General features: G+C 69.1%; 114 protein-coding genes, 1 tRNA gene and 3 pseudogenes (2 of these 118 cut by a window edge). 72 read left to right on the forward strand and 46 right to left on the reverse strand.

The genetic code is table 11. From position 1 onward, the window contains the following. On the reverse strand, positions 1–372 hold the start of the coding sequence (locus R4I43_RS12585; protein ID WP_407691234.1) for a M14 family zinc carboxypeptidase. Its footprint begins 873 nt before the window's first position; 372 of the gene's 1245 nt are visible here — the first part of the coding sequence; the start codon lies at positions 370–372; its stop codon lies beyond the left edge, outside the window. 144 nt (positions 373–516) lie between these two features. On the opposite strand from R4I43_RS12585, the gene R4I43_RS12590 reads away from it, so the two are divergent. Next, the gene (locus R4I43_RS12590) at positions 517–1650 is read left to right on the forward strand and encodes an MFS transporter (RefSeq protein WP_324265775.1); all 1134 of its coding nucleotides are present in this window, start codon (positions 517–519) and stop codon (positions 1648–1650) included. 182 nt (positions 1651–1832) lie between these two features. Then, positions 1833–2255: a hypothetical protein gene (locus tag R4I43_RS12595; protein WP_324265776.1), complete on the forward strand. Its 423-nt coding sequence runs from the start codon at positions 1833–1835 to the stop codon at positions 2253–2255. On the opposite strand, the gene R4I43_RS12600 is transcribed toward R4I43_RS12595, so the two are convergent. Then, on the reverse strand, positions 2252–2629 hold the full coding sequence (locus R4I43_RS12600; RefSeq protein ID WP_324265777.1) for a hypothetical protein: 378 nt from the start codon (positions 2627–2629) through the stop codon (positions 2252–2254). The two genes, R4I43_RS12595 and R4I43_RS12600, sit on opposite strands and share 4 nt — an antisense overlap. Positions 2630–2942: 313 nt before the next feature. Here R4I43_RS12600 and R4I43_RS12605 point away from each other — a divergent pair, with 313 nt between their 5' ends. The 5 genes from R4I43_RS12605 (at position 2943) to R4I43_RS12625 (ending at position 9127) form a co-directional block, all read left to right on the forward strand. Next, positions 2943–5045, forward strand: coding sequence for a transglycosylase domain-containing protein (locus tag R4I43_RS12605; RefSeq protein WP_324265888.1), 2103 nt, complete (start codon positions 2943–2945; stop codon positions 5043–5045). Between the two features lie 114 nt (positions 5046–5159). Next, entirely contained in the window at positions 5160–6119 is a 960-nt protein-coding gene (locus tag R4I43_RS12610; RefSeq protein WP_324265778.1) for a CPBP family intramembrane glutamic endopeptidase, read from the forward strand. A gap of 89 nt (positions 6120–6208) precedes the next feature. After that, on the forward strand, positions 6209–7576 hold the full coding sequence (locus R4I43_RS12615; protein WP_324265779.1) for a serine hydrolase domain-containing protein: 1368 nt from the start codon (positions 6209–6211) through the stop codon (positions 7574–7576). 106 nt (positions 7577–7682) lie between these two features. Then, the gene (gene arfB / locus R4I43_RS12620) at positions 7683–8117 is read left to right on the forward strand and encodes an alternative ribosome rescue aminoacyl-tRNA hydrolase ArfB (RefSeq protein WP_324265780.1); all 435 of its coding nucleotides are present in this window, start codon (positions 7683–7685) and stop codon (positions 8115–8117) included. A 62-nt stretch (positions 8118–8179) separates the two neighbouring features. Beyond that, complete coding sequence (locus R4I43_RS12625; protein WP_324265781.1) at positions 8180–9127, forward strand: patatin-like phospholipase family protein; 948 nt, start codon at positions 8180–8182, stop codon at positions 9125–9127. Here R4I43_RS12625 and R4I43_RS12630 read toward each other — a convergent pair. From R4I43_RS12630 to R4I43_RS12650, 5 genes are all read right to left on the reverse strand, one after another. After that, entirely contained in the window at positions 9102–9839 is a 738-nt protein-coding gene (locus tag R4I43_RS12630; protein WP_324265782.1) for a hypothetical protein, read from the reverse strand. The genes R4I43_RS12625 and R4I43_RS12630 overlap by 26 nt on opposite strands. A gap of 168 nt (positions 9840–10007) precedes the next feature. Further along, positions 10008–10640 (reverse strand): GTP-binding protein, encoded by a 633-nt coding sequence (locus tag R4I43_RS12635; protein ID WP_324265783.1) that lies wholly within the window; start codon positions 10638–10640, stop codon positions 10008–10010. Positions 10641–10702: 62 nt separating this feature from the next. After that, positions 10703–11083: a DUF742 domain-containing protein gene (locus R4I43_RS12640; protein WP_324265784.1), complete on the reverse strand. Its 381-nt coding sequence runs from the start codon at positions 11081–11083 to the stop codon at positions 10703–10705. Positions 11084–11384: 301 nt separating this feature from the next. Further along, complete coding sequence (locus R4I43_RS12645; RefSeq protein ID WP_324265889.1) at positions 11385–11825, reverse strand: roadblock/LC7 domain-containing protein; 441 nt, start codon at positions 11823–11825, stop codon at positions 11385–11387. A 32-nt stretch (positions 11826–11857) separates the two neighbouring features. After that, the gene (locus R4I43_RS12650) at positions 11858–14788 is read right to left on the reverse strand and encodes a sensor histidine kinase (RefSeq protein WP_324265785.1); all 2931 of its coding nucleotides are present in this window, start codon (positions 14786–14788) and stop codon (positions 11858–11860) included. Positions 14789–15620: 832 nt separating this feature from the next. Between R4I43_RS12650 and R4I43_RS12655 the strand changes: the two genes are divergently transcribed. The 4 genes and pseudogenes from R4I43_RS12655 to R4I43_RS12670 all read left to right on the forward strand — a co-directional run bounded on the left by R4I43_RS12655 (position 15621) and on the right by R4I43_RS12670 (position 18554). Further along, positions 15621–16040, forward strand: a complete 420-nt coding sequence (locus R4I43_RS12655) for a DUF485 domain-containing protein (RefSeq protein WP_324265786.1) — start codon at positions 15621–15623, stop codon at positions 16038–16040. Continuing rightward, entirely contained in the window at positions 16040–17602 is a 1563-nt protein-coding gene (locus R4I43_RS12660; RefSeq protein WP_324265787.1) for a solute symporter family protein, read from the forward strand. The genes R4I43_RS12655 and R4I43_RS12660 overlap by 1 nt, the downstream gene beginning before the upstream one ends. A gap of 267 nt (positions 17603–17869) precedes the next feature. Then, positions 17870–18328, forward strand: a pseudogene (locus tag R4I43_RS34310) (FadR/GntR family transcriptional regulator); the annotation flags it as partial. Positions 18329–18371: 43 nt separating this feature from the next. After that, positions 18372–18554 carry an FCD domain-containing protein gene (locus R4I43_RS12670; protein ID WP_324265789.1) on the forward strand — a complete coding sequence of 61 codons (183 nt, stop codon included), beginning with the start codon at positions 18372–18374 and terminating at the stop codon, positions 18552–18554. A gap of 13 nt (positions 18555–18567) precedes the next feature. Here R4I43_RS12670 and R4I43_RS12675 read toward each other — a convergent pair whose 3' ends face one another. From R4I43_RS12675 to paaI, 3 genes are read right to left on the reverse strand one after another with little or no spacing between them, the layout of a single operon-like run. Further along, the gene (locus tag R4I43_RS12675; RefSeq protein WP_324265790.1) at positions 18568–19185 is read right to left on the reverse strand and encodes a TetR/AcrR family transcriptional regulator; all 618 of its coding nucleotides are present in this window, start codon (positions 19183–19185) and stop codon (positions 18568–18570) included. A gap of 22 nt (positions 19186–19207) precedes the next feature. Beyond that, complete coding sequence (gene paaK, locus R4I43_RS12680; protein ID WP_324265791.1) at positions 19208–20554, reverse strand: phenylacetate--CoA ligase PaaK; 1347 nt, start codon at positions 20552–20554, stop codon at positions 19208–19210. A 13-nt stretch (positions 20555–20567) separates the two neighbouring features. Beyond that, entirely contained in the window at positions 20568–20957 is a 390-nt protein-coding gene (gene paaI, locus R4I43_RS12685) for a hydroxyphenylacetyl-CoA thioesterase PaaI (protein WP_324265890.1), read from the reverse strand. A 312-nt stretch (positions 20958–21269) separates the two neighbouring features. Here paaI and paaZ point away from each other — a divergent pair, with 312 nt between their 5' ends. From paaZ to paaE, 6 genes are read left to right on the forward strand one after another with little or no spacing between them, the layout of a single operon-like run. Continuing rightward, the gene (gene paaZ, locus R4I43_RS12690) at positions 21270–23315 is read left to right on the forward strand and encodes a phenylacetic acid degradation bifunctional protein PaaZ (protein WP_324265792.1); all 2046 of its coding nucleotides are present in this window, start codon (positions 21270–21272) and stop codon (positions 23313–23315) included. Continuing rightward, positions 23312–24259 (forward strand): 1,2-phenylacetyl-CoA epoxidase subunit PaaA, encoded by a 948-nt coding sequence (paaA, locus tag R4I43_RS12695; RefSeq protein WP_324265793.1) that lies wholly within the window; start codon positions 23312–23314, stop codon positions 24257–24259. The genes paaZ and paaA overlap by 4 nt, the downstream gene beginning before the upstream one ends. Further along, positions 24256–24543 (forward strand): 1,2-phenylacetyl-CoA epoxidase subunit PaaB, encoded by a 288-nt coding sequence (gene paaB / locus R4I43_RS12700; protein WP_324265794.1) that lies wholly within the window; start codon positions 24256–24258, stop codon positions 24541–24543. The genes paaA and paaB overlap by 4 nt, the downstream gene beginning before the upstream one ends. A 7-nt stretch (positions 24544–24550) precedes the next feature. Next, positions 24551–25435: a 1,2-phenylacetyl-CoA epoxidase subunit PaaC gene (paaC, locus tag R4I43_RS12705; RefSeq protein ID WP_324265795.1), complete on the forward strand. Its 885-nt coding sequence runs from the start codon at positions 24551–24553 to the stop codon at positions 25433–25435. After that, entirely contained in the window at positions 25429–25920 is a 492-nt protein-coding gene (gene paaD, locus R4I43_RS12710; RefSeq protein ID WP_324265796.1) for a 1,2-phenylacetyl-CoA epoxidase subunit PaaD, read from the forward strand. The genes paaC and paaD overlap by 7 nt, the downstream gene beginning before the upstream one ends. 1 nt (position 25921) lies before the next feature. Then, positions 25922–27001, forward strand: coding sequence for a 1,2-phenylacetyl-CoA epoxidase subunit PaaE (gene paaE / locus R4I43_RS12715; RefSeq protein ID WP_324265797.1), 1080 nt, complete (start codon positions 25922–25924; stop codon positions 26999–27001). Positions 27002–27029: 28 nt separating this feature from the next. On the opposite strand, the gene R4I43_RS12720 is transcribed toward paaE, so the two are convergent. Both R4I43_RS12720 and R4I43_RS12725 read right to left on the reverse strand, forming a co-directional pair. Next, positions 27030–27827: a hypothetical protein gene (locus tag R4I43_RS12720; protein WP_324265798.1), complete on the reverse strand. Its 798-nt coding sequence runs from the start codon at positions 27825–27827 to the stop codon at positions 27030–27032. 229 nt (positions 27828–28056) lie between these two features. Next, positions 28057–28129, reverse strand: a tRNA-Arg gene (locus R4I43_RS12725). 227 nt (positions 28130–28356) lie between these two features. Here R4I43_RS12725 and R4I43_RS12730 point away from each other — a divergent pair. After that, positions 28357–29274 carry a cation diffusion facilitator family transporter gene (locus R4I43_RS12730; protein ID WP_324265799.1) on the forward strand — a complete coding sequence of 306 codons (918 nt, stop codon included), beginning with the start codon at positions 28357–28359 and terminating at the stop codon, positions 29272–29274. A gap of 46 nt (positions 29275–29320) precedes the next feature. Here the strand turns inward: R4I43_RS12730 and R4I43_RS12735 are convergent, their stop codons facing one another. Both R4I43_RS12735 and R4I43_RS12740 read right to left on the reverse strand, forming a co-directional pair. Next, the gene (locus tag R4I43_RS12735; protein WP_324265800.1) at positions 29321–29989 is read right to left on the reverse strand and encodes a DUF305 domain-containing protein; all 669 of its coding nucleotides are present in this window, start codon (positions 29987–29989) and stop codon (positions 29321–29323) included. Then, on the reverse strand, positions 29986–30768 hold the full coding sequence (locus R4I43_RS12740) for a DUF3105 domain-containing protein (protein WP_324265801.1): 783 nt from the start codon (positions 30766–30768) through the stop codon (positions 29986–29988). The genes R4I43_RS12735 and R4I43_RS12740 overlap by 4 nt, the downstream gene beginning before the upstream one ends. A 252-nt stretch (positions 30769–31020) precedes the next feature. On the opposite strand from R4I43_RS12740, the gene argS reads away from it, so the two are divergent. The 6 genes from argS to rho all read left to right on the forward strand — a co-directional run bounded on the left by argS (position 31021) and on the right by rho (position 40248). After that, the gene (gene argS, locus R4I43_RS12745; RefSeq protein ID WP_324265802.1) at positions 31021–32682 is read left to right on the forward strand and encodes an arginine--tRNA ligase; all 1662 of its coding nucleotides are present in this window, start codon (positions 31021–31023) and stop codon (positions 32680–32682) included. A 93-nt stretch (positions 32683–32775) separates the two neighbouring features. After that, positions 32776–34194, forward strand: a complete 1419-nt coding sequence (lysA, locus tag R4I43_RS12750; protein ID WP_324265803.1) for a diaminopimelate decarboxylase — start codon at positions 32776–32778, stop codon at positions 34192–34194. Next, the gene (locus tag R4I43_RS12755; RefSeq protein WP_324265804.1) at positions 34195–35499 is read left to right on the forward strand and encodes a homoserine dehydrogenase; all 1305 of its coding nucleotides are present in this window, start codon (positions 34195–34197) and stop codon (positions 35497–35499) included. After that, positions 35496–36584 carry a threonine synthase gene (gene thrC / locus R4I43_RS12760; RefSeq protein ID WP_324265805.1) on the forward strand — a complete coding sequence of 363 codons (1089 nt, stop codon included), beginning with the start codon at positions 35496–35498 and terminating at the stop codon, positions 36582–36584. Before R4I43_RS12755 ends, thrC begins: the two co-directional genes overlap by 4 nt. Beyond that, positions 36581–37498, forward strand: a complete 918-nt coding sequence (gene thrB, locus R4I43_RS12765; protein WP_324265806.1) for a homoserine kinase — start codon at positions 36581–36583, stop codon at positions 37496–37498. Before thrC ends, thrB begins: the two co-directional genes overlap by 4 nt. Before the next feature lie 869 nt (positions 37499–38367). After that, positions 38368–40248, forward strand: coding sequence for a transcription termination factor Rho (gene rho / locus R4I43_RS12770; protein WP_324265807.1), 1881 nt, complete (start codon positions 38368–38370; stop codon positions 40246–40248). Positions 40249–40387: 139 nt separating this feature from the next. Here the strand turns inward: rho and R4I43_RS12775 are convergent, their stop codons facing one another. Continuing rightward, a complete protein-coding gene (locus R4I43_RS12775; RefSeq protein WP_324265808.1) occupies positions 40388–40792 on the reverse strand; it encodes a hypothetical protein in 405 nt (134 codons plus the stop codon). A 245-nt stretch (positions 40793–41037) separates the two neighbouring features. On the opposite strand from R4I43_RS12775, the gene rpmE reads away from it, so the two are divergent. From rpmE to prmC, 3 genes are all read left to right on the forward strand, one after another. Beyond that, on the forward strand, positions 41038–41250 hold the full coding sequence (rpmE, locus tag R4I43_RS12780; RefSeq protein ID WP_324265809.1) for a 50S ribosomal protein L31: 213 nt from the start codon (positions 41038–41040) through the stop codon (positions 41248–41250). A gap of 122 nt (positions 41251–41372) precedes the next feature. Continuing rightward, positions 41373–42440, forward strand: a complete 1068-nt coding sequence (gene prfA / locus R4I43_RS12785; protein WP_324265810.1) for a peptide chain release factor 1 — start codon at positions 41373–41375, stop codon at positions 42438–42440. A gap of 10 nt (positions 42441–42450) precedes the next feature. Further along, complete coding sequence (prmC, locus tag R4I43_RS12790) at positions 42451–43323, forward strand: peptide chain release factor N(5)-glutamine methyltransferase (protein ID WP_324265811.1); 873 nt, start codon at positions 42451–42453, stop codon at positions 43321–43323. 113 nt (positions 43324–43436) lie between these two features. On the opposite strand, the gene R4I43_RS12795 is transcribed toward prmC, so the two are convergent. Next, positions 43437–44915, reverse strand: coding sequence for an alpha/beta fold hydrolase (locus R4I43_RS12795; RefSeq protein WP_324265812.1), 1479 nt, complete (start codon positions 44913–44915; stop codon positions 43437–43439). A gap of 198 nt (positions 44916–45113) precedes the next feature. Here R4I43_RS12795 and R4I43_RS12800 point away from each other — a divergent pair, with 198 nt between their 5' ends. The 14 genes from R4I43_RS12800 to R4I43_RS12865 all read left to right on the forward strand — a co-directional run bounded on the left by R4I43_RS12800 (position 45114) and on the right by R4I43_RS12865 (position 56720). Next, on the forward strand, positions 45114–45764 hold the full coding sequence (locus tag R4I43_RS12800) for an L-threonylcarbamoyladenylate synthase (RefSeq protein WP_324265813.1): 651 nt from the start codon (positions 45114–45116) through the stop codon (positions 45762–45764). Positions 45765–45982: 218 nt separating this feature from the next. Then, on the forward strand, positions 45983–47149 hold the full coding sequence (locus R4I43_RS12805) for a glycosyltransferase family 4 protein (protein WP_324265814.1): 1167 nt from the start codon (positions 45983–45985) through the stop codon (positions 47147–47149). Next, positions 47149–47613, forward strand: coding sequence for a hypothetical protein (locus R4I43_RS12810; protein WP_324265815.1), 465 nt, complete (start codon positions 47149–47151; stop codon positions 47611–47613). Before R4I43_RS12805 ends, R4I43_RS12810 begins: the two co-directional genes overlap by 1 nt. Before the next feature lie 274 nt (positions 47614–47887). Beyond that, complete coding sequence (gene atpB / locus R4I43_RS12815) at positions 47888–48667, forward strand: F0F1 ATP synthase subunit A (protein ID WP_324265816.1); 780 nt, start codon at positions 47888–47890, stop codon at positions 48665–48667. Positions 48668–48772: 105 nt separating this feature from the next. Continuing rightward, positions 48773–49030, forward strand: a complete 258-nt coding sequence (locus tag R4I43_RS12820) for an ATP synthase subunit c family protein (protein WP_029534827.1) — start codon at positions 48773–48775, stop codon at positions 49028–49030. Positions 49031–49065: 35 nt separating this feature from the next. Next, positions 49066–49623 (forward strand): F0F1 ATP synthase subunit B, encoded by a 558-nt coding sequence (locus tag R4I43_RS12825; protein WP_324265891.1) that lies wholly within the window; start codon positions 49066–49068, stop codon positions 49621–49623. Between the two features lie 22 nt (positions 49624–49645). Continuing rightward, a complete protein-coding gene (locus tag R4I43_RS12830) occupies positions 49646–50476 on the forward strand; it encodes a F0F1 ATP synthase subunit delta (RefSeq protein WP_324265817.1) in 831 nt (276 codons plus the stop codon). A 91-nt stretch (positions 50477–50567) separates the two neighbouring features. Then, on the forward strand, positions 50568–52208 hold the full coding sequence (gene atpA, locus R4I43_RS12835) for a F0F1 ATP synthase subunit alpha (protein WP_324265818.1): 1641 nt from the start codon (positions 50568–50570) through the stop codon (positions 52206–52208). Between the two features lie 11 nt (positions 52209–52219). Then, a complete protein-coding gene (locus R4I43_RS12840; RefSeq protein WP_324265819.1) occupies positions 52220–53140 on the forward strand; it encodes a F0F1 ATP synthase subunit gamma in 921 nt (306 codons plus the stop codon). A gap of 1 nt (position 53141) precedes the next feature. Beyond that, entirely contained in the window at positions 53142–54572 is a 1431-nt protein-coding gene (gene atpD / locus R4I43_RS12845) for a F0F1 ATP synthase subunit beta (RefSeq protein WP_324265820.1), read from the forward strand. 171 nt (positions 54573–54743) lie between these two features. Beyond that, on the forward strand, positions 54744–55109 hold the full coding sequence (locus R4I43_RS12850) for a F0F1 ATP synthase subunit epsilon (RefSeq protein WP_324265821.1): 366 nt from the start codon (positions 54744–54746) through the stop codon (positions 55107–55109). Positions 55110–55119: 10 nt separating this feature from the next. Further along, positions 55120–55554: a DUF2550 domain-containing protein gene (locus tag R4I43_RS12855; protein WP_324265822.1), complete on the forward strand. Its 435-nt coding sequence runs from the start codon at positions 55120–55122 to the stop codon at positions 55552–55554. Positions 55555–55870: 316 nt separating this feature from the next. After that, entirely contained in the window at positions 55871–56413 is a 543-nt protein-coding gene (locus tag R4I43_RS12860) for a GNAT family N-acetyltransferase (protein WP_324265892.1), read from the forward strand. Continuing rightward, the gene (locus R4I43_RS12865; RefSeq protein ID WP_324265893.1) at positions 56295–56720 is read left to right on the forward strand and encodes a GNAT family N-acetyltransferase; all 426 of its coding nucleotides are present in this window, start codon (positions 56295–56297) and stop codon (positions 56718–56720) included. Before R4I43_RS12860 ends, R4I43_RS12865 begins: the two co-directional genes overlap by 119 nt. On the opposite strand, the gene R4I43_RS12870 is transcribed toward R4I43_RS12865, so the two are convergent. Beyond that, positions 56717–57289: a cob(I)yrinic acid a,c-diamide adenosyltransferase gene (locus R4I43_RS12870; RefSeq protein WP_324265823.1), complete on the reverse strand. Its 573-nt coding sequence runs from the start codon at positions 57287–57289 to the stop codon at positions 56717–56719. The two genes, R4I43_RS12865 and R4I43_RS12870, sit on opposite strands and share 4 nt — an antisense overlap. 190 nt (positions 57290–57479) lie before the next feature. On the opposite strand from R4I43_RS12870, the gene murA reads away from it, so the two are divergent. Together murA and R4I43_RS12880 are read left to right on the forward strand one after the other, a co-directional pair. Beyond that, positions 57480–58736, forward strand: coding sequence for a UDP-N-acetylglucosamine 1-carboxyvinyltransferase (gene murA, locus R4I43_RS12875; RefSeq protein WP_324265824.1), 1257 nt, complete (start codon positions 57480–57482; stop codon positions 58734–58736). A 140-nt stretch (positions 58737–58876) separates the two neighbouring features. Continuing rightward, complete coding sequence (locus R4I43_RS12880; protein ID WP_324265825.1) at positions 58877–59200, forward strand: putative quinol monooxygenase; 324 nt, start codon at positions 58877–58879, stop codon at positions 59198–59200. Position 59201: 1 nt separating this feature from the next. On the opposite strand, the gene R4I43_RS12885 is transcribed toward R4I43_RS12880, so the two are convergent. Together R4I43_RS12885 and R4I43_RS12890 are read right to left on the reverse strand one after the other, a co-directional pair. Further along, positions 59202–59738 (reverse strand): NUDIX hydrolase, encoded by a 537-nt coding sequence (locus R4I43_RS12885; RefSeq protein ID WP_324265826.1) that lies wholly within the window; start codon positions 59736–59738, stop codon positions 59202–59204. A 79-nt stretch (positions 59739–59817) separates the two neighbouring features. Continuing rightward, positions 59818–61245, reverse strand: coding sequence for an amino acid permease (locus R4I43_RS12890; RefSeq protein WP_324265827.1), 1428 nt, complete (start codon positions 61243–61245; stop codon positions 59818–59820). Between the two features lie 120 nt (positions 61246–61365). Between R4I43_RS12890 and nucS the strand changes: the two genes are divergently transcribed. After that, positions 61366–62025: an endonuclease NucS gene (gene nucS, locus R4I43_RS12895; RefSeq protein WP_324265828.1), complete on the forward strand. Its 660-nt coding sequence runs from the start codon at positions 61366–61368 to the stop codon at positions 62023–62025. 367 nt (positions 62026–62392) lie between these two features. Here nucS and R4I43_RS12900 read toward each other — a convergent pair whose 3' ends face one another. After that, entirely contained in the window at positions 62393–62587 is a 195-nt protein-coding gene (locus R4I43_RS12900; protein ID WP_324265829.1) for a hypothetical protein, read from the reverse strand. 254 nt (positions 62588–62841) lie between these two features. Between R4I43_RS12900 and R4I43_RS12905 the strand changes: the two genes are divergently transcribed. The 9 genes from R4I43_RS12905 (at position 62842) to R4I43_RS12945 (ending at position 71400) form a co-directional block, all read left to right on the forward strand. Beyond that, the gene (locus tag R4I43_RS12905; RefSeq protein ID WP_407691235.1) at positions 62842–64569 is read left to right on the forward strand and encodes a sodium:solute symporter family protein; all 1728 of its coding nucleotides are present in this window, start codon (positions 62842–62844) and stop codon (positions 64567–64569) included. A gap of 22 nt (positions 64570–64591) precedes the next feature. Beyond that, positions 64592–64855 (forward strand): hypothetical protein, encoded by a 264-nt coding sequence (locus R4I43_RS12910; protein WP_324265830.1) that lies wholly within the window; start codon positions 64592–64594, stop codon positions 64853–64855. A 263-nt stretch (positions 64856–65118) separates the two neighbouring features. Further along, positions 65119–66627: an aldehyde dehydrogenase family protein gene (locus R4I43_RS12915; protein ID WP_324265831.1), complete on the forward strand. Its 1509-nt coding sequence runs from the start codon at positions 65119–65121 to the stop codon at positions 66625–66627. Between the two features lie 193 nt (positions 66628–66820). Then, positions 66821–67816 (forward strand): dihydroxyacetone kinase subunit DhaK, encoded by a 996-nt coding sequence (gene dhaK / locus R4I43_RS12920; RefSeq protein ID WP_324265832.1) that lies wholly within the window; start codon positions 66821–66823, stop codon positions 67814–67816. Between the two features lie 14 nt (positions 67817–67830). Continuing rightward, the gene (gene dhaL, locus R4I43_RS12925) at positions 67831–68469 is read left to right on the forward strand and encodes a dihydroxyacetone kinase subunit DhaL (protein ID WP_324265833.1); all 639 of its coding nucleotides are present in this window, start codon (positions 67831–67833) and stop codon (positions 68467–68469) included. Continuing rightward, positions 68466–69155 carry a dihydroxyacetone kinase phosphoryl donor subunit DhaM gene (dhaM, locus tag R4I43_RS12930; protein ID WP_324265834.1) on the forward strand — a complete coding sequence of 230 codons (690 nt, stop codon included), beginning with the start codon at positions 68466–68468 and terminating at the stop codon, positions 69153–69155. The genes dhaL and dhaM overlap by 4 nt, the downstream gene beginning before the upstream one ends. 116 nt (positions 69156–69271) lie before the next feature. After that, the gene (locus tag R4I43_RS12935) at positions 69272–70246 is read left to right on the forward strand and encodes a DUF3558 domain-containing protein (protein WP_324265835.1); all 975 of its coding nucleotides are present in this window, start codon (positions 69272–69274) and stop codon (positions 70244–70246) included. A gap of 26 nt (positions 70247–70272) precedes the next feature. Next, positions 70273–70587 carry a hypothetical protein gene (locus tag R4I43_RS12940; protein ID WP_324265836.1) on the forward strand — a complete coding sequence of 105 codons (315 nt, stop codon included), beginning with the start codon at positions 70273–70275 and terminating at the stop codon, positions 70585–70587. Between the two features lie 63 nt (positions 70588–70650). Then, positions 70651–71400: an alpha/beta hydrolase gene (locus tag R4I43_RS12945; RefSeq protein ID WP_324265837.1), complete on the forward strand. Its 750-nt coding sequence runs from the start codon at positions 70651–70653 to the stop codon at positions 71398–71400. A 33-nt stretch (positions 71401–71433) separates the two neighbouring features. Here R4I43_RS12945 and R4I43_RS12950 read toward each other — a convergent pair whose 3' ends face one another. Then, positions 71434–71955, reverse strand: a complete 522-nt coding sequence (locus R4I43_RS12950) for a GNAT family N-acetyltransferase (RefSeq protein WP_324265838.1) — start codon at positions 71953–71955, stop codon at positions 71434–71436. 119 nt (positions 71956–72074) lie between these two features. Here R4I43_RS12950 and R4I43_RS12955 point away from each other — a divergent pair, with 119 nt between their 5' ends. Beyond that, on the forward strand, positions 72075–72914 hold the full coding sequence (locus R4I43_RS12955; RefSeq protein WP_324265839.1) for an alpha/beta fold hydrolase: 840 nt from the start codon (positions 72075–72077) through the stop codon (positions 72912–72914). Here the strand turns inward: R4I43_RS12955 and R4I43_RS12960 are convergent. Further along, a complete protein-coding gene (locus R4I43_RS12960; protein ID WP_324265840.1) occupies positions 72911–73084 on the reverse strand; it encodes a hypothetical protein in 174 nt (57 codons plus the stop codon). The genes R4I43_RS12955 and R4I43_RS12960 overlap by 4 nt on opposite strands. A 104-nt stretch (positions 73085–73188) precedes the next feature. Further along, a complete protein-coding gene (locus tag R4I43_RS12965) occupies positions 73189–74760 on the reverse strand; it encodes a coiled-coil domain-containing protein (protein ID WP_324265841.1) in 1572 nt (523 codons plus the stop codon). Positions 74761–74935: 175 nt separating this feature from the next. Here R4I43_RS12965 and R4I43_RS12970 point away from each other — a divergent pair, with 175 nt between their 5' ends. From R4I43_RS12970 to R4I43_RS12980, 3 genes are all read left to right on the forward strand, one after another. After that, positions 74936–75319, forward strand: coding sequence for an SPW repeat protein (locus R4I43_RS12970; RefSeq protein ID WP_456115124.1), 384 nt, complete (start codon positions 74936–74938; stop codon positions 75317–75319). Between the two features lie 204 nt (positions 75320–75523). Beyond that, on the forward strand, positions 75524–76165 hold the full coding sequence (locus R4I43_RS12975) for a TetR/AcrR family transcriptional regulator (protein WP_324265843.1): 642 nt from the start codon (positions 75524–75526) through the stop codon (positions 76163–76165). A 150-nt stretch (positions 76166–76315) separates the two neighbouring features. After that, on the forward strand, positions 76316–78619 hold the full coding sequence (locus R4I43_RS12980; protein ID WP_324265844.1) for a penicillin acylase family protein: 2304 nt from the start codon (positions 76316–76318) through the stop codon (positions 78617–78619). An 82-nt stretch (positions 78620–78701) separates the two neighbouring features. On the opposite strand, the gene mce is transcribed toward R4I43_RS12980, so the two are convergent. Next, the gene (mce, locus tag R4I43_RS12985) at positions 78702–79151 is read right to left on the reverse strand and encodes a methylmalonyl-CoA epimerase (protein ID WP_324265845.1); all 450 of its coding nucleotides are present in this window, start codon (positions 79149–79151) and stop codon (positions 78702–78704) included. A 132-nt stretch (positions 79152–79283) separates the two neighbouring features. Here mce and R4I43_RS12990 point away from each other — a divergent pair, with 132 nt between their 5' ends. The 3 genes from R4I43_RS12990 (at position 79284) to R4I43_RS13000 (ending at position 82521) form a co-directional block, all read left to right on the forward strand. Next, a complete protein-coding gene (locus R4I43_RS12990; protein ID WP_324265846.1) occupies positions 79284–80288 on the forward strand; it encodes a hypothetical protein in 1005 nt (334 codons plus the stop codon). Positions 80289–80511: 223 nt separating this feature from the next. Beyond that, on the forward strand, positions 80512–81699 hold the full coding sequence (locus R4I43_RS12995) for an acetyl-CoA C-acetyltransferase (protein ID WP_324265847.1): 1188 nt from the start codon (positions 80512–80514) through the stop codon (positions 81697–81699). A 90-nt stretch (positions 81700–81789) separates the two neighbouring features. After that, positions 81790–82521 (forward strand): hypothetical protein, encoded by a 732-nt coding sequence (locus R4I43_RS13000; RefSeq protein ID WP_324265848.1) that lies wholly within the window; start codon positions 81790–81792, stop codon positions 82519–82521. Here the strand turns inward: R4I43_RS13000 and R4I43_RS13005 are convergent. From R4I43_RS13005 to R4I43_RS13040, 8 genes are all read right to left on the reverse strand, one after another. Further along, positions 82494–83846, reverse strand: a complete 1353-nt coding sequence (locus R4I43_RS13005) for a DNA polymerase IV (protein WP_324265849.1) — start codon at positions 83844–83846, stop codon at positions 82494–82496. The two genes, R4I43_RS13000 and R4I43_RS13005, sit on opposite strands and share 28 nt — an antisense overlap. A gap of 160 nt (positions 83847–84006) precedes the next feature. Further along, positions 84007–84423, reverse strand: coding sequence for a TipAS antibiotic-recognition domain-containing protein (locus R4I43_RS13010; RefSeq protein WP_324265850.1), 417 nt, complete (start codon positions 84421–84423; stop codon positions 84007–84009). Between the two features lie 197 nt (positions 84424–84620). Beyond that, positions 84621–84797 carry a hypothetical protein gene (locus R4I43_RS13015; protein WP_324265851.1) on the reverse strand — a complete coding sequence of 59 codons (177 nt, stop codon included), beginning with the start codon at positions 84795–84797 and terminating at the stop codon, positions 84621–84623. Positions 84798–84941: 144 nt separating this feature from the next. After that, positions 84942–85919 carry an ABC transporter substrate-binding protein gene (locus R4I43_RS13020; protein WP_324265852.1) on the reverse strand — a complete coding sequence of 326 codons (978 nt, stop codon included), beginning with the start codon at positions 85917–85919 and terminating at the stop codon, positions 84942–84944. Positions 85920–85979: 60 nt separating this feature from the next. Further along, on the reverse strand, positions 85980–87032 hold the full coding sequence (locus R4I43_RS13025; protein WP_324265853.1) for an ABC transporter permease: 1053 nt from the start codon (positions 87030–87032) through the stop codon (positions 85980–85982). After that, the gene (locus R4I43_RS13030) at positions 87032–87796 is read right to left on the reverse strand and encodes an ATP-binding cassette domain-containing protein (protein ID WP_324265854.1); all 765 of its coding nucleotides are present in this window, start codon (positions 87794–87796) and stop codon (positions 87032–87034) included. Before R4I43_RS13030 ends, R4I43_RS13025 begins: the two co-directional genes overlap by 1 nt. After that, on the reverse strand, positions 87793–88797 hold the full coding sequence (locus R4I43_RS13035; RefSeq protein WP_324265855.1) for a class I mannose-6-phosphate isomerase: 1005 nt from the start codon (positions 88795–88797) through the stop codon (positions 87793–87795). Before R4I43_RS13035 ends, R4I43_RS13030 begins: the two co-directional genes overlap by 4 nt. Positions 88798–88832: 35 nt before the next feature. After that, complete coding sequence (locus R4I43_RS13040) at positions 88833–89807, reverse strand: LacI family DNA-binding transcriptional regulator (RefSeq protein WP_324265895.1); 975 nt, start codon at positions 89805–89807, stop codon at positions 88833–88835. Positions 89808–90256: 449 nt separating this feature from the next. On the opposite strand from R4I43_RS13040, the pseudogene R4I43_RS13045 reads away from it, so the two are divergent. The 3 genes and pseudogenes from R4I43_RS13045 to R4I43_RS13055 all read left to right on the forward strand — a co-directional run bounded on the left by R4I43_RS13045 (position 90257) and on the right by R4I43_RS13055 (position 92412). Then, positions 90257–91587: pseudogene (locus R4I43_RS13045) on the forward strand (glycoside hydrolase family 47 protein). An 81-nt stretch (positions 91588–91668) separates the two neighbouring features. Beyond that, positions 91669–91995: a divalent-cation tolerance protein CutA gene (cutA, locus tag R4I43_RS13050; RefSeq protein ID WP_324265856.1), complete on the forward strand. Its 327-nt coding sequence runs from the start codon at positions 91669–91671 to the stop codon at positions 91993–91995. A 57-nt stretch (positions 91996–92052) separates the two neighbouring features. Further along, the gene (locus R4I43_RS13055) at positions 92053–92412 is read left to right on the forward strand and encodes a DUF3817 domain-containing protein (RefSeq protein WP_324265857.1); all 360 of its coding nucleotides are present in this window, start codon (positions 92053–92055) and stop codon (positions 92410–92412) included. Here the strand turns inward: R4I43_RS13055 and R4I43_RS13060 are convergent. Then, positions 92409–92909 (reverse strand): MarR family winged helix-turn-helix transcriptional regulator, encoded by a 501-nt coding sequence (locus R4I43_RS13060; protein WP_324265858.1) that lies wholly within the window; start codon positions 92907–92909, stop codon positions 92409–92411. The two genes, R4I43_RS13055 and R4I43_RS13060, sit on opposite strands and share 4 nt — an antisense overlap. Positions 92910–93009: 100 nt before the next feature. Between R4I43_RS13060 and R4I43_RS13065 the strand changes: the two genes are divergently transcribed. Then, positions 93010–93312: an MTH1187 family thiamine-binding protein gene (locus tag R4I43_RS13065; protein ID WP_324265896.1), complete on the forward strand. Its 303-nt coding sequence runs from the start codon at positions 93010–93012 to the stop codon at positions 93310–93312. A gap of 69 nt (positions 93313–93381) precedes the next feature. Here the strand turns inward: R4I43_RS13065 and R4I43_RS13070 are convergent, their stop codons facing one another. After that, positions 93382–93636: a hypothetical protein gene (locus R4I43_RS13070; RefSeq protein ID WP_324265859.1), complete on the reverse strand. Its 255-nt coding sequence runs from the start codon at positions 93634–93636 to the stop codon at positions 93382–93384. Positions 93637–94004: 368 nt separating this feature from the next. On the opposite strand from R4I43_RS13070, the gene R4I43_RS13075 reads away from it, so the two are divergent. Continuing rightward, positions 94005–94937: a tetratricopeptide repeat protein gene (locus R4I43_RS13075; protein ID WP_324265897.1), complete on the forward strand. Its 933-nt coding sequence runs from the start codon at positions 94005–94007 to the stop codon at positions 94935–94937. A 106-nt stretch (positions 94938–95043) separates the two neighbouring features. Here the strand turns inward: R4I43_RS13075 and R4I43_RS13080 are convergent. From R4I43_RS13080 to R4I43_RS13090, 3 genes and pseudogenes are all read right to left on the reverse strand, one after another. Further along, positions 95044–95757: pseudogene (locus R4I43_RS13080) on the reverse strand (tyrosine-protein phosphatase). A 46-nt stretch (positions 95758–95803) separates the two neighbouring features. Beyond that, a complete protein-coding gene (locus tag R4I43_RS13085) occupies positions 95804–97228 on the reverse strand; it encodes a neutral zinc metallopeptidase (protein WP_324265860.1) in 1425 nt (474 codons plus the stop codon). Between the two features lie 242 nt (positions 97229–97470). Then, positions 97471–98685 (reverse strand): neutral zinc metallopeptidase, encoded by a 1215-nt coding sequence (locus tag R4I43_RS13090; RefSeq protein ID WP_324265861.1) that lies wholly within the window; start codon positions 98683–98685, stop codon positions 97471–97473. Between the two features lie 89 nt (positions 98686–98774). Here R4I43_RS13090 and glgP point away from each other — a divergent pair, with 89 nt between their 5' ends. Next, positions 98775–101324 carry an alpha-glucan family phosphorylase gene (gene glgP / locus R4I43_RS13095; RefSeq protein ID WP_324265862.1) on the forward strand — a complete coding sequence of 850 codons (2550 nt, stop codon included), beginning with the start codon at positions 98775–98777 and terminating at the stop codon, positions 101322–101324. 16 nt (positions 101325–101340) lie between these two features. On the opposite strand, the gene R4I43_RS13100 is transcribed toward glgP, so the two are convergent. Beyond that, positions 101341–102513, reverse strand: a complete 1173-nt coding sequence (locus R4I43_RS13100) for an MFS transporter (RefSeq protein ID WP_324265863.1) — start codon at positions 102511–102513, stop codon at positions 101341–101343. A 103-nt stretch (positions 102514–102616) separates the two neighbouring features. Between R4I43_RS13100 and R4I43_RS13105 the strand changes: the two genes are divergently transcribed. Next, positions 102617–103189: a TetR family transcriptional regulator gene (locus R4I43_RS13105; protein ID WP_324265864.1), complete on the forward strand. Its 573-nt coding sequence runs from the start codon at positions 102617–102619 to the stop codon at positions 103187–103189. A gap of 79 nt (positions 103190–103268) precedes the next feature. On the opposite strand, the gene R4I43_RS13110 is transcribed toward R4I43_RS13105, so the two are convergent. Next, complete coding sequence (locus R4I43_RS13110; protein ID WP_324265865.1) at positions 103269–104210, reverse strand: GlxA family transcriptional regulator; 942 nt, start codon at positions 104208–104210, stop codon at positions 103269–103271. Between the two features lie 70 nt (positions 104211–104280). Here R4I43_RS13110 and R4I43_RS13115 point away from each other — a divergent pair, with 70 nt between their 5' ends. Further along, positions 104281–105225 carry an NADP-dependent oxidoreductase gene (locus R4I43_RS13115; RefSeq protein ID WP_324265866.1) on the forward strand — a complete coding sequence of 315 codons (945 nt, stop codon included), beginning with the start codon at positions 104281–104283 and terminating at the stop codon, positions 105223–105225. 65 nt (positions 105226–105290) lie between these two features. Here the strand turns inward: R4I43_RS13115 and R4I43_RS13120 are convergent, their stop codons facing one another. The 7 genes from R4I43_RS13120 to R4I43_RS13150 all read right to left on the reverse strand — a co-directional run bounded on the left by R4I43_RS13120 (position 105291) and on the right by R4I43_RS13150 (position 109221). Beyond that, the gene (locus R4I43_RS13120; RefSeq protein WP_324265867.1) at positions 105291–106415 is read right to left on the reverse strand and encodes a hypothetical protein; all 1125 of its coding nucleotides are present in this window, start codon (positions 106413–106415) and stop codon (positions 105291–105293) included. A gap of 532 nt (positions 106416–106947) precedes the next feature. Next, positions 106948–107328, reverse strand: a complete 381-nt coding sequence (locus tag R4I43_RS13125) for a hypothetical protein (RefSeq protein ID WP_324265868.1) — start codon at positions 107326–107328, stop codon at positions 106948–106950. Then, complete coding sequence (locus R4I43_RS13130; protein ID WP_324265869.1) at positions 107321–107665, reverse strand: hypothetical protein; 345 nt, start codon at positions 107663–107665, stop codon at positions 107321–107323. The genes R4I43_RS13125 and R4I43_RS13130 overlap by 8 nt, the downstream gene beginning before the upstream one ends. Continuing rightward, positions 107658–107867: a hypothetical protein gene (locus R4I43_RS13135; protein ID WP_324265870.1), complete on the reverse strand. Its 210-nt coding sequence runs from the start codon at positions 107865–107867 to the stop codon at positions 107658–107660. Before R4I43_RS13135 ends, R4I43_RS13130 begins: the two co-directional genes overlap by 8 nt. A gap of 22 nt (positions 107868–107889) precedes the next feature. Then, on the reverse strand, positions 107890–108165 hold the full coding sequence (locus R4I43_RS13140) for a hypothetical protein (RefSeq protein ID WP_324265871.1): 276 nt from the start codon (positions 108163–108165) through the stop codon (positions 107890–107892). A 70-nt stretch (positions 108166–108235) separates the two neighbouring features. Beyond that, positions 108236–108664: a rhodanese-like domain-containing protein gene (locus tag R4I43_RS13145; protein WP_324265872.1), complete on the reverse strand. Its 429-nt coding sequence runs from the start codon at positions 108662–108664 to the stop codon at positions 108236–108238. Beyond that, a complete protein-coding gene (locus tag R4I43_RS13150; protein WP_407691241.1) occupies positions 108664–109221 on the reverse strand; it encodes a cysteine dioxygenase in 558 nt (185 codons plus the stop codon). Before R4I43_RS13150 ends, R4I43_RS13145 begins: the two co-directional genes overlap by 1 nt. Positions 109222–109736: 515 nt before the next feature. On the opposite strand from R4I43_RS13150, the gene R4I43_RS13155 reads away from it, so the two are divergent. From R4I43_RS13155 to hrpA, 4 genes are all read left to right on the forward strand, one after another. Beyond that, complete coding sequence (locus R4I43_RS13155; RefSeq protein WP_324265899.1) at positions 109737–110504, forward strand: ABC transporter ATP-binding protein; 768 nt, start codon at positions 109737–109739, stop codon at positions 110502–110504. A 127-nt stretch (positions 110505–110631) separates the two neighbouring features. Continuing rightward, positions 110632–111414, forward strand: coding sequence for an enoyl-CoA hydratase/isomerase family protein (locus tag R4I43_RS13160; RefSeq protein ID WP_324265873.1), 783 nt, complete (start codon positions 110632–110634; stop codon positions 111412–111414). Between the two features lie 100 nt (positions 111415–111514). After that, the gene (locus tag R4I43_RS13165; RefSeq protein ID WP_324265874.1) at positions 111515–112693 is read left to right on the forward strand and encodes a THUMP-like domain-containing protein; all 1179 of its coding nucleotides are present in this window, start codon (positions 111515–111517) and stop codon (positions 112691–112693) included. A 106-nt stretch (positions 112694–112799) separates the two neighbouring features. Beyond that, a protein-coding gene (gene hrpA / locus R4I43_RS13170; RefSeq protein ID WP_324265875.1) for an ATP-dependent RNA helicase HrpA crosses the window boundary here: on the forward strand, positions 112800–112884 show its 5' portion. Its footprint extends 3884 nt past the window's final position; 85 of the gene's 3969 nt are visible here — the first part of the coding sequence; it begins with the start codon at positions 112800–112802; the stop codon falls past the right edge of the window.

Genomic DNA, 112884 nt, shown 5'->3' on the forward strand with positions numbered 1-112884 from the left:
GGTCGAATCGGAGGTGCCCAAGTAGTCGAGGACGTCGAGCAGCGCGTCAGGGCCGGTCTTCTCGTTGCCGTGGATCTCAGCCGTGATGAACACGACCTTGGGGCCGGTGCCGACCCGGGCGAGCATCATGCCGCGCCCCCGGTTGGAGCTGCCCACCTCCTCGACCGACACGCGACCGGTGCTGACCCGCTCGATGCGGTCGAGCTCCACCAGCAGCTCGTCGTAGCTGGTGAACTCGCTCACCGGGTTCTCCCGCGGTTCCTCGCTGCACGGAGGTGGTGCGGCCGCCGTTCGCGGCGCCGCAGCGGTCGATGGGACGAATGCGGCTCCCACGACGACGCTCGCCAGCGCCAGGGCTCGTAATCGGTGCATTACCAGACTCCTTGCCGTAGCCGAAACGCGCCTCAGACAAACCGCTCGACACGAAACGCACAATCGGCCAAGAGGGCACAACTCGGATATCGCGCGAAGGCGCCCGAATGGACATGACGTGGTTCCGCGGCCTATCAAGGGCAGGTGCGAACACCCGTCTCTTCCGGATCACCGACACCGCTGCAGCAGCGATCGTTCCGCTTCCTGCTGATCGCGACGGTCGGCGGCTTCTCCGGGTACGCGCTGCTGCTGCCCGTGGTGCCGCTGTGGGCGGTCGCAGGAGGAGCCGGTGAGGTCGCCGCCGGAGCGACCAACGCGGTGTTCATGCTGGTCACGGTGCTCACCCAGGTGTTGATGCCGTGGCTGCTCAAACGCGTCGACTGCCGCGCCCTGTTCGCGCTCGGCACCTTGCTGATCGGCGCTCCCACGCCGCTGTTCGCGCTCTCCACCGACATGTGGGTGCTGCTCGGGGTTTCAGCCTTGCGCGGGGTCGGCTTCGGGATCCTGACGGTCACCGGATCGGCGCTGACCGCAGAACTGGTGCCGATCGCCCAGCGAGGCCGAGCGGCCGCCTACTACGGCCTGGCCATCGGCCTGCCGAACGTCGCACTCCTGCCCGCAGGCGTGTGGTTGAGCAGCCGAATCGGGTTCGGCCCGCTGTTCTGGGCCGCCGGTGCGGTGCCCATGCTGGCCGCCCTGACCGCGCTGGGCGTGGAGCGGGTGCGCCTCAAGGACCCGAAACGAGCGGCACCGGCCAGCACGGCCACCTTGCTGCCGTCCTGGACGATCATGGCCGTCAACACGGCCGCCGCCGGTGGGCTGACCGCCTTCCTCCCGCTGGCCGTCGACTCCTCGGTCGCACCGGCCGCGCTGCTGATCTTCGCCGCCGCGACGATGCTCGGCCGCTGGCTGGCAGGCCACCTGGGGGACCGGTTCGGGCAGCGCGGAGTGCTCGCGCCATCGGCCCTGCTGGGCGGGCTCGGAGTGCTGCTGCTGGCGCTGGCGGCGTGGACCGCGGACCCGGTGGCGCTGGCGGGCGCGGCGGTGTTCGGCGCCGGATTCGGGGCGGTGCAGAACACCACCTTGATCCTCATGCTCGAACGCGTCGACTCGGCGACGGCCAGCACCGCCTGGAACATCGCCTACGACGGCGGCCACGGGCTCGGCGCGATCGGCTTCGGCGTGCTCATCGCCTCCACCGGGTACCCCACAACTTTCGCGATCACCGGCGCACTGCTGCTGGCCTGCCGCGTCCTGGCCGCCCGCCGGTGGGCGTGAGCATGGGAACCTTCCTGTCACTCGCACGCGAGCGCGCCAGATGAAGGGCCTCATCGGCCTGTGCATTCGGCCACAAGGGGGCGTCCGGCGTGGCAGGCGCGGGAGTTACGGACCGTGGCCGGTGGCCGGGCCGACAGGTGCCGGGCCGCCACCGGGTGTCCCGAGCGCCTAGAATCGGACGCGTGTTGCGCAGCCTGTTGACCCCACGTTGGCTGCTTCTGCATGTCCTGTTCCTCGTGGCCACGATCGCCACCGGTTTCCTCGCCGTGTGGCAGTGGGACCGCGCGCACGACGCGGGTGGCAGCTTCCAGAACCTCGGCTACGCGCTGCAGTGGCCGCTGTTCGGCGCCTTCACGATCTTCCTCTGGATCAAGCTGATCCGCATGGACTTCGCGCAGCAGCGCGGCGAGGACGAACCGGGTAGCAGTTCCGAGGCAGCGGCCGAGGAGAACCAACCGGCGACAGCGCCCGAAGAAGCAGAACAGCGCCGGACGCGGCCCCTCGTGCCGCCCCCGGCGCCGCCCGTCAACGCCGATGAAGATCCGGAGCTCGCCGAGTACAACAGGTACCTGGCCGGGCTCAACGAGTCGGATTCAGCGCGCTAGTTGAAGGTGATCCCGCCGTTGATCTCGCGGGTCTGCACCAGGTTCGTGACCTGGCCCTTGTTGATGTTGACCACGTTGTCCGAAGCCGTGATCTCGTTGTGCACGGCGGCACCCTCGTGGCGCAGCTGTTCGGCGAACTCCGCGTCCTCCGCGCACACCTCGCCCAGACGCTGGGCCAACGCGGTGATCTGAGCGGGGCCCGCGTCGTCGCGCTCCGCGGCCTCCAACGCGGCCTGCGTGTCGGGGTCGTGCTTCGACCTGCGGTGAAGCAATTCGCGGACCTTCACCAACGACATCGTCCCCGCAGCCCCCAGGGCGGTGGCGGCCTGCCCGCCCAGGGCGGTGGCCAACGAATCCAGGAACGGGTCGGTCATGTGTCCTCCGCGAGCAAGGGAACCGTTCTGTCACGAAGTGTAGTTATGTGATCCCTGGACGTGTCGGTTTCGAGTCGAGTTCAGTTGTTCGGTAGCACGCAGGCGGCACGGCCGGGTGTGATATCAACGAACTGGTTGACGGCAAAGAGAAATGATGCCGATTGCTTCCGCGCAGCGGAAGCCGGTGGTTCTTCCTGACCGCTGGGATCGGTGGGCGGGGGCGTGCGCAGGCACCGCGTCCCGCGGTCGGTGGCCGGATCTTGCGGACACTTTGGTGATAGGGGCTGGCGTGCGCAGCGGCGTGCTGTTGAAGATGTTCGGACTGTGCGTCCTTGCCGGCGTACTCGTGGCGGCTTTACTGCTGCCCGTTGCGACCGGGGCTGGGGCGATGGTCAACCAGACCACCCAAGCCATGTCGAAAATGTCGACTTCGCTCGCGAAACGGGAAATGCCGCAGGTGTCGACCGTCACCGACCGCAACGGCAAACCCATCGCCTACTTCTTCAAGGACTACCGGGTCGAAACTCGGCCCGAGCAGATCGCCGACACCATGAAGGCCGCCATCACCGCGGTCGAGGACAAGCGGTACTGGCATCACGGCGGCGTGGACTGGCACGGCACGATCCGCGCGCTCGCCACCAACATCGGCAGTGGCGAGACCGCGCAGGGCGCTTCCACGATCACCCAGCAGTACGTGAAGAACTACCTGGTGCACGTCGCGGCCACCAACGAGCTCGAGGCCGAGCAGGCCAAGGAGACCACGGTCGCGCGGAAGCTCCGCGAAGCCAAGATCGCCGTCGAGCTCGAACGCACCATGTCCAAGGAAGAGATCCTCACCGGCTATCTCAACGTGGTGCCCTTCGGCAACCAGACCTTCGGCGTCGGCGCGGCCGCCCAGACCTACTTCGGCACGACGCCCGACAAGCTGACGATCGCCCAGTCCGCACTGCTGGCCGCGGTGGTCAACCAGCCGGGATCGCTGAACCCCAACAGCAACCCGCAGGACGCGCTGGCGCGACGCAACCTGGTCATCGACCTGATGGCCGACAGCAACAACGACATCCGCATCACCAAGGAAGACGCCGAGATCGCCAAGCAGGAGCCCTTGGGGGTGCTCTCCCCGCTGGGACGTCCGCCGAACGGCTGCGTCGGCATCGGTGACGGCACCACCGACGGCTTCTTCTGCACCTACGTCCGCGACTACCTCGAGCGCTACGGGATCGACACCGACAAGTTGAAGGTCGGCGGCTACACGATCCGCACGACTCTGGACCGCAACGCCTCCGACTCGGCGAAGCAGGCCGCGCAGAAGCAGGTCCCGACCCAGACCGAGGGAATCGCCAACGCGATGTCGGTCGTCGAACCGGGCAAGGACAAGCACAAGGTCCGCGCCCTGGTCGCCAACCGCGACTTCGGCAACGACCCCAGCAAGGGGCAGACGGCCTACGACATCGTCAGCCGAGTGCAGCCGTTCGGCGCAGGGTCGATCTACAAGATCTTCACCGCTGGCGCCGCGATCGAGCGCGGGATGAGCATCTACGACACGATCGACGTCCCCGCCAGCTACACCTCGCGCGTCTACAAGAACGGTCTCGCGCCCTACACCGTGCACAACGCCGACGGCGTCAGGCCGGGGCCGCGGACGCTGCAGATGGCGTTGGCGACCTCGCCGAACACCGGCTTCGTCGCACTGCTGGAACGCGCCGGTCTGAACAACGCCGTCGACATGGCCGCCAAGCTCGGCATGCGCAAGAGCATCAACGGCGTCAACTCGCTGGGCTCGACCCTCAAGGACGACGGTTCCAACGGGCCTTCGCTGGGCGACTCGATCAAGCGCCACAACAACGGCTCCTTCACCCTCGGCTTCACGCCGACCAGCGTGCTGGAGCTGTCCAACGTCGCGGCCACGATCATGAGCGACGGCGTCTACTGCCCGCCGACGCCGATCGAAGAGGTCAAGGACCGCTACGGCAACCCCGTACAGCTCGACGAGCCCGCGTGCGAGCAGGCGGTGGCGCCAGCAGTGGCCACTGCCCTCGCCCAAGGCCTGAGCAAGGACGACACCGAGGGAACCTCCCGGGCGGCTGCCCAAGCCGTCCAGTGGAACCGCCCGATGATCGGCAAGACCGGTACCACCCAGGAGCACAAGTCGGCGGCATTCCTGGCCGCGACCCCGCAGATGGCGGGCGCTGTGCTGACCTACTCCGACGGCAAGCGGCCGGAAGGCATCTGCGACGGTGGCGGTGACTCGCCGCCCTTCCTGTGCGGTGGCGGCGGCAACATCTACGGCGGCAAGGTGCCGGCGCGCACCTGGTTCGACGCGATGGTGAAGATCCACAACGGGCTGCCGACGGTACCGCTCCCGGGCACCCCGGCACCGCCCGCATCGCCACCGCCCGGCGGCCCGACGCCGTAAGCGGATGTGAGCATGGGAGCCTTCCTGTCATTTCGGATGACAGGAAGGCTCCCTTTTTTCGCTTCCCCAGGTTGTGCTCAGCGATAACTCAGAAAACGTTGGCAAAATGCCAGCGTGGTTTCCGAGCGTGATCGAGTGGATGTTCGCGGCACCGTCTGGTTCGTGGTCCTCGCCTACCTGCCCGCCTGGTTGTTGAGCGCGCCGCTCTGGCTGACGGGCGAGGGACTCTCGTGGAAATGGGCGCCGGTCTCGCTCACGCTCATGATGTTCACGCCCGCGGTCGCGGCGCTGGTGGTCAACAAGTGGATCAGCCCCGCCCCGCAGCCTCAGCGGGCTCTGGGACTCACCAATCCAGGCGGAATTCGGAAGTGGTGGCACTACGCCCTGCTGGGCTTCGCCGGACCGCTGCTGGCGATGCTGCTCGCTCTCGTCGTCGGTTACCTGCTCGGTGTCTACGAAGCGGACTGGACCGGGTTCTCGGGACTCGTGGAGCAGACCGGGACCACTGTCGTCGGCGAGCAGGACCAAGCATCGCCCACGACGCTCGCGCTGACCCACATCGCCCAGGTCTTCCTGCTCGGTTGGGTTCACTCGCTGCCCGCGCTCGGTGAGGAACTCGGTTGGCGCGGATACCTGACCAAGGCGCTGCTGCCCCTCGGGCAGCCCGGTGCGTTCCTGACCTCCGGTGTCCTGTGGGGGCTGTGGCACGCGCCGATCTTGCTCCTCGGGTACAACTACCCGACGGTGCCGGTCGTGGTGTCGTTCCTGATGATGGGCTGCTTCTGCGTGCTGGTGGGAACGTTGCTGAGCTGGCTGCGACTGGCATCGGACAGCGTGTGGCCCGCTGCGATCGCGCACGGCTTCCTCAACTCGGCGGGCGCGTTGGCGTTGATCTTCAGCCAGGCCGGGCACCCCGTAGACAACGCTGTCGTCGGGCTGCTGGGGTGGAGCGGCTGGATCGTCCTGGCGCTGCTCATCCTCGTGCTCATCATGATCGGAAAGCTGCCCGTGCGATTCCCCGAGGTGAAACAGGGGATCAGCAAGGGTGTCGAGCGGCGCAGCCGCAAGGCGTGAGCGGAGCAGGGGAACCTTCCTTCCACTTTGGTCGAACGGACCGCGGAGAACGTGCGTGCGCACGCCCTTTGGCGTGACAGCATTGAGGCATGGTGACGAGTCTGCTGCCCTCCACCCAGCGCGTGCTGCTGCGACGCCTGGCCGTGGAACAGAGTGAAAACCGCGTTCCGTCCCTGATCGCCGGCCTGGTGCGCGACGGAGAGACGATCTGGGTCGGCTCGCGAGGCCAGGTAAACGGGGCCCACGCCACGACGGACACCCAGTACCGGGTTGGTTCGATCACGAAGACGTTCGTGGGTGTGCTGGTGATGCGGCTGCGTGATGAAGGCCGCCTCGACCTCGCCGACAAGCTCGACGAACACCTGCCCGGCACATCGCTGGGCAACCGCAGCATCGGCGAGATCCTCAGCCAGTGCAGCGGGCTGACCGCTGAACCCGCCGGGCAGTGGTGGGAACGCACACCTGGCGGAACACCTGAGGAACTGCTCGCCACCATCGACGACAGCGCGCTCCGCCCCACCCCGCGACACCAGTTCCACTACTCGAACGTCGGTTTCGGGATCCTGGGAGAACTGGTCGCGAGGCTTCGCGGTGCCGCGTGGCACGAGGTGATGGACCGCGAGATCTTGCGCCCGCTCGACATGCGCCGCACCACCCTGAGCCCGGTCGCACCGCACGCCGAGGGCTTGGCCGTGCACCCGTGGGCGGACGTCGTGCTGCCGGAGCCCGCCGAGGACGCGGGAGCGATGGCACCCGCAGGACAGCTGTGGTCCACCTTCGACGACATGACCCGGTGGGCACGATTCGTCATGGGCGACACCGGGGAAGTGCTGCATCCGGACACGGTCGCGGAGATGCGCGTGCCCGGTTCGGTCGATGACGGGCCCGAGTGGCGTTCCGGCTACGGGCTCGGCTTCCAGCTGCTGCGGCACAACGGTCGACGCCTGGCCGGTCACAGCGGCTCGATGCCGGGGTTCCTGGCGAGCGTCTGGACCGACCCGGTCGAGGCCGAAGCGGTGATCTTCATGGCCAACACCACGGCCGGTGTCACCGGTGCGCTGGGCACGGACCTGCTCGACGCGCTGGCCGAGCACGAACCGCGCATCCCGGAGCCCTGGACACCGCGCCCGGACGTGGACATGAGCCTGCTCGAGCTGACAGGTGAGTGGTACTGGGGGCCGTCCCCGCACGTGCTGCGGATCCTCAGCGACGGGCTGCTCGATCTCCGGCTCGGGCACGGGCGCCGAGGCAGGGCGTCTCGCTTCCACCCCAACGGCGACGGCACCTGGACCGGTCTGGACGGCTACTACGCGGGCGAGATCCTGCGCATCGGCCGAGACGCCGACGGCAAGCCCAACCACCTCAACCTGAACACCTTCATCTTCACTCGCACCCCGTACGCCGCCGATGCCCCCGTCCCCGGTGGTGTCGCCGGCTGGCGGCCCGCGGGCAGCTGACGCGCAGCTTGGGACCCTTTCTGCCATCCACGGCACGGAGAGGGCCCCAAGCCTGCCTGGGAAGGTGCCGCTGTGATCAGCGGAAGGCGTGCGGCATGCTGGGCGCATGGCCGACGACCTGCCCATCACCAGTGCCTGGAGCATTCCGCCCGCGGAGCTTTCCGAGCGCTTCTCCAGGTCGTCCGGGCCAGGTGGTCAAGGAGTCAACACCACTGACTCGCGCGTGGAGCTCTCCTTCGACCTGGCGCGCTCGCCGTCGATTCCCGAGGTGCTGCGCGCTCGTGCGCTCGAACGGCTCGGAAACCGCCTCGCAGACGGCGTGCTCACGATCACCGCCTCCGAGAACCGCGCGCAGCTGGCCAATCGCCAGATAGCTCGGGAACGCCTCGCCGCTGTGCTGGCCGCCGCCGTGGCACCGCCGGCCGCGAAGCGTCGCCCCACCAAACCGACCAAGGGCTCGCAACGGCGACGTCTGGCGGGCAAGAAGCGACGCGCCGAGGTCAAGCGCCAGCGCAGGCGTGGTGATCCCGGCGACGCCTGAGCTGCGAATACCGCGTTCCTCGCTACTCTTGCGCAAAGGTGAACGCAGGAGGGAACGAGCTGATGCGCACAGCATGGGTCCTGCCCGGTGGCTCCACCTTCGGGGCCATTCAAGCCGGTCTGGCAACGGCACTGTTCGAGTCCGGCATCGAACCGGACCTCGTCGTGGGCACCTCCGCGGGCTCGCTGAACGCGGCGTGGGTCGCCGGCGATCCGACCGTGCGCGGTGTCGAGAAGCTGCGTGAGCTGTGGAAGTCGATGCGGCGGGCTGACGTGTTCCCGATCGAGCCGACCAGGATCCTCGCGGGCAAGCTCGGGCTGTCCAACCACATCATGGGCAACCACGGGCTGGCTCGCTGGCTGCACGAAACCCTGCCCTTCCGCAGGCTGGAGCAGGCCGCGATCCCCGTGACCGTGACCGCGACCGACCTCGACACCGGTGAAGCCGTCTACTTCGAAGACGGCCCGGCTCTGCCTCCGCTGGTGGCGTCTTGTTCGATTCCCGGGATGTTCCCCCCTGTGGAACTCGGTGGTCGATGGCTGGTCGATGGGGGTCCTGCGGCGTTCATGCCGATCAGTCGCGCCGTCGAGCAGGGTGCGCAACGCGTGTTCGTGCTGCCCTGCGGCGGTACCGAGCCGTTCGAGTTCAAGCCGGATCGGCGTCGCACGATCGGATCGATCGCGACCTGGCCGCCGCCGAAGACACCGCCGCGCTCGGTCAGCGGGGTCAACGGGGCCGCTCTGGGCGCAGCGATGGTTTCAGCAGCCCGCCTGGACATGCAGGTCAACGCCCCACGCTGCGAGCTGTACGTGGTACCGGCCCCCTCCATCGTCGGGCTTTCGCCCTACTCGTTCGCGCACTCCGGAGCCTTGATCGACACCGCCTGGCGGGTCGCGAGGAGTTGGCTCCCCACAGCCACGCCTGTACCCGCAGGCCGGGCCGTGGACATCGCCGGAAAGCCGGTCGACGACCACCGGGCCGGCATCACGGACTCGGCACCAGTGCCTTGAGGACGGCGCGACCGAACATCCAGAACGGACGTCGGCGCCGACTGGTCCGCCGGACGGCAGGTGGCGGCTTCGCGGGATCGGGAAGTGGCAATACCCACCGGAAATCGCGCGGCGGTGAGAGCTCCGACCTGTGGGCGCGCAGCGTCGCGCGCGGAATCGCCGTGCCCCGGCGGCTTCCGCGCTCCATCTCCTCCAGTAGCTCCTCGAACCGGCACAGGTTCTCCGCCTGGACAGCCTCGAACAGGATCCGCCGGGTCAGCTCCGCCGACAGGAAAGTGCGGGAACCGTCCATCACCGCTCGCACCGGAGGCGCGACCGGGATGCCGTCGATGAGAACAGGTTTCGGCAGGCGGGTGGTGCGCTCGACCCTCGTTCCCGCGTAGCTCTGGATCTTCTGGCGGTGCGGGATGAGCACGTGGACGTCAGCCGATTCGGGAGGGGACTTCAACCCGTGCAGCCGTGCAGCGTGCAGGCCGGTGAGCATCGCGTCCGGCCCGGCGCGCAACAGCGCAGCGTCGATGCGGTCCCGCACCGTCACCGGGCCGGGCGCGACGAGCACGATCCCGGGCGCCAGACGGGTCCACGGACCATCGGCGCGAGCCCAGCGATAAGCCTTGGACTGGCTGATCCCGAGCTGGGCGAGTTCGGAGACCCGGTAGACGCGGCGGTCGAGGTTCAAAGCGGCCGCTCTGGCGGCGATCGTGTTGCGCATGCGTAGAACTATCCGCATGCGCGGCATGAAATCGGGGAACCAGTCAAGGAAGGTGCGTGTGTCGGCATCCCCTGAACGGGTGGAGATCCGGTTGCCGGGTGGGTATGGGAGCTCTTCTCCCGGCAACACCGCCGTGAAGTGCTTCGATACCCACCGAGCGAGTCCCGGTCAGCGAGTGGCAGAAAGGTTCCCCTGCTCCTCCGGATGCCTCTGCATCCACCACTGCATCGCGTATTCGACGAGCCGGATCAGGGATTGCTTGGTGGACTCCCGGTTTCGGGCATCGCAGGTGACGATCGGCACGTCGTCGGGGATCGCCATCGCTTCCCGGACCTCCTGCACGCGGTGGTGCAGGTTCCCGTCGAAGCAGTTGAGCCCGACGATGTAGGGCAGCTTCCGGTCCTCGAAGAAGTCGATGGCCGAGAAGCAGTCGGCCAACCGTCGCGTGTCGACCAGCACCACCGCGCCGATCGCGCCGCGCACCAGGTCGTCCCACATGAACCAGAAACGGTGCTGCCCGGGAGTGCCGAACAGGTAGAGGATCAGGTCCGAGTCGAGCGACAGCCGGCCGAAGTCCATGGCGACGGTCGTCGTCTGCTTGTTGGGGGTGGCGTGCAGGTCATCGATGCCCTGGCTCGCCTCGGTCATGACCGCTTCGGTGGTCAGTGGCACGATTTCCGACACTGAACCGACGAATGTGGTTTTGCCGGCGCCGAACCCACCCGCGACGACGATCTTCGCCGATGTGGTGGTCTGTGACCTGCGGGGGGAGTCAGGTCGGGCTTGCGTATCAGGATTCATGTCTGCCCACTTCAGTCATCAAGTCAAAGCTGGGTTTCTGCGTTTCAGCAAGTTTGGGGGAGTCAGAGTCGGCGGAGTCCGCTCAGGACGCGCTCCATCAACAGGAAGTGCGACGAGCTGCTGTTGTCGCTCACGGTTTCGTGCACGGTGATCAGCCCCAGATCCGCCATGTCACCGAGCAGCACCTTGGCCACGCCGAGCGGCACTCCGAGCATCGCGCCCACTTCGGCGACCGACCGGGGATGCAGGCAGATCTCGGAGATCGAGTGGTGCTCGGCGCGCCGCAACCGTTCCGGCGTGCAGAACTCGCTCGCCGAAACCAGCGTTTCCAGCTCGAGGTGGTGGTTGGACCTCGTCCGCCCACCGGTCCACGCGTACGGACGGATGGAGGTGGACATCGCTTCACCGTTCGGCGAGGTGTCCGCTGCCATCCCGTACTCCATCTCGTACTCCATCGCGTGCGCCAGATCTGGCCCGGCGTGGCCCTCGGCGGCAGGCCACGGGGGTTCGGGAGTGGATGCGCCGGAGGCGGACGAACTTGCTCGAGAAGTGCGTTCGCCTGCGGTCGGCTCGGTCTTTCCCTGCGGTCCGGGGTCCTTCTGCGCACGTTTCCGGCGCCACCCGCGGCGACCACTGTCCAGGGTGAACCGGTTGAAAACCCCCGCTACGCTGTCGCTTTCCGGCGAGTCGGGGGTACGCCACCGGTGTTGCCCAGTCGGGTCCGGACCTTCGCTCATCTTCGCCTCACACCGACTGTCCGGTCATCACTCGGCTCGTTCCCTGGAGTTGCGAGCGCAGTTCCGGCGTCAGGATCTGGCCGACGCGCTCGACCAGAAGGGTCATCTCGTAGGCGATCAAACCCATGTCGCACTGGGGTGCTGCCAGCACAGTCAGGCAGGACCCGTCGCTGATGGCCATCTGCAGCATCAGGCCGCGCTCCATCTCGACGACGGTCTCGGTGACCGCGCCTGCCTCGAAGCAGCGGGCCGCCCCCTGGGTGAGGCTGAGCAGGCCGGACGCGACGGCGGCGAGCTGATCGGCGCGATCGGTGGGCAACTTCGCCGAGGCGGTCAGCAGCAGTCCGTCAGCCGAGACGACAACTGCGTGGGCAACACCGGGAACTCGCTCGGTGAAGTCCGTGACGAGCCAACCGAACTGATTCGGCTGGGAATTGTGGGCGTTCATGGCGCCTCCTTTCCTCCTGACTGATTCGGGGGTCACCGGGTCTCATCCGTTGACGGCTGAGGGTCGCGAAGGCTGTGCTTGCCCTCGCGGACACCGCGTTGGAAGCTGGCCAACCGCCCGCGCATCTCATCGGCGTCGCGCGGCGGTGTGGCAGCCGAATCGGTGGCCAATCCCGATACCAGCTGGGCTCTGGGGGTTCGGCGGGGAAGACCAGAAGGCGTGTACTGCGCGGGCTCACCGCCGGCGGTCTGGTCCGCAGCCTCGGTGCCGGAATCCAGGTTCGGCTTCGCGGGGCCGGATTCCTCCACCGCTGCGCTGCCGGCGTTCGATGCCTGGTTCAACCGGTGGCGGCCACGCTGAACACCCGCTTGGAAGCTCGCCAGCCTGCCTCGTGCCAGGTTGGCGTCACGCGCGGGGCGAGCTTCGTCGGTGTCGACCCGCTCCGCGCTTCCAGCGACCAGGTTCGCCAGCGGAACCCGCTGGGGCAGCCCGGCAGAGGTGAAGTCGGTGGGCTCGGCGGCCGCGACCTCTTCGGCGCGTTGCTTGCCCTCGTCGCTGGCGAAGCTCCAGTCGCGTGGTGCAGAGCCGCTGGTGGACTCGTCGGGGTCTTCGGAGGATGGGACCTCTTGTTCCCGGTCCACAGCTGCGAAGGTCTCGGTGTTCGGGCCATCGGCTTCGTCCGGCCAGAGGAGCTCCGGCTCACCGTCGGCCCGTTCCTGGAACCACGCCGATGAGAGCTCGTCGAGGATGGACTCCGCGGTCTCGGGAACCTCCATCGCGGGAGGCGGTTCTGCGGAGGTCTCCTGGGTGTTGAACAGGTCGTTGTTCGAGCTGTGTTGCGACTCGCCTTCCGAGCCGCGGAACAGGTGGAACCCGTTGTGCGTCGGAGGGTTGCTGATCGCGTCCTGCTCAGCGGCCTCCCAGTCGAACTGCCGAATGAGCGTGTCGTCGTCGTGATCCGGCCGGTAGACACCGTTGGTGCGCGGGGTGGGAAGGGACACGTCGTCGACCAGCAGCTCCGCCCGGAGCGTCATGGACACGCGCACGCCCGTGCCCTCCTGCCCGGGCAGCAGCTCCACCCGGATGCCGTGGCGGCGTGCGAGGCGGCCCACCACGAACAGGCCCATGCGCCGGGAGGTGGACTGCTTGATCTCCTCGTCCGAGATCAGCCGCTGGTTCGCCTCGGCGAGTTCGGCCGGGTTCATCCCGATGCCCGCGTCGTCGATGTCGAGGCGCAGGGATCCGTCCCGGTCCCGGCTCCCCGAGACCACGACCTGGGTTTGCGGAGCGGAGAAGTTCGCCGCGTTGTCGAGCAGTTCGGCCAGCAGCCGCACCAGGTCGCTGGCCATGTAGCCGACGATCTTGGTGTCGGGCAGCTGCTGCATGTTGACCCGCGGGTAGTGCTCGATCTCCGAAACAGCCGCGCGCAGCAGGTCGGCCGGCGTGGTGGGGCGGGTGAAACGTCGCGCCAGGTCCGCGCCGGAGAGCACCATGAGGTTCTCGTTGTTGCGGCGCATCCGGGTCGCGAGGTGGTCCAGCTGGAACAGCGTAGCCAGCTGGTCGGGGTCCTCCTCGTCGCGTTCCAGCTGCTCGAACAGCCGCAGCTGGCGTTCGAGGAGGCTCTGGCTGCGCCGTGACACGTTGATGAACGAGTCGCTGTAGCTGCGGCGCAGTTCCGCCTGTTCGGTGGCCAGGTTGACCGCCTGGGTGTGCACGTCGTCGAACGCGCGGGCAACCTCACCGACTTCGTCGGTGGTGGCCACCGGTACGGGTTCGACTGCCAGGGGCGCGTGGCCGGCTCGGATGTCAGCGACGGCGTTGGGCAGCTGGTGGTGGGCGGTGTCCAGTGCGCTGCGCCGCAGCAGGTCCAGCGATCCGAGGAGGTGCCGGGCCATCACGACCACGATCGCCCCGGCGATCAGCAGTGCGGTGAGCAGGATGACCGATTCGAGACCGGCGAGGTTTCCTGCGGTGTCCTGCAGCGTGAACGCGGTCTCGTGCAGCTGGTGGTCGAGTTGCGCTTGCAGCATGTTGAGCGCTTGAGAGGCGGTGTTCGACTGGCTCTTCCAGGTCGCGGTCGACACCAGGTGCGACGAGACGGTGGAGCGGGTGTTGTTCTGCTCGGCCATCGCCAGCTGCACCGAAGTTTCTCGGGCGGGCACTTCGGGGTTGGCGTAGAGCCGGTCGTACCGGATGCGCTGCTGCGGGTCGGCCGCGGCGCGGAACTCCTTGACGGCCGCTGTGCGCCGGGCTTCGCTGGCGGCGAGGCGGGCGAGGTTGTCGCTGGTGAAGTTGTCGCGGGACAGCCCGGTGAGAACCAGCGCCTGCTGCAGCCGGACCTCTTCGCTGATCTTGGCCAGCTCGTGCACGGTGGTGGCGGTCGCCACTAGTTCGGACGAGGAGATCTGGCTGATCAGCGTCCTGTCCAGCGCGAGCATCATGTCGATGAGCTCGGTGTAGGAGTTGGCGGTGATGCCCGGGTCGACGCGTCCGCCGAGCACGAGCCTGCGGATGGGGTCGAGCTCGGTCGTTTGACGCTCGGTCTCCTGCCGCGCGTAGCGGACGGCGTCGCTGTCGGGAGCGGCGCGAAGCAGGCGCTGGGTGTCGGCCAGGGCCTGGTCGGAATCGGCGAACCGGTTCCTGACGTCGGCTTCGGTCACCTGGCCGCGGACGAGGAATTCCGCGGCCTGGCTGCGTTCCTCCTGCAAGCGGTCCACGGCCGTGCGAACCGCGTTGCCCGCCGAGACGACTCGGTCCATCTGCTCGTAGTTGCTGGCTTCGGTGATCTGCCCGCGAATCTGCAGGACGCCCAGCACGATCGCGAAGATGACCGGGACGAGCACGACGGCGGCGATCTTGACCGGGAGCTTCCAGTTTTGCCACGTGATGATTCGAGATGTGGCGCGCGACCACATGGACGTCCGGGTCGCGTTCGCGGGCGGGTCTTTTACTCCGCTGCTCACGACGCAGTCCTTTCCCGCGCGGTCGAAGCTTTCATCGCCAACTGCGCGTTCGTGTGGTGGGCAGGCCGGCCCGCCTCGGTGTGTGCGCGGCAGGTCATTCGTGGTTGGCGGCGCTGCCTGCGTTTCGGGGTTTTCGCGGGTGGCCGTGCGGTCTTCGACGGCGGTATCCGAAGGCCTGCGATGTCGGGGGTGATCGCGGCGGCATCGAATCAGTTCTTACCGGTCGTCGGCGTGCAGAACACTACCTCACCGGAATGATCTACCAATGATCTTGAATCCGGTCCGCTGACCTGCGCATTCGGTCTGATGGAGATCATCTTCGTGGGTGGCGCTGGCCTCGGCGGGCACATTGGACACTGATCGTGTTCACGTTCCTGGAGTTCGGAAGCGCTTTAGTCACTCGATAGGGAGAATGTGTGCTAACGGGTGATGGTGCGGGCGAAAACGACAGGAAGGTTCCCATCCTCGCCCTGTGTTACCCTCGCCTAATAAGGCTGCTGATCAGCGAAAACCGTCCCGCCTCGGCCCGTTCTGCAGGGGTCTTCGGGGCTGGTGCGCACCCGGTTCGGTAGGGCCTCATGTCGGCTGCAATTACGCCTCGTGATCGTTTGATTCATCAATAGGTGTGGCGTGTCGCTGCCATGGTCCAGGTATGGCCTATTGATCGTTAGACTCCCGGGCTGGTTGGAATCGCAAGTCGTGCGGTCACCGACGCCTGCGGAATTCGAGATCGACGGAGATCGCGAATTGCGGGCGCTGGGATGAAGTTGGGGAACTTTGCGGCATCGGCGGAGTGCACGTCGATGCCTCGTTCGAATGCTTGGAAGGATGCATGCGCAACGCCACCCAACCTCCGCCGCGTTCTCGACAAACCGAAGCGACCTTCGGTGAAATCGACAAATCCGCCAGGCGCACCGATCTCCCGGCGCCAGGCCATGCGGGCCCCGACTTTCCGCACATCGCGCAGAGCGCCGAGTTTCGCGAACTGCGCGGCAAACTGCGCCGGTTCACGTTCCCGATGACCCTCTTGTTCCTCCTCTGGTACGTCGGTTACGTCGTCGCCGCCGCGTACTTCCCCGAATTCATGGCGATCCGCCTGTTCGGCGCCGTCAACATCGGCCTCGTGCTCGGAGTCGGGCAGTTCGTCAGCACCCTGGTCATCACGGCGCTGTACCTGCGATACGCGGCCAACCAGATCGACCCCCGTGCCGCCGACCTCTACCACAGCGCGACGGGGGAGGAGCGGCCGTAATGGACACCAACCCGATTCTCAACATCAGCATCTTCGCGGTGTTCGTGCTGATCACGCTGTTCATCGTCTACCGGGTGAGCAGTGCCGGCTCCACCACCGACTACTTCGCGGCAGGTTCCCAGTTCACCGGTGCGCAGAACGGGATCGCCTTGTCCGGCGACTTCCTGTCCGCCGCTTCGTTCCTGGGCATCGCCGGCGCCATCGCGGTGCACGGCTACGACGGGTTCCTCTACTCGATCGGATTCCTGGTCGGATGGCTGGTGAACCTGCTCCTGGTCGCCGAGCTCCTGCGCAACACGGGCAGGTTCACGATGGGCGACGTGCTCAGCTACCGGATGAACCAGCGTCCGGTGCGGGCAGCCGCGGCCGTGTCGACGATGGTGATCTCCTTCATCTACATGATCGCCCAGATCGCCGGTGCGGGAAGTCTCGTCGCGCTGCTGCTCGACGTGCACAGCGCAGCAGGACAGGCCCTCGTGATCGCCGCCGTCGGCGCCTTGATGATCGTGTACGTGCTCGTGGGTGGGATGAAGGGAACCACCTGGGTGCAGATCATCAAGGCGGTCGCGCTGATGCTGTGCGTCGCCCTCATGACCCTGTTCCTGATGGGCAAGTTCGGCTACAGCATCACCTCGTTGCTGCAGCACGCAGCCGAGAAGAACCCCCTCGGTGAGCGGATCTTCGCGCCGGGAGCCAAGTACGGCGAGGACGGGACCACCAAGCTCGACTTCATCTCGCTGTCGCTGGCACTGGTGCTCGGCGTCGCCGGCCTCCCGCACGTTCTGATGCGCTTCTACACCGTGCCCAACGCGTTGCAGGCACGGCGCTCGGTCGTGTGGGCGACCGTCACCATGTCCGTGTTCTACCTGTGCACGCTGGTGATCGGGTTCGGGGCGGGAGCCGTCAGCGGAACCGGTCCGATCTTGGCCGCGCCCGGCGGTGAGAACTCCGCGGCCCCGCTGCTCGCCTACCGCATCGGCGGGACGGTTCTGCTGGGAGTGGTCGCCGCGGTCGCCTTCGCCACGATCCTCGCCGTGGTGGCCGGCTTGACGCTGACCGCGTCGGCGTCCTTCGCCCACGACGTGTACGCCAACGTCTTCAAGCGCGGCCAGGCCGCCCCGGATTCGGAAATCCGCGTCGCACGACTGACAGCCCTGATCATCGGTGCCACGTCGATCGTCGGCGGAATCCTGGTCAACGGGCAGAACCTGGCGTTCCTGGTGTCCCTGGCGTTCGCCTTCGCGGCTTCGGCGAACCTGTCCACCTTGCTGTTCTCGCTGTACTGGCGCCGGTTCAACACCCGAGGCACCTTGTGGGGCATCTACGGTGGGTTGGCCACCTGCCTGCTCCTGGTGATCTTCTCGCCGGTGGTCTCAGGGGCCCCGTCGTCGATCCTGCCCGGCATCGACTTCGCCTGGTTCCCGCTGAACAACCCGGGTCTGGGGTCGATTCCGGCGTCGTTCCTGTTCGGCTACGTCGGCACCCTGCTCGGCGAGCGGGAGGACGACGACCGCTCCGACGAGATGGAGGTCCGATCGCTGACCGGTATCGGCGCCTCCTGATCGGCTGAACAGTGGATGGGAACCTTCCTGCTACTTCCCCGGCAGGAAGGTTCCCTCGTTTCCATCGCCGTGCCCGGTTTCGGCCGCGAAGTCTGATCGCTGACCGCGATGCACGTAAGGATGACGTGAGGAAGGGCCGACTTCGAGCGAATTGCACCGTATGGTGGATCGGCCAGGCAGCGAGGCCCGAAAGCGAGGAGTGGCATGAGTTCCGCGACCCAGAGCTCATGGGAACCGGCGCGCAAGGTGCGGACGTACGAGCAGGTCATGGCGCAGATCGAGCAGCGCATCCTCGACGGGCGTCTGGCACCTGGCGACCGGTTGCCCAGCGAGCGCGAGTTCGCTCAGCTCCTCGGAGTGAGCCGGCCTTCGTTGCGGGAAGCGCTGCGCGTGCTCGAAGCCCTGGGCATCGTCGATGTTCGGCCCGGCCGCGGGCCTGATGGCGGAACCGTGTTCCTCGGCCACCCGGGCACGGGTTTCTCGATGCTGTTGAAGATGCAGCTGGCGCTCGGTCACTTCGACCGCGCCGAGGTGCTGCGGACCCGGCTGACGCTGGAGGAATGGGCGATCACCGAGGCCGCCTCCCACGCCACTCGCGCCGATCACCTTGCGCTGCGCTCCATCCTCGACGAGATGGACTCCCCGCACCTGACCGCCCGCGACTTCAACGCCCTCGACACCGAGTTCCACGTCCGGATCGCCGAGTCCACCGGGAATTCCCTGGCCGCGCACCTGATGGGTTCGCTCCGCACGGCGATCCCAGCGTCAGATGATCGACGCCTACGGACGGCTCGACGACTGGCGGGCCACTTCCCGGTGGGTTCGCCGCGAACACCGCGCCATGCTGCAGGCGATCGAGGATCGCGACGGCGAACGCGCCGTCGAGCTGCTGCGCGGGCACATCAACGACTTCTACGACCTCGACGACGACATGGCTGCGCGCGGCCGGTGACCGAGCGCAACGGTCAGTCCTGCTCGCGAACGCGGAGACCGTCGAAGGCGACCGCGGCCACGGTGTCCGCGAGCGTCTCGGCGTCGGCGCCTCGGTGTGGCCGGTACCACTCGACAAGCGAGTTGACCAGGCCGAACAGCAAGCGGGCCGCGGTGGCCGGGTCGACGTCCGGGCGCAGGTCGCCGTCGGCGGCGGCCTTGCTCACCAGGTCGGCGACGATCTGGTCGAACTCCCGACGACGCGCCAGCGCGGCCTTCTCGACCTTGGTGTTGCCGCGGATCCGCAGCAGCAGGGTCACGAAGGGCAGCTGCTCGACGAGCACGCCGACGCTGGCTCGCACCAGGTATTCGAGCTTGTCGATGGCGCGGCCGTCGATAGTCTCCAGCTTGTCCGCCTCGGCGAACAGCCCGTCCAAGCCGCGGTTGACGGCGAGCCGCAGCAACTCGTCCTTGCTGCGCACGTGGTGGTAGATCGCGGACTTGGTGATCTGGAGCTTGCGCGACAGATCTTCCATGCTGGTGCCGTCGTACCCGCGCTCGTTGAACAGCTTGACCGCCACCGTGAGCAAGGACTCCAGGTCGTAGCCGGGGCGACCGCGTTTGGTGGCGCGGGTGCTGGGTGGTTCGGTCATGGCCGCATTATCGCAAGTCGGGTCAGTCACGGGGGCGTTGGTCGATGACCCGGCGGAGCTTGCCGACCGAGCGTTCCAAGGAGCCGGGCTCCACGATCTCCACGCCGACGCTCACGCCGACGCCGTCCTTGACGCGGGCCGCGATCTCCTCCGAGGCGGTTGCTCGGCGCTGCGGTGCGGTCTCGGGCAGTGCCTCGACGAGCACCGTCAGCCGGTCCATCCGGTCCTGGCGGGTGAGTTTGAGCTGGAAGTGCGGTGAAAGGTCGGCGGTGTCGAGCACGATCTCCTCGACCTGGGTGGGGAAGATGTTGACCCCGCGCAGGATGATCATGTCGTCGCTGCGGCCGGTGACCTTGTCCATCCGCCGGTAGGCGGGGCGCGCCGTGCCGGGCCGCAGGGCGGTGAGGTCGCGGGTCCGGTAGCGGATGATCGGCAGCGCTTGCTTGGTCAGCGAGGTGAACAGGAGCTCGCCGGTGTTGCCGTCGGCAAGCGGGACACCGTCGATCGGGTCGACGACCTCTGGGAAGAAGTGATCTTCCCAGATGTGCAGGCCGTCCTTGGTCTCGACCGCTTCCTGCGCGACACCGGGTCCCATGACCTCGGACAGGCCATAGATGTCGACCGCGTCGATGTCGGCGCGTTCCTCGATCTCGCGGCGCATCTGCTCGGTCCACGGTTCGGCGCCGAAGATCCCGACCTTGAGGGAAGTCTCGCGCGGATCGATCCCCTGGCGCTCGAACTCGTCGAGGAGCGTCAGCATGTAGGACGGCGTCACCATGATGATCTCGGGCCGGAAGTCGTTGATGATCTGCACCTGTCGTGCGGTCATGCCGCCCGAGGCGGGGATGACCGTGGTGCCCAGCTTCTCGGCCCCGTAGTGCGCGCCGAGCCCGCCGGTGAACAGGCCGTACCCGTAGGAGACGTGCACCTTGTGCCCAGGTCGCCCGCCCGCTGCGAAGATCGACCTGGCCATCACGGTCGCCCACGCGTCGAGGTCGCCTTCGGTGTAGCCGACGACGGTGGGCTTGCCGGTCGTTCCGCTGGAGGCGTGAACTCGGCGCACCTGGTCCTGCGGGACTGCGAACATGCCGAAGGGGTAGTTGTCGCGCAGGTCCTGCTTGGTGGTGAAGGGGAACTTCTGGAGATCGCCCAGTTCCCGGCAGTCGTCCGGGTGCACACCGGCGTCGTCGAACTTCCTGCGGTAGAAGGGAACGTTGTCGTAGGCGTGGTGCAGCGTCCACTGCAGGCGCTCGAGCTGCAGGGCGCGGAGTTCGTCGGTGCTCAGCCGTTCGGCCGGCGAGAGGTCGTCCACTGCGGGCGCGCTGCCCAGTCTGCGCGCGCTCGGCACTTCGTTGTGCGTGGTCGTCATGGGGGAAGACTCCTCAGGGCTTGATCTGTCCGACGGTTCGGCTGCGGCCGCGGAACTCCGCGACGACTTCCGGTCCGTCGGGGGTGTTCCGGTGCACCGTGACGTCGTAGATGCCGTTGCGTCCGTAGCTGGTCCGTTCTTGCGCGGTGGCCACCAGCTCGTCGCCGAGGCGTGCGCTCGCGACGAACGAGATCTCCGCACCTGCGGCGACCGTGACGGGGCCGTGGCTGTTGCACGCGGCCGCGAAGGTCGTGTCGGCCAGCAGGAAGACGTAGCCGCCGTGCGTGATGTCGTGCCCGTTGACCATCTGCTCGGTCACCCGCATCCGCGCGACGGCGGTGCCGTCGTGCGCCGCGGTCACGTCGATGCCGAGCGAGGCCGAGGCGACGTCGGATTCGAGCATGTTCCGCGCGGAATCGGTGAGTTGGTTCGCCGAGCGTGACACGGGCTCCACCGCCTTGCTTACTGACCGAATGGACGGTAAAGAAATCTGCTCAAGTAAAAGTCAGCGCGCAAACCGATGTCAAGGGCGACGGAGGTGGAGTGATCCCGTCCGGAAACGACGGTTCCCGACGCCGGTGCGCGGAAGGTGACCATGCTCGCCGCCGCCTGGTGGTCGCGGGTGAATCAGTCCCTCGCCGCTTTCGTTCTCCGCGGTGGCGCGCTAGCATTAATTCCCGACCGTTCGGTTAGTAATTCTGGAGAGCGAGGAACGATGGCTCAGGGTGCGAGCAAGGTCCTGCGCAGCTACACCAGTGGCGGCTGGCAGGTGGGCGAAGGCGACGGCGCTCCACTGCACGACGCCGTCACGGGCGCCGAGGTCGCGCGGATCTCCTCGGCCGGCATCGACATGGCCGCCGCTCTCGACCACGGGCGCCGAGTCGGTGGACCAGCTCTGCGGGAACTGACGTTCCACCAGCGCGCCGCGCTGCTCAAGGCATTGGCATCCCACCTGCGCGAACATCGCGAAGAGCTCTACGAGCTGTCGGCGAAGACCGGAGCGACCGCCGGGGACTCCAAGTTCGACATCGACGGTGGCATCGGGGTCCTCTTCTCCTACTCCAGCAAGGGGCGACGCGAGCTGCCCAACGACACCGTCTACGTCGACGGCGCCGTCGAACCGCTCAGCAAGGGCGGCACCTTCCTCGCCCAGCACATCGCCACACCGCTGCGCGGCGTCGCGGTGCAGATCAACGCCTTCAACTTCCCGGCCTGGGGGCCGCTGGAGAAGTTCGCGCCGGCCTTCCTCGCGGGCGTGCCCAGCCTGATCAAACCGGCCAGCCAGACCGCCTACCTCACCGAGAAGCTGGTCGAGCTGATCGTGGACTCCGACCTGATCCCCGAAGGTGCGCTGCAGCTGATCAGCGGAAGCGCCGGAGACCTCCTCGACCACGTGACCGGCCAGGACCTGGTGTCGTTCACCGGATCGGCCTCCACCGCGCAGAAGCTGCGCGCGCATCCGGCCATCGTGCGCAACTCCGTCCGCTTCAACGCCGAAGCCGACTCGCTCAACTGCTCGATCCTCGGCCCCGACGCCAAGCCGGGCACGGAGGAATTCGACCTCTACGTCGAGCAGCTGGTCACCGAGATGACCGTCAAGGCCGGTCAGAAGTGCACCGCGATCCGGCGGGCGTTCGTTCCCGCCGAGCTGCTCGATGACGTCGCCGAGGCGGTCAGCGAGCGCTTGGGCAAGGTCAAGGTCGGCAATCCCGCCAACACCGACGTGCGGATGGGTGCGCTGGCGAGTCTGGAACAACGCGAGGAGGTCCGCCGCTCCCTCAAGGCTCTCCGAGGGGCCGGAGAGATCGTGTTCGGCGACCCGGAACGGGTCGAGGTCGTCGACGCGGATGCGCAGAATGGCGCCTTCATCTCACCGATTCTGCTCAAGGCCGACCCCGACCGCGCCGAACCGCACGAAGTCGAGGCCTTCGGCCCGGTGTCGACGCTGATGCCCTACACCTCGGTCGAGCAGGTCGTCGACCTCGCCGCGCGCGGGCACGGGAGCCTCGTCGGCTCCGTGGTCAGCGGGGACGCGCAGTTCGCGCGCGAAGTGGTGCTCGGCGCCGCTCCCTGGCACGGCCGCCTGCTGGTGCTCGACGCCGATGACGCGAAGGAGTCCACCGGGCACGGCTCGCCGATGCCGGGGCTCGTGCACGGCGGCCCCGGTCGCGCCGGGGGTGGCGAGGAGATGGGCGGTGTTCGCGGCGTGCTGCACCACATGCAACGCACGGCGGTGCAGGCGAGCCCGAAGGTGCTGTCGGAGGTCACCGGCCGCTGGGTGGAAGGCGCCCCTCGTGCCGAAGGCGACGTCCACCCGTTCCGGAAGTCCCTGGCCGAGCTGAAGACCGGAGACTCGGTCGTCGCCGGCCCTCGCGCGGTCACCAGCGAGGACGTGGCGCACTTCGCGGAATTCACCGGTGACACCTTCTACGCGCACACCGACGAGGACGCGGCCCGGGAGAACCCCCTGTTCGGCGGGATCGTGGCGCACGGCTACCTGGTCGTCTCCTTCGCCGCGGGACTCTTCGTGTCACCGGAGCCCGGCCCGGTGCTGGCCAACTACGGGTTGGAGAACCTCCGGTTCCTCACGCCCGTCAAACCCGGGGACCAGCTGACCGTGACCTTGACCTGCAAGCAGATCACGCCTCGCGAGAACGCCGACTACGGCGAGGTCCGCTGGGACGCCGACGTGACCAACCAGAACCAGGAGTCTGTCGCCAAGTACGACGTGCTCACCCTGGTGGCCAAGGAGACGCGATGACAGCAACGTTGTCCGACCAGGAGCTCGAAGAGCACTTCGAGCGAACCATCGACAAGGACCAGCGGATCGAGCCTCGGGACTGGGTCCCCGACGGCTACCGCACGACGATGATCCGGCAGATCGCCCAGCACGCGCACTCCGAGATCATCGGCATGCAGCCGGAGGGCAACTGGATCACGCGGGCACCTTCGCTGCGGCGCAAGGCGATCCTGCTCGCCAAGGTGCAGGACGAGGCGGGCCACGGGCTGTACCTGTACTCGGCGGCCGAAACCCTCGGCGGTGACCGCCAGGACCTGACCGACAAGCTCATCAGCGGTCGGCAGAAGTACTCGTCGATCTTCAACTACCCGACGTTGTCGTTCGCCGACGTCGGCGTGATCGGCTGGCTCGTCGACGGTGCCGCCATCTGCAACCAGGTGCCGCTGTGCCGCTCCAGCTACGGCCCCTACGCCAGGGCGATGATCCGGATCTGCAAGGAGGAGTCCTTTCACCAGCGGCAGGGCTACGAACTGCTGATGACGATGATGAAGGGAACCCAGGCGCAACGCGACATGGTCCAGGACGCGGTGAACCGGTACTGGTGGCCGTCGTTGATGATGTTCGGTCCGCCGGACGCAGAATCGTCGCACACCGAGCAGTCGATGCTCTGGAAGATCAAGCGGCACACCAACGACGAGCTGCGGCAGCGGTTCGTCGACATGACCGTGCCGCAGGCCGAGGTGCTCGGCGTGACCCTGCCGGACCCCGACCTGAAGTGGAACGCCGAACGCGAGCACTACGACTTCGGCGAGGTCGACTGGAACGAGCTCAAGCAGGTCATCAAGGGCAACGGGCCGTGCAACACCGAACGCGTGGCGCGGCGCCGCCAGGCGCATGAAGACGGGGCCTGGGTTCGCGAGGCCGCGACCGCGCACGCTCGCAAGATCACGGAGGCGAAGTCATGAGCCGGAGCGATTGGCCGCTCTACGAGGTTTTCGTGCGCGGCAAGCGCGGTTTGAACCACGTGCACGTCGGGTCCCTTCGCGCCGCCGACGACGAGATGGCCGTGCACCACGCACGCGACCTCTACACGCGGCGCAACGAGGGCGTGAGCATCTGGGTGGTGAAGGCTTCGGAGATCACCGCCTCCAGCCCTGACGAGAAGGACCCCTTCTTCGCGCCCTCGGGGGACAAGGTGTACCGGCACCCGACCTTCTACGACATTCCCGACAACGTTCCCCACATGTGAGCCGACGATGTCCTTTGACAACGCCTACGAGGCACTCATCGACGCGCACGACGACTCCCGTTGGGCCTTCGGCACCGGGTTCGAGGACCCGCTCGCCGGAATCGACACGTCGGTTCCCTCCGGTGTGGACGGATCGGACCTGGCGGCCTACTGCTTGATGCTGGGCGACGACGTCCTGGTGCTGTCGCATCGGCTGCAGCAGTGGTGCACGTTCGCACCCGAGCTCGAGGACGAGGTCGCCATCGCCAACATCGGCCTCGACCTGCTGGGGCAGGCCAGGCTGCTGCTCGCCCGAGCGGGCAAGGCAGACGGCAGCGGACGCGGCGAGGACCACTACGCGTTCTTCCGCGACGAGCACGAATTCCGCAACGTGCGGCTCGCCGAGCTGGAACGCGGTGATTTCGGCCTGCTCATCGCGGTCCTGCTGGTGCTGACCACGTGGCGGCTCGCGCTGTTCCAGCGGCTGACCACCTCCGGGGACCCGGTCCTCGCCGCCATCGCGGTCAAGGGCGTGAAGGAACTGACCTACCACCGTGACTACGCGGCCCAGTGGGCCGTGCGCCTCGGTGACGGGACGCCTTACTCGCACGACCGCATGCAGGAGGCCTTGACCGCGGTCTGGCCGTACGTGGACGAGCTGTTCGTGGCCCACGAGGTCGAATCCCGCCTGGCCGAGGCCGGCATCGCGGTCGATCCGGCCGCGGTGCGCGAGGAGTTCGACGGCGTGCTGGAGCAGGTCGTGCAGGCCGCGACTCTGGCAATCCCCGAGGTACCGGGCAAGGCCGGTGTGGCCGGAGGCAGCGGCAGGCACGGACGGCACACCGAGGTAATGGGATACCTCCTGGCGGAGCTGCAGAGCGTCGCCCGAGCGCACCCGGAGGCGACATGGTGACCGCCAGAGCCGTCGCCGAAACGGTCTGCGACCCCGAGCTGCCCATGCTCACGCTCGCCGATCTGGGGGTGCTGCGTGAGGTGTTCGAACAGGACGGTGAGGTGAAGGTGTCCATCACACCCACCTACACCGGGTGTCCGGCGATGGACACCATGCGCGACGACCTGGTCCACGCCCTGCGCGGAGCCGGGTACGCCAACGTCGAGGTGCGCACCGTGCTGCAACCGCCGTGGAGCTCGGACTGGATCAGCGAGCGGGGCCGCCGCAAGCTCGCCGAGGCCGGCATCGCGCCTCCCGGCGGCGCGCCCGCGCACGGTCCCGGCCCCGTTCCGCTGACGTTGAGCCCGCCTGAGCGGAAGGTTCCCTGCCCGCTCTGCGGCTCGGCCGACACGGAGCTGCTGTCGGAATTCGGGGCCACCGCGTGCAAGGCGATTCGCCGCTGCCGCGCGTGCGCCGAACCGTTCGAACACGTCAAGGAGATCTGAGGTGACCGCGTCTACCACGTCCCGGGTGCGGGGCGAGTTCCACACGTTGACCGTCGCCGACGTCAGCCGGTTGTGCGACGACGCCGTCGCGGTCACCTTCACCGTGCCACCAGAGCTCGACGGCACCTACGACTTCCGGGCAGGTCAGTCCCTGACGCTGCGCCGGGTCGTCGACGGCCGGGAGGAACGGCGGTCCTACTCGATCTGCTCACCAGAAGGGGCCGCTCCGCGCATTGGGGTGCGTGAAGTCCCCGACGGGGTGTTCTCCACCTGGCTGGTCAACGACGTGCGCCCTGGCGACGAGATCGAAGTGGGGGCTCCCACCGGCGCTTTCACACCGCGGTCGGTTTCCGGGCACCACGTGCTGATCGGCGCCGGATCGGGCATCACCCCGCTGCTGTCGATCGCTGCCACCGTTCTGCGCGACCCCACCGCCACCGCGACGGTCGTCTACGGCAACCGGCGCACCGACACCGTGATGTTCGCCGACGAGCTCGCCGACCTCAAAGACCGGTTTCCCGAGCGCCTGGAGCTGGTGCACGTGCTCTCGCGCGAGCCCCGCGAGGCGGACCTGTTCACCGGGCGTCTCGACGTGGAGAAGCTCCGCGCGCTGATGGCGCTCGTGCCCGATGTCGGCGACGTCGACGAGTGGTGGTTGTGCGGGCCGTTCGGCATGGTCACGGGTGCCCAGCAGCTCCTGGCGGAACTCGGCGTGACCGATGAGCGAATCCACCGGGAGCTGTTCTACGTGGACGACGTGCCCCCGGCGCCCGTGCGGCACGTGGACGCCGCGCCCGCGGGGGAGACGACGGAGGCGACCATCATCCTCGACGGGAGGCGCACGACAACCGCCTTGTCGCGGGAGACATCGGTCCTCGACGGCGCTCAGAAGGCCCGGCCGGATCTTCCCTTCGCCTGCAAGGGTGGCGTCTGTGGAACGTGCCGGGCCAAGGTCACCGAGGGCGAGGTCGACATGCGCCGAAACTTCGCGCTGGAGGAGGCCGAGGTCGCCGAAGGCTTCGTCCTCACCTGCCAATCCATCCCGGTCACGGACACCGTCACGGTCGACTTCGATTCCTGATCGGGCACGCGAGAAACCCCTCAGGGCTTCATGCTTGGAGCGTCGAACGCCGGTCGTGCAGCGTCGTTCGCGTGCGCATCACCAGTACCTGGACGGCCGAGGTCACGACTGCGCCGATCAGGAACGCGGCGCCGCCGATCGGGCGCACGAGGAGTGCAACCGACAGGCAGAACGTCGCAAAGCTGAACAGGCTCAGCACAGCACCTGAGAGCGTCCGAGCTGTCGCTGCGGGTCCGCACTGGGCATGGGCGAAGGTCGCCACGACGCTGATCGCAGTGGGGAAGGGTGCGAGCAGTCCGGTCCAATTCGGCCCGAGAGCGCCAGAAGCTGTTGTCACTGCGAATACCAGGACGGCTGTTGCGACTGCTCTGCTGGGCAGGTCCCACGAGGGCAGCGACGGCGGGGGTGCGTCCGAGCGGTGCGGCTCGCTGCTCGGCATGAGGATCATCGCCGCGCCGGTTGCGGCGATCGTGAGCCCGACGGCCACGAGCGCGGTGACGGGAGCCAGCAGGGACAGGGCGAAGTCCACAGCCAGAACGACCGTCCAGCTCGTGGTCAGCGTGGCGAACCAACCGAATCGACGGCCCACGTGCGAGAACACGACGGCGAACGCAGCGATCGACACGAGCCCGAGCAAGCAGGAGACGGCAGCGTCGCTGATGAACGCTGCGCCGTGCTGCAAGTAGGAGATGAGCAGGATCGGCCCGGCCACGACAGGAAGGCCGACCAGGACACCCGTGACGCTGGGCCCCCACCGGCGGCCAGCCAGGGTGGAGGCCACAACCAGAACGGGAGCGAGGAACAGCTTCAGCAGCAGGATGCTCACTTGCCCGCAGTCTGCCAGCTCCCGGTGCGCGCTCGGGCGATCCGTGACGTCTTGGGGCGTTCCCAGGACGTGGAGCCGAGCTTCGTGGATTCGGCTTCACGTCCAGTGGGGGCGTGCGCGTGCATCGCACGCGGCCACCGGCCGAAAAGCAGGAATGCGCCGGTAGTGGGCGAAACACGAAACCGCCCCCTGGCCTTGTTCGTGCTGGCCAGGGGGCGGTTTCGGAGTGCGCCCTCGACAGGATTCGAACCTGTGACACCTGCCTCCGGAGGGCAGTGCTCTATCCACTGAGCTACGAGGGCTTGTCGCTGTGGACGATCGATAGCTTATCGCACGCTGCGCGCACGCCTGGGGCGGGGTGGGGTTGCCGCGTTGCCGCGCCGTTCATCCGGGTGTTGGGTGCGTGGGAGCCTTCCTGTCACCGCCTGGGGCGGGTGGGGCGGTGATCTGGGTTTCAGGAAGTTCCTTCCCGCGACTCAATCATGCATACTTCGCTATGTATCTGGTGTGGATGTGAGGAGGCGAAGAGATGGGTCACGGCCACGGCCACGGGTCTGCCGCCGACGCGGTTCACGCGTCCGGTCGCTACCTGACCAGGCTGTCCATCGCCTTCGGTGTGCTGCTCGCCTTCTTCGTCCTCGAAGCGGTCGTCGGGTGGATGACGTCGTCGCTGGCCCTGCTGTCCGACGCAGGGCACATGCTCACGGACGTGCTCGGGGTCGGGATGGCGCTGGCCGCGATCACCGCCGCTCGGCGCCCCACCGGCAACAAGCGCACCTTCGGTCTCTACCGGGTCGAGGTCCTCGCCGCGCTGGCCAACGCCGTGCTGCTGTTCGGCGTCGCCGGCTACATCCTGTTCGAGTCCGTGGAGCGGTTCCGGCAGCCGCAGGAGGTCGCTGGTCTGCCGATGATGGTCACCGCTGCTGCCGGTCTGGTGGCCAACCTCGTCGTGTTCGGGCTGCTGCGCAAGGGTGCTGACGAGAGCCTCAACGTGCGCGGTGCCTACCTGGAGGTCCTCGCCGACACCATCGGCTCGGCCGGTGTGCTGGTCGGGGGGTTCGTGACATGGGCGTTCGGCTGGTACCTCGCCGACCCGATCATCGCGGTCGGGGTGGGGCTGTTCGTGCTGCCCCGCACCTTCAAGCTCGCCCGCCAGGCGCTGCGGATCCTGGTGCAGCAGGCGCCGGAGGGCGTCGACGTGCAGGAGATGCGCAGCGATCTCGCCGCGCTGCCGTCGGTCACCGAGGTGCACGACCTGCACGTGTGGACGCTGACCTCGGGCATGGAGGTCGCCTCGGCGCACCTGACCGCCAGCAGCGACGCCGATCACGGGGGAGTCCTCACAGCCGCCCAGCGCCTGCTGTCCGAGCGCTACCGCATCGAGCACGCGACCTTGCAGGTCGAGCCCGCCGAATGCGCCCGCCGTTGCCGAGAGCTGACCTGGTGAGCGTCAGGGAGGTGCCCTTGCCGCGGTGAGCGGAAGGTTCCCATGCTCAGCTCAGCGGCTGAGCCCCGCGCTGGCTGAGCATGGTCTTCATCAGTTCCATCTCGCTGCCCTGGGAGCCGAGCATGTTCTTGGCCAGGGCGCTGACGGCGGGGACCGCGGCATGCGTGGCGCCGTACTCGGCCATGCCCGCGCCGCCTTGGTGGTGGCGCAGCATCAGCTGCAGGAAGTAGACGTCGAACTCCGGGCCTCGCATTGAAGCGAGGCGGGAGAGCTCCTCGCTGGTGGCCATGCCGGGCATCACGGCACCACCGGACATCGGCATCGCGGTGGCGCCGTGGTGGTGCTCGCCGGTGTCGCTCATCCACTGCATGACCGGTCCGGTCGCCTGGGCCGGTTCGTTCCACACGCTCAACCAGCCCTGCATGCGGCCGATCTGGTCGCGCTGGTTGGTCTCGATGTCGAAGGCCAGCTGCCGGACGGCGACGTCGTGGGCTTGTTCCCGCGCCAGCGTCGCCATGGTCACCGCCTGCTGGTGGTGGACGCTCATGTCCTGGGAGAACCCGATGTCGACCGCCGTGGCCTCGGGTTCAGCGCGGTCGAAGGACGGCACCCGGATCAGCAGTCCGAGCGCCGCCCCCAACAGCAGCAGCGACAAGGCCGCGACGACCGCGACGATGACCTGCGAAATGCGTCGTGCCTGCGGCAACGGGCTCACTGACCCATTTCGCCGGTGGCGGCGTTGGCGCCCTTGCCGTCCATCGGGATCGCGTCCGGACCGGGCGGGGTCGCGTCGAACTTCGGCGGGTTGTTCGTGTCGAACGCGCCCGGGTAGGCCTGGCAGGAGCCGCCGACCTCGGGGTAGACGCCGTTGTTGTTCAAGCGCAGCGCGGTGATGAACTGGTCGATCCGCGGGTCGTCGGCGCTGTCGACCTTGAGCTGGTGACCCCACGACTGCAGCGAGATCGGCTTGTCCAGGCCCGGGTAGGGCGACAGCATCGTGTACGGCTTGCCCTCGGCGCGGACCTTGAGCCGGTCCAGCGCGGCCTCGTCGACCTTGTCCGGGTTGTAGGCGATCCAGACCGCGCCGTGCTCCAGCGAGTGGACCATGTTCTCGGTGCGGACCGGCTGCGGGTAGACCACGCCGGTGCAGTCGGCCCAGACGCCGTCGTGCGGGCCGCCGTAGGGCGGGTTCTTGTCGTAAGCGACGCGCTGGTCCGGTTTGACGTGCTGCTGGCCCTTGTAGTCGGCAGTGACGACACCCGGGATCGTCTTCGACGGGTCGGGGTTCTGCGGCGACGGCTTGAACGCTTCGGTGGCCTTCTCCGCGGCGGCCTGGGCCTCCCGCGTCGCGGCCTGATCGGACCAGCGGCTGTAGGCGTACCCGAAGATCACCGCCGCGAACACCGCGACCACCGTCACCCCGGCCACCAGCATCCACGGGATCGATCGTTGGTTCACCACGGCGGCGCCGCGCACCGCTTTGTTCTTAGCCATGCTGCTCGCAAACCTCGTCTCGCCAGAACCGGGGGACAGCGCCCGCCAGTGTAGAGATTGCCCGAACGGCGGTGTGCCGAGAGGCAAATGCTCGCCACCACACGTTCTCACACACAGACAACGCTTCGATCACACCCCGTGTCCGGTTCGGCCGCGCGCGATCGCGGCTGGGCCGAACGGACCTGACGAGTCCACGGAGTGGGCGGCAACCCGGCGTCTGAACTGCGCGGAAGGATCCCTAGACTTCGTGGGGTGACTCCTGCCGCGCTCGCTGAACTGGTCCGCAACACCGCCGTCGACGTGCTCTCCGCCCGTGGGCTGGACACGTCGGTGCTGCCCGAGACGGTCACCGTCGAGCGCCCGCGAAAGCCCGAGCACGGCGACTACGCGACCAACCTCGCGATGCAGGTCGCCAAGAAGGCAGGTGTCGCCCCGCGCGATCTCGCGACCTGGCTCGCCGAGGCGCTGACCAGCCAGGACGGCATCGACGAGGTCGACGTCGCGGGCCCCGGCTTCCTGAACCTGCGGCTCGCCGCCGACGCCCAGGGCCAGGTCGTGCGCGAGGCGCTCAACGCCGCCGCCGACTACGGGGCCGGCGACCTCTACGGCGGACTGAAGGTCAACCTCGAGTTCGTGTCGGCCAACCCGACCGGCCCCATCCACCTGGGCGGCACCCGCTGGGCGGCGGTCGGCGACGCGCTGGGGCGGGTCCTGTCCGCTCAGGGTGCCGAGGTGACCCGCGAGTACTACTTCAACGACGCCGGTGCGCAGATCGACCGCTTCGTGCGCTCCCTGATCGCGGGCGCCAAGGGCGAGCCCGCGCCGGAGGACGGTTACGGCGGCGACTACATCGCCGAGATCGCCAACCAGGTCGTCGAGGCCGAGCCGGGCGTGCTGGAGCAGTCCGAGGGCGAGCGCCACGAGACCTTCCGCCGCGTCGGCGTCGGGTTGATGTTCGAGGAGATCAAGCAGAGCCTCAACGACTTCGGCACCGTCTTCGACGTCTACTTCCACGAGGACTCGCTGCACGGCTCCGGCCAGGTCGAGAAGTGCCTCGAGCAGCTCAAGGCCTCCGATCACCTGTACTACACCGACGGCGCGTGGTGGCTGCGCTCCACCGACTACGGCGACGACAAGGACCGGGTGGTCATCAAGAGCGACGGCGACCCGGCCTACATCGCCGGTGACATCGCCTACCTGCGCGACAAGCGCTCCCGCGGCTTCGACCTGTGCATCTACATGCTCGGTGCCGACCACCACGGCTACATCGCCCGGCTCAAGGCCGCCGCAGCAGCGCTCGGCGACGACCCGGCCGTGGTCGAGGTCCTGATCGGCCAGATGGTGAACCTTGTCCGGGATGGCAAACCGGTCCGGATGAGCAAGCGGGCCGGCACCGTGGTCACCCTCGAGGACCTCGTGGAGGCCGTCGGGGTCGACGCCGCTCGCTACTCGCTGATCCGCTCCTCGGTGGACTCCGCTGTCGACATCGACCTGGACCTGATCAGCAAGCGCACCAACGAGAACCCGGTCTTCTACGTGCAGTACGCGCACGCGCGGTTGTCGTCGTTGCAGCGCAACGCCGCTTCCCTGGGCATCGAGCGGGGAGCCGTGGAGAATGCCGATCTGTCGCTGCTCACCCACGAACGTGAGGGCGACCTGATCCGCACCCTGGGCGAGTTCCCGCGCGTGGTGCGCTCTGCCGCCGAGTTGCGCGAACCGCACCGGGTGGCTCGATACCTGGAGGACGTGGCCAGCGCGTACCACAAGTTCTACGACGCCTGCCGCGTGCTGCAGCCCGGTGACGACCAGGCCAACCCGCTGACCATCGCCCGGCTGCAGCTGTGCGAGGCCACCCGCCAGGTGCTGGCCAACGGTCTGGGCCTGCTCGGCGTGAGTGCGCCGGAACAGATGTAATCGCAGGCAGGCGGGTTCCCTCGACGCGGAGGGACCGCGCTGCCCACCTCACCGCCTGTCCAGCGGCAGGCTGCGCGAAGGAGCTTTGTCAACATGCGCGCCCATCCCGCCGGGCCCCGGCACGCCGATGTCGTGCCACCCGGCAACACCGCAGGACCGTCCCCGGCCAGCACCGGGGAGATCGACCTGCTGCACCCGCACGTGTGGCCGCGCAACAGCGAACGCGGCGCCGACGGCGTCGTCCGCGTCGCCGGCCTGGACGTCCGGGACCTCGCCGAGCAGTACGGCACCCCGCTGTTCGTGCTCGACGAGGACGACTTCCGGTCGCGCTGCCGCGACTACGCCGAGGCCTTCGGCGACCCCGCCGCAGTGCACTACGCCTCCAAGGCGTTCCTGTGCACCGAGGTGGCCCGCTGGGTCGCCGAGGAGGGGCTGAGCCTGGACGTGTGCAGCGGCGGCGAACTGGCCGTGGCGCTGCGCGCGGGGTTCCCCGCCGAGCGCATCACCTTCCACGGCAACAACAAGTCCGTTGCCGAGCTGACCGCCGCCGTGGAGGCCGGTGTCGGCTCGGTGGTGCTGGACTCGTTCCACGAGATCGCCCGCCTCGACCACATCGCCGCTCAGCGAGGGGCCAAGCAGCGGGTGCTGGTGCGGGTCACGGTCGGCGTCGAGGCCCACACCCACGAGTTCATCGCGACCGCGCACGAGGACCAGAAGTTCGGGTTCTCGCTGGCCGGCGGCAAGGCCGCTGAGGCGGTCGCGCGAGTGCTCAAGGCGGGCTCGCTGGAACTGGCCGGTCTGCACAGCCACATCGGTTCCCAGATCTTCGAGGTGGACGGCTTCGAGCTGGCCGCGCACCGCGTGGTGCGACTGCTGGCGGAGCTGCGCGAGGAGCACGGCGAGGAGGCGCTGGCCAGGGCCGACACCGTCGACCTCGGCGGTGGGCTGGGCATCGCCTACACCCCCGAGGACGACCCGATGCCGCCCGCGCAGCTGGCGAGCAGGCTGTTCGAGATCGTCGGCAAGGAAGCCGACAACGCGGGCCTGCCGGTGCCCAAGATCGCGGTCGAGCCGGGCCGGGCCATCGTCGGACCGAGCATGATCACCGTTTACGAGGTGGGCACCACCAAGGACGTCGCGCTCGGCGCCGACGTCGAGCGCCGCTACGTCAGCGTCGACGGCGGGATGAGCGACAACATCCGCACCTCGCTCTACGACGCGGTCTACGACAGCCGGCTGGTGTCGCGTTCGGCCGAAGCCGAGCCCGTTCTGTCCCGCATCGTGGGCAAGCACTGTGAATCCGGTGACGTAGTGGTGCGCGATTGCTGGCTTCCAGAGGACATTGCTCCGGGAGACCTGCTCGCGGTGGCCGCCACCGGGGCGTACTGCTACGTGATGGCCAGCAACTACAACCGCCTGCCCAAGCCGCCGGTGGTTGCGGTTCGCGCTGGTCAAGCGCGATTGTTGCTGCGCAGGGAGACCGAGGACGACCTGCTCCGGCTGGAGGTGTGAGTGATCCGGGACCGTGAACCGATCAGGGTCGCGCTGTTGGGCTGCGGCACCGTGGGCACCGAGGTGCTGCGGCTGCTCGAGGACCAACCGGAGGAATTCGCGGCGCGAACCGGGGCCCCGATGCTGGTCACCGGCGTCGCGGTGCGGCGCCCGCACAAGCATCCCGAGGTGCCCGAGCACCTGCTGACCACCGACGCGCAGGCGTTGGTGGAGGGTGACGTGGACGTCGTCGTGGAGCTCATCGGCGGCATCGAGCCGGCCAGGTCGCTGCTGCTGACCGCGCTGCGTTCGGGCAAGTCGGTGGTGACGGCGAACAAGGCGCTGCTGGCCGAGCACGGCTCGGAGCTGTACGCGGCGGCCGACGAGGCGGGCACCGACATCTACTTCGAGGCCGCCGTGGCGGGTGCGATCCCGCTGCTGCGGCCGTTGCGGGAGTCGCTGGCCGGGGACCGGATCAACCGGGTCATGGGCATCGTCAACGGCACGACGAACTACATCCTCTCGGCGATGGACTCCACCGGCGCCGGCTACTCCGAAACCCTCGACGAGGCCGGTCGCCTGGGCTACGCGGAGGCGGACCCGACCGCGGACGTGGACGGCTTCGACGCTGCGGCGAAGGCCGCCATCCTCGCGTCGCTGGCGTTCCACACCCGCGTGACGGCCAGCGATGTGCACCGCGAGGGGATCTCGGCTGTCACGCCGGGCGACATCGCCGCCGCGGCCACGCTCGATCGCACGGTGAAGCTGCTGGCGATCTGCGAGCGGGTGGTCGACGAGGACGGCACCGAGTCGGTGTCGGCGCGCGTGCACCCGGCGATGATCCCGCGCAGCCACCCGCTCGCCGGTGTGGGCGGGGCGTTCAACGCGGTGTTCGTGGAGGCCGAGGCCGCCGGTCAGCTCATGTTCTACGGGCAGGGCGCCGGGGGAGCGCCGACGGCGAGCGCGGTGCTGGGAGACCTCGTCGCGGTCGCCCGGAACCTGGTCGTGAAGGGCAAGGGGCCGCGCGAGTCCGCGCACGCCCAGCTGCCGGTGCAGCCGATGGGCAAGACCCCGACCCGCTACCACATCAGCCTCGACGTGGCCGACAAGCCGGGCGTGCTGTCGCAGGTCGCGGCGACGTTCAACGAGCACGATGTGAGCATTTCGGTGGTGCGTCAGCAGGGGCGAGGTGCGGAGGCCAGCCTCGTGGTGGTCACGCACACCGCCGATGACGCGGCACTGTCGTCCACAGTGGACAAGATCGCGCAACTCCCGATTGTGCGCGAAGTGGTCAGCGTGATGCGCGTGGAAGGTGAACCGACGTGACGAACATCCAGAGTGCTCCGGCGCGGTCCGGAGCCGGGTGGCCCGGCCTGATCGAGGCCTACCGGGACCGGGTCGCGGTTCCGGACGGGGCGCGCATCGTGACCCTGCAGGAGGGCAACACTCCGCTGGTTCCCGCGCCGCACCTGTCGGAGCGCACCGGCTGCACCGTCTACCTGAAGGTGGAGGGCGCCAACCCGACCGGTTCGTTCAAGGACCGCGGCATGACGGTGGCCATCACCCACGCGCTGGCCGAGGGCAGCAAGGCCGTCATCTGCGCTTCCACCGGCAACACCTCGGCCTCGGCCGCCGCCTACGCCGCGCGCGCCGGGCTGACCTCCGCGGTCCTGGTGCCGCAGGGCAAGATCGCGCTCGGCAAGCTGGCCCAGGCCGTCGTGCACGGCGCGAAGATCCTTCAGGTCCAGGGCAACTTCGACGACTGCCTGGAGCTGGCGCGCAAGACCTCCGCCGAGCACCCGGTCACGCTGGTCAACTCGGTCAACCCGGTCCGCCTGGAGGGCCAGAAGACCGCGTCGTTCGAGATCTGCGACGTGCTGAAGCGCGCACCGGACATCCACTGCCTGCCGGTCGGCAACGCCGGGAACATCACGGCCTACTGGAAGGGCTACACCGAGTACCACCGCGACGGCATCACCGATTCGCTGCCGCGGATGTTCGGATTCCAGGCCGCCGGTGCCGCGCCGCTGGTGCACGGGCACCCGGTCGCCGAGCCGGAGACGATCGCGACCGCGATCCGCGTCGGCAGCCCGGCCTCCTGGGAGGGCGCGACCAAGGCCAAGGACGACTCCGAGGGCCTGTTCTCGGCGGTGACCGACGAGGAGATCCTCAACGCCTACCGGGTGCTGGCCGCTCGTGAGGGCGTGTTCGTCGAGCCCGCCTCGGCCTCCAGCGTCGCCGGTCTGCTGGCCACCGCCGCGGACGGTCGGCTGCCCCAGGGCTCGGTCGTGGTCTGCACGGTCACCGGTCACGGGTTGAAGGACCCCGACACGGCGCTGGCGGGCATGGTCGAGGTTGAGCCGCTGCCGGTCGACCCGAGCGCGGTCGCCGACGCTCTGGAGCTGCGTTGAGTTCGCTCCCGGCGCGCGCGGTCCGGGTCGAGGTCCCCGCTTCGACGGCGAACCTCGGCTCGGGCTTCGACGCGCTGGGCATGGCGTTGTCGTTGCACGACACCGTTTCCGCCCGGGTGGTCGACGGCACGGCCGGTTCGGCGGCGGTGTCGGTGTCCGGGCAGGGCGCCGGTTCGCTGCCGAGCGACGAGCGGCACCTCGTCGTCCGGGTCGTGCACGACACCCTCGCGGAGCTGGGTTTCCCGACTCCGCCTGCGCTGGAACTGCGCTGCGAGAACAACATTCCGCACTCGCGCGGGCTGGGTTCCTCGGCGGCGGCGATCGTCGCCGGCATCGCCGTCGCGCACGGGCTGGCCGGGATCGACCTGCGCGCAGCGGAGAACACCGAGCGCGCGGTGCACCTGGCGGCGGTGCGCGAGGGGCACGCCGACAACGTGGCGGCGAGCCTGCTGGGCGATTTCGTGCTGGCGTGGCGGGAAGCGGACCGCTTCCGCGCGGTGAGCTCCCCCGCTCACCCGGACGTTTCGCCCATGGCCTTTGTGCCGCAAGCGGAATCGGCGACCCACGTGACGCGCGGGCTGCTGCCTGCGGAGGTTCCGCACGCCGACGCCGCGTTCGCGGCCGGACGTGCCGCGCTGGCCGTGCACGCGATCACGCGTGATCCCTCGTTGTTGCTGGCCGCGACCGACGACCGGCTGCACCAGGACTACCGCGAGCCCGCCTGGCCGGAGACCGTCGCACTGGTGCGCGAGCTCCGCGCGCAGGGGATCGCTGCCGCGGTGTCCGGCGCGGGGCCGACCGTGCTGGCGCTGCCGGTGAAGAACGCGAACGCGCGCGAAGTTGCTCCGGACGGATTCATCGCGCTGGACCTCCCGGTGGATCGCGAAGGGGTCCGGACGATCGTCGAGGGCTGATCCCGCCCGGCGTGATCTCGTGTCGAGCCGCCCGTCCCGGAATGTGCGCTGAGTGGAAAAGCGCTGTTCACCGGCCCCGGGCGCGGCGGCCTCGCGAGAAGTGGTAGAAAGGAAGTGTCGCCGACGGTCCGGTAGCGCGAGTCGCTGGAGGAAATCACGCGGACCCGATCCCCTGAACGGGATCGCGACCGCTTCCGAGGCCTTCGTTCGCGGAAAGTCGACGGCTTGATCTGCAAGGGCGCCACACGCCCAGGGGGTTGTTGCACCCGAACTACGGGGCGTCTACCCTCAAGGTCAATCAGTCACCGCGCCTAGGGCCGGTGCCGTGCCCGGAACATCGTTTTCCGGGGCGCATCTCCCGCTGTGAATTGGACTTGGCCCAACACGGGCGAAGATCAACTGAGGCGGGTCTGGCGACCGCGGTGACCGAGGCAGGAGTTGTCAACTCAAAGTGAGTTCGCTTCGGGATCATCGGCGCCGATCCGTTGCCGATGTCGGGGTGGGGGCCTTAAGTTCCACGGTGTGGCCTCCCAAGGTGACCATGACGCCGACCCGGATCCTGAAGTTTCCCGGTTCACCACCGGGGCAATCCGAGAGTCGGGGATTCCTGGAATGAGGCGGCAGGACGTGCATCGGCACGTGTGGATCGGAGTGGATGCGTCGCACATGGACCACGCGAGCCGGGTGCCTCCCACTGCCCGGTGCTGCTGGTTCCCCGAGCCAACGTCGAAGTCGGTAATGCTGCGTCCAAGGGGCGAATCCGACCGGCGAAAGGGCTGGTAGCACATACCGGCCGTCCGCACTCAAACGAGCGGGCGGGCAATCCGCTGGGTCGCGTAGGAGGCGCGGTCCGGTCAGGAAGGACATTCGTGAGCAACACCGAACTGTTGAGCAGCGAGGCCGCCAACGGCACCTCATCTGCTGGCCAGCAGGACGCCGAGGCCAACGGCACTCCGCGGCGACGCGGCGGACTCTCCGGCATGGTTCTTGCCGAGCTGCGCCAACTCGCGGGGGAACTGGGGATCGAGACCGGGGGCCTCCGCAAGGGCGACCTGATCGCCGCGATCAAGGAGAAGCAGGGGGGCGGCACCACGGCGCCGCGCACCCGCTCGACCGCGAAGAAGGCGCAGGTGCGCAGCGAAGAAGCCCCCGCCAAGACCAATCAGCCGACCCTCGACAGCACCAGCAACGAGGGCGACAACGCCTCGCGCGACACCGCGGCCGAGTCGAACAGCAACGGCTCCGCCCCCACGCGCACCCGCACTCGGCGGCAGTCCGGCGAGAGCGGCGGCGAGGACGACAACCGCCGCGGCAACAACCGCCGTCGCCGTTCCAGCGGGCGCAACAACGCGGGTACCGAGTCGGGCGGTGCCGACGACCAGCGCGGCGGTGGCAACACCGAGCGCAAGTCCGAGAACAACCGGCAGGACCGCGACAACCGGCAGGACCGGGACAGCCACCGGCAGGACCGGCAGGAGCGGCAGGACCGGGACAACCGGCAGGACGATGACGACGAGGGCGGCCGCCGCGGTGGCCGGGGACGTCGCTTCCGCGACCGTCGCCGCAACCGCGGGCGCGGCGAAGGCGGCGAGCCGGAGGTCCGTGAGGACGACGTGCTGCTGCCCGTCGCCGGCATCCTCGACGTGCTGGAGAACTACGCCTTCGTGCGCACCTCCGGCTACCTCGCCGGTCCCAACGACGTCTACGTCTCGCTGTCGCTGGTGCGCAAGTACGGGCTGCGCCGCGGCGACGCGATCAAGGGCGTCATCCGCCAGCCCCGCGAGGGCGAGCAGCAGCGCCAGAAGTTCAACCCGCTGGTGCGGGTCGACTCGATCAACGGGTTGGAGCCGGACGCGGCCAAGAGCCGCTCCGAGTTCCACAAGCTGACGCCGCTGTACCCGAACGAGCGGCTGCGCCTGGAGACCGAGCCGCAGAACCTGACCGGCCGGATCATCGACCTGGTGATGCCCGTCGGCAAGGGGCAGCGCGCGCTCATCGTCTCGCCGCCCAAGGCCGGTAAGACGATGGTGCTGCAGGCGATCGCCAACGCGATCACCACGAACAACCCCGAGTGCCACCTGATGGTCGTCCTGGCGGACGAGCGTCCGGAAGAGGTCACCGACATGCAGCGCTCGGTCAAGGGTGAGGTCATCGCCTCCACCTTCGACCGTCCGCCGTCGGACCACACCACGGTCGCCGAGCTGTCCATCGAGCGCGCCAAGCGCCTGGTGGAAATGGGCCACGACGTCGTCGTGCTGCTGGACTCGATCACCCGCCTGGGCCGCGCCTACAACCTGGCGGCCCCGGCATCCGGGCGAATCCTGTCCGGTGGTGTGGACTCCACCGCCCTGTACCCGCCGAAGCGGTTCCTGGGCGCGGCCCGCAACATCGAGAACGGTGGCTCGCTGACCATCTTCGCCACGGCGCTGGTGGAGACCGGTTCGACGATGGACACGGTCATCTTCGAGGAGTTCAAGGGCACCGGTAACGCGGAGCTCAAGCTGGACCGCAAGCTCGCCGACAAGCGGCTGTTCCCCGCGGTCGACGTGGACTCCTCCAGCACCCGCAAGGACGAGATTCTGCTGTCCTCCGACGAGCTGGCCGTCACGCACAAGCTGCGCCGAGTGCTCTCCGCCCTCGACGCGCAGCAGGCGCTGGAACTCCTGCAGGACCGGTTGCGCAAGTCGCGCACCAACATCGAGTTCCTGATGCAGGTCGCCAAGACCACCCCGGGCAAGGACGACGACTGATCGTCCTTCCCGCAGAGCAGGGCCCGCACCCGAGAGGTGCGGGCCCTGTTTTTTGCGCGCGAGTGACAGGAAGGTTCCCTTGCCACGTGCGGCGCGCAGCGGGGTGACAGGAAGGTTCCCTTGCGCTGGTGCGAAGGGCTCAGGTGAGGCAGTCGGCCTCGTCGCGGGTGTGGTGGGTGCGCACCAGCATCGCCGCCAGCAGGGCCGCTGCGATCGGACCGATGATCAGCGCGGCACCCATCGGGAGGGTGAAGGCGTCCAGCGCCATCGCGCAGACGATCATCGTCAAGGGGTAGGCGACGCGCAGGCTCAGGCGCTGCCAGCGGAAGCTCCAGCGGACGTGCCCGGCGCTGAACAGCGCCAAGCCGGCGGCGAACCCGAACAGCAGCGGGGCCGAGAGCGACAGCTCGCTCTGCAGGGTCGGATCGCGCAGCAGCACCAGGTCGATCAGCGCGGCGACGCCGGTGGCGCTGCCCAAGAAGAGCAGGGGAAGGGACACCCACGACCGGACCGTGAGTTTTCCCAGCACAGCGCACAACAGCACGGGCCAAATGATGAACGGCGTTCACGGGGTTGTGCAGCGGGGACGCGGGCGGCCTCGTCGGACGGTTGTTCTGCTGCGCCGGGCGGTCGCGCAGCTGCGACGAGCGGCTCCGGGAATACCGGCCCGAACACCTGCGTTGCAGGTCGCGTGCCGTGGCATGGCACAATTGAAGGCTGGTTCCGGTCCCGGTTCACCACGTCGCGACGGGCGCGTGGACCCGGCGGCCAAGTTGAGAGGAAAAGCCGTTGAAGAGTGGCATTCACCCCGAGTACGTGGTGACGCAGGTCAACTGCGGTTGTGGCAACAGCTTCACCACCCACAGCACCCGCCAGAGCGGTCAGATCACCGTTGAGGTCTGCTCGAACTGCCACCCGTTCTACACGGGCAAGCAGAAGATCCTGGACACCGGTGGTCGTGTGGCCCGCTTCGAGGCCCGTTACGGCAAGCGCAAGAAGTAGCTGCGCCGACGGCGCCCGTCCTCCGCTGTGCACGCGTGAGGGCGGGCGCCGTCATTGCGTGAGGGCCGTCTCGACCGGGGACGGCTTCGTCGAAACCGAGCCGTCAGGAAAAGGGTCGCCCCGTGGAGACATCCAAGCTCGAAGGTCTGCTGGCCGAGTACGACGATCTGGAGAAGCGGCTGGCCGACCCGAGCGTGCACGTCGACCAGGCGAACGCCCGCAAGCTCGGCCGCCGCTACGCCGAGCTCACCCCCATCGTGCGCACCTCCCGCGAGCTCGACGAGGTCCGCTCCGACCTGGAGACCGCGCGCGAGCTCGCCACCGAGGACGAGGGCTTCGCCGAGGAGGCCGAACGGCTCGCCGAGCGCATCCCCGAGCTGGAGGACAAGCTCACCGAGCTGCTGCTGCCGCGCGACCCGCACGACGGCTCCGACGTGGTGCTGGAGGTCAAGTCCGGCGAGGGCGGCGAGGAGTCCGCGCTGTTCGCCGGTGACCTGCTGCGCATGTACCTGCGGTTCGCCGAGCGCCAGGGCTGGCGGGCCGAGGTCCTCGACTCCACCGAGTCCGATCTCGGCGGCTACAAGGACGCCACCGTCGCGCTCAAGGCCAAGGCCGGTGACAACAGCCCGGACGGCGTGTGGTCGAAGATGAAGTTCGAGGGTGGCGTGCACCGCGTTCAGCGGGTGCCGGTCACCGAATCCCAGGGCCGCGTGCACACCTCCGCGGCCGGGGTCCTGGTCTACCCCGAACCTGAAGAGGTCGAGGTCGAGGTCGACGAGAAGGACCTGCGCATCGACGTGTACCGGTCGTCCGGGCCGGGCGGGCAGAGCGTGAACACCACCGATTCGGCGGTGCGCATCACCCACCTGCCGACCGGCATCGTGGTGTCCTGCCAGAACGAGAAGTCGCAGCTGCAGAACAAGCTGCGCGCGATCCAGGTGCTCAAGGCCCGCCTGCAGGCCGCCGCGGAGGAGGAAGCCGAGCGCGAAGCGTCGGAGACCCGCCGCAGCCAGGTCCGCACGGTGGACCGCTCGGAACGCATCCGCACCTACAACTTCCCGGAGAACCGCATCTCCGATCACCGGGTCAACTACAAGGCGTACAACCTCGATCACGTTCTCGACGGTGACCTGGAAGCGGTGCTCGACGCGCTGCTGGCTGCGGATCGCAACGAGCGCCTGGCGCTCTAAGCTGACCGACGTGACCCGACAGCCATTGCGCCTGGCCATCCTGGAGGCCGAGCGCACTCTCACGGCGGCGGGCGTGGGGAGTCCGCGCACCGACGCCGAGCTGCTCGCCGCGCATCTGCTCGGCGTCGAGCGCACCAAGCTGATGATGGTGCCGCTGGTCGGCCCGCCGGTCGTGCAGGCGTTGCAGGACTTGGTGCGTCGGCGCGCCGCGCGGGTTCCGCTGCAGCACCTGACCGGTCGTGCCTTCTTGGGCGCGGTGGACCTCGAGGTCGGTCCGGGCGTGTTCGTGCCTCGACCGGAGACCGAGTTGCTGGTCGAGTGGGGCGCGGACGTGCTCGACGGCGTCGAGCAGCCCACGATCGTCGACCTGTGCACGGGTTCGGGTGCGCTCGCCCTCGCCCTCGCGCACGCCCGCCCGGACGCGGCGGTGCACGCGGTCGAGAAGGACCCCACGGCGTTGTCGTGGGCACGGCGCAACGCCGAACAGCGGTCGGGGGCCGGTGATACCCCGATCGCCCTCTACTCGGGTGACGTGACCGACCCGATGCTGTTCATGGAACTGGAGGGCTTGGTCGACCTGGTCGTCTGCAACCCGCCCTACGTTCCCGACGGGACGCCGGTCCCGCCGGAGGTCCGCAACCACGATCCGCACGAGGCGGTGTTCGGCGGCCGGGACGGGCTCGACGTCGTCCGCCACGTGGTGGCCTGCGCGGCCCGCTTGCTCAAACCGGGCGGCGGAGTGGCGATCGAGCACGACGACACCCACGGTGGCTCGGTGCCCGCCCTCCTGCGCGCCCGCAGGGTCCTCACCGACGTCCGGGAACACCCGGACCTCGCCGGGCGTCCCCGATTCGCCACCGCGCGCCGCACCCACCCGGAGTGACAGGAAGGTTCCCATCCTCGCGACGAGGTGGGAAGACCTCCGCGCGCCGCTGAACGAGATCTCCCGCTGATGGACGCCGGACGGGCGCGGCGGTGCGCGAAAGGTTCCCTTGCTCAGGTCACGGGCTTGCCGTCGGAGTCCTCGGGGGCGTCATCGGTGGGTTCTTCGGTGTCGCCGGACTCCTCGGACGTCTTTTCGGACTTCTCCTCGGGTGCCTCTTCGGAGTTCTCCTCAGACTTCTCGTCGGTTTTCTCGACGGACTTCTCCTCGGCTCCCTGCTCCGGTTCGGTTTCGGCCTTCGGCTCGCCTTCCGGGGTGGAGCCGACCTTGATGAAGCGGGTCGGTGCGTCGGTGGTCGCCTTCTTCTCACCGCTGCCGGCGTCGCCGCTCTCGTCGTCGGCAGCCGGGGTTCCGGCTGCGTCTGCGGTGTCCTTCTCGGCGGTGTCCGCGTCCTCCGGGGTGTCCGGTGCGCCGCTGGAGTCCTTCGTCGACGACTCCTCGGTCCCGTCGGCGTCGGTGCCCTCGGTGGACGTGGCGGCGCCGACCTTCATCAGCTGGGTCGCGGAGTCGGTGCTCTCGCCCTCGCCGGGCTTGGCCTGCTCCTTCGATGCGGTGGAGTCGGCGGCGGGGCCCGGCGTGGGGACCTTCATCCGCTGCGTGGGGGCTTCGGTGCTCCCGTCGCGCTGGGGTGCGCCGGTGGTCCCCTTCACCGGTGCGGGGGGAGCGTTCAGGGCGTTGACGAACTCGCGGAGCAGCGCGTTGAACTCCGTGGGGCGTTCGCGGTTGGGCCAGTGGCCCGCCTGGGGCATGACCCGCAGCTGAGCGCCGGGGATCGCGCCGGCCACCTCGTGCGCGGAGGCGACCGGGACCAGGGCGTCCTTCTCGCCGTGGATCACCGTCACCGGGCAGGCGATCCGGTCGAGCTGCGGCAGGTGGTTGATGCTCATCGAGCGCCGGTTGATGGCGTCGGCGTGCCAGTCGGCGAACACGGATCGGCGCGCCGCGGCTTCGGCGCTGACCTCGCCGACGATGGACTCCAGGTCGCTCACCGCGGACGCGTCGGCGAAGAAGACCTTGTTCAGCGCCAAGCGCACCAGGGCCCGGTTTCCGCGCAGCAGCTTGGCGGCCATCCGGCCGCTGAGGTTGGTGCGCATCAGCAGGTAGGTGAGCAGGTGGTGCGGCATGCGGTGCTGGAGCCCGGTGCTGTCGACCAGGGCCAGCGCGCGCACCCGCTGCGGGTGGCGCAGCGTGAACCCGACCGCGATGCTGCCGCCCATCGACAGGCCGACCAGCGTGGCCTGCGGGATCTGCCACGCGTCGAGCAGCCAGCGCAGGACCTCTTCGAAGGTGCGCTGGTTGGCGCGACCGCGCCATTCGGTGCTACCGCCCTGACCAGGCAGGTCGGGCGCGTAGACGCGGTGGTCGGCGGCCAGGACGCCGATGGTGTTCCGCCAGCTCAGCAGGGCGTTGTCGGGGCCGCCTCCGTGCAGCAGCACGACCGGTGGGCCGTGCGTTCCCGCTGTGTAGTAGCGGACCTTGCCGGCCGGGAATTCGATCTGGTCGACCTCGACACCCTGAGGTGGGGCGGTCATCAGCGTTCTCCTCATTTCTGTGCTCGATCGGCGCCCGTGTCCGGCAGACGCGTGGGAGGCCGGGGTCGTTTCGTGTCCACGGCCACACCCGAAATGATCTCGGGCCGATGCCCCGGTGTTACTTGCCAGGATGCTCCACGACGGTGATCTGCTGCACCACTCGAAGGGGCCTCGGCGTGGCGTGTCAGGATGCGTCGGGTGAGCACCGTTTTTGACTGCAGCAGTCCGGACAAGCGCACGGCGGGACTGGCCGCCGCGGCGAACGCGGTCCGCGCCGGCGGGCTCGTCGTGCTGCCGACCGACACCGTGTACGGCATCGGCGCCGACGCCTTCGACGCGGAGGCGGTGCGTTCGCTGCTGGCGGCGAAGGGACGTGGCCCGGACATGCCCGTTCCGGTCCTGGTCGGCTCCTGGTCCACTGTGGATGGGCTGGTCATGTCGGTTCCGGAGCAGGCCCGGGCGCTGATCGAGGCCTTCTGGCCGGGCGGGCTGTCCCTGGTGCTGCCGCAGGCGCCGTCGCTGAACTGGAACCTGGGCGAGACCCGGGGCACCGTGAACCTGCGGATGCCGTTGCACCCGGTCGCGCTGGACCTGTTGCGCGAGGTCGGCCCGATGGCCGTCTCCAGCGCCAACCACACCGGTCAGCCACCTGCCAGCAACGTCGAGGAGGCGGAGAAGCAGCTGGGCGACCGGGTGCAGGTCTACCTCGACGGCGGTCCGTCGGGCGAGCCGGTGGCCTCGACGATCGTCGACCTCACCCAGGGCACGCCCCGGGTGCTGCGCGACGGCGCCGTGAGCAGGGCGGAGTTGTCCGAGGTGCTGGGCGTGGAGCTCGAAGCGGACCGGTGAGCGGTCCCGGCATCGCGATCGATAGCGTTAGACCGGAAACAGTGCGGACCAGCCGTCCCGGGTCGGGGCGGGCGGCGGTCTCGCCGCGCGGGCGCGAGGCGCTGCGGCGACGCCGGTGACGGGCCGTGATTCTCAAGCGACGAGGAGCGCCGGGTTTGATTACTCCGTTCTGGGGGCTGAACTTCGACTTCGCGCCGCAGCGCGGGTGAGCCACCGGCATGGACTACGCACCCTTCGCCCCGGTCGGACTGCCGGCCCGTGAATACCTGCTGGTGATGCTCACGGCGGCGGTCACGACCTTCCTGCTGACCGGCCTGGTCCGGTTGCTGGCCATCCGGGTGGGCGCGGTCGCCTACCCGCGGGTCCGGGACGTGCACGTCAAGCCGATGCCGCGGATGGGCGGCGTGGCGATGTACGGCGGTGTGCTGGCGGCGACGTTCCTGGCCGCGAACCTGCCCGCGCTCTCGCGCGGGTTCGCCTACTCCAAGGACTCCCTCGCGGTGCTCATCGCCGGCGGGCTGATCGTGCTGGTGGGCGCTCTCGACGACCGCTTCGAGCTGGATTCGCTGACGAAGCTGGCCGGGCAGGTCACCGCGGCCGGGATCCTGGTGCTCTCCGGTGTGCAGTGGTTCGTGTTCTGGGTGCCGTGGGGAGGTACCGACGGGCACGTGGGCCAGTTGCTGGTGCTGGGCAGCAACCAGGGGCAGCTGCTGACGGTGCTGCTGGTCGTGGCGATGATCAACGCGATGAACTTCGTCGACGGCCTGGACGGGCTGGCCTCGGGCATCGGGCTGATCTCGGCGACGGCGACGTTCGTGTTCTGCCTGAGCGTGCTGGACCGGCAGAACGGCGATGTCAACGCCTACCCGCCCGCGTTGATCGCGGCCGCCATCGCCGGCGCCTGTCTGGGCTTCCTGCCGCACAACTTCCAGCCGGCGAAGATCTTCATGGGCGACTCGGGCTCGATGCTGATCGGCCTGATGCTGGCCACGGCGAGCACCTCGGCCTCGGGCCGGATCATCTACACCGGCTCCGGCCCGGGCGACACGATCGCGCTGCTGTCGCCGCTGCTGGTGGTGGCCGCGGTGCTGTTCGTGCCGCTGCTGGACCTGATCATGGCGGTGGTGCGGCGGACGAAGGCGGGCAAGAGCCCGTTCCACGCCGACAAGATGCACCTGCACCACCGCCTGCTGGAGATCGGGCACTCGCAGCGCCGCGCGGTGCTGCTGATGTACCTGTGGGCGGCGGTGATCGCCTTCGGCGCGGTGTCGTTGACGCTGTTCAACACGTGGGTGGTCGGCTGGGTCGTGGCACTGGTGGTGCTGCTGGCCGCTATCATCTCGTTGATTCCGCGCATGCGAACCCGAGCCGATCGAGAGTCCTGATGAGCGAAGCATCCGAGCCCACCACCGGCGAGCAGGCCGAGCCGGTGAACCCGCACGCCGAGGTCGTGCGCAGGTTGGCGTCGGCGATGCTGCGCACCGCGGTGTGGCCGGGCGCGGCCACGGTGGTCCTCGGGGCGATCGTGGCGACGGTGCTGGTCGGCGTCCCCGGGCTGGTCGGGGCGCTGATCGGCGGGGTCGTGGCCTTCGGGTCGTCGTTGCTGACCATCTGGTTGATGCGGTTCTCCGGAGGCATGAACCCGCAATTTGTGATGGTCGTCGCACTTGGTGGTTATGTCGGCAAGATGCTGGTCCTGTTGGTGGTGATGACGTTGCTGGGAGGCATCGACGCCATCCACCGGGAGTCGCTGGCGTTCACCATGCTGGCCACGGTGATGGTGTGGGCGGGGGCCGAGGTCGTGGCGTTCAAGCGGACCAGGATCCCGACCATCATTCCGAGCAACTGAACCGTTCTTACGGCGCAATCCGGACCTGCGGACGGGTGGAATCGCAGGGGTAGCCGACCAGCATGTCGGTAGGCTACTTACCCGCTGGTAAGGTCTGGACCGAAAGCCTTCCCTGCACAGCGGGTCGAAGGGCACCAGAAGGTCGGCCTTCAGACACCACTTGGTGGGGAGGGCCCCTCCGCGTGCCGGATCGCGTATCAGGTACGTTAAGTGCAAAACGTGACGATTCCCCCGGAAGAGTGAAGTTCGGCCGGGAGAACCGGAAGGAGCCCAGTTGGGCGCGCTGATGCTGGCCGAAGGCGGAACATTCCAGCCGCCGGGCGCCGATAGCTTTTTCCTCCCGCCGATCGCCGGCGGAGTCACCAAGCCGATGGTTCTCGTCGTGGCTTCGGCGATCATCGTGGGCGCCTACTTCCTGATCGCCACCCGGAACCTGAAGCTGGTTCCGGGCAAGGGTCAGTTCGTGGCCGAGTTCGCCTACGAGTTCAGCAGGAACAAGATCGCCCGGGAGCAGATCGGAGCCAAGGACTTCCGTCCTTTCGTGCCGCTGATCTTCGCGCTGTTCACGTTCGTTCTGGTGAACAACCTCTTCGGCATCATCCCGATCATCCAGTTCCCCACGATGTCCAAGATCGGGTTCCCGATCGCGCTGGCCGCCGTGGTCTACCTGGTGTTCCACGGGGTCGGCTTCGCTCGCCACGGCTTCCTGGGCTACTTCAAGCACATCATGTTCCCGCCCGGGGTTCCGAAGCCGATCTACGTCCTGCTGGCGCCGATCGAGTTCCTGCAGAAGTTCGTCGCGCAGCCGGCCGCGCTGGCGGTCCGAGTTTTCGCCGCGATGTTCGCCGGACACCTCATCCTGCTGGTGTTCACGCTCGGCGGTGAGTACCTGCTCCTCGAGGCGAGCGTGGCGTTCAAGCCCATCTCCGTGGTGGCCTTCGCCTTCGCTATCGCCCTGACCTTTGTCGAAGCCCTGATTCAGGTGCTCCAGGCCTACATCTTCGCCTTGCTGACCGCCAACTTCATCGGCGCAGCGCTGGCCGAAGGTCACTGAGGGCCTGACACAAATAAAAACCGGGCGACGACAAAGACTTTCCGATCCGAAAAAAGGACCTGTCGATCCGCCCAGATAAAGCGGACCGAGTGAAAGGTAGTGAAAGTGAGCAACATCGTTCTCGCGCAGGCCGCTGAGGCTGCGGGCAGCATCAACCCCGGTCTCGCCGCGATCGGCTACGGCCTCGGCGCTGTCGGCCCGGGCATCGGCGTCGGTCTGATCTGGGCCGCCGTCATCAACGGCACCGCCCGCCAGCCGGAGGCCCAGGGTCAGCTGCAGGGCATCGCCTGGATCTCCTTCGTTCTGGTCGAGGTGCTGGCGCTGATCGGTCTGGTCGTCTACTTCATCGCGTCGGCTGCCTGATCATCTGACGGCTCAACGCGTTGGGAGACGTTGTGGTGAAGACCCAGATGCTGCTGGCCGCTGAAGGCGAGCACAACCCGATCATCCCGGAGCCCGCGGAGATCGTGGTCGGTCTGATCGCGTTCCTGCTGCTGCTGTTCGTGCTCTGGAAGTTCGCGGTCCCGCGCTTCGAGAAGATCTACGCGGAGCGCAGCGAGCGGATCGAGGGCGGGATCGCTAAGGCCGAGGCCGCTCAGGCCGAAGCTCAGCGGACCCTGGAGCAGTACAAGTCGCAGCTGGCCGAGGCTCGCGCCGAGGCCGCGCGCATTCGCGACGACGCCCGTGCCGAAGGGCAGCAGATCCTGGAGGAGATGCGCGCTCAGGCTCAGACCGAGTCGGACCGCATCGTCAGCCAGGGTCAGTCCCAGCTGGCGCACCAGCGGGCTCAGATCGTCGCCGAACTGCGTGCCGATCTGGGACGTCAGGCGGTCGACCTGGCCAGCCGGGTGGTCGGCGAGTCCCTGGAGGACGAGGCGCGTCGTCGCGGCACCGTTGACCGGTTCCTCGACGAGCTGGACGCGACCTCGGCCCCGGCCGAGTCGGCCAAGCCCTGAATCTAGTGAAAGGCGCTGAGAGTTGAGCACCCTCGTGAACGCCGCGAGCCGTGAGGCAATGGCAGCCAGCCAGCTGCAGTTGCTGCAGGCCACTGACGGGGCTCAGGCTGCGGAGATCACCGGGCTCGCCGACGAGCTGTTCGGCGTGGCCGCTCTGCTGGGCCGTGAGTCCACGCTCCGGCGGGCGCTCGCCGACGCCTCCACCGACGCGCAGTCCAGGGAGAACCTGGCCCGCGGGTTGCTGGAGTCCAAGGTCGGCGCCCGGGCGCTGCCGGTGATCGTCGAAGCCGTCCGCGCGCGCTGGTCGAGCCCGAGCGACCTGGTCAGCGGGCTCGAGCAGCTGGCCCGCACCGCGCTGCTGGTGCAGGCCGAGCGGGCCGGTCGCCTCGACGCCGTCGAGGACGAGCTGTTCCGGCTGGGCCGGATCATCGGCTCGGAGGTCGATCTGGAGCGCTTGCTGTCGGACCCCTCCGGGGAGCCGGCGGGCAAGACCGCCGTGCTGGATCGGCTCATCGAGGGCAAGGTCGAACCGGTGACCCTCGAACTGGTCCGGCAGCTCGTGGCCCGGCCGCGTGGCCGGCGGGTCAGCGAGGGGCTGGAAGAGCTGGCCGAGCTGTCGGCGAAGCGCCGGGAACGCTCGGTGGCGCACATCCGATCCGCTTTCCCGCTCAGCGCGGAACAGCAGGACCGGTTGTCGCGCACCCTGCAGCGGATCTACGCCCGTCCCATCGCTCTGCACCTGGAGATCGATCCCGGTGTCGAGGGCGGGCTGCTGATCAAGGTCGGTGACGAGGTCATCGACGGCAGCGTGACGGGACGCCTGCAGACGCTGCGGCGCGACCTGGCCGACTGATGCCGACGCCGCGCCCCGGCTTGTTCGAGCCGGGCGCGCGGCGCGCAACACCAACTCCCTTCCAAGAACTAACCGAGGGCAGGAACGAGACATGGCGGAGCTGACGATCTCGTCGGACGAGATCCGCAGTGCGATCGAGAATTACGTCTCCAGCTACTCCCCGGAGGTCAGCCGCGAGGAGGTCGGGGTCGTCACCGAGACCGGTGACGGCATCGCCCGTGTCGAGGGCCTGCCTTCGGTGATGACCGAGGAACTGCTGGAGTTCCCCGGCGGCATCTACGGTGTCGCGATGAACCTGGAAGCTCAGGAGATCGGCGCGGTCATCCTGGGTGAGTCCGAGAAGATCGAGGAAGGCCAGGAGGTCAAGCGGACCGGCAAGGTCCTGTCGACCCCCGTCGGCGACAAGTTCCTCGGTCGCGTGGTCAACCCGCTGGGCGAGCCCATCGACGGCCTCGGCGAGATCGTCGCCGAGGAGCAGCGTCCGCTCGAGCTGCAGGCCGCCACGGTCGTGCAGCGGCAGGGCGTCGGCGAGCCGATGCAGACCGGCATCAAGGCCGTCGACTCGATGACCCCGGTCGGCCGCGGCCAGCGTCAGCTGATCATCGGTGACCGCAAGACCGGCAAGACCACGGTCGCGGTCGACACGATCATCAACCAGAAGAAGAACTGGGAGTCCGGCGACGAGACCAAGCAGGTCCGCTGCATCTACGTCGCGATCGGCCAGAAGGGCTCCACGATCGCCGGTGTGAAGCGGTCCCTCGAGGACGCCGGCGCGATGGACTACACCACCATCGTCGCCGCCCCGGCCTCGGACTCCCCGGGTCTGAAGTGGCTGGCCCCCTACACCGGTTCGGCCATCGGCCAGCACTGGATGTACCAGGGCAAGCACGTCCTGATCATCTTCGACGACCTCACCAAGCAGGCCGAGGCCTACCGCGCGATCTCGCTGCTGCTGCGTCGTCCGCCGGGCCGCGAGGCCTACCCGGGTGACGTCTTCTACCTGCACTCGCGTCTGCTGGAGCGCTGCGCGAAGCTGTCGGACGAGCTGGGCGCGGGTTCGATGACCGGTCTGCCGATCATCGAGACCAAGGCCAACGACGTGTCGGCCTACATCCCGACCAACGTCATCTCGATCACCGACGGCCAGTGCTTCCTGCAGTCGGACATGTTCAACGCCGGTCAGCGCCCCGCCATCGACGTCGGTATCTCGGTGTCTCGTGTCGGTGGTTCCGCGCAGATCAAGGCGATGAAGGGCGTCACCGGTTCGCTGCGTCTGGACCTGGCCCAGTACCGCGAGCTGGAGGCCTTCTCGGCCTTCGCCTCGGACCTGGACGCCGCCTCCAAGGCCCAGCTGGACCGCGGTGCCCGCCTGATGGAGATCCTCAAGCAGGGTCAGGGCGAGCCGCTGCCGGTCGAGGACGAGGTCGTCTCGCTCTACATCTCCACCAAGGGTCACCTGGACTCGGTGGCGATCGCGGACGTGCGCCGCTTCGAGCGCGAGTTCCTCGCCCACATGCGCCGCAACCACGAGACCACGCTCAAGGACATCGTCGAGACCGGCAAGCTGTCGGCCGACGGCGAGAAGGTCATCGTGGACGCGGTCGAGGAGTTCAAGAAGAGCTTCACCGGTTCGGCCACCACCGCGCCGAGCGAGCCGGACGCCGAGGCCCTGGCAGCCGACGAGGTCGGGCAGGAGACCGTCAAGGTCGCCAAGCCAGCCCCGAAGGAGTGACCAGCTAAGCCATGGCAACCCTTCGGGAACTCCGGGATCGCATCCGGTCGGTGAAATCGACCCGGAAGATCACCAAGGCGCAGGAGCTGATCGCTACCTCGCGCATCACCAAGGCGCAGGCCAGGGTTGAGGCTTCGCGGCCGTACGCCGAGGAGATCACCAACGTCCTGTCCGCGCTGGCTGACGTGAGCACGTTGGACCACCCGCTGCTGACCGAGCGCACCAACCCCAAGCGGGCGGGTGTGCTGGTCGTGACCAGTGACCGGGGTTTCTGCGGCGGCTACAACGCCAACGTCATCAAGGCCGCCGAGGAGCTGCAGTCCCTGCTCCGCGAGCAGGGCAAGCAGCCGGTGCTGTACGTCATCGGCCGCAAGGGCGAGTCGTACTACCGGTTCCGGCAGCGCGAGATCGAGGCGAGCTGGTCCGGTTTCAGCGACCGGCCCGAGTACGCCAACGCCTCCGAGGTCGGAGAGACCCTGGTCAAGGCGTTCCTGGCGGGCGCTGACGACTACCTCGACGACGGTGGTCCGGACGGTAAGCTGGGGGTGGACGAGCTCCACCTGGTCAGCACCGACTTCGTGTCGATGCTGACCCAGAAGCCGACGGTCCGGCGGATCGCTCCGCTGGAGGTCGAGTACACCGACGAGCGCAAGCTCAAGCCCGTCTTCGAGTTCGAGCCGGACGCCGAGACGCTGTTCTCCGCCCTGCTGCCGAAGTACATCAAGACCCGCCTGTTCGCGGGGCTGCTGGACTCGGCGGCGTCGGAGCACGCGGCTCGCCGGACGGCCATGAAGTCGGCGACGGACAACGCGGACGAGTTGATCCGCAACCTCAGCCGCGAGGCCAACCAGGCCCGCCAGGCCCAGATCACCCAGGAAATCAGCGAGATCGTCGGCGGTGTCGAGGCGCTCTCGTCCGCAGGAAGTGAGTGACATGACTGCTGCTACTGCCACCAGCACTGGCACGGGCCGCGTCGTCCGGGTGCTCGGCCCGGTCGTGGACGTCGAGTTCCCGCGTGACCAGGTGCCGGACCTGAACAACGCTCTCACCGCCGAGATCACGGCCGAGAGCATGGCCAAGACGCTGACGCTGGAGGTCGCCCAGCACCTGGGTGACAGCGTCGTGCGCACGGTCTCCATGCAGCCCACCCAGGGCCTGGTCCGCGGCGTGACCGTCGTGGACAGCGGTGCCGCCATCTCCGTCCCGGTCGGCGACAAGGTCAAGGGCCACGTGTGGAACGCGCTGGGCCACTGCCTGGACGAGCCGGGTTACGGCTCGGACGCCGAGCGCTGGGAGATCCACCGCAAGGCCCCGGCCTTCGACCAGCTCGAGGGCAAGACCGAGGTGCTCGAGACCGGCATCAAAGTGATCGACCTGCTCACCCCGTACGTGCAGGGTGGCAAGATCGGTCTGTTCGGTGGTGCCGGTGTCGGCAAGACCGTTCTGATCCAGGAGATGATCCGCCGAGTCGCCAAGAACTTCGGTGGTACCTCCGTGTTCGCCGGTGTCGGCGAGCGCACCCGTGAGGGCAACGACCTCTGGGTGGAGATGGACGAGTCCGGCGTTCTCGCCGACACCGCCCTGGTGTTCGGTCAGATGGACGAGCCGCCGGGCACCCGTATGCGCGTGGCGCTGTCGGCTCTGACGATGGCGGAGTACTTCCGCGACGTGCAGAACCAGGACGTGCTGCTGTTCATCGACAACATCTTCCGGTTCACCCAGGCCGGCCAGGAGGTCTCGACCCTGCTGGGCCGCATGCCTTCGGCCGTGGGTTACCAGCCGACGCTGGCCGACGAGATGGGTGAGCTGCAGGAGCGCATCACCTCCACGCGCGGTCGTTCGATCACCTCGATGCAGGCGATCTACGTGCCGGCGGACGACTACACCGACCCGGCTCCGGCGACGACCTTCGCCCACCTGGACGCGACGACCGAGCTGTCCCGTCCGATTTCCCAGATGGGCATCTACCCGGCGGTCGACCCGCTGACCTCCAGCTCCACCATTCTCGACCCGTCGGTCGTGGGTGAGGAGCACTACCGCGTGGCCCAGGAGGTCAAGCGGATCCTGCAGAAGTACAAGGAGCTGCAGGACATCATCGCCATCCTCGGTATGGACGAGCTGTCCGAAGAGGACAAGGTGACGGTGCAGCGGGCGCGTCGCATTCAGCGCTACCTGTCGCAGAACTTCTTCGTCGCGAAGCAGTTCACCGGCCAGGAGGGCTCCTTCGTCCCGGTGAAGGAGACCATCGAGGCCTTCGACAAGCTGTGCAAGGGCGACTTCGACCACTACCCGGAGCAGGCGTTCCTGTCCATCGGTGGTCTCGACGACCTCGAGCAGGCGTACAAGAAGCTCACCGAGCAGTGAGCTGCCACCCCGCTCGCGTGCCGGGCGGGGTGTGGTGAAAACCGGCGAGCGGGGTCGGGGCCCGACGGGTCCCGACCCCCTTTGCCACTAGGCACTTCCAGCCCGGCCAGTCAGAATCGCCCTGGTGGCGTTGGCTAGACTGCGGGCACACACCCGACAAAGGAGACGCGCGTGGCCAACATGTCCGTCCAACTGGTCGCCGTCGAGCGCCTGCTGTGGTCCGGGGAGGCGACCGCGGTGGTCGCGCAGACCACCGAGGGAGAGATCGGCATCCTGCCGGGCCACGAGCCGCTGCTCGGGCAGCTGGTCGAGGGTGGCGTCGTGCGCATCACCACCACCGACAAGGAGACCGTGACCGCTGCGGTGCACGGTGGCTTCCTGTCGGTGACCGGCGACGGCGTGAGCGTGCTCGCCGAGTCCGCGGAGCTGGCGCAGGAGATCGACGTGGCGCAGGCTCGCAAGGACGTCAACAGCGAAGACGAGCTGGCCAGAACGCAGGCGGCCGCCCGATTGCGAGCAGCGGGCCAAGCGGACTGATCGGGCCAGCATGGGTTCGCCGGTCGTGTTGCTCGTCGTAGTGTTGGCGCTGCTGCTGCTCGCCGCCCTGGCGGTGGGCCTGCTGGCCTGGCGACGAGTGCGCGAACTGCGGGTCGGAGGCATCGACGTGGCGCTGCGCGCCACCGACGGCAAAGGACGCGGCTGGCAGCTGGGTGTGGCTCACTACCGCGGCGAGGAATTCGCCTGGTACCGCATCCTGAGCCTTCGCTCCGGCCCGAACTGGGTGATCAACCGGCGAACCGTGGACATCGCTCAGCGACGCGAACCCTCGGTCGCGGAGGCGTACGCGATGCCGAGCGGCTCCACCGTCCTGGACCTGAGCGGCCCGGACCTGGAGCTGGCGATGAACAGCGATGCGCTGACCGGCTTCCTGTCCTGGCTCGAATCGGCACCACCGGGACGCTCGGTGCCGTGGGCGTCCTGAGCACCTGAAGAACGAACAGCGGGGTCCGGAACGGGCCCCGCTTTTTCGTGCCCGGGGGCGCGAGCATGGGAACCTTCCTGTCACTCCTGCCCCAGTGGTGACAGGAAGGGTCCCATGCTCGGCCGGCCCGGCTGGCTGGTTCCGGTCGTGATTGTCGAGACTGTGGCACGTGACCGAGAACTTCACGATCGCCGCGGAGCCCTTCGGCAGCCGGGATGCTCAGCAGGCGTTGGCTCAGTACGTCGCTGAGCTCGTGGAGCGGTTTCCGGAGGGTTTCGATCCAGGTAGGGGAGCGTCGCCCGCTGAGGGCGCTTTCATGCCGCCGAAGGGCGTGTTCCTGCCGCTGCGGCTGGGTGGCGTGGTGCTGGGCTGTGGTGGGCTGCGCACCGAGTCAGAGGGCGTTGCGGAGATCAAGCGGATGTGGGTCCCGCCGAAGTTGCGCGGGAGGGGTGCTGGTCGCGCGCTGCTGAGCAGCTTGGAGGAGCACGCGCGGCGGATGGGGTTCGTGCGGGTGCGGCTCGACACCGCGGCGGAGCTGGACGAGGCCCGGCCGATGTACGCCAAGGCGAGGCCCGGCCGATGTACGCCAAGGCCGGGTACGTGGAGATCCCCGCCTACAACGACAACCCCTACGCCGCGCACTGGTTCGAGAAAAACCTACGCTGACCAGGATCGGAGCCGATTACGCTGCGGATGTGCGCATCGAGATCGTCGGCTACGACCACCCCGATTCCCAGCGGCTGATCGAGGACCTGCAGCTGGAGTACGTCGTGCGCTACGGCGAGGCGGACCTGACACCCGTCGACCCGGCCGAGTTCTCCCCGCCCCGGGGCCTGTTCCTGCTCGGCTACGTCGATGACGAGCCGGTCGCCTCCGGGGGCTGGCGGGCGCACGATTCCGGAGAAGAGGGGTTCCGCGACGGCGACGCGGAGCTCAAGCGCATGTACATCGTCCCCGGCCAGCGCGGCAACGGGTGGTCCAGGCGGATGCTCGCCGAGCTGGAGTCCACCGCCGCGCTGGCCGGGCGCAAGCGCCTGGTGCTGGAGACGGGCACCAAGCAGCCCGAAGCCATCGCGCTCTACACCTCGTCGGGCTACGACCGGATCGAGAACTTCGGCGTCTACCGCTGCGATCCGGACAGCCGCTGCTACGGCAAGGAGCTCTAGGCGTTCCCGCCCGGCTTCCACAGCACGTCGCCGTCCGGGTTGGCCACCCTGGCCAGGATGAACAGCAGGTCCGAGAGCCGGTTGAGGTACTTCGCCGGCAGCGGCGAGGTGCGTTCGGGGTCGGCGTCCTGCAGCGCCCACGCCGAGCGTTCCGCGCGGCGTGCCACGCAACGCGCCTGGTGCAGCAGAGCGGCGCCCGGGGTGCCGCCGGGCAGGATGAACGAGTCGAGCTTGCCGAGCCGCTCGTTGAACTCGTCGCACCAGCCTTCCAACCGGTCGACGTAGGACTCGGTGACCCGCAGCGGCGGGTACTCGGGGGCCTCGACCACGGGCGTGGACAGGTCCGCGCCCACGTCGAACAGGTCGTTCTGCACCGTGCGCAGCACGCCCACCACGTCGTCGGCGAGATCCGCGGTGGCCAGGGCGACGCCCAGCACCGAGTTCGTCTCGTCCACGTCGGCATAAGCGACCAGGCGCGGATCGGTCTTGTGAACCTTCGAGTTGTCCGACAACCGCGTGGTGCCCGCGTCCCCGGCCCGCGTGTAGATCTTCGTCAAGTGGACTGCCATGCCCCACACCCTAGGCGTGCTGGGCGCGGGTGGAAGGTGACAGGAAGGTTCCCAAGCACCACATCAGCCGCTGCTGCACCGCCGGTGGGAGGAAGGCGCCCGGCATGCCCGCGCGGTGACAGGAAGGTTCCCTCACTCGCTCGTGACCCGCTCCGATGCCTGCAGGGCGGGGGCCGTAACCTCGATGCTCGTGAGTGAGCACTTCCGGGTACGCGGCGGAGCCCGCCTCGTCGGCGCGGTGGACGTGGTCGGGGCGAAGAACAGCGTGCTGAAGCTGATGGCGGCGGCGCTGCTGGCCGAGGGCACGACGACGATCGTGAACTGTCCCGAGATCCTGGACGTTCCGCTGATGGCCGACGTGCTTCGCAGCCTCGGCTGCGAGGTGACGATCGACGGCGGCACGGTGCGCATCACCACACCCGCCTCGATCAGCCACGAGGCGATCTCGCCGTCGATGGGGAAGCTGCGCGCCTCGGTGTGCGTGCTGGGGCCGCTGGTGGCGCGCTGCCGGCGTGCGGTGGTGACCTTGCCCGGCGGTGACGCGATCGGTTCCCGCCCGCTGGACATGCACCAGAACGGCCTGCGCAAGCTGGGTGCGACCAGCCACATCGAGCACGGCGCCGTGGTCGCCGAAGCCGAGAACCTGCAGGGCGCTCAGATCTGGCTGGACTTCCCGAGCGTGGGCGCCACCGAGAACATCCTGATGGCCGCGGTGCTGGCCGAGGGAACCACGGTGATCGACAACGCGGCCCGCGAGCCGGAGATCGTCGACCTGTGCGTGATGCTCCAGCAGATGGGCGCCAAGATCGAGGGCGCCGGCACGTCGACGCTGACGGTGCACGGGGTTTCCTCGATGCGCGCCGTGGAGCACCGCGTGATCGGCGACCGCATCGTGGGCGCCACCTGGGCGTTCGCCGCAGCCGCCACGCGCGGTGACATCACGGTCAACGGCGTCGACCCCCGGCACACCAATCTGATGCTGGAGAAGCTGCGCAGCGCGGGCGCGGAGGTGACCACCGGCGAGGAGATCTTCCGGGTGGTCATGCCGGAGCGCCCGAAGGCCGTGGACTACGTGACCTTGCCCTACCCGGGCTTCCCGACCGACCTGCAGCCGATGGCGCTGGCGCTGTCGGCAGTGGCCGACGGCACGTCGATGATCACCGAGAACCTGTTCGAGTCGCGGTTCCGGTTCATTGAGGAACTGGTGCGGATGGGCGCGGACGCGCGCACCGACGGCCATCACGCGGTGGTGCGCGGTCTGGAGCGGTTGTCCAGCGCCCCGGTGTGGGCGACGGACATCCGCGCCGGTGTGGGCCTGGTGCTGGCCGGGTTGTGCGCGGACGGCGACACCGAGGTGTGGGACGTCTTCCACATCGATCGCGGGTACCCGAACTTCGTCGAGAACCTCCGAGGCCTGGGCGCCGACATCGAGCGCGTCGCGGACTGATTCGCCGTCCTGCGGCCGGTGTTCCCGCTTCCAGGCGGGACACCGGCCACAGCGCTCGACGGGCGGGGATCATGATCATCGGTGCCGGTCGCGTGGCTAGAGTCCGTCGTGGACCAGGTGAGAATCCGGAAAGGGAACCGATGAGCACCACCACGCGGGTCGGCCGCATCATGACCTTCATCGCGAAGCCCGGCAGGGGTGAGGAACTCGCCGCGATCATGATGCAGGTGGCCGAAGGCCTGCGCGGCTCGCTCGGCTGCGAGCTCTACCTGATCAGCCGGGACGTGGAATCTCCCGACACGGTGCGCGTCGTCGAGGCCTGGACGGACTTGGAGAGCGCGGACGCGGCGCTGGCGACGACGGTGGCCACGCACGCCGACATCGACCTCAACGACGTGCTGGGCATGCTCGCCGAACCGCCGGAGCGGATCGACCTGGACACGCTCGGCGGCGTCGGCCTGTGAGTCAGGCGCCCCGGCGTTCGCGCAGCAGGAGCAGGGCGTAGGCGGCGATGGACTGGGCGTCGGTGACCTCGCCGGCGGCGATCATCTTCTCGAACTCGGCTCGGGTGAACCACGCGGTGCGCATGTCCTGCTCCTCGTGCTCGCGTTCGTGCGCGCCCTCGGTGAGCCCGGTGGCCAGGAACGCTCGGCCGCGCTGGCTGGACATGCCGGGCGCGACGTCGAGCAACCCGAGGTCGTGCATGTCCGCCGCGCGCAGGCCGGTCTCCTCCCGCAGCTCGCGCGCCGCGAGCTCACCGACTTCGACGTCGGCGCGATCGGGCGCTGTGCCCTGCGGGAACTCCCAGCGCCGCATGCCGAGCGGGTACCGGAACTGCTCGACGAGGTGCAGCCGGTCCCCGTCGAGCGGGATGACCAGCGCGTAGTTCGGCTTGTCGATGACGCCGTAGATCCCGGTGGACCCGTCGTCTCGCCGGATGCCGTCCTCCCGCACGGACATCCACGGATTCGCGTACACCTCGCGGCTGCTGGTCTGTTCCATGCGCACCATCGTGCCCTTCACCGCGGCCTGAGCTGCGCATGGGAACCTTCCTGTCACCGCAGCCCGGCGAAGGGCCAGGTCAGCGGGGTGTGGCAGGGAGGTTCCCCTGCTCGGACGCGCGGTTGAGCCGGGACTTCCGGCGGCCGTAGCCGAAGTAGACGGTCAGCCCGATCACCGTCCAGATCGCGAAGGTCAGCCAGGTGACGGCATCCAGTCCGGTGATCAGGTACGCGCACAGGGCCAGGCCGAGCAGCGGCACGAACGGCATGAGCGGGGTGCGGAAGCTGCGGGGCAGCTCGGGCCGGGTTCGCCGGAGCACCACGACACCGATGTTGACCAGGCCGAAGGCGACGAGCGTGCCGATGCTGGTGGCTTCGGCGAGCTGGTTGAGCGGCACCACCGCGGCCAGCAGTGCGACGAGGATTCCCACCAGCAGCGTGTTGCGGGCGGGAACCGAGCGGCGGTTGACCCGCGAGAGCATCGGCGGAACGAGTCCGTCGCGCGACATCGACACCAGGATCCGGGTCTGTCCGTAGAGGACCGTGAGCACGACCGAGGCGATGGCGATGACGGCGCCCAGCGCCAGCACGACCGCGGGCCAGCCCTGTCCGGTGACCACGCGCAGCGCGGTGGCCAGCGACGCGTCGGACTCGCCGAGCACTCCGGCGCCGACGGCGCCCACGGCTGCGAAGGCCACCAGCACGTAGATCGCGGTGACGATGACCAGCGACAGGATGATCGCCCTGGGCAGGTCGCGCTTCGGGTTGCGGGCTTCCTCGCCCGCGGTGGAAGCGGCGTCGAAACCGATGAAGGAGAAGAACACCGCGGAGGCACCCACGGAGATGCCCGCGATCCCGGCCGGTGCGAACGGGGTCAGGTTCCCGGAGTTGAACGCGGTGAAGGCCACCGCCACGAAGAACACCAGCACCGCGATCTTGAGGACCGTGGTGATGGTGGTGGCCCAGGCGCTCTCGCGCACGCCCAGCAGCAGCACGCCGGTGGCCAGCAGCACGACGACCGCGGCGGGCACGTTGACGACTCCGCCTTCACCGGGCGGGGCGGCCAGCGCTTCCGGGATGGTCATGCCGATGGTGCCCTGCAGGAACTCGTTGAGGTAGCCGCCCCAGCCGACCGCCACCGCGGCGACGGACACCCCGTACTCCAGCAGCAGGCACCAGCCGCAGATCCAGGCGATGATCTCGCCGAGGGTCGCGTATGTGTAGGAGTAGGCGGAGCCGGAGACGGGGACGCTTCCGGCGAGTTCCGCGTACGACAGCGCTGAGCACAGGGCGGCCAGTCCGGCGAGCACGAAGGAGACCACCACGGCGGGGCCTGCGGCCGGTGCGGCTTCGGCGAGCACCACGAAGATGCCGGTGCCCAGCGTTGCCCCCACCGACAGGGCCACCAGCTGAACCAGGCCGAGGGTCCGGTTCAGCTCGCTGTGCGAGCCCTCGCTGGAGAGCTGTTCGGCGGGTTTGACGCGGAGCAGGCTGCGGGCGAAAGACACGAGCGGTAACGGTAACTCCGGTGGTGGGAGGCTTTGTGCTGCGGGTCCTGACCGGGTTGCCGCCGTTGATCACCCGTGGGGGTGCTCGACATCGATCACCACGCCCGTACTCTGTGCCGGGTGCGACTTGTGATTGCCCGCTGCCAGGTGGACTACGTCGGTCGTCTCACCGCGCACCTGCCGATGGCGCAGCGTCTGCTGCTGGTGAAGGCCGACGGTTCGGTGTCGGTGCACTCCGACGACCGCGCCTACAAGCCGTTGAACTGGATGAGCCCGCCGTGCTGGCTCATCGAGGACCCCGACGTGTGGACCGTGCAGAACAAGGCCGGCGAGAAGCTGGTGATCACGGTCGACGAGGTGCTGCACGATTCCAAGCACGAGTTGGGCGCGGAACCGGGCCTGGTCAAGGACGGCGTCGAATCGCACCTGCAGGAGCTGCTCGCCGAGCACGTGACGACCCTGGGTGAGGGGTGGTCGCTGGTGCGCCGCGAATTCCCGACCGCGATCGGGCCGGTCGACCTGATGTGCCGGGACGACGCGGGCAAGAGCGTCGCGGTGGAGATCAAGCGTCGCGGCGAGATCGATGGTGTCGAGCAGCTGACCCGCTACCTGGAGCTGCTCAACCGCGACCCGCTGCTGGCGCCGGTCACGGGCGTGTTCGCCGCGCAGCAGATCAAGCCGCAGGCGCGGACGCTGGCCGAGGACCGCGGGATCCGCTGCGTGGTCCTGGACTACGACAAGCTGCGCGGCATCGAGCCCGACGAGTACCGCCTGTTCTAGGGGAGGGCACCGGGAGGAGCCAGCCGTCTTGGAGTGACAGGAAGGTTCCCATCCGCACGTCTAGGCGGGTTCGGCTCGTCACCAGCGTGCTGGGCGGTTCCCGGCCGAGCGGTCGCGCGGAAGGGGTTCCGCCGTGGACGGCGATCGGCATCGCCCAACGCATTCGATTCATCACCGCACACCCGCGATCACAGGGCGTCCTTGATCGAAAATGCGGATCGGCAATGGCAGGAAAGTTCCCATCGTTGCCATTCCAGTCCGCCAGAACGAACTCGCCATTGCGCGCGCCGGGACGCCTTCGTCGCCGGAGTGACAGAAAGGTTCCCATGCTCGCCCGGCGCGCGTCCTCTACCGCGCGGCGCTGAGGTCAGCGGTGGGCGCGGGCGGGGCAGTCGCAGGGTTGCAGGCGAGGTGCGGTCAACGGTGCGAGCATGGCCGACAGCTGCTGGAGCAGTCCTTCGGAGCGGCGGCCGGTGGTGTGGGTGCCGTTGGCGGGGGATGGGTCCTCGATCGGGTCTTCTGCGAGTCCGGCGCTGATCGCCAGATCGATCCGGGCGTTCACGATTCCTCCCCGCAGCGAAGTGAATGCATACCGTGACCATAGCGTCACGTTGTGTCGAATTCGGGCGGGGCAATGCGTATATCACTCGCATGGACCCGGGCGCTCACGGGGTGCACACGGGTACGACCGGAAAGTCTCCTGCGTGACGCCACTCGGCGGAAGTTCCGTGATCGATTTAGTGTCTTCTCCAACGAATTGATATCGGCTTACGACTGCTGCCCCATATGTGCGGTACTGTCCGACCGCTATCGCGAATGTGGTGGTTCTCGTTTGACTTTGTTGGGTCTGTGGGAGGTGGGGCGGCAGTGCTGCTAGCCCAAGGTCAGCTACTCGACGCGAACGGCGTCGACTACGTGTTGTTGGCGCTGTATTTCGCGTTCGTGCTGGGTATCGGCTGGCTGGCGAGGCGGGCCGTTTCAACCAGTCTGGACTTCTTCCTCTCCGGGCGTGCGTTGCCCGCGTGGGTGACAGGTCTGGCGTTCATCTCGGCGAACCTCGGCGCCATCGAAATCATCGGCATGTCAGCCAACGGTGCCGAATACGGCATGCCGACGATGCACTATTTCTGGATCGGTGCAGTCCCGGCCATGCTGTTCCTCGGCGTGGTCATGATGCCGTTCTACTACGGCTCCAAAGTCCGAAGCGTTCCCGAATTCATGCTCCGGCGATTCGGCAAGGCCGCGCATCTGGTCAACGGCATTTCCTTCGCCCTCGCCCAGGTGCTCATCGCCGGTGTGAACCTGTACCTGCTGGCCAGCATCGTCAACGCGCTGCTGGGCTGGCCGCTGTGGGTGTCGGTCCTGGTCGCGGCGCTGATCGTGCTCTCCTACACCGCGCTGGGCGGGCTCTCCGCAGCCATCTACAACGAGGTGCTGCAGTTCTTCGTGATCGTCGCGGCGCTGCTGCCGCTGACCATCGTCGGCCTGGTCAAGGTCGGCGGCGTGCAGGGCCTGGTCGACAAGGTCACCGCCAGCAAGGGCGGCGGTGAGCAGCTGACCGCCTGGCCGGGTGCCGAGCTGACCGGCTTCGACAACCCGATCCTCAGCGTCATCGGAATGATCTTCGGTCTCGGCTTCGTGCTCTCCTTCGGTTACTGGACCACGAACTTCGTCGAGGTCCAGCGCGCGATGGCCTCCAAGTCGATGTCGGCCGCGCAGCGGACCCCGATCATCGGCGCCTTCCCGAAGATGTTCATCCCGTTCATCGTGATCATCCCCGGCATGATCGCCGCGGTGATCATCCCGGAGATGACCAACTACAAGCTGACCGAGCAGGGACCGTACGACTACAACGACGCGATCCTGCTGATGATGCGAGACCTGCTGCCCAACGGCATCCTCGGCATCGCGCTCGCCGGTCTGCTCGCCTCGTTCATGGCCGGCATGGCCGCGAACCTGTCGTCGTTCAACACGGTGTTCACCTACGACATCTGGCAGTCCTACATCGTCAAGGACAAGCCGGACCACTACTACCTGCAGATGGGTCGTTGGGTCACCGTCGGCGCCACCGTCGCCGCCGTGGGCACCGCGTTCATCGCCTCCGGCTACGAGAACCTGATGGACTACCTCCAGCAGCTGTTCTCGTTCTTCAACGCGCCGCTGTTCGCGACCTTCATCCTCGGCATGTTCTGGAAGAGGATGACCGCGCACGCCGGTTGGTCCGGTCTGGTGCTGGGCACGGCCTCGGCCATCACGGTCTACGCTCTGTCCGAGGCCGGCGTGTGGGACCTGCCCGGTCAGGGCGCGAGCTTCGTCGGTGCCGGTGTGGCCTTCGTCGTCGACGTCGTCGTCAGCGTCGTGGTCTCCTTCGCCACCAAGCCCAAGACCGATGAGCAGCTGGTCGGTCTCGTGTGGGGCCTGACGCCGAAGGAGGACCTGAAGGCGTCCACCACGGGTGAGGACGCCGGCTGGTACCGGCGGCCGGGCCTGCTGGCGGGCATCGCGCTGATCCTGATCATCGCCCTCAACATCATCTTCGGCTGAGCCAGGACTGGGAGGAAATCTCATGGCTAGTGGAGGTTCGGGGCACAGCGCTGGTGCCTTCGACATTCGCACGGTGATCGCGCTGCTGTTCGCCATCTACGGCGTCGTTCTGGTCGTGCTCGGGTTCATCCAGCCGGACGCCGAGCTCGAGAAGTCCGCAGGACTCAACATCAACCTGTGGTCCGGCGTCGCCATGGTGCTGTTCGCGGCCGTGTTCATCGCGTGGGCGCGCCTGCGCCCAATCACGGTTCCCGACGACGTCGAAGGCGACACCGCGGGAGAATGAGGTGATCTGAGATCGTCCGGGACGGCGTCCGCGCTCCAGGAGTGCGGACGCCGTCTTGCATTTCGGCACCGATTCCGCGGTTTCGGCCCTTGTTCCAAGATCCGCTGGCTACCGTGACGCCCGGAGCGCAGCTGCCAAGTGGACCAGCGGGGAATGTCGCGTGTCCAGCACATGAGTCGGGCGGTACAGGACGGTTCTTTCCCGACCCGTGATTTCGTAGGCTGCACGTTGACAACGAACGTCGTAATGGTGGGAGGCCGGCCATGACCCAAACCGCCCGTGGGAACGTCGAGGAGATCGCCAACGCGCGGTTCGAGACGTTCGAGTCGATCGACCCGCGCACCGGTGAGGTGGTGGGCGAGCATCCGATCCACGATGCGGAGACGGTCGAAAACCGGGTCGCGGCGGCGCGCGAGGCGCAGGCCGCGTGGGACGAGCTCGGCTTCTCCGGCCGCAAGCAGCATCTCGATCGCTGGCGGAAACTGCTGGTCAATCGTCTCGACGAGCTGGCAGGCGTGGTATGCGCCGAGACCGGCAAACCGCTCGAGGACGCCAAGCTCGAACTCGTGCTGGTCATCGACCACCTGGCCTGGGCCACCTCGAACTCCGAGAAGGTCCTCAAGCGCCGCAAGGTCTCCCCCGGTGTGCTGATGTCCAACCAGACCGCCACCGTCGAATACCTCCCCTACGGCGTCGTGGGAGTCATCGGACCGTGGAACTACCCGGCCTTCACCCCGATGGGCTCCATCGCCTACGCGCTGGCCGCGGGCAACGCCGTGGTGTTCAAGCCCAGTGAGCTCACCCCGGGCGTGGGGGAGTGGCTGGTCAAGAGCTTCGCCGAGGCAGTGCCGGAACACCCGGTGTTCCACCTGGTGACCGGGTTCGGGCCGACCGGCGCCGCGCTGTGCCAGGCCGGTGTGAACAAGGTGGCCTTCACCGGGTCCACCGCCACCGGCAAGCGCGTGATGGCCTCCTGCGCGGAGAACCTCGTCCCCGTGCTGGTCGAGTGCGGCGGCAAGGACGCCCTGATCGTCGACTCCGACGCCGACCTGGCGGCCGCCGCCGACGCCGCGGTCTGGGGAGCGATGTCCAACGCCGGTCAGACCTGCATCGGCGTCGAACGCGTCTACGTCCACGACGCCGTGGCCGACCGGTTCCTGAAGATGGTCAGCGACCGCGCCGCCAAGCTGCGCCCGGGCGGCGAGCCCGGTGCGGACTTCGGTCCCATCACGATGGCCTCGCAGGTCGACATCATTCGCGACCACATCGGCGACGCGATCGACCGCGGTGGCCGCGCTGTGATCGGCGGCCGGGACTCGGTGCGCCCGCCGTTCGTCGAGCCCGTGGTGATCGCCGACGTCCCCGAGGACTCGTCGGCCATCACCGAGGAGACCTTCGGCCCGACGCTGGTGGTGCAGCGGGTCCGCGACATGGACGAGGCCGTCTCGCTCGCCAACGCCACCAAGTACGGTCTCGGCGCCACCGTTTTCTCCCGCGCCCGCGGCGCGGAGCTGGCCCGCCGGCTGCGCAGCGGCATGGTCGCGGTCAACTCGGTGATCGCCTTCGCCGGTGTGCCCGCGCTGCCCTTCGGCGGTGTCGGCGACTCCGGCTTCGGCCGGATCCACGGCGCCGACGGACTGCGCGAGTTCGCGCGCCCGCAGTCGGTCACCCGCACCAAGTTCAAGATCCCGCTGAACCCGATGAGCTTCGCCCGCCCCAAGGGCACCGTGGGCACGGTCGTCAAGCTCATCAAGGTGATGCGCGGCCGCTGAGCGATCCGCCACCTCCACGGTCGGTGTTTTGGCTTGCGCCCGTGGTGGCAGGAAGGTTCCCTTGCTCGCATCCCCCGGGTTCGTCCAGGGGATGCGCGCGGGCGCACGTCCCGGGCAGAGTTGACCGCGCACGGTTGATCGCGCCGAGTCCGGGAGGTCTCGGCAGCGGGAGCGCAGGCTAGGAGGCCAGCGGGTGAAGAAAATCATCAACGAGCCGGCGGACGTGGTCGCCGAGGCGTTGCGAGGTGTGGCCGCGGCCCATCCCGACCTGCTTCGGGTGCAGACCGATCCGGCGGTGATCGTCCGCGCCGACGCCCCGGTGGCGGGAGAGGTCGCGGTCATCTCCGGCGGTGGCTCCGGCCACGAGCCGCTGCACGGAGGCTTCGTCGGATCGGGCATGCTCGCCGCGGCCGTGCCCGGCGCGGTGTTCACCTCGCCGACGCCGGACGCGGTTCAGGCGGCCATCACCGCAGCTCACGGAGGTGCCGGTGTTCTGCTCGTGGTCAAGAACTACACCGGTGACGTGCTCAACTTCGAGACCGCCGCCGAGCTCGCCGCCATCGAGGACGTCGAGGTGCGCAGCGTGATCGTCGACGACGACGTCGCGGTCAAGGACTCCACCCACACAGCGGGCCGTCGCGGCGTGGGCGGAACGGTGATGGTGGAGAAGATCGTCGGTGCCGCCGCCCAGCGCGGCGACGACCTCGACAAGTGCGAGGAACTCGCCCGCAAGGTCGTCTCCCAGGTGCGATCGATGGGCATGGCCCTGACAGCGCCCACCGTCCCGCACGCCGGACAGCCCAGCTTCGAGCTCGCCGCGAACGAGATGGAGATCGGCATCGGCATCCACGGCGAACCCGGTCGCGCCCGCGTGCCGCTGGGGACCGCGGAGGAGATCGTGGCGCAGCTGCTCGAACCGATCCTGGAGGACCTGCCCTTCGCCGAGGGCGACGACGTCCTGCTGTTCACCAACTCGATGGGCGGCACGCCGCAGCTGGAGCTGTACCTCGCGCACGGCATCGCCGAACGGCTGCTGGCCGAGCGCGGCATCAACGTTCGCCGACGCCTCGTCGGCCCGTACGTGACGAGCCTGGAGATGCAGGGCATGAGCCTGACGCTGCTGAAACTGGACGATGAGCTCACCGAGCTCTGGGACGCGCCCGTGCGCACCGCGGCGCTGCACTGGTGAGGAGGAGTCCAGGAATGGGTTGCACAGCACAGGACATCATCGCCGCGCTGCGAGCGGGCGCCGGCGTGGTCGCCGAGCACCGCGACGAGCTGATCCAGTTGGATCGCGAGATCGGCGACGCCGACCACGGCGAGAACATGGACCGCGGATTCCGCGCCGTCATCGCGAAGCTGGACACCGCGGGCCCTGAAAGCCCGGCCGCCGCGCTGAAGCTCGCCGCCACCGTCCTCATCTCCACCGTGGGTGGAGCGTCCGGTCCCCTCTACGGCACGGCCTTCCTGCGGGCAGCGTCGGCCGTCGGCGACGAACCCGAACTCGATGCGAACGCCGTCGCGAAAGCACTGCAGGCCGGCATGGAAGGGGTCGTCGCGCGCGGTCGCGCCGAGGTCGGTGACAAGACGATGATCGACGCGCTCTCGCCCGCGGTCGAGGCGGCCCGCAGCGCCGCCGAATCCGGGGCCGACGGCCCCAAGGTGCTGGCCGCCGCTGCCGAGGCAGCGCACCAGGGGGCGCAGGCCACCGAACCGCTCGTCGCCCGCAAGGGCCGCGCCTCCTACCTGGGTGAGCGCAGCGCCGGACACGTCGATCCCGGTGCTCGTTCCACCGCGTTGTTGTTGACCGCGTTCGCCGAAGCAGCAGGAGCCCGAGCATGAGCGTCGGACTGGTCGTCGTTTCCCACAGCACTGGGCTCGCCGAGGGCGTCGTCGAGCTCGCCGCCCAGATGGCACCCGAGGTACGCATCGTGCCGGCGGGAGGGCTGCCCGACGGTGGGATCGGCACCGACTTCGAGAAGGTCTCGGCCGCGCTGTCCGACGCCAACACCGGTGCCGGGGCGGTCGTGCTCTACGACCTCGGCAGCGCGCAGATGGTCGCCGATCTCGCGGTGGAAACCCTCGGCGACCCCGACAGCGCGCTGGTCGTGGACGCCCCGCTGGTCGAGGGAACCGTTGCCGCGGCCGTGTCGGCCCAGGGCGGCAACGACATGAAGACCGTGGCTCAGGCGGCCGAAAGCGCCCGCGGCAGCGCGGACTCCGCGGCCGCCGAGCCCGCCGGCGCCGAACCGGAGACGACGGACCAGGTCACCAGGGAGCTGGAGCTGACGAACGAGGTCGGGTTGCACGCGCGCCCGGCCGCGCTGCTGGCCCGCAGCCTCACCGGCCTGCAGGCCACGGTCAAGGTCGCCCTCGGTGACAAGCAGGCCGACGCGTTGAGCGTCCTCGGCCTGATGGGCCTCGGCGCCCGCAAGGGCGACAAGATCACCCTGCTGGCCGACGGCCCCGACGCCGTCCAGGCCGTGGAACGCATCATCGATCTCGCCCACCGCGACTTCGACGAGTAGCCGCCGACCAGTGCGAGGGAACCTTCCTGTCACCGCTGTGGCAGGAAGGTTCCCCTCCTGCCGTCCGGCGGTGTCGATCACTGCGTTTCAAGGTCATCGAGGGCTAGGCTGAGTCGATGTCGCCGCGTCGCCACCAAGGCATGCTGCTGCTGTTGCTGTGCTGGGCGTTGCTAGCCGGGTGCACAGCGCAGACGTCCGCTCCGAACGGCGAATCCAGACCGGTCGACACCAGCGCGCGTGCGATGCTCGGCGACCTCCGCACGCTCGACCCGTGCACGCTGACCGATCCTGCCGCGCTGCAGCGCTACGGCGCGGTGGCGGATGCGGGGACGGTGTCGCTGGACTACTGCCTGCTGCACCTCAAACCCGATGACCGCACCCTCGTCCAGCTGGCCGTCGGTGAACTGGCAGGCCCGGAAGACGCCGAACCGGGAGACCCGGTGGTGCAGCACGGGGCGTTGCGGATCGCCCAGAGCGCGCCTGCCCCGGGTCACTGCACGCGCCGCGTCCAATTCGGCGACGGTACGTCGCTCCAGGTCAGCGCCGACCTCCTCAACGGCGAGCCCACCGTCGGGCTGTGCGGCATCGCCGATGCCGGGGCGAGGACGGCCGCCGACGCCGTGCAGCAGGGCCGTGCCGGGCACCGCGACCACCCGCCCAACTCGCTGGCCCTGCTCGACCCGTGCACCGTGCTGGACACCTCGGCGGTGAACCAGGTGCCGGGCCTGGAAGAGGCGCGGCCACGTGCCGGCACCGCCGGCCACCAGTGCTCCTGGGGCGAGCGGTCCGCGGAGTTTCCGCGCGTGCAGTTGCAGCACACCGCGGGCGAGCCGCCCAGGATCCTGCACGGAGCCGCGGTGGAAGAACAGGTGGACGGGCGGCGCACCGTGCTCAGCGTCGTGGGTGGTGATCCGCAGGTTCCCCTGTGCTCCGCGGAGACCGCGCACATCCCGTTCGGCGCGGTCCCGGGACAGGTCGAGGTCGCCCAGCTCGTCGTCGCGATGCCCGGCCTGACCGGCACGGATGCCTGCGACTACGCGCGCGGCCTGGCCCGGTTGGCGTGGCCGAGCCTGCCGCCTGCGAATCCGTGAGCGCCGCACCGGTTACCGTTGTCAACGTGCCTCGACGCAATCGACAGCAGCGCCAGAAGGGCTTCCGCGCGGACACCAGCCACCGCGGAGCCGGCACGGCCTACGGAGCTTCCCGCGTCGAGCAGGGGCCGGACGGCGACTGGATGGTGCGCACCGTTCCCGCCGCCCAGGCCACCAAGATCTACCGCTGCCCGGGCTGCGACCACGAGATCCAGACGGGCATCGCTCACGTCGTGGCCTGGCCGGAAGCGGAGCTCGGCGGGGTCGACGAGCGCAGGCACTGGCACACGGGCTGCTGGAAGGCCCGGGCCCGTCGAGGGCCCACCCGCCGCTGGTCGTAGTCCGCACCACAGCCGCGCAGGTCACCACGAGCGAGCCACCCGTTCGTGGCAGGATCGGGTTCGATGAGCACCGAGATCCGCGCCAACACGATGCTTCCCGCCCGCCGGGAGCAGATCACCCTGCACACCGCTGACGGGCTGGAACTGATCGGAGAGCTCGCCGTGCCCGAGTCCGGGCGGCCGCGGGCCACGCTGATCTGCCTGCACCCGCTGCCCACCCACGGCGGCATGATGGACTCGCACATCTACCGCAAGGCCGCGTTCCGGCTTCCCGCGCTGGCCGACATCGCGGTGCTGCGGTTCAACACCCGGGGCACCGCCAGCGAGGCGGGCCGCAGCCAGGGCAGTTTCGACAGCGGCGACTCCGAGCGCTTCGACGTCGCCGCCGCTCTGGAGTACGCCGAGTTCAACGACCTGCCGAACGTGTGGCTGGTCGGTTGGTCCTTCGGCACCGATCTGACGCTGGTGCACGGCCTGGACCCGCTGGTGGAGGGCGCGGTGCTGATCTCCCCGCCGCTGCGCTGGAGCACCGAGGACCACCTCCGCGCGTGGGGCGAGTCGGGCAAGCCCGTGCACGCCCTGATCCCGGAGTTCGACGACTACATGCGCCCGGACGAGGCCCGCGAGCGCTTCGCCCTCATCCCGCAGGCGAAGGTGACCGGTTTCGCCGACACCAAGCACCTGTGGGTCGGCAAGGCCGAGGCCGCGCTGGACGCGATCGTGCAAGCCGTCGCCCCCGACGTCGCGACGCCGCTGCCCCGCACGTGGGACGGCCCGTCGGAAACCCGCCAGGTCACCATCGTCAGCTCCTGACCCGGGCCGCCGGTGACAGGAAGGTTCCCATGCTCACGTCAGGGGACCGGGCAAACGGAACAGCACCTCGGGGACGCCCTCGTGGATCCGCTCCAGGACGCGCTGGAAGCCGAGCTTCTCGGCGACCCGGAGCGCGGGGGTGTTGCTCGTGGCGGTGGCGATGACGACCGGGAGTTCCGGGCGGTTGCGTTGCGCCCACCGCACCGCGGCGTGGCCCATCTCCGGTGCGTAGCCGTGGCCCCAGGCGACCGGTAGGAAGCGGAAGTACAGGTTGAGGACCTTCTCGCCCTCGTCGACGGAGTGCCGAAGGCCGCCGAAGCCCAGGACTTCGCCGCCGGCGGCGGGCAGCACCGCCCAGTAACCGACGCCGTGGGTGTCCCAGTCGCGCTGGAACAGCTCCAGCAGCCGCAGCGACTCGGCACGGGTGCGCGGGGCGACACCGGGGTAGGCGTGGGTCTCGGGGCTGGTGTGGACCTCGACGAACGCCTCGGTGTCGGAGGGAAGCGGGCGCCGCAGCAGCAGCCGGCGGGTTCGGATCTCCGAAGGGTCGGGCATCTGACGCACGCTAGCGGGCCTCGGCCCGCCCCGGCAGCCGATTTTCCGGGTTGCCGCAGGCGTGAAAGTGACAGGAAGGTTCCCATGCGCGCGGCCCGGTCGCGTGCCCGAGCGGGGCCATGTCCGGCAGGATGGTCGCCGTGCACTACATCGAATCCGGAGCTGGAACGCCGCTGGTGCTGCTGCACGCCTTCCCGGTCGATGCGCGCATGTGGAATCCGCTGCGCGGCCGGCTAGAGGAACAGGCCCGGGTGATCACGCCCGATCAGCGCGGGTTGGGGGAGAGTTCCCTGGACGGCTCCACCGCGCGAGGCATGCTCGAAGCGCCGGTGGGGAAGCTGCCCGTGGACCGGCCCAGCGTCGATGTCGCGGCTGCCGACATCCTGGAGCTGCTGGACCAGCTGGAGCTGCCGCGCGTGGTGCTGGGCGGCTGCTCGATGGGCGGTTACGTGGCCACGGCGGTGTTGCGGGCGGCTCCGCAACGCGTCGCCGGGTTGCTCCTGGTGGACACCAAGGCCCCGGCCGACACCGACGAGCAGCGCGCCAACCGGCTCAGCGTCGCCACCCGCGCCGAGGAGGAGGGCATCTCCGGTTGGCTGGCAGACAGCATGCTGCCGAACCTGCTGAGCGCGAGCACCCGTGAGCGCCGCCCGGAGGTCGTCGAGGAGCTCCGGGCGCTGATCGAGGCGCAACCGGCCGACGGGGTGGCGTGGGCCCAGCGGGCGATGGCCGCCAGGCCCGACAGCTTCGTCGCGCTGCGCGCTTTCGGTGGTCCCGCGATGGTCGTCGTCGGCGCCGAGGACAGCATCACCCCGCCGTCGGCCGCTCGGGAGATGGTCGACGCGTTGCCGCGCGGCGAGCTCGTCGAGCTGGCGGGTTCGGGACACCTGCCGTCGATGGAGTCACCGGAGGCCTTGGCCGACGCGGTCCTGCCCTGGCTGGCCGGGATCGAGGTCTAGTCGTCCTCCGCTGAGTCCTCGTCGGTCGTGCCCGTGGTGGCGTCCGGCTTGCGCTCGTCGCGCCGGAACCGCTCCGCGGTTTCGCTGGGCAACAGGAAGTACCGGCCCGAGTCGCGCTGACCGCGCGCGCGGGTGCTGGTGGGGTCGCTACCGGGGGCCTTGTCCGCCATTGACTGGTCCTCTCCTGGGGCGCCGGCTCACGGCCGACCTCGCCCTTAGAGACACCGCTGCTACGAAATGATGACGCGCGGCCGGGTGGCCAGGGCGAACGCGATCAGCTCTGCTGCTTGGCGTCCACCCTGGCAGCGTCCTGGGAACGCTGCTCGGACTGCTGCTGCTCGCCGGGGACCGGGAGCTGGATGCGCCGGGTCGGCTCGTCCGCGCCGTAGTTCTTGCGCTGGATCTTGTCCGTGGGCTCGTCCACGCTGGACTGCGAGTTGGACTTCGCCGAACCGCCGTGGCCGGGTGTGCGCTTGGGCAGACCCGATTCGGTGACGGCCTGCTCGGTGGCGCGCGACGACTCGTGGATCTCGCCGGTCTCGCGCCCGTCGCGGGCGATGGCCTCCTCGGCGTCCTTGCGGGCCTGCTCGCGCGCTTCGATGGCGGCCTTGCGCAGCTTCTCCTCTTCGGCGTCCTCGAGGTCGAGGCGCTCCAGCAGCGGCGTGGTCTGGCCGAGCAGTTCGGCCGCGTCCCGCAGCTTCTTGGCGACGGTGTCGCGCAGCTGGGTGAGCGAGTGGACGTGCTCGTCGGCCTGGGCGAGCCTGCGCTGCACCTCTTCGGTGGTGGCGCCGAGCCTGCGCTGCGCGTCCGCTCGGGTGGCGCTGACCAGGCGCTTGGCCTCGCGGGTGGCGACGTCGATGCGCCGGGTGGCTTCCTCGGTGCACTCGCGGATCATCCGCTCGGACCGGTCGGTTGCCTCGCTGACCAGGCGTTCCGCTTCCTGCTTGGCTTCCTGGAGCCGTCGCTGCGCGGCTTCCTTGCTGGAGGCCTCGCGGGCGTTGGCGGCTTCGGTGGATTCGCGCTCGAGCTTCTCGGCGGCCTCGGTGGAGTCCTTCTCGAGCTTCTCGGCCTTCGCGGTGGCGTCGCTGACCAGGGTGTTGGCCTGGTCGGTGGCTTCGTTGACGCGGCGGTGGGCCTCGTTGGTGCCTTCGCGCAGCCGGCGGTTGGCCTCCTCGGTGGCCTCGCGGACGCGACGCTCGGCTTCGGACTTGCTGGTGGCCTCCTGCTCGGCGAGGGCGCGCATGGCCTCGGTGCGGCGGGCCGACATCGCGATCTCGAAGTCCTCTTCCACCTGGGTGCGGTGGGCTTCGGACTCCTCGTCGGCGCGCTTGCGGCTCTCCTCGGCCTCGCGGGTGATGCGCTCGGCTTCGGACTTGGCGCCTTCCATCAGCGAGCGGTGCTCGGTTTCCATCTCGCTGCGCCGGCTGTCGACCTCGCTGATCAGCCGCTCGTAGCGGGTGCGCAGGTTGACGGCTTCGGCTTCGGAGCGGGCGCGGATCTGGGCCGCGTCGCTCTCCGCGCGCGAGCGGATGTCGGCGGCCTCGTCCTGGGCCAGGCGGAGCATGCGCTGCAGGCGCTCGCTGAGGCCTTCGAGGGTTGTCGGCGGCTTGGCGAGCCGATCGACCTGACCGCGCAGGCTCTCGATCTCGGAGCGGGCCGACTCGAGCTGCTTGGACAGGTCGGCCGCCTGCGAGACGGCGGCATCCCGATCCGAGGTGAGGATGCGGATGTCGGCGTCCAGGCGCTCGAGGTGCTCGTCGACCTGGGCGCGGTCATAGCCGTTCTTGCGAGCGAGATCGAATCCCGATCCCAGTGGCAGCAAATCGCGGTCGTCGGCAAGGCCCATGGCAACCAAGCTACCTGGAAGCGGACGTTGTTGTGGGAGGTGTGGCTGGGTCTGGAGAGGATTTTCCTCACCTCGGGTGCCGGTCTTCGGCGGCGCCGTGAAACCCAGTCTTGACCGGCTGGCCAACCAAGAGTGAAATGGACTCATCAAGTCGGACATAACGGAGGTGATCGACGTGGCCGATAGGTCGAGCGCTTCGGCTTCGAAGCCGTGGATTCGCTGGCAGGACTGGGCCGGTGTGGTCCTGGGCGCCTACTTGATCCTCGCCACGATGTGGACGTCGACCAACGGCGCCGCGATGTCGGCGATGATCGTGCTGGGCGCGCTGCTGCTGATCGCGAGCGTGTGGTCGCTGGCCATGCCGGGATCGATGACCAGCGAGTACAGCCACATGCTGTTGGGCGTCCTGCTCTTCATCTCCCCGTGGGTCCTCGGATACGCGGAGATGATGGCGGCCTCGTGGACCTCGTGGATCGTCGGCGTGCTGGCCGTGATCGCCGGTGCGGCGGCGCTGCCCGAAGCCAACGCGACGCACCGCGGTGTGGCAGGGCAGCACTGACTCCAGCAACGAAACCGCTTGAGGGCCCGCGCGCCGTGCGCCCGGGTGAGATGAGGAGGTCACGACACTCCCGCGATGTTTCCGATTTGCGCGGGCTCGAAGCGGTGACGACCAGGTGGTGCTCGGTTGCGACAATCGCGCGGTCCGGCGGTAACGTCCGGGCCGCGCTTTTAGCGCCCAACGCGCCAGGAGGAGGTCGGGCACATGTCGAACGAGCAGGGCGAGGGTGCCCGTCGACGCCCGTCCGATTCGGGTCCGGACGACGATCACGGGGGCAGCACCAGGGAGCGCATCCTCACCGCCGCCGGTGAGCTGTTCGCCGAGCACGGCTTCACCGCCACCCCGACCTCCCGCATCGCCGAACGCGCCGAGGTGCCCAAGGGCCTCATCCACTACTACTTCCGCCGCAAGCAGGACCTGTTGGCCGCGCTGGTGGAACGCCTCCCCGACGAGGAGCTCGAATCCGACCGGCTCGTCGTGCGCGGCGACGTCGCGGGCAGCCTGCGGCGACTGGTGGGGGAGCTCGACGCGCGACTGGAATCGTCGATGCTGCTCAGCCACCTGCTGTGGCGGGAGGCCGACACCCACGACGCGGTGCGGCAGGCCATGCAGCAGCGGTTCGGGGTGGTCGTCGAGCAGATCCGCCGCGTCATCGAGCTGGCCATGCCGCCCGGCCTGGCCGGCTGCGACGTCGAGACCGCCGCGATGCTGCTGGCGCGGGTGATCAACCACCGCCACTCGGTGGCCCGCCACCGCACCGAGGACGACGAGCTCGACCGCGAGATCGGCTTCATCGCCAACGCCCTCGAACTGGGGGCGGGCTCACCGGTGGTGAACCCGGCCTGACCACCACCCGGCCTTGTGACCCGACGTCCGCCGCGCTAGAAACTCCCGCAGACGATCACCGCGGAGGTTGGGGTGGGCATTGGGCGCGTTCGGTTATCCCGTCGGCAAGGGCTCATCGCGACCGGTTTCGGCATCGCCGGAGCGGGTGTCATGACCTCGGTCGTCGACGCGTCCCCAGACCCGGTGACCTACCCGGTGGCCGGGCTCGGCGACGAGGTCGAGCTGATCGAGGACCGCTACGGGGTCCCGCACCTCTACGCCGACAGCGAGGACGACGTCTTCCTCGCGCAGGGCTTCAACGCCGCGAGGGAGCGCCTCTTCCAGATCGACCTGTGGCGGCGTCGCGGGCTCGGACTGCTCGCCGAGGTCCTCGGACCCGACCACGTCGAGCAGGACCGCGCCACCCGGTTGTTCCTCTACCGCGGTGACATGGACGCCGAGTGGGCGCGCTACTCCGACGACGCCCAGCGCGTGGCGACCCAGTTCACCAACGGCATCAACGCCTACCTCGACTGGCTCGACGCCCACCCCCAGCAGTTGCCCGAGGAGTTCGGCATCCTCGGCTACCGGCCGGCCCGCTGGGATCCCGCCGACGTGGTGCGCATCCGCAGCCACGGGCTGACCCGCAACCTGGAGAGCGAGGTCGAACGAGCCCGCGTCACCTGCGCCGCCGGCGTGGAGGCCGACCAGGTCCGCCAAGGTCTGCAGCCCGATCACCGCGTCGTTGTCCCCGACGGGTTCGACCCGTGCGCGCTCCCCGCCGACGTGCTGGACGTGTTCGACCTGGCCACCCAGGACGTCGAGTTCAAGGAGAAGTCCATCCGCCGCGTCCCGCGCGACGCCACCACCGAGGGCAGCAACAACTGGGTGGTGAGCGGGAGCCGCACGGCGACGGGACGTCCCGTGCTGGCCAACGACCCGCACCGCAGCTACTCGGCCCCGTCGCTGCGCTACATCGCGCACCTGTCGGCGCCCGGCCTGGACGTGATCGGTGCGGGCGAACCCGCGCTGCCGGGGATCTCCATCGGGCACAACGGGACCGTGGCCTTCGGCCTGACGATCTTCCCGATGGATCAGGAAGACCTCTACGTCTACGAACTGGATCCGGCCGACCCCACCCGCTACCGGTACGGCTCCGGCTGGGAGTCGATGACGGTCCTGCGCGAGACCGTCGCGGTGCGCGACGAACCGGCCCGCGAGGTGGAACTGACCTTCACCCGACACGGCCCGGTCATTCGCGTCGACCGGCAGCGCAACCTCGCCTACGCGGTGCGCACGGCGTGGCTGCAACCCGGGATGTCGCCCTACTTCGGCAGCATCGCCTACATGCGGGCGCAGAGCTTCCCCGAGTTCACCAGGGCCATGCGCAACTGGGGCGCCCCGACCGAGAACCAGGTCTACGCCGACGTGGAGGGCAACATCGGCTGGGTTCCGGGCGGTCTGGCGCCCAAGCGCGTCGGCTACGACGGGTTGCTCCCCGTGCCTGGGGACGGCCGGTACGAGTGGCACGGTTTCCACTCCGGCGACGACCTGCCGAGGCTGTTCAACCCCGACGAGGGTTTCATCGCCACGGCGAACCAGTTCAACCTGCCGCCCGAGCACCAGAACATGGGGCTCGGGTACGAGTGGACCAACCCGTTCCGCCACCAGCGGATCGTGGAAGTCCTGTCCCGGCAGACCAAGCACACGATCCGGGACTCGGAGCTGCTGCAGAACGACCAGTTGTCCATCCCGGCCAGGCGGATCCAGCCGCTGCTGTCCCGGTTGGACAGCGGCGAAGCCGAACTCCGCCGCGCGCTGCGGCTGCTGCGCGACTGGGACGCCGTGCTGGGCGCGGATTCCAACGCCGCCGCCCTGTTCGAGGTGTGGCTGTCCAAGCACCTCGGCCCCGGCTTCGCGCGGGTCGCCGTGCCGAAGGCCGCCGAGCACATCGACAGCGTCGACACCCTGGTCATGCTCGCCGAACTGGAGAAACCCGGACGGTGGCTGCCCGATGCCGCCGCTCGCGACCGGCTGCTGCTGGACACCCTGCGCACCGCCTGCGCGGAGGTGCGGCAACTGCTCGGCCGGGCAGAGGCGACCTGGCAGTGGGGTCGGTTGCACCACAGCCTCTTCGAGCACCCCGCCTCGGGCGCGCTCGACGAGACCCAGCGGGCGCGCTTCGACGTCGGACCGATGCCGCGCGGCGGTTCCTCGGCGACGGTCAACCAGTCCGCCTACCGCATCAGCGACTTCCGGCAGACCAACGGCCCGTCGTTCCGGATGGTGCTCGACGTCGGCAACTGGGACTACTCGGTCGCGGTGAACACCCCGGGCCAGTCCGGCAACCCGGCCGACCCGCACTACCGCGATCTCGCCGAGAGCTGGCGGGACGGGACCTACTTCCCCCTGGCCTACACCCGCGAAGCCGTCGAAGAGATCGCAGAGCGCAGAATCCTCCTCGTGCCGGCCTGACCGGCGCGGCAGCGGTTTCCGGTTCGCGCGGAGGGTTCCCGAACGAGCGGCGGGTCCACATCGGACTCGCCGCTCGTCGGTGTCAGTGGGCGTGGGGGGCGGGTTCGACGAGTTCGACGAGGACTCCGCCAGCGTCCTTGGGGTGGACGAAGTTGATGCGGCTGTCGGCGGTGCCGCGGCGGGGCTGCTCGTAGAGCAGGCGCAGGCCCTTGGCGCGGAGCGCGGCCATCGCGGCCTCGACGTCGGTGACCCGGTAGGCGAGCTGCTGCAGCCCGGGGCCGTTCTTGTCGAGGAACTTGGCGATGGTGGAGTCCTCGCGCAGCGGTGCGAGCAGCTGGATCTGGGTGGCTCCCGTGGTGTCGCCCGGGGCGCGCAGCATCGCCTCGCGGACTCCCTGCTCCTCGTTTTTCTCGGAGTGCGCGACCTCCAGGCCGAAGGTGTCGCGTTGGAACGCGATGGCCTCGTCGAGGTCGGGGACCGCGATCCCCACGTGATCGATTGCCGTGACCAGGTCGTTCAGTTCCGCTCGCATGGTCGCAGCGTAGCCGTCTCGGAAACCGTGGGAAAAGCGGCGAAATCCGAAGATCGAATTGCTCCGATGGGCGGAGTCGGGTGATCTGATCTAGAGGCGAGCATGTGGCTGATTCACGCGGAAGGGGCAGAAATGGTCAAGACGCAACGAACGCGCAGGCTCGCCGTCTTATTCGTCGCACTCGGGATCACCGCCGGCACGACCGCTCCCATCGCGGTCGCCGCAGGTGGTGACGGGACCATCAGCGGCGGTGGCGGGCCCAACCCGAACGCCGAGCGGATGAGCCGGGATCGCGGCTGGGTGGCTCCCCTCGCGCCGCTGCGCTTCGGCGCGGAGCCCTACGCGGCGGTGGAGTCCGCGGCCAAAACCGCCGCAGGGGAAGCGGGCTGCAGCATCAGCGCCACCGCGGCCACCTACCTGACGTTGTCCACCACCTGGCCGGAAGTGTCGCAGAGCGGTGAATCACCGTCGCCCATGACGCTGTCGCGCTACGACGACCAGACTTCGCTGGCCGACCCCGAGCAGCGCGCCGAAGGACTGTTCTTCAACCCCGGCGTCGGCGTCTGGCAGCTCGACTCGGCGGGCCTCGGCGCGAAGGAAACGGCCGCCACCGCCATCGACAGCTCCTCCGCGGCCGCGACGATGGTTCCCCACATGGTCGAGAAGTACTGCTCGGCGATCAACGGAGGCTCCAGCGAAGCCCAAGCACGCGCGTCCGCGTGGAGCGACTGGCACGCCTGCGATTCGGGCGCCTGCGAGGACGTCTACCAGCGGCTCAGCTCCGATGGCGTCACCAAGGACGACAGCGTCGGCCGCTACGGCGGTGCCGAGATGCGCAAGTGCACCTTCGAAGGCGCCGAGTACGACTGCCTCTACGCCGACCCGAGCGCGGCGCAGGGCGAGGACGTCTGGACCTCCCCCGACTACGGCCCGGCGCCGGTGCCCGCGCCCTTCTACGCCTTCACCTACGAGGAAGGCGGCACCGACTACGAGGTCCGGTACTGGCTCAAGGGCGACTCCGGTGCCTTGACCGACGTGTCCGCCTCCCGGGGACTGGGCGTGGACGCGCGCAGCGAGCTCTCCTGGGCGAAGGAGTCGTCGCTGTGTGACACCACCACCGGGACCGGCAACTGCTGACAGCGTGCGGCCGGGGCCGGTGTGAGCATGGGAACCTTCCTGTCACTCCGGCCCCGGTGAAACCGCAGTAAGGGAACCTCCCGCTCACCGGCCCCGATTCGGCTATGGCAGTCGTCACAGCTGGGGCCTGCGAGATTCGCGGGTATGGTCCCGATGGCGTTCGCGGGCGATGATGGATGCGACGCCGAGGACTTGGTGTGTCGACGATGACCGGGAGGCAGTCGTGGGTGGTTCTGTGATCGTTGCGGGCGCGCGGACCCCGATGGGGCGGCTGCTCGGTTCGCTCAAGGACTTCTCCGGGGCGCAGCTCGGCGGAGTCGCCATCAAGGCCGCTCTGGAGCGCGCCGGTGTCGCGCCCGAGCAGGTGCAGTACACGATCATGGGACAGGTGCTGACCGCCGGAGCCGGTCAGATCCCGGCCCGCCAGGCCGCTGTGGCCGCCGGGATCCCGATGGACGTCCCGGCGCTGACCATCAACAAGGTCTGCCTGTCCGGTCTCGACGCGATCGCGCTGGCCGACCAGCTGGTGCGGGCCGGTGAGTTCGACATCGTGGTGGCCGGCGGCCAGGAGTCGATGACGCAGGCGCCGCACCTGCTCACCGGTTCTCGCGAGGGCTTCAAGTACGGCGACGTCAACATGCTCGACCACATGGCCCACGACGGGCTGTTCTGCGCGTTCGACCAGGTCGCGATGGGGACCTCGACCGAGAAGTACAACTCCCGCTACGGCATCACCCGCGAAGAGCAGGACGCCTTCGCCGCTCGCTCGCACCAGCGCGCCGCGGCCGCGATCGCCTCCGGCGTGTTCGCCGAGGAGATCGCCCCGGTGCAGATCCCGCAGCGCAAGGGCGATCCGGTGGTCTTCGGCACCGACGAGGGCGTGCGCGGCAGCACCACCACCGAGACCCTGGCCAAGCTGCGTCCGGCCTTCGCCGCAGACGGCACCATCACCGCCGGGTCGGCCTCGCAGATCTCCGACGGCGCCGCCGCCGTGGTGGTGATGAGCAAGGCCAAGGCCGAGGAACTGGGCCTGGACTACCTGGCTGAGATCGGCGCGCACGGCGTGGTCGCCGGACCGGACGCCAGCCTGCACGAGCAGCCTTCCAACGCGATCGCCAAGGCCTGCCAGAAGGCCGGTGTCGACGCCACCGGGTTGGACCTGGTCGAGATCAACGAGGCCTTCGCCGCGGTCGGCATCGTCTCCACCCGCCAGCTGGGCATCGACGAGGACAAGGTCAACGTCAACGGCGGCGCCATCGCGCTGGGCCACCCGATCGGCATGTCCGGTGCGCGTCTGGCGCTGCACCTGGCCCTCGAGCTCAAGCGGCGCGGCGGCGGCACCGGTGCGGCCGCGCTCTGCGGCGGCGGTGGTCAGGGCGACGCGCTGCTGCTGACCGTCCCCTCGGCCTGATCGGGGCATCCCCCGGAAATCCCTGAGAGGTACCCGGGGATTTGCCCACCTACATGATCAACTGTCTGGTTCGTGGCTACCCTGGGACGCATGAAATGGCTTCCAGGGGGATGGCGACGAGCTGACTGGAGCGAGCCGACGCGCACGATCCCGCGCGGCACCGCTCGATACACCTCGGGGCGCCCGGCGGCGGAGCCTCATCGTCCGCCGGCCGGTGCACCCGCACCCACGCTGCTGGGTGCTGACGCGCACGACGTCGACGTCAGCGCCGCGGGATTCCGCTCGCTGCTGATCGGCGGCGGGATCAGCGGGCTCGGCACGGTGCTGACCGCGGCGACGCTGGTCAACAACGGCAACACCGTCGGCATGTGGGTCTGGCAGCTGGTCTTCGGTGTGGCGTTCCTGTGGTTCGTGATGGGGTCGCGCGGCATGCTGCGCGGTCGCGGGTTCCTGATCGACCGCAGCGGCTTCTACGCGCGCACGATGGGCGAGGTCGTCGGCGTCGACTGGCGCGAGATCCAGGCGGTCGGCATCGGCACGCTGCCCTGGATCGAGAACAAGCGGCCGGTGAACCCGGAACGCCGCCGCGCGCTGGAGATCTACCCGGCGGACGCGGGCTTCGCCGAACGGCACCCGGAGCTGGAGCGCTGGTGGGTGCAGGAGCCGCCGACCGTGCAAGGCCTGCCGCCGGACCGCTACCGGTTCCACCTACCGCCGTTCAGCAGGTTGCCGAAGGACCTGGAAGACGCGATCAAGGACATCGCGCCGCAGAAGTGGGTGGGCCAGTACCGGCGTCACCTGCCGCCCCCGCCGCAGGGCTGATCGACTTCCAGACCGAGGCTGTCGAGCGGGTCGGAGGAGCTCAGCTGCGGGTCGTCCACGGAGAAGGTCCGCGCCACGCCCCGACCCGTCGCGGCCGTCTCGAAGCGAACGGTGACCCGGCCGTGCCCGGCGCCCTGCACCCATCCGTGCCCGTGCTCGGCGTGGCGGACGTCGTCTCCCGCCCGCCACTGCCGCGCGGTCGGTTGCTGGGCGCTGGCCGGTTCGGGCGCTTCGGGTTCGGCCTCGGGGATGTCCTCCGGATCAGCGGGGTGGTCGAACAACGGCTCCTGCTCGGAGGTCGCCAGCCCCGAGTAGGACACGCCGACCAGGCGCACCGGTGTTCCCGGTGGCACGGCGATCGGCAGGAGGCGACGCGCGGCGGCCGCGAGGGTGGGCAGTTCGCTGGTGGCCGACGAGAACGTCTCGGCTCGGCTGATCGTGGTGAAGTCCGAGTCGCGGACCTTGAGCGTCACGGTGCGGGCTGCGCGACCCGAGGACACGAGCCTGCGGTGGGCGTTCTCGGCTTGGCCCATCACCTCGGCCAGCAGCGTCTCGCGATCGGAGATGTCGTGGTCGAAGGTTGTCTCGGCGCTGACCTGCTTGGCCTCGGCGCGTTCGGCGACGGGGTGGTCGTCGACGCCTTGGGCGAGCCGGTGCAGTTCGGCGCCGATCGCCTGCCCGAGCAGCGAGGTGACGTCCTGCGGGTGCATGGCGGCCAGCTCGCCGATCGTGGTGACCCCGATGCGGTGCAGCTTCGATTCGGTGACGGGCCCGATGCCCCACATCTTGCGCACCGGGAGCGCCCACAGCAGCTCCAGCTGCTCCTCCGGCGGGACCACCAGCATGCCGTCCGGTTTCGCCAGCCCGGAGGCGATCTTCGCCAGCTGCTTGCCGGGGCCCGCGCCGATCGAGGCCACCACCCCGACCTCCCGCCGCACGCGCTCGCGCAGCGAGGCGGAGAAGTCCTCGACGCGCTGCACGGAGGCGCCGGCCAGTTCGGTGGGTTCCAGGAACGCCTCGTCCACCGACACCTGCTGCACCACGTCGGAGACCTCCCGCACGATCGCCAGCACGTGCCGGCTCACCGCCTGGTAGACGCGGAATCGCGGGGGCAGCACCACCGCCACCGGGCAGCGCCGCCGCGCCTCGCCCATCGGCATCGCCGATCTCGCGCCGTACTCGCGGGCCTCGTAGCTGGCCCCGGCGACCGTGCCGCGCGGGCCGAGCCCGCCGACCAGCACCGGGCGGTCGCGCACCGTGGGGCGGGTGAGCTGCTCCACGGACGCGAAGAACGCGTCCATGTCCATGTGCAGCACCCACCTCATGGGGTTCATTGAACTCGACCAGGCCGACAAGGTCCCGGAAGGCGCGACTGTGAGCGCGGTCTCCACCCCGGCGAGCGGGTGGGTTCAAGGTCGCGTTGCGGTCACCGAGCCCAGTGGGGACCTGCGCATGGGAACCATCCTGTCACTCCCCGGGCGGGGTTCAGCGCAGGCGAGCCCAGGCGTAGGTGGTCATGGCGTCGCGGAGGTAGGCGGCCATCCCCTTGGGCTTGCGGCGTTCGATGCGGTGCCGGAACTTCGGCTGGTTGACGTACATCTCCGCCAGTCGGAGGTAGGAGGCGCGGTCGGGCGTCCAGAAGTGCCCGAGCCACTGGTAGTGCTCGTGGACGACCTGCTGGGTGCGGGGGTCGTTGCTGGGGACGCCGGTGGCGAACAACTCGGCGACCGCGGAGCTGATGCGCTGCCAGTCCTGGCCGATCTTGTGCGCGATGGCCTGCTTCTGAGCTGGGCTGAGGTTCCCGGTTCCGGCGGGGGTGAGGCTTCCGATCAGCGCGGTGCCGTCCTCGACGGCCTCGGTCTGTTCGAGAGCTGCGCTCCCGGACAAGTTGTTCGGCTGCACGGCATCCCCCTGCTTCGATCACGCGCGAGCACTGCGCCTTCCAACACGATCAACGGGCAGTGACGATGCGCGACTCTTTCGAGCGAAATGCGTCAACTGCCCGTGGCACAGTAGCGGAGAGCCGCAGCTGCGGTGCGTGATCTACCTGATCCGCGACCAGTCTGTGATTGCGGCGCGTGGACACCTGGGGGAAGAGGTCAGTCCTGCTGCTCCTCGTCCGGCTCTTCCTCCGCGACGGGTTCGCGCGGTGCGAGGAACACCACGCCCTGATCCAGGTCCAGCGGACCACCCGGATCGTGCCCGCGGGACACACCGTCCTGGTCGCCCTCGTGCTTGAGCTTGCGACCGGGGAACATCTCACCGATTGCTGCCATGCCCCAACCGTAACCGCGACCTGCGATGACGCCCAGAGATGAGAGGAAGGTTCCCATCCTCGCGACGCACGAGGCGGGAGTGAGACGAAGGTGCCCGTCTCGCCGCGGCGAGACGGGCACCTCGCGGTCACCGCTCAGCGGTGGTCAGCACTGGGACTTGTAGAAGTACTGCGCCTGCTGATCCATGTTGTCGCGGGTGATGGAGATCATCTCCGTCTTGGTCTCCCGCTCCACCGGCTGCCCCTTGATCGAGGCGACGGCCCGCTTGACGCCCTCCTGGCCGATCTTGCCGGGGTTCTGCGCGATGAGCGCTTGCACCCGGCCGTTGCGCAGGTCGTCGACCTGCTTGGGGCTGGCGTCGAAGCCCACCAACTGCACCTGGCCGGACTTGCCCGCGTTCGACAGCGCCGTGCCCGCGCCCTCACCCGTGTTGAGGTTCGTGCCGAACACTCCCACCAGGTCGGGGTTGGCAGCCAGCGTCGAGGACACGATCTGCGCGGCCGTCGCCGGCTCGTTCTCCGTGTACTGGGTCGGCAGCAGCTTCAGGTTCGGGTGCTTGCGGATCTCGTCCTCGAAGCCCTTGGCCCGCTCGTCGGTGGTGGAGGTGCCCGCCTTGGTGTTCAGCGCCAGCACCGAACCCGGCTTGCCGCCCAGCAGCTGCGCCAGGGTCTGCGCCGCCAGCTGACCGCCGGCGTAGTTGTCCGATGACAGCGAGGTGACCGCGATGGAGCGGTCCTCGAGGGCGGTATCGACCTCCACGACCTGGATGCCGTTGCCCTTCGCCTGCTGCAGCGGCGCGGCCAGCGCCTTGTCGTCGGTCGGGGCGATGATCACCGAACCCGGTTTGCCGCTGACGATGCCGCCCAGGATCTGCGACTGCTCGGCCTGCTCGAACTTCTCCGGGGCCTGCACGTTGAGCTGGTACCCCTGCGCCGCGGCTTCCTGCTGCGCGGCGCACTCGATGGAGACGTAGAACGGTTCACCGCGCTGACCGGTGATCAGGGCCAGGTTCTTGTTGTTCGGATCGGTCTGCCCGCCGGTGCCACCGATCTGCCCGGAACCGCATCCGGCCAGCAGCAGCGCAGCGGCGCCGAGCGCCAACAGCCCCTTGAGCGATCTCATCGAAACGACCTCCACACGACTCTGTGTTGAAAAAGGCTCTGGTTTCAAAGGATTTCGGGTTCAACGATTGTTGCGGGCTCGACGCCGCCGCTGGTCCAGGTAGACAGCGGCGACCAGGACCGCCCCGACGGCGATCGGCTGCCAGAACGGGCGAACACCGGCCATCACGAACCCGGCGTCGAGCACCGCCGGGATGAAAATGCCGATGACGCTGCCGAGAACCGACCCGATGCCGCCGAACAGGCTGGTTCCGCCCAGCACCACGGCGGCGATCGAGTTCAGGTTGTCGTTGCTGTGGCCGCTGATCGTGGTCGTGCCGAAGTAGGCCAGCGACATGAAACCGGCCAGCCCGGCCAGCACACCGGTCAGGGTGTAGACCGCGATGAGGTGGCGGGTCACCTTGATCCCGCTGCGCCTCGCGGCTTCGGCGTTGGAACCGATCGCGTAGGTGTAGCGGCCGAAAGCCGTGGTGTGCAGCAGCCACATCGCCAGCAGCGTGATGATCGCGGCCAAGATCACCAGGTTCGGCACCACCGCGAAGGACGTTCCGGTGCCGAGCGTGGTGCGCAGCGCGGAGGGAACCGTGCGCACGTCGATGCCGTTGGTCAGCAGCTGCGCGGCACCCAGCGCAGCGCCGAACGAGCCGAGCGTGACGATCAGCGCGGGCACCCGCGCCACCGCCACCAGCAGCCCGTTGAGCAGGCCCCACACAGCGCCACCGAACAGCGCGGCGACCAGGCCGATCGCGATGACGCTCCAACCCGCGCCGGTCGCGTCGCCGCCGCTGAGCGACTCCATCGTCATGGCCGACACGACCCCGGCGAACACCAGCACCGAGCCCACCGACAGGTCGATGCCGGAGGTGGTGATCACGAAGGTCATGCCGACGGCGAGCATCAGCAGCGGCGCCGCCTGAACCAGCAGGTTCTGCACGTTGAACAGGGTCAGGAACGCGTCCGGGCGCAGTGCGCTGAACAGCGCGCACAGCACCACCAGCACCAGACCGGTCCACACCGTGTTGGAACCGGCCAGTCGCGAGCGCAGGCTCGAGGCGGGTTCGTCCGGCGCCTGCTGAGCGGAGGTCTCGTCGGAGGTCTTCTGCGGGTTGGGCATCAGCTCGCGTCCTCCTGGGACAGGGCCCCGGTCATCGCACCGACCAGGTCCTCCAGCTCGGCTTCTGCGGCGTTGAACCGGGCCACCCGGCTGCCCAGGCGCAGCACCTCGACCCGGTCGGCGACCGAGAGGACCTCGGGCATGTTGTGGCTGATCAGCACGACGGCCATGCCGGTGTCGCGCACCCGGCGGACGACGTCGAGGACGCGTTCGCGCTGCACCACGCCCAGCGCGGCGGTCGGTTCGTCGAGGAACACCAGGCGGCTCGCCCACGCCACCGACCGGGCCACCGCGACGCTCTGGCGCTGGCCACCGGACAGCGCACCGATGGGCACCGACAGGTCCGGCAGCGACACCCCGAACTTGGCGAACTGCTCGGTGGCTTCGGTGCGCATCTTGGCCTTGTCGAGCATGCCGAGCTTGCCGAGCAGGCCGGGCAGCCGGATCTCGCGTCCCAGGAACAGATTCGCGGCCGGATCCAGGTCCGGTGCCACGGCCAGGTCCTGGTACGCGGTCTCGATGCCGTGACCGCGCGCCGCGGTCGGGGAATCCAGTGACACGGGCTTTCCCTCGACCAGGATCTGGCCCGAGTCCGGTTGCTCCACCCCGGACAGGCACTTCACCAGGGTCGATTTGCCCGCACCGTTGTCACCGATGAGCGCGACCACTTCACCGGGGTGAACGGTGAAGGAGGCCCCCCGCAGCGCTTCCACGCTGCCGTAGCGCTTGACGAGGTCACGTGCTTCGAGAAGGGGTTCTGTCATGCGTGGCTCCCAGCTGACGGAGGTCTGCACAGCACGGTGGTGAGGTCGCCTTCGAGGCGGGACTGCCCGGCGGCGTGCGGCACGACGGCGGTGGTTCCGCGGCGCAGCGGCACATGGGAACCATCCGCGCAGTGCAGTTCTCCGCTGCCGTCGAGCACGATCAGCACGCCGAAGGACGGGTCGAGTTCGGCCGAGCCGTGCAGGCGGTCGGCGCGGAAGAACGGTGCGGCGTCATCGGCGAGCAGCGGAACGCGCCCTTCACCCACATCACCCGTGCGCTTGATCAACGACGACAGGAGCGCGTCGTCGAAACCGGAGCGGTTGACCGTCTCCAGCGCGGTCGTGGTCTCCAGGCCGAGGAACGCGCCTTCGGCGTCGGACAGGAATCCCTGCCATTCCAAGGTGATCGAGAAGTCGGTGGGCTGCTGCAACTCCACGATGAACACCCCGGCGCCGATGGCGTGCGGAGTGCCCGCGGGCACGTGGACCGTGTCACCCGGCTTGACCGGGATCTCGTTGAGCGAGCCCAGCATCGCCGAGGAGTCCTGGGTGCGAACCCACTCGGCCACCACCTCCGGCGCCACGTCGTCCCGGAACCCCAGGTACACCACGGGGTTCGCGCCGCTGGTGCCCACCACAATCCAGGCTTCGGTCTTGCCGAACCGCGATCCCAGGTGCCGCTTGGCGAACCCGTCATCGGGGTGGCAGTGCACCGGCAGCCGCTGCCCGGCGTCGAGCAACTTCACCAGCAGCGCCGTGCTGTCGCCGAAGGCCGACACGTGCTCGGCGCCCAGCCAGGAGCGCGGATCGGCGCTGACGACGTCGCGCAGCAGCCGCCCGTCGGGCAGTCGCGACAGTCCGGACTCCTCCTGTCCGAACCGGGTGGTGGTGGAGGCGACCCAGTCTTCTGGGCCGAACTCGCGGTCATCTCCGCCGCCGCGCAGCGCGGCGATCGACGCGCCACCCCGGTAGAACTGCCGGGGCTGGTTCGCCGGCAGCACGGTTGCCTGCGCGGATGGTGAACTGTGGACGGAACTCAACGAACTACCTCTCCAGATCCTCGGACCAGCAGCCTGGTCGGGACGACGACGCGACCGGGCGGCGAGGTGTCGCCGTCCAGTCGCGCGAACAGCAACTCGGCCGCGGACTTGCCCAACGCCCAGGTGTCGTGGGTGACCACGGTGATCGGTGGGTCCAGCAGGTCGGCGAGCTCGAAGTCGTCGAAGCCCACCAGTGCTGGGCGCGACGGCCGTCCGGCCAGGGCGCGCAGCGCGTGAACGGTGATCCGGTTGTTGCCGGTGACCAGCGCGGTGGCCTCGCGCAGCGGGCCGGACAGCGCGTCGGCGACGGAGGCGTCGGTGTGCGGGCCCATCACGACCAGCTCGGCGTCGAACGGAACACCGGCTTGGGCGCAGCCCTCGCGGAACCCCCGGAGCCGTTCGGCGGCGGTGTGGATCTCGGGGGCGTCACCGAGGAACGCGATGCGGCGGTGGCCGTGGTCGGCGAGGTGCCGGGCCGCCTGCGCGGTGCCGCCGGCGTTGTCGATGAGCACCGAGTCGGCGTCGAGGTTGCCCGGCGGGCGGTCGACGAACACCACCGGTGTTCCCGCGTTGATCTCGTGAGCGATGTATCCATGCCGGTGACCTGCGGGAACGACGATGAGGCCGTCGACGCGGCGTGCGCAGAACTCGAGCACGAGCTCCCGCTCGCGCGTCGGGTCCTCGTCGGAGGAACCGGTGAGCACCTGCTTGCCCTGCATGCGGGCGACTTCCTCCACCGCGCGGGTCAGCACCGAGTAGAAGGGGTTGGCCAGGTCTTCCAGGACGAGGCCGAGGGTGCCGGTTCCGGTGCCGCGCCGGAGGTTGCGGGCGCTGATGTTGCGGCGGAACCCGAGCTGGTCGATCGCGGACAGCACGCGCTGCGCGGTCGCCGGGTGCACGCCGGCCTCGGCGTTGACCACGCGGGAGACCGTCTTGACGCTCACGCCGGCCAGCCGCGCGACGTCGGTCATGGTGGCGCGGCGGACGTTCCTCGAGTCAGACAACGTTGTCATGGCGAGCCGGATTGGACCTCACGGATGAGCGTCCTGTCAATGTCCGGTGCCCGTTCCTGCTGCGCCTGGCCGCCGGGAATCGGCCGTCCGGCTCAAGCGCGGTGAAGGTCGCGATCCTCGCCCGCAGTCGCGGGGTGGTGACAGGAAAGTTCCCTTCCTCGCGGCTCAAGGGCGCTCGCGTGGCGCGGTCAAGGCCTCGGACGGCGTAACCGGCGGGCCGGTTCGGCGCTCGGCGGTGTCCAAAAACGACAGGAACGGTGCTGCGCGTTGACCTCGGCCACGGCTGCCCGCGACGGTGGTGCCGCGTGGCTTGACAAGGTTGTCCAGGTGCGGAGAAGACGATGCTTCCAGGCATGTCCAGAAGGTCCGTGTTGCGCGCGTTGGGTGCGGCGGCGGTCGCGGGTGGGATGTTCTCGACCACCTCCGGCCAGGCCTCGGCGAGAGGGAGGTGGAAGCCGGTCGCCGATGCTGTCCGCGAGGAATACCTGTGGGCGTGGCGCCACTACGTCGAGCGCGCCCTCGGCGCCGACCACATCAAGCCGATCTCCGGTGGCCGGGAGGACTTCTTCGTCGAGGGCCACTCGGTCGGGCTGAGCCTCGTCGAGGCGGTGGACACCTTGTGGTTGATGGAGGCCGACGCTGAAGTCGCCCGGGCCGTGCAGTGGATCGTCGACCACCTGGACTTCGACGTCGACGCGCCGTTCCAGGTCTTCGAGACCAACATCCGCATGGTCGGCGGGCTCGCCGCCGCCTACCACTGCACCGGCGATCCTCGGCTGCTCGAGCGGGCCGAGGACGTCGCGGACCGGATGCTCCCGGCCTTCACCGAGTCGCCGACCGGCCTGCCGTACCGGTACGTGAACCTGGCGACCGGGCAGGTGAGCGATCCCGAGACCAACATCGTCGAGATCGGCACCTACATCGCGGAATTCGGCGTCCTGTCGCGGTGGACGGGGGCAGCCGCTACTACGACCGGGCGAAACGCGCGCTGCGCGTCGCCTACGACGAGCGCACCGAACTCGGCCTGCTGCCGCACGACATCAACGCCGAGACCGGGCAGTGGCGCAACCGCCAGGCGACCGTCGGGCCGCCCGGCGACTCGTACTACGAGTACCTCTGGGACGGCTACCGGCTCTTCGGCGATCCCGAGCTCAAGCAGTGGTACGGCACGCTCACCGAGGCGATCTTGGCGCGCCAGGCCGAGCGCCGGGACGGGTTGCTGTGGTTCCCGCAGGTCGACGCGTTCACCGGGGAGGGCCTCAGCCGGGAGCAGAGCGTCCTCGCCGGCTTCTACGCGGGACTGCTCGCCGAATCCGGGCACCTTGCCGAAGGGCGCGCCTACCACGACGCCTTCAACGTCGTGCAGGACCGGTTCGGCGTGATCCCGACCTTCGTCGACTACTCGACGATGACGGCCACCCGCGTGGACAACGCCCTGCGGCCGGAGTTCGCCGACTCAGCGCTGATGCTGTGGCTGGCCACCGGCGACGAGGTGTTCCGCGAACGCGCCCACGTCCACTTCAAGAACATGGTCGCCACGTCCAAGACCACCTACGGATTCGCGTCCCTGACCGACGTCACCGCCAAGCCACCGTCCCAAGAGGACTCCTGCCCGGGCTACTGGTGGTCGGAGCAGATGAAGTACTACTGGCTGCTGTTCTCCGACACCCCGCGCCTGGACTACGAGGACCACTACCTCAGCACCGAGGCCAACCTGCTGCGCGGGGCGCGGCGCTGAGCTGTGGATGGGAACCTTCCTGTCACCGCAGTGCGCGAAAGGTTCCCATCCTCGCGCCGGCGGCGCGGATACCCTGGGGTCATGGCCGATCATGTGCAGGTGGTCACCACCACCGACTCCGAGGAGTCCGCTGCCGCGCTCGCCAGGGGTGTCGTGGAGGCACGGCTGGGGGCGTGCGTGCAGGTCGTCCCGATCCGCAGCTTCTACGTGTGGGACGGTGCGGCGCAGGACGATCCGGAGTGGCAGCTGCAGATCAAGACCTCCGGTGACCGGTTGGACCCCCTCATCGCGCACCTTCGCGCCCATCACGGCTACGACGTTCCGGAGATCATCGCGACTCCGATCATCGGCGGGAACCCCGGCTACCTGTCGTGGGTCGACGAGCAGACCACTCCGGCGTCCGGGTGACGCGCGCCACCGGGCACACTCGCTGGAGGTGCCGTGCTAATCGGAAGTGGGGTCGACGTGCCGCGTAGCTATGGCGGGTGGTTCCGGCTGGTGGCGATCGCCGAGGCGTTGTCCTGGGCGGGACTGCTGGTGGCGATGGCGTTCAAGTACGGGCTCGGGTGGCCGCTGGGAGTGACCGTCATGGGCTCGATCCACGGCGCCATGTTCACCGCTTACGTGGTGATCGCGCTGGTCGTGTTCAGCCCGCTGCGCTGGCGCTTCTGGACGCTGGCGATCGCGCTGGTGGCCTCGGTGCCGCCGCTGGCCACGGTGTGGTTCGAGCGCTGGGCCAACGGTCGCGGGCTGCTCACCGAGCCCGATTCGGATGCCCCGACGTTCTGGGGGCGCGTGCGCTACGTGCTCAAGGAGCTGAACTAGAAGTCGCCGGCCGCGTGCCGGACCTTGCCGAGCAGTTCGGTGAGCTGCTGGGTCTGGCGCTCGGTGATGCCGCCGAGCCCGAAGTCGATCTCGTTGACGGCGTCGGTGGCCTTCTTCATCAGGTACCGGCCCTCTTCGGTGATCTCCACCAGGGTGGTGCGCCGGTCGGTCGGGTGCGGCACGCGCCGGACCAGGCCGTCCTGCTCGAGCCGGTCGACGATGTTGGTGACGCTGGTGGGGTGCAGCTGCAGCCGGTCGCCCATCACGCGCATCGGCAGGCTGCCGCGTCGGGAGAACGTCAGCAGCACCAGGGCCTCGTAGCGGGCGAAGGTCAGGTTGTGCGGGCGCAGGGCGTTGTCGACGGCGGACTGCAGGATCTGCTGCACGCGCATCACGCTGGTCACCGCGGCCATCGTCGTCGACGGGCCGATCCGCTCTGCCCAGATCTCTGCCGCGCGCGCGATGGGGTCGAAGGGCAGTGGACCACGGGAGCTCATAGCGCTCGACGCTAGCAGCGAGAGCGAGCGAGCCGGATGGCTGTGCTGCTACTACTTGGCGTGGGATTCATTTCAGGTGGACCAACCGATGGGAGCGGACGTGCTGGTGGCCTTCAGTGTTGCCCCGAGCGGGGCCGGTGAGAGCGATGGTGTCAGCGAGGCGGTGGCCGCGGCGGTGAAGGTGGTCCGGGAATCGGGCCTGCCGCACGAGACGACCTCGATGTTCACCACGATCGAAGGTGAGTGGGACGAGGTCATGGACGTCGTCAAGCGCGCCACCGAGGCGGTGTCGGCGCACGCCCCGCGAACCAGCCTGGTGCTCAAGGCCGACATCCGTCCCGGGCACACCGGGCAGCTGCGGGCCAAGGTGGAGCGGGTCGAAGAACATCTCCGCGAACAGTAGGTGAACGCGAAGCGGGGGTGGTGTCGTCGTCGACACCACCCCCGCGATCACGTCAGGCTGCGACTGACGTCAGCCCTCCGGGTGGTCGACCACCGGGGCGTTGACGCACTCGCTGCTCTGCGGCGACAGAATCGGGACGACGACGCCGATCGCGGCACCCACGTTGTTGCCGCAGGCCTGCACCGGGACGGCGCTGATGTTGTTGTCGTCCAGCAGGTTGACGCCGTCGTTGTCGGCGGTGTCCGCGAACGCGGTGCTGCCCAGGGTCACGATGCTGAGGGCGGCGACGCCGGCGGCGCCGGCAACACGGGTTGCAATACGCACTGTTTCGAACCTCTCGTTGAACTACTGGCCGAAGGTCCCCCACGAGAGACCCCGAAGCCCGCGAGGAGACGCACAGTCCCTCGACGGGCTCTGTGTCCTCTTCGGCGATCACTGCGGGGGGACATGAGGGTTTGATCGCCTACACCACCTTTTCGAGTGGTTTCGTTCACCGGTTCGAATTGATCTTTGCTGTTCCGGGCGTGTCTGGTTGAGCGCATTCGGTAACCCGGCCCGCTGCCCGGAAGTGACCTTGAGCCGCGCGGTGCGAGGAAGGTCGCCCTCATCGCACTCCCACGCACCACGCCGCTGGTCGGACGTGTCAGGATGGAACCGTGACGAGGCCGGATCCACGCCAGAACGCAGCAGCGATGTCCGCCGCGATGGCGGGCGCAGTCGACCTGTCGGCTCTCAAGAGCCGCGCCGAGGTCGCCAACTCCACCGCGCAGCCGCCGAGCGGTGGCGGCGACGGTGCGGCCGGTGAACCGCACCCGGCGATCATCGAGGTCACCGAGGCCGACTTCCAGGCCGAGGTGGTCGAGCGGTCCCTGCAGGTGCCGGTCGTCGTCGACCTGTGGGCGACCTGGTGCGAGCCGTGCAAGCAGCTGTCCCCCGCGCTGGAGAAGCTCGCGCGCGAGGGCAACGGCGCCTGGGTGCTGGCCAAGATCGACGTCGACGCCAACCCGCGCATCGCGCAGCTGTTCCAGGTGCAGTCGGTGCCGATGGTGATCGCGGTGGCCGGTGGACAGCCGGTCGACGGTTTCGCCGGCGCCCAGCCCGAACCGCAGCTCCGCGAGTGGATCGGACAGCTGCTCAACGCCCTGCGCGACCAGCTGCCCGGCATCCGCGCCGCCGAGGAGGGCGCGGCCGGGGCCGAGCCCGAAGAGGAGCCCGAGGACCCGCGGTTCACCGCGGCCGAGGACGCCCTGGAGAAGGGCGACTTCGCCGGTGCCGAGGCCGCCTACCAGCAGATCCTCGACAGCGAGCCGAACAACGAGCAGGCCAAGGCGGCCCTCGTGCAGGTGCGCTTCATGGCGCGCGCCGAGCAGGCCGACCCGTCCGCGATCGAGCGCGCCGACGCGTCCCCGGACGACCTCGACGCCCAGATCGCGGCCGCCGACGCGGAGGTCGCGTTCGGCAAGGTCGACGAGGGCTTCGCGCGCCTGATCCAGACCGTCAAGCGCACCTCGGGCGACGATCGCGACCGGGTTCGCACGCACCTGGTCGAGCTGTTCGAGATCTTCCCGGAGGGGGACGAGCGGGTCGCCAAGGCTCGTCGCAACCTCGCCAGCGCGCTGTTCTGACCTTCACCTCGCGGGCGCCCTCGGAACCTCCCACGGGTTCCGGGGGCGCCCGCGTTTCACCGCGCGAGAGGCTCCCCTCCTCGCCGATCCCACCGGGGCCGGGTGATCAGGCCGGGACCACGAGGCGCTCGCGGAGCGCGGTCAGGCCGTCCTCGCCGAGACCCGCCGCCCGCAGGTGGTCGGCGAAGTCGCGGCCGCCGACGACCTCGTCGAGGACGTCTCGTTCGGTGGTGCCCTGCTGGGCGAGGAACTCCCGGATCTTCGGGGTGTCGTCGCCCAACCCGGCCGCGGCGCACAGCTCCGCGCGGCGCTGGTGGCTGAGCGCGTAGTCCTCGGCGATGTCGGCCGCGCTCACCCCGAGCGAAGCCAGCAGGACCAGGACGATCAGCCCGGTGCGGTCCCGGCCGCTGCCGCAGTGCACCAGCACCCCGCCCGGTTCGGCGTGCACCAGGGAACTGACGACGTCACCGACGAGTCCGGGGAAGCGGTCGAGGAACGGCCCGTAGTACAGCGGAGGTCACGAGAAGGCCCCGCCCCAGCGCTGCCAGAACTCGGTGTCCGACGGGTCGTCCAGCGGGATCCGGATCGTGGTCAGGCCGGTGGGACGTGGTGCGCGCTCGGTTTCGTCCTCGCCGGTCAGGTCGATGACCGTGCGCATCCCGTGCTGCCACAAACCTTCCCAGCCCGCGGCGGTCAGCGCGGCAGGGTGCTCGGCGCGCACCACGGCACCCCAGCGGATCAGCCCACCTCGGGCGGGCAGAACTCCCAGATCACGAGCGTTGCGGAAGCCGTCGAAGTCCAGAACCCGTTGTCGACTCATGCCCCGGAGACGTGCGGGCGCGGTCCGGGGTTGTGGGTGAAGGGGGTCAGCCGTCGTACTTGGTGCTGCACGGCGCGAGGCCTTCCTGCACGCCGACGCGGAAGGCCTCCACCCGCGCGAAACCGACCGGGACCTGGTCTCCCTTGACGTTCGCCGAGATCAGGCTCTCCTCGCCGAGCAGCGCGGACACCCCCTCGTCGATGTCGTCGGGCACGATCCGCAGCTTGCCGACAGGATTGCGCTGCCCGATCGGGTCTTCCACCAGCAGGCCGCTCCAAGCGCCCACCATGCACGCGGTGCGCAGCCCGGCGGCCTCGTCGTCGAGCCGGTACCCGGCCGACTTCTGCACCGACAGCGCGTACCGGGAGGCGATCTGGGCGTAGGCGGCGAAATCGCCGTAGCCGGCGGACTGGCTCGCCTTGTTCGGCGGAGTGGCGATCTCGCGCAGTTCCGGGACGTTCAGCGAGATCGTGTTCGTCTCCGTGCAGTAGGAAGCCGGCGAGGTCGGTTGCCGTCCGGAGCAGGTCTTGGGCTCGGAGACGACCCTCGGCGGCTCGGCGCCGGTGTCCCGGAACACCGCCCGCAGGCTCTCCTCCACCGCGCGCAGGCTCTTGTCATCGATGGGCAGCTCGGTTTCCTGCTGGGTGGGCTTCCAGTTCTGGAACAGCGTCGTGCGCTTCTTGACCTCGTCGCTGGTCATCTTCGCGCACCGCTCGGGGCCCTCGCTGAAGCCGTACTGGAAGGCGCTGACCCGGTCGAAGGCCGTGCCGTGCGCGTTGCTGCCGGTGAAGTCGGAGGTTCCGGGGGAGTCGCGGATGAAGTTGAGCACGCCCATGACCTCGTTGAGGCCCGAGCCGGTGGAGACCTGGAAGTACTGCGAAGAACCCTCGGCCACGTGCCGGAAGTAGGCGCCGGTGAAGCAGTCCGCCTGCTGCTCGAGCACGATCACGGGATCGTTCTGCCCAGCGGTGCCCGCCCGGTGCTGCACGGCGTGACCCATCTCGTGCGCCAGCACGGTCACCACCGCGAGCGGGCCGAAGCTGTTGTTGAGCTCGGGCAGCAGCTCTCCGCGATCCCAGGCGACCAGGTCCTCGGGCGGGCAGTAGAAGGCGTTGACCATCCCACCGGTGCTCTGCCCGCACAGCGGGGCGCCGGGAGCCGCTGAGTCGTAGGAGATCAGTCGTTTGACGGGCTCGAACTTCTTGCCGCCGAAGGCCTCTGGGAAGGCCTCAGCCCAGTAGGCGTCGACGTCGGCGACCGCGTTGCGCGCCAGCTCGTCCATCTCGCCGTTGTCGGTGCCCTCCACCGCGAGCGGAGCCTGCGGGGCGCCTTCCTTCGGCCCGCTCGGACCGTCGGCTGCGGGGAGCCCGGCCACGCTGGTCGTCGAGTAGCCGCCCAGCGTCGTGGGAACGCCGCTGATGACCTGCGAGCACCCGCTGACCAGCGTCGCGCAGGTGAATGCCGAGACCACGGCACCGAGGATCCGCTTCCGCCGCCGGCTTACCGTCGCCACCACTCCACGCGCCCCATCTCGCTGCCGGTACCGAACTCGTTCGCGCCGGGCCGGTCACGCGGCCCGGTCTTCGCGCAGCAGCCTATCGGGTGACCGATCTTCGTCACGGCCGATCTCGGCCGCCGCCGGTCGCGAATGACAGGAAGGTTCCCATGCTCACCTCGGAGCGGTGGGCGGGTGTGACAGGAAGGTTCCCCTCCTCAGCTCAGGCACCCGCCCGCGCCGGAGCGCAACCCGTCGCGGAAGGCCGCGATCCGGTCGGAACCGCTCATCGGTTCGCCGCCGCGGGAGACCGCGTCGGATTCCAGGACGACCTGCACCGCCTCGTCCAGGTCGCCGGGGGACAGGTTCGGTTGGTCGGCGGTGAAGGAGCCGGTCAGGCAGGTGATGGCGGATCCGGTGGGGCGGTGGCCGAGTTCGGTCAGCGCTGCCAGCGCGTAGCGGGAGGCCAGGAGCGTGGTGACCGCCTGGTCGCCGATGTCGTCGTGCGTGCGGGCCAGCGCTGCCGGATCCGCGGTGACCGTCGGCGGCGCCGGGCAGTAGCCGACCGGGCCGCTCGCCCCGGGACATCCGGTGGAACGCGACGGAGGGACCCATCGTCCGCCCTGCTCGGTGACGGCGGTCCGGAAGTAGTCGTCGATCGCGGTGGTGTCCAGGACCGATGTCAGGGGAGCGTTGCGGTCGTCGTCGACCGGTTCGGCCACGTGGCTCTCGCTCACCTGGGTGCAGCCGCGCGGGCCGCCGGTGAAGCCGTGCTGGAAGGCCGTCACCCGGTCGAAGGCGGTGCCGTGGCCGCTGGTGCCCACCGGGTCGCGGAAGACCGTGATGGCGCGCAGCCCGTCGTCGAGCCGGTCCGGTGTGGTGCGCAGGTGCGGGGCGTGGCCGTCGGAGACCCAGCGGAGGAACGATCCCGCGTAGCAGTCGGCCATCGATTCCAGTCGCAGCGGTTCGCCTTCGGCGAGACCGGCTCGCTGCTGCACGGCGTGCCCGATCTCGTGGGCCAGCACCACCGCCACCGCCGTGTCCCCGTAGTGCTCGCGCAGCACAGGCAGCAGCGCGGCGCGGTCCCAGGCGATGGCGTCCACCGATTGGCAGTAGTACGCGTTGCCCTCGACCTCCTGCGGGCTGGACGCGCAAGGCGGAGCGGTGCCGGTGGCGTTGCCGGTGTCGACCGAGAAGAACCCGCCGTCGAGGTCCCGCCAGGGCCCGCCGAACGCGGCCGGGTAGGCCTGCGCCCAGTAGGCCTGCACGTCGGTCACGACGGTGGCCGCCAGCCGGTCGGTGCCGCCGCGGTCGGTGCCGTGCACGAACGCCGGATCGACCGTGGGTTCCGCCACATCCGGTGGTGCGGCCGGGGTCGTGCAGGCGCTGATAATCAGCCCGACGGTTGCCGCGACAAGTCCGAATGCACGCACGCGCCCCAGCTTCCCACCCGTCTCGGGGACGGCGGGGGCGCTGGTGCGCATCGCACGCGAGCGTGTCGAGCGAGATATGGTCCGCTCCCGTGAGAGCCGTCCACCGCTTTACCGTCCGGGCCCACCTGCCCGAGCCGCTCAGCGCTCTGGGCAAGCTGGCGACCAACCTGCGCTGGGCGTGGCACCCGCCCACCCAGGACCTGTTCTCGGCGGTCGACCCGCAGGTGTGGGCTGGGGTGGGAGCTGATCCGCTGCGGCTGCTGGCGGAGGTGCCCGCCGAGCGGTTGCGCCAGCTCGCCGGTGACGAGGACTTCCTCGCGCGCACCCGCGCGGTCGGTGATGACCTGCGCCGCTACCTCACCGTGCCGCGCTGGTACCAGCAGCGGCAGGACGAGGGCGCCGAGCTGCCCGCCTCGATCGCCTACTTCTCGATGGAGTTCGGTCTCACCGAGGCGCTGCCGAACTACTCCGGCGGGCTCGGCGTGCTCGCGGGTGATCACCTGAAATCGGCTTCCGACCTCGGGGTTCCCCTGATCGGGGTCGGTTTGCTCTACCGCTCGGGCTACTTCCGGCAGGGCCTGTCGTCGGAGGGCTGGCAGGTCGAGCACTACCCGGTGATCGACCCTCGCGGCCTGCCGCTGGAGGTGCTCACCGACGAGGACGACCGGCCGGTCGTGGTGAAGGTCGCCATGCCCGCGGGACGCACCCTGCACGCGCGGGTCTGGAAGGCGCAGGTCGGCCGGGTTCCGCTGCTGCTGCTCGACAGCGACCTGCCGGACAACGACGACGACCTGCGGGGCACCACCGACCGGCTCTACGGCGGCGACGCCGAGCACAAGATCCGCCAGCAGATCCTCGCCGGCATCGGCGGGGTGCGGGCGGTGCGCGCCTACTGCCGGCTCACCGGCCATCCGCAGCCCGAGGTGTTCCACACCAACGAGGGGCACGCGGGCTTCCTGGGCCTGGAGCGGATCCGGGAGTTGCAGGCCGACCCGGGACTGGAGTTCGACCAGGCCACGGCCGCGGTGCGGGCGGGGACCGTGTTCACCACGCACACCCCGGTCCCGGCTGGCATCGACCGGTTCCCGGTGGACCTGGTGCGGCACTACTTCGACGACGGCGCGGAGCGGCCACTGCTGCCCGGGGTGCCCTCGGATCGGGTGCTGGCGCTGGGCGCCGAGGACAACCCGGGCATGTTCAACATGGCGCACATGGGGTTGCGGCTGGCGCAGCGCGCCAACGGGGTCTCGGAGCTGCACGGCGAAGTGATCCGCAAGATGTTCCGCAACCTGTGGCCGGGGTTCGGGGTGGAGGAGGTCCCGATCCGGTCGGTCACCAACGGCGTGCACGGCCCGACGTGGTCGGCTCGCGAACTCGGCAAGTTGCTGGGCGAGTCCGAGATGGACAGCGGTGCCGGGTTGCGCGGGATGGAACCGGTCAGCGATTCGCTGCTGTGGGAGCTGCGGTGCTCGCTGCGCCAGCGGCTGATCGACGAGGTGCGGCGCCGATTGCGCATCGCTTGGCAGCAGCGCGGCGCCTCGGACCTGGAGCTGGGCTGGTGCGACTCGGTTTTCGACCCCGAGGTGCTCACGATCGGTTTCGCGCGGCGGGTTCCCACCTACAAGCGGGCGACGCTGATGTTGCGCGACACCGACCGGTTGCGAGAGCTGCTGCTGGACTCCGAGCGGCCGGTGCAGATCGTGGTGGCGGGCAAGTCGCACCCGGCGGACGAGGGCGGCAAGGCGATGATCCAGCGGATCGTGCGCTTCGCCGACAGCGCTGATGTGCGGCACCGGATCGTGTTCCTGCCGGATTACGACATGTCGCTGGCCCGCTACCTGGTGTCGGGCTGCGACGTGTGGCTGAACAACCCGGTGCGCCCGCTGGAGGCGTGCGGCACGTCGGGGATGAAGGCCGCGCTCAACGGGGTGCTGAACCTGTCGGTGCGCGACGGTTGGTGGGACGAGATGTACGACGGCCGCAACGGGTGGGCGATCCCCAACGCCGACGGGGTCACCGACCCGAACCGTCGCGACGACCTGGAGGCCGCGGCGCTGTACGAGCTGATCTCCGAGCACGTGGCGCCGATGTACTACGAGCGCAACAGCGACGGCGTGCCCGGCAAGTGGATGTCGATGGTGCGGCACACCCTGGCCACGTTGGGGCCGCGGGTGCAGGCGTCGCGGATGATCCGCGAGTACGTCGACGGGCACTACACGCCGGCCGCGCAGTCGATGCGCGCGATGTCGGAGGACGGTTTCCGCGGCGCGCGGGAGATCGCCGACTACCGGGCGCGGCTGCAGGCGGCCTGGAACCGGGTGCGGGTCGGGGACACCGAGATGTCGGTGGACCACGGGACGCCGCTGCTGGGCGGTCAGGTCACGGTGCGGGCCAGGGTGGACCTGGCGGGCCTCGATCAGTCCGATGTGGACGTCGAGGTCGTGGTGGGCCGGGTCGACGACAACGACGTGCTGCACGACTTCGTGACCGCGTCGATGAAGCCCATCGGTGATGGTCGCTACGCGGCCGCCGTGACCCTCCCGCACGCCGGTCCCGCCGGTTACAACGTGCGCGTCCTGCCCCGGCACCCGCTGCTGTCGGAACCGGCGGAACTGGGCAAGGTCGTCCTCGCCGGCTGAGTTCGCGCGTGTGCGTTCAGCGCGCCCGGCGGAGTCCGACTGCCCCGAGGGCCAGGAAGATCAGCGCCGTGGTGCACACGCCCGCCCAGCCGTGCAGGCCGTAGGCGAAGCTGCCCGCGGCCGAGCCGGTGGCGCCCGCCAGGAACGTCGAGAGCATGAAGATCGTGTTCAAACGGCCACCGGCCGCGGGGTTCACCGACAGCGCGGCGTTCTGGTTCGCGGCCTGGCCGACCTGGAGTCCGATCGGCACGGCTGCGGTGCCGATCAGCAGGGCCGTCAGCGAACTCGTGCCCAGGAACAGCACGAGCGAGGCGAACGCCAGCGCGGCCAGCCCGAGCGCCCCGACCAGCCGTGGCCCGCGGCGGTCGACCACCTTGCCAGCGGCGGGGGCCAGTGCGGCGCTGAGCAGACCGAGCAGTCCGACGAGTCCGGCCTCGGCGACGGTGAACCCGTGCGGCGGTGCGGTGAGCACCAGCGCGAGCGTCGTCCAGACGGCGTTGAACGCGGCGAAGCTCCCCGCTTGGCGCAGGCACGCTCGGCGGAGACCGGGTTCGCTGCGCAGGTAGCCGGGGAGCGAGCGCAGCAGGGACCAGTAGTTCACCGGTTCCCGCCGCCCGTCGCTGGGCAGCGCGCGAACCGTCCACAACCCCACGATCAGCGTCAGCGCCGCCGCGACGGCGAAGACCGATCGCCAGCCCAGCGCCCCGGCGAGCTGGCCGGAAACGACGCGGGCGCCCATGATTCCGGTGATCAGCCCGGCCTGCACCCAGGACATGGCGGTGCCGCGCTGGGCGGGGTCGGCCAGCTGCACGACCAGCGGGATCAGGATCTGCGGCACGACGGTGGTCACCGCCGCCAGGCCTGCCAACACCGCGAGCACCGGAAGGGAAGGTGCGAGGGAACTTCCCACCAGCAGCAGCGCGGTGAGGACGCTGAGCGCGCCGACCATCTTCCGGCGGTCGGCGCTGTCGCCGAGGGGGATGACGAACAGCAGGCCGGCCGAGTAGCCGAGCATCGCCGTGGTCACGACGATGCCGGCGCTCTGCGCGGTGGCGCCGAACGTTTCGGCGATGGGGCCGATGATCGGCTGCGCGAGGTAGATGTTGGCGACGGTGATGCCGGCGCACAGCGCGGCGGCGAACAGCAGTCCGCGGCTGAGGCGGCCGGTGTCGGGGACGACGGCGGTCATCTGCTCTCCGCAGGAAGTGGTGTAACCAACTGGTTGGTTACATTCTGGTTCGGGTGCGGATTCGTGTCAACCAGGTGGCTGGTCACGGCGGTACAGTGCCGCTGTGTCCCGCAACGCCGAAGCCACCAAGGCCCGGATCTTCCAGGCCGCGACGACCGAGTTCGCCGAGCACGGCATCGCAGGCGCCCGCGTTGACCGCATCGCCAAGCAGGCCCAGGCCAACAAGCAGCTGATCTACGCCTACTTCGGCAGCAAGGACGCCCTGTTCAGCGCAGTCCTGGAAGCGGCGATGGCCGAACTCGCCGCCGAGGTCCCCATCGACGGCGAGGACCTCCCCGGATACGTCGACCGCCTCGCCGCCTACCACTCGGCCAACCCGCACGTCATGCGGCTGCTGATGTGGGAATCGCTGGAGCGCGGCGAGAGCGGAGTCGTCGCCGAGTCCGATCGCGCCGAGCACTACCGCGACAAGGTCGACGCCGTCCGCCGGGCCCAGCGCACGGGCGCGGTCACCGAAGCCATCGACCCGGGCATGCTCGTCCTGCTGGCCCTCGGCACGATCAGCTGGCCCCTCGCCGTGCCCCAGCTGCGGCGCATGGTGCTGGGCGAGACCGACGTCGACGATCTGCGCTCGGCAGCTCGCGAAGCGGTCCGCCGCCTCACCGACCCGAGCTGACCCGGCCCGAGCGCGAAGAAGAGCATGGGAACCTTTCGCTCATACACTGCGCCTGGAAGTGGCAGGGAGGTTCCCTTCCTCACCCCGCCGCGGTACGGAACGTGCGCCGGTAGGCCAGGGGCGTGACCCCGATCGCGGCGTGCAGGTGCTGGCGCAGCGACGCGGCCGTGGCGAAGCCGACCTTCCCGGCGATCTGGTCGACCGAAAGATCGCTGGTCTCCAGCAGCTGTCGCGCGCGGGCCAGTCGCTGCTGCGTCAACCACCGACCAGGACTGGCGCCGACCTCCTCGTGGAACCGGCGGACGAACGTGCGGTGGCTCAACCGCGCGTGCGCTGCGAGATCGGCCACGGTCAGCGGCCGGTGCAGGTTCTGCAACGCCCACGCCCTCGTCGCCGCCGTGCCCTGGCCGGCCGGGTCGGGAATGGGTTGTTCGATGTACTGGGCCTGGCCGCCGTCGCGGAACGGCGGCACCACGCAGCACCGCGCCACCTGGTTGGCGACCTCGCTGCCGTGGTCGGATCGCACCAGGTGCAGGCAGACGTCGATGCCCGAGGCGGCACCCGCGGAGGTCAGCACGTCGCCGTCCTCGACGAACAGCACGTCCGGATCCAGTTGCACGGTCGGGAACAGGCGCCGGAAATCATCGGTGAGCCGCCAGTGCGTGGTGGCCGGCCTGCCGTCGAGCAGCCCGGCGGCGGCGAGCAGGAACGCGCCGGTGCAGATCGACACGATCCGCGTCGCGGGGCGGATCGCGGCCAGCGCTCGCCTCACCGGATCGGGCAGTTCAGGCGAGATCAGCGCCACGTCGAAGGGCGGGATGATCACGGTGTCGGCAGTGGCCAGCAGCTCGGGGCCGTGCTCGGCCGAGATCATGAAGTCGGCGTTGCTGCGCACCGGACCACCGTCGACGGTGCAGGTCATGACCTCGTAGCGGCGCCCGGCGCTGCCGAAGACGCGCTGCGGGATGCCGAGTTCGAAGGGGTAGACCCCGTCCAACGCCAGCACGGCCACACGATGCATGGCAGGATCCTATCGAATGTTGTCATCCCTGCCATTTCGAGATCGGTGCAGATGAGGCAGGGTGGGGCACATGAGTGAAACCATGCGTGCCATCACCCAGGACGTGTACGGCGGCCCGGAGGTGCTGCGCGAGGCGCAGCTGGACAAGCCCGAGCCAGGGCCGAGCGAGGTCCTGATCCGGGTGCGCGCTGCCGGCGTCAACCCGACCGACTGGAAGCACCGCGCGGGGCAGGGATTCCTCAGCGAGCCGCCGCGCATCCTCGGTTGGGACGTGTCCGGCGTCGTGGAGGCCATCGGAACCGGCGTCACCATCCACAAGCCCGGTGACGAGGTCTTCGGCATGCTGCCCTACCCGTTCGGCCTCGGTTCCCACGCCGAGTACGTGACCGGCCCGGCCCGCGCATTCGCCGCCAAACCCGCTGGTGTCGACCACGTGCAAGCAGGCGCGATCCCGTTGGCGGCCCTGACGGCGTGGCAGGCGCTCAACGACACCGCGAACCTGCAGTCCGGTCAGCGGATCCTGATCCACGCCGCCGCGGGCGGAGTCGGGCACCTCGCGGTGCAGATCGCCAAGGCCAAGGGCGCCCACGTCATCGCGACCGCGAGCAAGAGCAAGCACGAGTTCCTGACCGGGCTGGGCGTCGACGAGCTCGTCGACTACACCTCGGTCGACTTCACCGAAGCCGTCAGCGACGTCGACGTGGTCCTAGACCCGATCGCCGCCGACTACCGCAGCCGCTCGCTGCAGGTGCTGCGCAAGGGCGGAATCCTCGTCTCGATCCTGCCCTACGACCGGGAGGAACTCGTCGCTGAAGCCGAAGAGCTCGGCGTTCGCGCCGAGGTGCTGCTCGTCGAAGCCGACCAGGCGGGGATGCGGGCCATTCGGGAACTGGTCGAGGCGGGCAAGCTGCGCGCCGAGATCGCCGGAACGTTCCCGCTGGCCGACGCGGCCAAGGCGCACGCCCAAGGCGAAACCGGCCGGACCCAGGGGAAGCTCGTGCTGAGCATCGACTGACGTTCGCGCGGTACGAGCAGGGGAACCTTCCTGTCACTTCGAATGGCAGGAAGGTTCCCCTGCTCTCAACTCACCGACAGTCGTTGGCGGGTTTCGGTCACGCGCGGCGACCACGGCGCGAGCTCCTCGGCGCGGGCCAGGGCCGCTCGGGCGGCCGCGTTGTCGCGGAGGGCCATGTGCGCGCGGGCGAGGGTCGCGAAGTCGTCGGCGCGCGACAGCGGCGAGTGGTTGTACTCGGCGCCGCTGGTCGCCAGCCGGACCGCGTTGTCCGCGTCGCCTTCGATCAGTGCCAGCAACCCGTTGGTCCCGTTGAGCTCGAACTCCGGATAGCCGAGCTGCACGGCGTCCTCGAGGGCTTTCTTCGCCGTCGGCAGCAGGCTCTCGGCCGGCATCTGCCCGGACTCGATGGCCTTGAACCCCAGCCCCGCCAGACCCGCCAGCAGGTAGGACATCTTGCGCGGCGGAACGTCGTTGTCGGACAGGAACTTCAACAGCAGCAGCACACCGGGCGCGTAGAGCCCGCGGGACTCCAGCACCGCGATCTGGCAGGACACCGTCGCGTTGATGCCGGGGAATCGCTCGGCGAGCTCGTCGGCATGGGTCTGCGCGGTGTCGAGGTCGCCGCTGCGCAGCGCCTCGTAGGCGCGCGCCGCCACCGGCGCGGCGAGGAAGTCGGAGCGTTCCGGGTCCTTGATCCGGGGGAGCGAGAACAGCAGCCAGCCCGTCGAGGTCGTCAGCGGTACCCGCTTGGGCCAGAGCTTGACGAGCATGAACGCGCTCATCGCCAGCGCCAGGCCGCGCCCGAACGCCCCCGGGACCACGAGCCAGGCGGCGGCCACGGCGGCAACGCCCAGCAGCGCCGAGACCAGCCCGGCCAGCCAGCAGCGCAGGATCACCGGCGAGCGCCACGGCCCGATCTGCGCGCGCAACGTCACCGGCAGCGACCGGAACGTGAAGGTCGTGCTGCCGCGCTTGAACGACGCGACCTCCCGCATCGCGCCGAACACGACCTGGCGCACCCGAAGCCCGAAGATCACCGAACCCAGCAGCAAGCCGGCCTGGGTGGCCACCGGCAGCAGGATCGCTCCCACCACACCGCCCGCCCAACTGGCGGCGACGCTGGCGAAACCGGTCCCGAGGACCAGCTCGACCGCCGCTAGGACAACCGCGCCCACCACGGTGACCAGCACCCAAGGACGGAGCAAAAGGCTCTGAGCTCGCACAAGGAACGGAGCCTACGGGACCGGTCCCCGCCGAGGAGGCGCTTTGCTCGCAGTCACCGCCGCCCGGGCCGTGAAGTGCGCAAGGGAACCTTCCTGTCACTTCACCGGGCCGGTGGTGACAGGAAGGTTCCCTTGCGCAGGTCAGGTGACGGCGGTGGTCTCATGATCTCGGCTGCGCTAACCCAGCAGCGGGGTCAGCAGGTCCGCGCCGTGGCCCACGTTCGACGGATGAGGTGTCGGGCTGACACGAGCACGGCGGTCAGCAGTGCCACGGCAAGCACGACGATGATGACCAGTCCGACGGTCGCGAGGTTCATCAGAGCCGGTTTTCATAGCGGCTGGCCCCAAGTAGATCGCTGCGCCGCAGACGAGGAACACGAGAACTTCGGTTGGCTGGGGTGTTCGGTGGAGGACTACCGGGGCGTGCAGCAGACCGATGAGGGCGCAGATCGTGGCCAGGCGATGCGCTTTCGGGTGTTGTGCCTTCATCGCTGGCGCCCTAGCGGTCCTCTGGTTGCCGCCAGAGGAGGATGTCGAGCCAGCGGTGGCCTGCTCTGCGGCGGGCCCGTGCCCACAAGGTCCACACGATGTTGCTGATGATCACGCCGCAGAGGAAGAGGGCGATGACGGGGTAGAAGACCGCCGGGGGTAGTGGCTGCCGGGGACCGTGGAGCGTGGTCGCTGATGCGGGGTCGAACCAGGCTTGTAGCTGTTCGCGTTTCCGAATCGCGTTGACCGCCAGGGCGACCGCGAGGGCACCCGCGAGTGCCCATTTCGCCCATGCTGGCAGGACGGGGACGATGAGGTTTGCGGCGCCTAGAGCCAGGGCGCTGGCGACGGGCACGAGAACCTGCTTGTGGCGAGTCAGCCAGTCACGCATTCCGGTCACCCCGGGCGGCGCGTCGTTCTTGGCGCCACGCTCGTCCGAAGCCCGCCAGGGGCACGAGCAAGGCCACGATCAGTGCCAGGGTTATGAGGGAGCTGACGGGACGCGGGAGATCATCTGGCCGGAACGCGTTCCAGAGGAAGCCGGGCAAGCCAACGCAGGGCATGACCCATAGCCACCGCTCCGACTTCGATGCTTGCGCCCATGCTTGGCGAATCGTGCGGCGGTTCGGCGACCGCCGGTTGAGCACGAACATGGCTACCGTGATCCCCACGGTGGTCACCCCGAAGGTGCTCAGGGCGATGACCGCGACGATTTGATCGCTAGTCAACCCGATCACCCCGGCGGGCGCGGGCGTAGCGCACAGGGGCCCGCGCGAACACGGCCAGGCCCGTTGCGGTGACCATCGCGACAAGCAGCGGATGGATCCTGTTGGACGCGCCGACGGCGGCGGTGAGGACGATCGCGCCGCCGTTGAGCACCGAGAGCAAGAGATCGACCCGCTCTGATCGGACGTCTGGGTTCCGGTTCACGGCGGCGATGGTGAAACGTTGTTCAGATCAGCGGCAAACCAGTCAGGCGCGGGGTGTGGGGCAGGACACGATCACAACGTGGCGTGTTGCTGCTGGTGTTCGGCCGGGTGCTTTTGGTGACCGTGGCGGTCGCGAATTCAGGAACGCTGCGGCGTCGTCGCAGTTTGAGTTGTTTGGTGGTCGCCCGGACGCCGTCGCTGCGGGATTCGAAATCCTTCAGATAGCCGCAGGCGAGGCTCCGGGTGCCTGATGCATCGCCCAACATCAGGTGGCGACAGTCCACACGGCTCAGCGCCAACTACGAAAGAAAGGGAACCTTCCTGTCACTTCACCGGGCCGGCGGTGACAGGAAGGTTCCCTTGTGCAGGTCAGGTGACGGCGGTGGTGGTGGGAAGGCCTTGTTCCTTCCAGGCGCGGAAGCCGCCTGCCAGGTCGGTGGCCTTGGTGAGGCCGAGTTCCTGGGCTTGGGCTGCGGCGAGGCTGGAGGCGTAGCCCTCGTTGCAGACCAGGACGACCGGGCGCTGCGGGTGCAGGCCGGTGAGGCGGTGGTTGCCCGCCGGGTCGAGGCGCCATTCCAGGACGATTCGCTCCACCGTGAGGGCGCCGGGGATGGCGCCGTCGGTGAGGCGGTCTGACTCCGGCCGGATGTCGATGATCAGGCCGCCGTCGCGCTGGATCTCGTACGCCTCCTGCGGTGAGACCCTGGCCAGCTTCTCGCGGGATTCGGCCAGCAGGTGCTCGATCCCGTACGGGCCGGTTCCGACCTGCTCGGCGCGGGGTTCGGGGATGCGGGTCATCACACGACCTCGTTTCGCTGCGGCGGAACGGCGGGGACCTCGGCCAGGTCGGCGTAATAGCGGACCGGCAGCAGCGGCGGTGAGTAGGCGTGCACGCTGGCGGAGTTGACCGAGCTGACGTTGGTCACCTGGTGCGCGCGGCCGGGGCCGAACCCGATTCCGGTGCCCAGGTCGTGGTGCTTGGTGCGGACCGGTCCGGCGGCGTAGCGGTAGTCCTCGCGCAGCGCGCCGAACAGGACCGAGAACGAACCGGAAGCACCGCCGTGGTCGTGGGCGGGAGTGCCCTGGCCGGGCGCCCACGACAGCAACCACAGCTCGACGCCCGCGGTCAGGCCGAGCTTGGCCCACCACCGCTGCTGCTCGTCGATGCGCACGATGTTCATCAGCTCGGAGGTCAGTTCGCTGGCGACGAGGCCGGTGAGGTCGCGCAGTTCGCGCGGCGACCAGTTGAGGTGGTCCGGCCGGATCAGGTCCCGCAGCAGCGGGATGTCGAGTTCGGGGTGCACTTCGGCGTCGCCGAGCGCGGGCACCGGTGCGGTCGGGGTGTATTCGGACAGCGGGGCGGACGGGTTTTCGGGCCGCGTGATGCTCAAGGTGTCTCCAGGTGTCTTGCGGTGTGGCACCGGCACGACACGGCACGCCCCGCCGGGCGAGGACGGGGGTGTTCGGACGATTCGTCGTGCCGCGATGACGTCGGAAAAAGCGGGAGTGGTCCTCGGACCGCTTTCAGCGACAGGCGGAGGCGATGACCCGGAACAGGTCGATCACGCGATCGCGGGTGAGAAACGAATCGGACACGAGACAGATCGTGGCACCGGATCGTCGAGGCGGCCAGGGCTCCCGGTATGTGGACCGCCGGCACGAGCCGGGTTGATCAAGTTCACCCGGCCGGGCGAGCGGCACCGGCATCCCGCCCGCAGGCGGCGCGGCGACGGCGGGAACAATGACGGTCAGAGGGGACCGGCCGGAGCCTGCGGCGGTCCTGGACGGAGACGAACGCCGAGTGAGCGCCTGGGGCGCCGCCGCGGTCAGTCACGGCTGGGAGGTAGACGTGGACGACCTGGTCATCCAGATGGATGGCGTCGGTGTCCGGCGAGGCAAGACGACGCTGTTGGCCGACGTGAACTGGTCGGTCGAGCTCGACGAACGCTGGGTCGTTCTGGGCCCCAACGGGGCGGGCAAGACGACGCTGCTGAAGATGGCCAGCACCGAGATGCATCCGACCACCGGCACCGTCGACGTGCTGGGCGAGCGGCTAGGCAAGACCAACGTCTTCGACATCCGCCCGCTGATCGGGCTGTGCTCGGGCGCGCTGGTCAACCGCGTCCCCGGTGACGAGATCGTCCGCGACGTCGTGGTCAGCGCCGGGTACTCGGTGTTCGGCCGCTGGCGCGAGGAGTACGACGCGATGGACACCGATCGCGCGCAGGAACTGCTCGACCTGCTCGGCGTCGCGCACCTCGCCGACCGCGAGTTCGGCACGCTATCCGAGGGCGAGCGCAAGCGGACCATGATCTCCCGCGCGCTGATGACCGACCCCGAGCTGCTGCTGCTCGACGAGCCCGCCGCCGGCCTGGACCTCGGCGGCCGCGAGGACCTCGTCGCCCGCCTGTCGACCCTCGCGATGGACGCCGACGCACCGGCGTCGGTGCTGGTCACGCACCACGTCGAGGAGATCCCGCCGGGCTTCACCCACTGCCTGCTGCTGCGCGAGGGCGGCATCGTCGCCCAGGGCCTGCTCGACGACGTGCTCACCGAGGACAACCTGTCCAAGACCTTCGACCAGAACCTCGAACTGCAGCAGGCGGGGGACCGCTACTTCGCCCGCCGCAGGCCCTGACCAGCCTGCCCGCACCGCTCGGCAGGACGTTGCCGGGGCGATGTTGAGATCGGTGACACAGCAGATCGCGGGCGGGGCGCGATAGCCTCGCCTGCGGCAAGCGGTGGTTCGACGAGGAGGTTGCTGCGTGGGCGAGTTCGTCAGGCTTGAGGTCGAGGGTGCGATCGGCACGATCCGGTTGGATCGGCCGAAGATGAACGCGCTGAACAGGCAGATCGAGACCGAGCTGCGCGACGTGGCGATCGAGGCCGCCGAGCGCGACGACATCCGAGCCGTGATCGTCTACGGCGGGGAGAAGGTCTTCGCCGCGGGCGCGGACATCAAGGAGATGGCCGACATGTCCTACGCGGACATGGCCGGCAAGGAGCAGCGCGGGCTGTCGGACGCGATGAGCCAGGTCGCCGCCATCCCCAAGCCCACGGTCGCCGCGCTCACCGGGTACGCCCTCGGTGGCGGTTTCGAGCTGGCCCTGTCCTGTGACCGGCGGATCGCTGCGGACGACGTCAAGGTCGGCCAGCCGGAGATCCTGCTCGGTGTCATCCCGGGTGCCGGTGGCACGCAGCGGCTGGCGCGGCTGATCGGGCCCAGCAAGGCCAAGGACATCATCTACACGGGCCGGTTCGTCGAGGCCGACGAGGCGCTCGCGCTGGGCATGGTCGACGAACTCGTGCCCGCCGCCGACGTCTACGCGGCGGCCAAGCGCTGGGCCGAGCAGTTCACCGGTGGTGCGGCGCGCGCCCTGGCAGCCGCGAAGGCCGCTGTCGACGGTGGTCTGGACGTGGACCTGGACAACGGTCTGAAGCTCGAAACCCACTTGTTCGCGGGCACTTTCGCGACCGAGGACCAGAAGATCGGCATGCGGTCGTTCATCGAGAACGGCCCCGGCAAGGCGAAGTTCACCGGGCGCTGACCTGGTAGCAGCAGTGGAAGAAGTCGTGACGAGCACACCCCACCGCCAGGTTCCCGGTTCGCGCCGGTCGTTCGCGCCCGGCGCTCACTGAGGAGCGGCGGTGGGGTACTCGTTCGACCTCGACGACGTGCTGTTCCTGCGCTCGGCGGCGGGGCATGCCGTGGTCGCCGAGCTGTCCGCACTGCCGTTGACGGGCAAGTCGCGGCTCAACGACGTCGCCGTGGCGCGGCGCCAGGTCGGTGAGCGGTTCGCCGCGGCCGCGCTGGAAACCGCCGTGCTGCGGCGCAAGGCCGAGTCCAAACTGGACGGTGGCGGTGACTGGTTGTTCACCGACTCCGCATTGCAGCAGGCCACCGCGAGCGTCGTGGCCCGGCACCGCGCGCAGCGCTTGGCAGGTCGCGACGTGCACGACGTGACCTGCTCCATCGGTGCCGACCTGGCCGCGGTGGCCGGGATCGCCAACCGCTGCGTCGGATCTGATCTGGACCGGGTCCGGCTGCACATGGCCGGGCACAACCTAGCCGCCGCCGGCCGTGACGCGGTGCTGGTCGAGGCCGACGCGCTGCGCCCGGTCACCCGCGACACGGTGGTGGTCGCCGACCCGGCGCGCCGGGACGAGGGCGGCAGGCGCCGCTGGAACCCCGCAGACCTGGTGCCGCCGCTGGACGAGCTCGTGGACGTCTACGCCGGCCGGGACCTGGTGGTCAAGTGCGCCCCTGGGCTGGACTTCGCGGCCGTGCCCGACGAGGCCGAGGCCGAGGTCGTGTCGCTGGACGGGCAGGTCCGGGAGGCCGCGTTGTGGTTCGGCTCGCTGGCCGACCCGACCGCGCGGCGCAGGGCCAGCGTGCTGCGGTCCGATGGCACCGCGTGGACCGTCACCGACGCCGAGCCCGACGACTGCCCGGCCGAGGACGTGCGTGAGTGGATCATCGACCCGGACGGCGCCGTGGTGCGCGCGGGCCTGGTGCGCCACTACGCCGCCCGTCACGGTCTCGCCCAGCTCGACCCGCGCATCGCTTACCTGACCGGGGACGAACCGCCGCCCGGGGTGCGGGCCTTCCGGGTGCTCGAGCACGGCCGGTTCAACGAGAAGGCCTTGCGCACGATGCTGCGCCGGCACGAAGTCGGGCGGCTGGAGATCCTCGTGCGCGGCGTCGACGTCGATCCCGACGCGTTGCGGCGCAGGCTCAAACCCAAGGGCGCCCAGGAAGCCAGCGTCGTGATCACCAGGGTCGGTGACCAGGCCGTGGCCCACCTCTGCCGGGCGGAGCGGACCTGAGCTCTCCCGGCCCGCTGTTCGGTGACCGGCATCACGGGCCTCGGTTGTGAGAGCGGTGAAATTGGGAGGCAGTGCCGCAGGGCCCTTCTCTATGCTTGTGCGGAGTATGGGTACGTCGTCTGTGAAATCCCCGCTCGCTGATCTGCGGGAACGTTTGCCCGAGCTGATGCTGCAGGACCAGCGTCGGCTGC

The sequence above is a fragment of the Saccharopolyspora mangrovi genome (assembly GCF_035320975.1).
Lineage (GTDB): Bacteria > Actinomycetota > Actinomycetes > Mycobacteriales > Pseudonocardiaceae > Saccharopolyspora > Saccharopolyspora mangrovi.

Excerpts from the sequence above, each read along its gene's own strand:
- R4I43_RS12675 (WP_324265790.1), bottom strand. The coding sequence starts at position 19,185 with ATGACCGAACCACCCAGCACCCGCGCCACCAAACGCGGTCGCCCCGGC.
- dhaM (WP_324265834.1), top strand. The coding sequence starts at position 68,466 with ATGAGCGTCGGACTGGTCGTCGTTTCCCACAGCACTGGGCTCGCCGAG.
- R4I43_RS12635 (WP_324265783.1), bottom strand. The coding sequence starts at position 10,640 with ATGAATCCTGATACGCAAGCCCGACCTGACTCCCCCCGCAGGTCACAG.
- R4I43_RS12730 (WP_324265799.1), top strand. The coding sequence starts at position 28,357 with ATGGGTCACGGCCACGGCCACGGGTCTGCCGCCGACGCGGTTCACGCG.
- R4I43_RS12915 (WP_324265831.1), top strand. The coding sequence starts at position 65,119 with ATGACCCAAACCGCCCGTGGGAACGTCGAGGAGATCGCCAACGCGCGG.
- paaK (WP_324265791.1), bottom strand. The coding sequence starts at position 20,554 with ATGACGACCACGCACAACGAAGTGCCGAGCGCGCGCAGACTGGGCAGC.
- paaD (WP_324265796.1), top strand. The coding sequence starts at position 25,429 with ATGGTGACCGCCAGAGCCGTCGCCGAAACGGTCTGCGACCCCGAGCTG.
- R4I43_RS12605 (WP_324265888.1), top strand. The coding sequence starts at position 2,943 with ATGTTCGGACTGTGCGTCCTTGCCGGCGTACTCGTGGCGGCTTTACTG.
- R4I43_RS12640 (WP_324265784.1), bottom strand. The coding sequence starts at position 11,083 with ATGGAGTACGGGATGGCAGCGGACACCTCGCCGAACGGTGAAGCGATG.
- atpA (WP_324265818.1), top strand. The coding sequence starts at position 50,568 with ATGGCGGAGCTGACGATCTCGTCGGACGAGATCCGCAGTGCGATCGAG.
- paaZ (WP_324265792.1), top strand. The coding sequence starts at position 21,270 with ATGGCTCAGGGTGCGAGCAAGGTCCTGCGCAGCTACACCAGTGGCGGC.
- R4I43_RS13100 (WP_324265863.1), bottom strand. The coding sequence starts at position 102,513 with ATGACCGCCGTCGTCCCCGACACCGGCCGCCTCAGCCGCGGACTGCTG.
- R4I43_RS13125 (WP_324265868.1), bottom strand. The coding sequence starts at position 107,328 with ATGCGTGACTGGCTGACTCGCCACAAGCAGGTTCTCGTGCCCGTCGCC.
- R4I43_RS12810 (WP_324265815.1), top strand. The coding sequence starts at position 47,149 with ATGAGCGAAGCATCCGAGCCCACCACCGGCGAGCAGGCCGAGCCGGTG.
- R4I43_RS12990 (WP_324265846.1), top strand. The coding sequence starts at position 79,284 with ATGGTCAAGACGCAACGAACGCGCAGGCTCGCCGTCTTATTCGTCGCA.
- R4I43_RS12860 (WP_324265892.1), top strand. The coding sequence starts at position 55,871 with ATGCCGCCGAAGGGCGTGTTCCTGCCGCTGCGGCTGGGTGGCGTGGTG.
- cutA (WP_324265856.1), top strand. The coding sequence starts at position 91,669 with ATGGCCGATCATGTGCAGGTGGTCACCACCACCGACTCCGAGGAGTCC.
- mce (WP_324265845.1), bottom strand. The coding sequence starts at position 79,151 with ATGCGAGCGGAACTGAACGACCTGGTCACGGCAATCGATCACGTGGGG.
- paaB (WP_324265794.1), top strand. The coding sequence starts at position 24,256 with ATGAGCCGGAGCGATTGGCCGCTCTACGAGGTTTTCGTGCGCGGCAAG.
- R4I43_RS12625 (WP_324265781.1), top strand. The coding sequence starts at position 8,180 with ATGCGCACAGCATGGGTCCTGCCCGGTGGCTCCACCTTCGGGGCCATT.
- R4I43_RS12670 (WP_324265789.1), top strand. The coding sequence starts at position 18,372 with ATGATCGACGCCTACGGACGGCTCGACGACTGGCGGGCCACTTCCCGG.
- R4I43_RS13115 (WP_324265866.1), top strand. The coding sequence starts at position 104,281 with ATGAGTGAAACCATGCGTGCCATCACCCAGGACGTGTACGGCGGCCCG.
- R4I43_RS13075 (WP_324265897.1), top strand. The coding sequence starts at position 94,005 with ATGTCCGCCGCGATGGCGGGCGCAGTCGACCTGTCGGCTCTCAAGAGC.
- R4I43_RS12945 (WP_324265837.1), top strand. The coding sequence starts at position 70,651 with ATGAGCACCGAGATCCGCGCCAACACGATGCTTCCCGCCCGCCGGGAG.
- R4I43_RS13030 (WP_324265854.1), bottom strand. The coding sequence starts at position 87,796 with ATGACAGAACCCCTTCTCGAAGCACGTGACCTCGTCAAGCGCTACGGC.
- R4I43_RS12615 (WP_324265779.1), top strand. The coding sequence starts at position 6,209 with ATGGTGACGAGTCTGCTGCCCTCCACCCAGCGCGTGCTGCTGCGACGC.
- R4I43_RS12660 (WP_324265787.1), top strand. The coding sequence starts at position 16,040 with ATGGACACCAACCCGATTCTCAACATCAGCATCTTCGCGGTGTTCGTG.
- R4I43_RS12950 (WP_324265838.1), bottom strand. The coding sequence starts at position 71,955 with ATGCCCGACCCTTCGGAGATCCGAACCCGCCGGCTGCTGCTGCGGCGC.
- R4I43_RS12935 (WP_324265835.1), top strand. The coding sequence starts at position 69,272 with ATGTCGCCGCGTCGCCACCAAGGCATGCTGCTGCTGTTGCTGTGCTGG.
- R4I43_RS13020 (WP_324265852.1), bottom strand. The coding sequence starts at position 85,919 with ATGAGATCGCTCAAGGGGCTGTTGGCGCTCGGCGCCGCTGCGCTGCTG.
- R4I43_RS13155 (WP_324265899.1), top strand. The coding sequence starts at position 109,737 with ATGGATGGCGTCGGTGTCCGGCGAGGCAAGACGACGCTGTTGGCCGAC.
- dhaL (WP_324265833.1), top strand. The coding sequence starts at position 67,831 with ATGGGTTGCACAGCACAGGACATCATCGCCGCGCTGCGAGCGGGCGCC.
- R4I43_RS12655 (WP_324265786.1), top strand. The coding sequence starts at position 15,621 with ATGCGCAACGCCACCCAACCTCCGCCGCGTTCTCGACAAACCGAAGCG.
- R4I43_RS13040 (WP_324265895.1), bottom strand. The coding sequence starts at position 89,807 with ATGACCGACGTCGCGCGGCTGGCCGGCGTGAGCGTCAAGACGGTCTCC.
- R4I43_RS12910 (WP_324265830.1), top strand. The coding sequence starts at position 64,592 with ATGGCTAGTGGAGGTTCGGGGCACAGCGCTGGTGCCTTCGACATTCGC.
- R4I43_RS12600 (WP_324265777.1), bottom strand. The coding sequence starts at position 2,629 with ATGACCGACCCGTTCCTGGATTCGTTGGCCACCGCCCTGGGCGGGCAG.
- paaI (WP_324265890.1), bottom strand. The coding sequence starts at position 20,957 with ATGCTCGAATCCGACGTCGCCTCGGCCTCGCTCGGCATCGACGTGACC.
- lysA (WP_324265803.1), top strand. The coding sequence starts at position 32,776 with ATGCGCGCCCATCCCGCCGGGCCCCGGCACGCCGATGTCGTGCCACCC.
- R4I43_RS12880 (WP_324265825.1), top strand. The coding sequence starts at position 58,877 with ATGAGCACCACCACGCGGGTCGGCCGCATCATGACCTTCATCGCGAAG.
- R4I43_RS12630 (WP_324265782.1), bottom strand. The coding sequence starts at position 9,839 with ATGCGCAACACGATCGCCGCCAGAGCGGCCGCTTTGAACCTCGACCGC.
- R4I43_RS12855 (WP_324265822.1), top strand. The coding sequence starts at position 55,120 with ATGGGTTCGCCGGTCGTGTTGCTCGTCGTAGTGTTGGCGCTGCTGCTG.
- R4I43_RS13005 (WP_324265849.1), bottom strand. The coding sequence starts at position 83,846 with ATGAGGTGGGTGCTGCACATGGACATGGACGCGTTCTTCGCGTCCGTG.
- R4I43_RS12645 (WP_324265889.1), bottom strand. The coding sequence starts at position 11,825 with ATGAACGCCCACAATTCCCAGCCGAATCAGTTCGGTTGGCTCGTCACG.
- R4I43_RS12965 (WP_324265841.1), bottom strand. The coding sequence starts at position 74,760 with ATGGGCCTTGCCGACGACCGCGATTTGCTGCCACTGGGATCGGGATTC.
- R4I43_RS13000 (WP_324265848.1), top strand. The coding sequence starts at position 81,790 with ATGAAATGGCTTCCAGGGGGATGGCGACGAGCTGACTGGAGCGAGCCG.
- R4I43_RS13145 (WP_324265872.1), bottom strand. The coding sequence starts at position 108,664 with ATGACCCGCATCCCCGAACCCCGCGCCGAGCAGGTCGGAACCGGCCCG.
- R4I43_RS13110 (WP_324265865.1), bottom strand. The coding sequence starts at position 104,210 with ATGCATCGTGTGGCCGTGCTGGCGTTGGACGGGGTCTACCCCTTCGAA.
- R4I43_RS13025 (WP_324265853.1), bottom strand. The coding sequence starts at position 87,032 with ATGCCCAACCCGCAGAAGACCTCCGACGAGACCTCCGCTCAGCAGGCG.
- atpD (WP_324265820.1), top strand. The coding sequence starts at position 53,142 with ATGACTGCTGCTACTGCCACCAGCACTGGCACGGGCCGCGTCGTCCGG.
- R4I43_RS13060 (WP_324265858.1), bottom strand. The coding sequence starts at position 92,909 with ATGAGCTCCCGTGGTCCACTGCCCTTCGACCCCATCGCGCGCGCGGCA.
- arfB (WP_324265780.1), top strand. The coding sequence starts at position 7,683 with ATGGCCGACGACCTGCCCATCACCAGTGCCTGGAGCATTCCGCCCGCG.
- R4I43_RS12795 (WP_324265812.1), bottom strand. The coding sequence starts at position 44,915 with ATGACCGCCCCACCTCAGGGTGTCGAGGTCGACCAGATCGAATTCCCG.
- R4I43_RS12805 (WP_324265814.1), top strand. The coding sequence starts at position 45,983 with ATGGACTACGCACCCTTCGCCCCGGTCGGACTGCCGGCCCGTGAATAC.
- R4I43_RS13015 (WP_324265851.1), bottom strand. The coding sequence starts at position 84,797 with ATGGCAGCAATCGGTGAGATGTTCCCCGGTCGCAAGCTCAAGCACGAG.
- R4I43_RS12885 (WP_324265826.1), bottom strand. The coding sequence starts at position 59,738 with ATGGAACAGACCAGCAGCCGCGAGGTGTACGCGAATCCGTGGATGTCC.
- R4I43_RS12955 (WP_324265839.1), top strand. The coding sequence starts at position 72,075 with ATGTCCGGCAGGATGGTCGCCGTGCACTACATCGAATCCGGAGCTGGA.
- R4I43_RS12975 (WP_324265843.1), top strand. The coding sequence starts at position 75,524 with ATGTCGAACGAGCAGGGCGAGGGTGCCCGTCGACGCCCGTCCGATTCG.
- R4I43_RS12740 (WP_324265801.1), bottom strand. The coding sequence starts at position 30,768 with ATGGCTAAGAACAAAGCGGTGCGCGGCGCCGCCGTGGTGAACCAACGA.
- R4I43_RS12905 (WP_407691235.1), top strand. The coding sequence starts at position 62,842 with ATGTGGTGGTTCTCGTTTGACTTTGTTGGGTCTGTGGGAGGTGGGGCG.
- R4I43_RS12960 (WP_324265840.1), bottom strand. The coding sequence starts at position 73,084 with ATGGCGGACAAGGCCCCCGGTAGCGACCCCACCAGCACCCGCGCGCGC.
- paaC (WP_324265795.1), top strand. The coding sequence starts at position 24,551 with ATGTCCTTTGACAACGCCTACGAGGCACTCATCGACGCGCACGACGAC.
- R4I43_RS12870 (WP_324265823.1), bottom strand. The coding sequence starts at position 57,289 with ATGGCAGTCCACTTGACGAAGATCTACACGCGGGCCGGGGACGCGGGC.
- paaA (WP_324265793.1), top strand. The coding sequence starts at position 23,312 with ATGACAGCAACGTTGTCCGACCAGGAGCTCGAAGAGCACTTCGAGCGA.
- R4I43_RS12840 (WP_324265819.1), top strand. The coding sequence starts at position 52,220 with ATGGCAACCCTTCGGGAACTCCGGGATCGCATCCGGTCGGTGAAATCG.
- R4I43_RS12980 (WP_324265844.1), top strand. The coding sequence starts at position 76,316 with ATGACCTCGGTCGTCGACGCGTCCCCAGACCCGGTGACCTACCCGGTG.